A 115,343-nucleotide genomic window follows, 5' to 3' on the forward strand; every position below is an offset into this window, starting at 1 on the left:
GTTACCGCCATAAAGAACAAATCCATGATAGATGATGGAAATAACCATACAAAAAAATGGTTCCGAGCAATTTTTAATGCTTGGAACCATTTTTTATACTATTTTGAGCTAGTTTTGTCCCAGCCTCATCTTTTGTTCTTTAACTTGCCTAAAAAGCTTTGAATAAAATCAACTTTCTCTAGTTAATACAGTTAGGAGTGAGCCAAGGAGTTCAATGAAAACTTCTTTAATGACTTCTTTTTTATTCATCCAAAATCACCTCTCAGTAATCACTAGGAAACAACATCATTTGGTATTCATCGCTGTCCATGCACCAGATTATTCGATTAATAGGTGTCGTATGCTTTAGCTGAAAGATCCATCTCATTCTTCTTTCAGGTACTTCCTGGCGATGAACGATGTGCTGCTTCCCGTGGCATTGCTTTTAATTCAAATACTTGTAAGTAATCGAGCTCTAAATCGTTCTTGCTTTGTTTATTAATTAAATCCCACCTTTTGTATTTCTACGTGAATGACTTCGCCAATCATTCTTGTCATGTATCTTTTCTTTTTGTTTGAAAACATATTTAGTCTCCTAATTTTCTAACCATTTTTCTGTTTTGTAGGGCAGTGTGCCTTCAAGAAAGTAAATAATGAACATTTGATAATCTTGCATGATTACAATGCGAAAATACTTCACTCCATCTATTCGTTCTGTATCGACGTACTCAATGTCATTTACATAGTTTTGTAGCATTCTTGCATCATTTGCATGATTGAAATGATAGATACAAGCCCAAGAAGGTAAAGAGAAGGCTCGAATCTCTTCACCTTTGTTTTCTGCTTCGTACCATAACAGGAATAAGATTTAATACCTTTGTCATTAGTTGGATAGGTAGTTGTTTTCTTTAACGAAAATTGTTTTAACCGATGACGCTCTACTTGTGTTAGCTGGTACTGCATCGGCATCAGACTATCGTTTACTTGTGTTGCAATTTGATAGTAATTATGAATGCCAATAACCATACTGTTATAAATTCGAACGTTCTTGATCAATTCATTTCTGTCAGGAACTTTTTGCATGAGCTTGATTTGTTTTTTGAGTTGCTCCTTAATCCTCTTTCGTTCTTTTTCCGTTATATGTGATTGACAAACATATTTTCTGCGTCTAAAACGGTCATATCCTTTTCGTACCATTTTCAGTTCAAAGCCAAGAAACTCGCTACTTTTCTTTTTCAGATTTGTAATTTGAGATTTCTCTTCAGAAATAGGTAGACTTAACCGTTCTTCCAGCCACCTCCGGCTAGATTTCGGTTACAACATACATAGTACTACGACAACTTTCAGCTGTCTTTATCGAGCTTCACACCCTATTTTTATACATATTCGAATAACGCATGTCGGAGTATCAGAGAAAGCACTTCAAGACGCTACCCTATCATTCTACCTATCGAGTTAAGAGTTCACGATTCTCTTACTTGTCAAATTGACGTTCGGATTCGTGCGTAACTTTTTCAGTTACGAACGTGTCGCACGGTGATTGTGTCCTACAATGATCAAAACGGAATTGGATAGAATTGCTGTTCTCTTGGATGTACAATTGAAGCGTTAAACTTCCCACACGACATTTGTTGGTGGTAGTTGGTTGATTCTTTGTGTCTAGAAAATCACGATGAAATGTTCACGATTAACCTCACCTAGAAAGTCTCTTAATAGTTCATAACTGTCATCAGGACTACGAATGACACAATACTTATACAACATACTGCTTCCTTAAACATCTTTAAGTTGATGACATTTACTCATCTTGCTGGTGTATGCTTTGGTTCCTCCTCTTTCCTGCAATAGTTTCAATTGTTCTTGTCTTACTTGATAGTCTTTCATTATTATTTCCTCCCTAGTTGAGATAGTAGTTAATGAAGGTGAATCACCTTCAAGGAAATAATATATATTTATATTCCAGTTCCTACGTTTCGGTAGAAGGTTACAGTTCAAGCAGGACATTAAAAAAGGAAGCAGGCTCATCTTGGGTGGATGAGTCTGCTTCCTCTTTTTGATTAAAGTAACGTGTTACTTCACGATTCATTTGTATTTGGATTATATCTATCTCTCGATCTTCTGAAATGGTTATTTTATGGATGAGTGCATGTAGTAAGGCTTTCCTTTGTTCTCTTGTAAGTGCTTCCTAATAACTTATAGAAAAGTTTTTCATGACCTATTTTACAGTTTTGTACTCTACTTGTGGAATGTTATCAACGGGTAATTTACCCTCCAATCAATCTACATCCCTATGCACTATTCCATCCCCTCTGTTTGTTTTTTCAATACATTTATCATGAAGCTTGTTTGGTTGCTGGAGAGTGAGCCTGTCACCGTGTTTTTTGTTGTGTTATAGTTATGTAGAAATTAAATTTGAAGTTAGTTTGATTAAGGGTAATGTCAGGAGGTTACAATGAATTTCACACTGAATAATTTAGTACCGATAGTATCTTTTTTACTTTCCACACCCCCAATTGTATATTTAATTGTCAAAGTCATGTCTCGGAACCATATTGAAATCGTTTTAGAAGACAAGTACAAAAATAAAATGAATGAGCTTGCGATAATACTTATTATCTCACTAAGTTTAGCAATTATAATATCTATGTCAGCAAATTCATTGTTTAAAGAGAATGTCAATGATTTTATCACTAATGTTCTCTTAATTATTCTTCCCTTTATATTTTTAGTGTATATTATTACGCTTCTCATATCATCCATTAGTTTAAATGTTAATCAATCTGGAATAATAAGAAATAAACAACGCGTCTCAAAATATTACAAAGTGAACTTTATCATTCAATTTTTATCTATACTTTGTATAAACGCTATGTTATTCATTCTCATAAGTGATCAGGAAGCTGTTGAAGAAAAGGCAATTATAGTGGCCATCATTGCATTAATGTATATGCTCTCTATACTTCTCCTAAATTCTAGTTTGAGTAAAGTAGTTAAAAACAAGAACCACTATGAAATAAGGATTATTGACAATAAGCTGAATGAAACTTTAAAAAACCTTATATTATTGTATTCTTTGAATAAAGAAATGCTTATCATGAGGAACAAAGTAGACGTAGATAAATCAATCAATGATTTAGAGGATTTTTATGTATACTATTTAGATTCAGGTTTTATCCATCGATATAGAAAATATTAGGGACATGGGGGAGAAGTCCCGCGTTTGGTCTTTTCTACAGAACTTTTTTGTTCAGTTTATTCCCAACAAGTTAGCGATTGAATATAATGGGATAAATGGCACGGATCAAACAAATTGGAGGAAGATATGAAACGTCAAAAATTGCTAAGGATATTTTCTACCGAAGTGGTTCAATTTTCAAGTGCGATGGTGATACATGGCGGTAAACTTAAGAAAGTATGCTGCTAAAAATATAAATCCAACAATAGATAATGGAAATAATCCAAATCAAAATGGCTCCAATCATCAAAGAACGATGATGGGAGCCATTTTAAAATCTTTCGGCTAGTTATTTCCAGTCCCTTGTAACTATTCCACAATCGCGCTCCGATTATGAATGAAATTTATTATATTACTTACTGATAAATTGCTAAGACTTCTAAAGTAACTACATCCTCTTCACTTTTGATATTTTCAATACCCTCAATCTCTTGGTCTTCCATTTGTCTCCTCATAGCTCTATTTAATGAAAATAAATCCTTCATTACATCAAATACAATTATAGGAGTATTTTTGACCTCTTTACGAGTCAATACTTTAGCAATTATGGTCACTTCTTCATCTTCAAAGTCCTCTAACTCTGCCAATTGATATTTTAAATTATTTGAATTTAACTTAGAAAAACCAATTCTACTATCAAAGCTATCGCAATCAAAAAACATAGGAATCTTTGTACTTTCCTTCCCAAAGATTTTATTAAATATTTCTTCCTCACCTTCATTTTCTAGATCCATTTGTGCAGTTAACATAGGTCTAAAATCGTTAATTAAATCCATCATATCGAATTGCTCTGGAATATTAAATACACCTTCAAAACGTATAATTGCTGTTTTAGGAACAGTTTCAATATCAAATTCTTGATTTTTTATCATATCAAAATAATTATCTTTACTATTTTTTTCAAGTAGCTCTTCAAATTCATTACAATCCAAAATTGGATTATCTACAATTTCTCCCTCAACTTCATCAACATTATCATAGTTTCCTGATGCAATAGTGAGACCCCCTCGAACAGATTTAGAGGTATTCTTCCTAAATTTCCTAATATCAACTTGTCTTTCACCTTTTAATAAAGCACTATATCCCGCAACTTTTTGTGAATCAAAGTAAATTAGATTCTTAAACATTTGCTTAATATCCCACCTTGTATTCTTTCTTTGCCTTTCCACATCATTTTATCACTCTTCTTCAACAAGCGCCCGATTTTGTCGAATAAACATCATTTAGCAATTATTGTACCATACTTAAATTATGCACACTTATATCCTTATATTAGACTTATCAATCAGTCTATCTAATACTTTCATATGTACTGTGAATGTTTTTTTCTGTTTTACCACTATTTGTGATACGGTTCTCCCCGCATAATCCGAAATCCTCGATACACTTGCTCCAACAGTATAAGTCGCATCAATTGATGAGGAAAGGTCATCTTAGAAAACGACAGGGCATAATTACTTCGTTTCCGAACGGCTTCACTTAAGCCAAGTGATCCGCCAATAACAAAGGCGACTTTGCTTTTCCCATATGTAGCTAGTTCGTCTAGTTTTCCAGCTAATTGTTCGGATGTAATCATTTTTCCTTGCAGATCAAGTGTGATTACATATGTATCAGGGCTTATCTTTCCAAGGATACGTTCGCCTTCCTTTTGTTTTACTTCCTCTTCTTCTTTTTCACTTAATGTTTCTGGTGCTTTTTCATCGGCTACTTCCACAATTTTTACTTTTGCATAGGTGCTTAATCGTTTTAAATATTCATTGATTCCTTGTTTTAAATATTTTTCTTTTAATTTCCCTACAGAAATAATAGTGATATTCATATATTTTCTTCCTTCTTTATTAGCTTGTTTTTATATAGTGTAGCAAATATGCATCGGATTTCTAAGCATTATCAAACATTAAAAAGAAACTGTCATCCTTTTTATTTACTCAGCTTGTCTTTACTCTATTTAAATTCATGCTCTGCCAAAATAGTCACAATTTCATCTTGTATATCTGTCAACGTACTCCCGATTTGGTTATTAAATAAAATAGAAAATATCATTTTTTCGCCATCACGTGATGTTACATAACCAGAAAGGGTGTTTACCCCTGTGAGGGAACCCGTCTTGGCCTTCACATTTCCTTTCACTGGTTCTTCTGTCATACGAAAACGGAGGCTGCCACCAACCATTCGCTCAGGTTCACCTGCAATTGGTTGGGCATTTTCAAATATCGGAAACCATGTTTCATCTTGCACCTCGTAAAGTAGTTGTGTTAGGGAATCAGCTGTGACAATATTTTTATGGGACATTCCGCTTCCATCTCGTAATAAAATATGATCTTCATCCATTCCAAATTCTACTGCCTTTTCTTCCATGACTTCTAGGCCTTTCTCCCAGCTTCCTTCTCCGTGGGCGACTTGTCCCATTTCTTTCACAAGCATTTCTCCGATACCATTATTACTCAGCTTCATGAAAGGAATCATGATTTCCTTTAATGGTATTGATTGTTTGGATGTAAGAAGGGTCGTCTTTTTTGGTGCTTTTCCTCTTTGTATCTTTGATTTCCCAATAATTTGGATACCGTGTTCTTCTAGGGATTGTTTAAAAATATCTAATGTGTAAATGGTTGGGTCTTCCACAGAACGCCATACCTTTGTTTGTTTTGCTTGAAGGGGGATTTCTCCTTCAATAAGTAAATGGTTTTCTCCATGTTGTCTCTCCACGGTTATCGAATGATTTGTATTTGCCTCAACTGTTTTTGCTTTGTTAGTGATTTTCATGATGCTTGTTTCTGGGGTTAGTTTTACAGTAGGGGGAGCATCTTGCTTTTCTCCTGGAAATACTTCGACAATGACAGAACTTGTATCATAATCTTCATCCGGTGATAGGGTTAATGCAGATACTGGAGCACCTGTGTAGTTATATTCATCAGACCAATTTAAATCTTGAGAATAACGAATATTATCATACCAGCTATCATCACCAATTAAATTTCCGTTGATTTTCTGAATTCCTTTTTCTTTGAGTTTTTTCGCAAATTGGTCGAGGTCCTTTTTTAATAATGTCGGATTACCTTTACTAATTAAAAATAAATCTCCTTGTAAAACAGATCCCTTTAGCTTTCCATCTGTTACGAGCTCTGTTGGGAACTGATAGTCAGGTCCGAGTACATCTAATGCAGCTGCTCCGGTTAATAGTTTCATATTGGAAGCTGGATGGAGGTGGTGATTTCCATGATAATTATATATTTTCTCCGCATCCTGTGCTTTTTGAACACTTACACCAATACTGACACCTTCTAATCGCTCATCTGCTAAAACGTCATCAAGTTTTTGCTTTAATGCTTTATCTCTTAGGGGAGGCTTTTGAAGACTTAATTTCCTTATATAACCATTTCCTTTTCCAATTTGTTCTACCTTTTCTCCTATATTTTTCTTTATATCGATATCTTCGCTTCCCTTTACTTGTTCTAAATGATTTCCTTGTAGGCAAATGATGAAAATAAAAGTAAAGAAGAGAAGTACATATTTTTTATAACTTTTTTGTTCAAACACGGATACACTTCCTTCCTAACTATCCATCATAACGGTTAAATATATTTTCATACCTTTAATATTTTAATTGATATTTTATTTTACTATAGCATATATTCCTACAATTGGAATATTTTCCATCCAATTCCTTAAAAATATGGTAAGATATATAAATATAATCATATAGAATAGGGGGTATCGGATGTTTGTTTATGAGGTGGATGAGGAGCTAACATTAAAAATGATGAATACAAGTAATGCGGAAAAGTTGTTTTCTTTAATTGAACATAATCGAGACTATTTACAAGAATGGTTGCCCTGGGTGAATAGTACAACGACAGTGGAGCACTCTAAGCAATTTATTGAAAACGCCTTTCAAACTCATGCAGATCGTGTTGGTCTTACTTCCGGAATTTTTTACCAAGAAAGTTTGGTTGGTGTAATTGGATTCAATGAATTTGATTGGAGAAATAAAATCGGGTATATCGGATATTGGTTATCTAAAGATGCTCAAGGGAAGGGGATTATGACAAGAGCAGCTAGAGCTTTAATAAATTATGGATTTGAAATACTAGATTTAAATCGAATTGATATTCGTGCGGCTGTTGACAATAAGAAAAGTCGTGCCATTCCAGAGAGACTTGGCTTTAATCAGGAGGGAATACTAAGGCAAACAGAGTGGCTGTATGACCATTATGTGGATCATGTGGTGTATGGAATGTTAGCAAATGAGTGGGGAATTTAATACAAAATAAGAAGGGAGAATACTCTTGGAAACGCAATTAAAATTAGATTTAGATCCTGCATGGGAAAAGACATTATCAGGAACACAAAAACAACAATTACAAGGAAAAGTTTCTACTTTAGATCATTCAATCGATTTATTTCATATTATTTGTTTTCATACAAATCAGAAGAAAAATGGTGGTTTTGTCCTGTCCTTATTACTATGCAATTATTTAAAACAATCTCTACCATTAAATCAGGTCAAAATAGACATTACCAATAGGGAAAAGGGGGTATTTATTAATGGGGAATTCACTCCACATATTGTTCTTAAACCTCGCACAGTAAAACCATGGTCCTTTATCTTTGAACCCGAACAAACAACCATCCGTAATAAACACTTCACCGAAGGAACCATTACATTTCAAATAACATCAAATGAAAACCCGATACTTTATCATGACACGTTTATTATGTAGCTAAAAGTGGAGGGAAATGAAATTTATTCTACCATTAACTTATCTGGAATACGTTATTTCATTCAGGAAAATTTCCAGGGAAATATCGACATTTTTTTCAGCCATATAACAAAAGGGATTTCCTAATCCATAGGAAATCCCTTTTTCTAATTCATTTGTACATGATGTAATTGGGCGAATAGACCATTTCGTTTTACTAAATCATCATGTTTTCCTTCTTCTTCGATTCCATTTTCCGTAATAACCATAATTCGATCTGCATTTCGAATGGTTGCTAAGCGGTGAGCGATGACAATGGTTGTACGGTCTTTCGACAATTCTTCTAATGCTTGTTGAATGATTCTTTCTGTTTCTGTATCTAAAGCAGATGTTGCTTCATCTAAAATTAAGATTGGTGGATTCTTTAAAAACATCCTGGCGATAGCAATTCGTTGTTTTTGACCACCAGATAATTTCAATCCACGTTCACCTACTTGTGTTTCATAGCCATCTGGTAGTTTCTGAATAAATTCTTCCAGATGTGCTCGACGTGCTGCTTCTTCTATTTCTCTATCTGTTGCATGTAAATTTCCATAGGCAATATTTTCACGAAGCGTCCCTGTAAATAAAAAGACATCTTGTTGTACAATTCCGATTTGGCTACGGAGGGATTTTTTAGTCATATCGCGGACATCTACACCATCAATAGTTATTTGACCACTATCTACATCATAAAATCTTGGTATTAAAGAGGATATGGTCGTTTTTCCTGCGCCAGATGGTCCTACTAATGCAACGGTTTCTCCGGCCTTTAAATTAAAACTCATCGATTTCAAAATTGGCCCCTGTGTTTTTTCATAACCAAAGGTGACTTTATGGAAAGAAATAAATCCCTTTAATGATTCCACATGTTTGGCGTCTTTTTTATCCACAACATCTGGTGAAATATCAAGCATTTCTGTGAAACGTTTAAAACCTGCCATTCCTTTTGGATATAATTCTAGAAGGGCGGTTATTTTTTGGATTGGTTTAAATAATACATTCGTAAATAGAACGAAACTGACAAGTTCACCATAGGTTAATTGATTCTGGAATACAAGCCACGCACCATAAATTAGCACCACTAACACCATGACACGCATCATCATATAGATACTCGAATTTACAAAAGCCATCACACGGTATGCACCCATTTTGGCAGTGAGAAAACGTTGATTGCCTTTTTTAAATTTCTCTCTTTCAAAAGGTTCATTTGTAAATGCTTGGACTACTCTTGCGCCTGAGACAGCATCCTCTACTTGGGAGTTAATATCTGCTATTTCTTTATACATTTCTTGCCATGCTTTATTCATTTTTATATTACTATAAGCCATCAAGAAAATCAGAATCGGTACTATAATTAATAGAATAACAGCTAGTTGGAAATTAATCGTAAACATAATAATGAATGCACCCAAAAATGTCATCGCAGCAATAAAGAAATCCTCTGGTCCGTGATGGGCAAGTTCACCGATTTCAAATAAATCATTTGTAATTCGGCTCATAATATTTCCGGTTTTTGTGTTATCAAAAAATCGGAAATTTTGCTTTTGCACATGATCAAATAATTCTTGCCTGAGATCTGTTTCTATATTTAAACCAAGTTTATGTCCCCAATATGTTACAACATACTGTGCTGCCGTACTTAATAAGTATATGAATAAAAGCAATATCCCAACTACAATGATTAAATTCCAGTCACCTCGAGGTAATAAATCATCAATAAATTTCTGTACTGCAACTGGAAAAACAAGTTCCAGTAGAGCGACAAATACAGCACATGTAAAATCAATGATAAATAAACGCTTATGAGGTTTATAATAAGAGAAAAATCGCCTAATCATTTCTTCACTTCCTTCTGTCCACCATTTAAAACATATAAAGTTGTTTATCCACAAAGATATCCACATATGCACATTTGTTCTTATCTATATAGTATTAGAACTTATGTTCACCACAAAATATAGTTTTTTTCATTTTCTTATTCACATTATGTGGATAAAGGTTCGAAATTTGTGGATATCTTTGTCTCAGTTAATATTTATTTCTTATACACATGTTGATTATTATGATAAACAAGCTATCTCTGCCAACGAGAGATAGCCTTTTTTAAAAATTTATTCCTGTTTGCCAAGTTTTACTTTTACTTCTTGATGTTTACCATTTCGGTAATAAGTAATTAACAAATCATCGCCAACCTTTTTTTCCTGATACAGTATTTTACGTAAATCTATCATATCTTTTACTTCTTTACCATCTAGATGGGTAATCACATCCAAACGGTCCAAACCCGCTTTATCTGCTGGTGACAATGATTCGATACTCCAAATATAGACACCACCTGGTAAATCCTTTGGAAGATTTAATGTATCACGCCATTCTCTTCTAGGTACCTCTTCTAACGGATAAATTTCTACTCCAAGATATGGGCGTGTGACAGTTCCTGTTGTTTCTAGTTCTTCCATAATCGGAAGAGCTGTATCAATTGGAATAGAAAAACTCATTCCTTCAACAGCAGATTCATTAATTTTCATGGAATTAATTCCAATTAATTGCCCACCCATATTAATCAATGCACCACCACTGTTACCTGGATTAATTGCTGCATCTGTTTGAAGTACTTCTGCTTGCCAATCGGAACGACCATCCTGGTTAAAATCTTGGGGAATCGTTCGCTGCTTCCCACTAATGATTCCCTGTGTGACAGATCCTGCAAACATATGCCCTAAAGGATTCCCGATTGCAATAACTGGTTCGCCTACTTTCACCGTTTCTGATGAACCAATGCCAATCACATGTGGTATCGATTTACTATCAACACGTAAAACGGCTAGATCAGAGAATAAATCACTGCCTAATAATTCTGCACGAATGCTCGTCTCATCATATAGGATAATTTCTATTTCATCGGCACCTTCAATCACATGATGATTTGTGACAATATAGCTATATTTATCCTCATTTTTATAAATAACACCAGACCCTGTACCAGCTTGACTTGCTTCTTCCTCCGGGTTCCATAAGGTTCGATTGCTTTGCAATTGTAAATTCGTTACACCAACAACAGTAGGGGCAACCTCTTCCACAATATTCGTAATTTGTGATGTTATATTTAGCTTAACATTCCTCACAGAAGGAGATAATTGGGATTGATTCGTATTTCGATTTAATCCATCCTTTTGTGCTTGATCAAATAAATAAGGTTTTATCAGAAAGACAAGAACAGCACCAATTGTTATTCCTAAGATTAGTATGAACCAATTCCTTTTCGGTTTTTTATACCGATTGGTTGAGCGTTGATTATCATAATAACCCAAGTTGTCACTCCTCGATTAATAAAAATAATGGGAATATCTTTATTATCGACAAAGTAACTCATCTTCATACGAAAAACTCATCCTACTTCATATAAGCCTGTTGCCTTTTTTGGATCGGTATCATATAGTTCGATATCAATTCCACGTTCTTCAAGGATTTGTCCCACTGTCATTCGGGCCAGGTCCTTCATATTATTTTCTTTACTTAAATGGCCAAGATAAATTCTTTTTGTACGATTCGATATAATATCAGCAAGAGCTAAGGCACTGTCTTCATTCGATATATGACCTGAATCACCGAGAATTCTTCGCTTCACACTCCATGGATAGCGACACATGCGAAGCATTTCTACGTCATGATTCGCTTCGAAAACATAAGCATCTGCATCCTCAACTGTCTTTTTAATTCGCTCAGACACATAGCCTAAATCAGTCACAATAGCGACTTTATTTTCTTCTTGATGAAAAGTGTAGAACATCGGCTCTGCGGCATCATGGGACACACTAAAGGATTCTACATCGATATCAGCAAATGTTTGAACAGAATCAGGATTAAAATGAAACTTCTGATCTAATGTTAACTTTCCAATAGAATGTTCCATTGCTCTCCACGTTCTCTCATTCGCATAGATTGGCAAATTATACTTTCGCGCCATGATTCCTAAGCCTTTAATATGGTCACTATGCTCATGGGTAACTAATATTGCCGATATTTTGCCGGGGTCTCGATTTACTTCAGCAAATAACCGGTCCATCTCTTTTCCACTTAATCCTGCATCAACTAAAATTCTCGTCTGATCAGATTCAATATAAAATGCATTCCCCGTACTACCAGAAGCTAATACACTAAAACGTAAACTCAATCTGTTTCACTCCGATTATCTAAATAAATCATCTTATTTTCCAGCATCTCAACAATGCTCTTTTTCCAAGAAATATCCTTATCATGTTTTATTTTTTCTAATACATTTGATACATGTGTAGCCAAAAACTCTTCATGATCACTAGAAAAAACAATACCTTCTGTTGCATTAACGAAAAAATCTTGCTCTTTATTAACAGAAATATTCCATGTCGGAAGGAAAACTTGTACACCATCCTCTAGAGGGACAACCGTATGATACCCAACTGACATCTTTGTTACAGTATCTCCTGGAACGATTTGTTGACTATTGTATAGTCTTCCTACCGCTTCCACTGGATGAATGAGTGACTTTTTCTCACTGTTAATAATTGCCTCATCCAAGCATGTCTGTGTGTATAGAACCATCTCATTTTTTTCATTTAAATATACGACAATAATTCCACTCGAATTATAATAAATTGGTCTACCATTTTTTACTTGAAAAAAATAAATGACATTTTTCTCCTTATTCCAATCTCCAAATCGATATTCTTCTCCATGAAGCATATTCGCCTGAATTACCTTTTGAAACTGTTCATCGGTAGTCTTATTCGTAAGTGGAACAGGCTCTTTAAATTGTGAAATAACGAGATGATTCTCGTTTGTCACCATTACATCCTGATTCGGCATTTTTTCTAATCTTTTTCTTTCTTCTTTAGAAAATGCCTTTTGTTTTACTTTAATAAAGGATTCCTTTACTTCCTGTTCTGGCATATTTTCAATTGTAATATCATCATCTTTTAATTGTTGTTCTAATGTTACATCTTTATCTTCTAGAAAACCGATATCTGTTGCTTGCTGCTTTTCTAAGAATTGAAAAACAAGATAAACATCCAATATCAAAAAGCAGAGGATAAATAACGTTTTTATTTGGCGCCACTGCATCTTCAGTTCACCTCTTTTTCTTCTTCATTCATGTCTATTTTTACCCATGAATCTTTATAATTTATAAACCAGGATGGTTCTAATAAAATAATATAAGAAGAAATATCTCGGTAAACTAAATCATATCCAACTCGAATATCTGTTATATAGTCTAAATCATATTTTGATTGATTATTTAAGTAGTTAACAACACTAAGACCTGACTCCAGTTCAATCATTTCTTCATCAATCTTGTCACTTATTTGAAATAATGGTCTTTTATATTTAAATAAAATCTGCTTATACCACTCCTGTATAATTTGGGAATCGTTCCCGCCTAATATCGGAACACCATTATTATACATTAGAAATTTAACTTTTTGTTCAGACATGTCCAATGACTCCAAATGAAATTCTTCTGTCCAACCTTTATGTTCATTTATATTTTCAATGCTTTTATCAATTAGTTCTATTGGCTTCATAGAATCTTTCATATCTACTTGACTTGGATTCGTAAACTCCATGCTCATTCGGTGTTGTCCAACCTGCATTTGGCGACGGCCATCCGTATAATTAGCAATATTTCCTTTTGAAAAATTTCTTGTCACAACGGATGGATCACTAAATAGTGCATTAATTAATTTACTTGGTGCCCGATTTAATTCTTCCACATCAACACTTAATGATCTTCTCGCTTTCTGAACAGGATCTTTTAATAAATAAATTGGTCTGACAGAATTCTCTTGAAAAGTTATATATTCTTGAAGATTTCCCTTTTTATTCATATATTTTTGTAATAAAGTAATTTTCTCTGGTTGCTGTATAGTTGCCACTGCTTGCTGTTTTCCGTCAATGGATGGAAAGTGCAAACGCATGGAAGACTGGTCCTTTTCAAAGGTAATAAAAATACGTTCAAATGACCATGTCGGTATATTTCTTACCTTTTCATTAAAATTAAAGAAATCTGACATCGTTTCTAATGGTAATGGTGTCGGAAAACGAATTTCGACTTGTCGATTTCCCTTAGGAAGGCCTGTAAACTCGCCTGCACTAAAATTATAAAGCACCCAGGTTTGCATATCTTTAAACAGTCTTATTTCATCAACGGATTGTCTAAAACCATAATGCTTACCTTCGTCATGGAACAAAATGTTTGTAGGGATAACAACATCATTTACAGTGACTGTTTTTCCATCAAGGTAGAAATCGACTTCAGGCACATATGTTTCACCTTTATCATCATAAAGTTCAAAGTTTGGTTGATATGTCCAAATATTATATGTCAATATAATACTTAAGCCGACTAAAATAAATAACACATATGTTTTAATTACTTCAATCTTCATATGGAACCCTCCGCATCCGACCCATCAATGGCATTAATGGAAGCGTAAAGTAAATGGTTGTTCCTTTCCCCTCACTACTCCTTGCCCAAATTCGACCTTTGTGTGCTTCAATTAATTCCCTGGAAATGGCAAGACCTAACCCACTTCCACCTAACTTACGGCTTCTTGCTTGGTCTGCTCGGTAAAATCGTTCAAATATCTTATCAATTTTCTCGTAAGCAATACCAACACCTTGGTCCGAAATGCTAACCAATAATCCTTGTTTTTGTTTCACAACTTTCAAGGTGACCACGCCACCTTCTGGAGAATACTTAATCGCATTGGAGATTAAATTATCCAAAACTTGCATCATTCTGTCGCGATCGATCCAGACAAAGAATTTCCCGTTTGGAATTTTACGAACAAGAGTAATATGTTCAGGGGTATTCATTTCAAAACGGTCAATAACATAATGGAAATAATTTGTAAAGTTTGTTCGTTCTCTTTCCAAACGAAAATCTTTATGATCCATTTTAGATAATTGTAGTAAATCATTGACCATTCGAATCATGCGTTCTGTTTCATTTTGCGTGACATCTAAAAATCTTGGAGCAATATTTTCATCTTTCCAAGCTCCATCACCCAATGCTTCTAAATAACTGCGCATCGTTGTTAAAGGTGTTCTTAATTCATGGGAGACATTGGAAACAAATTCGCGACGTTCTCGTTCTAAATTCTCCTCTTCTGTCACATCACTAAGCACCGTAATATATCCTGTAACATTATCTTTATCATCTAAGATAGTAGAAAAAGTTGCTCGGATGAGGTAGTCTATCTCATCCTTACCAAAGTCAATAATCATGGAGTCACTTTCTGTTAATGCCGTCATATCCAAAGTAGATTCATCTAATTGAATGATATTCAATAAAGACCTTCCATGACATTCTTCTGGGCTTTTCCCGATTAGAATTCCAGCCGCTTTGTTCATCAATGTGATAACACCATTTTCATTCGTTGCAATAACACCATCTGTCATATTAGATAATACGAGACTCATCTTTCGCTGTTCCTTCTCAACCGTTGCATAGGAAAATCGTAATTGGTCTGTCATATTGTTAAATGAGACAGCTAGTTGGCCAATTTCGTCTGTTCCATAAACATTTACCTTCTGTGTGAAATCTCCTCTAGCGATAGTTTGTGCTTGTCTACGCATTTCTTTGATTGGCTTTGTAATGGTTCGTGCTACTAAAATCCCTAAGAAGGCAGATACTGCTATTGCTAAGACTGATCCTTTAAAAAAGATCTCATTGATGTTTTGTAACTGGCTATAAACTCCCTCCATCGATGATTCTATATAGATAGCCCCTACCACTTGATTGTCTTCCCCATAAATTGGAACTGCTTTAACAAAAACACGACTTTCGGTTTTGGGGTCATACAATGTATCTTCTGGTTTAGATCCATAAATTGCCTTTTGAACAATTTCTCTTGTTGATTTTTTCCCAATAATTTCTGAGTTGTTTACCGTATCATTTGATCCGAGTACACGTCTTTGATTATTAACAACTTCTAATGTCATTATATCTTTTGTATCGATATCTGATACAATCGTTTGGATTTCTTGTTGTAATGTTGGTTCATCGTTGGAGCGATCCTTTTTAAATGCTTGTTCTAAATTATAGCTTAATAACTCTATTCGATCATTTACACTAGATTTAAAGTTGGTTGTTAGCTCTGTCTCCAATTGGCTAGCAAAATAAGCTCCAATCACTTGAACCGCTACAAGTAAAAGTAAGATATAAATAACAGTGAATTTTGATTGGATTGAGCGAAAAAAACCTACTTTATGCATAAGTACCTACTCCTACTCTGGATTTTTCATATAGTACCCAACCCCACGGCGTGTTATGATCCATGTTGGATTACTTGGATTATCTTCTATTTTCTCCCGTAGTCTTCTTACCGTTACATCCACGGTACGCACATCACCCAAATAATCATATCCCCATACTGTCTCTAGTAAATGTTCCCTTGTCATCACTTGTCCAACATTACGTGCTAGATAGTGGAGTAATTCAAATTCTCGGTGTGTTAATTCAATTTCCTCGCCTTCATTTGTTACGGTATATGAATCCATATGGACAATTAAATCGCCTATTTCTATATCCTTTTTCTCTAGTTCCTCTTCACTTGGAACATGATCTTGGCGACGTAGATTTGCTTTTACCCGTGCAACTAACTCACGATTACTAAACGGTTTTGTAACATAATCATCTGCCCCAAGTTCCAATCCTAATACTTTATCAATTTCTGCATCTTTTGCTGTTAACATAATAATTGGCATGGATTGCTTTTTACGAACTTCTCGACACACTTCATTTCCATCTTTTTTCGGAAGCATGATATCAAGTAAAATTAAATCCGGCTTTTCCTTTTCTGCTAATTCAATCGCTTCCTCGCCATCGTATGCACAGATTACATCATAACCTTCTTTTTCTAAATTAAATTTTAATATATCAGCTATTGGCTGTTCATCATCAACAACTAGAATTTTTTGTGCCATATCCCTTCATCCTTTTTTATATTTTATATGATTTCTATCAATTATTTGTAGACTTAAGTTTTTCTAAGTTAGATTAGTTGATTACTATTTACAATCCTTTCGTCTATTTTAACGTACTTTCATGGAAATGTCTTATGTTTAAAAAAGATATAACATCTTACCATATATAAAAAGAGATAATACATTGCCATTTATATAGCATCATATTATCCCTTATTGATAATCACTTATTGATATACATCTTTTACTACAACTGTTTGTGTTCGGTCTGGACCTACAGAAAAAATAGATAACGGTATCTCTGTCAATTCAGTAATTCGGTTCAAATAATTACGTGCATTCTCTGGTAATTCATTAAAGCTTTTCACATTTGTTATATCTTCTGTCCAGCCTGGCAATTCTTCATAAATTGGCTCACACTCACCAAGAACAGAAAGATTTGCTGGAAATTCTTTGATGGTTTCGTCTTTATAACGATATGCAACACAAATCTTTAATGTATCAATTCCTGTTAGTACATCTAAAAGCGTGATTGATAAATCTGTAATTCCACTGACACGGCGTGTGTGGTGAACTGCAACCGCATCAAACCAACCGACACGACGCGCACGACCAGTAGTTGTACCATATTCTCGGCCAACTTCACGGATTCTACTTCCTGTTTCATCATGTAGTTCCGTTACAAATGGCCCATCTCCAACACGAGTCGTATATGCTTTTGTAACACCAACAACACGGTTGATTTTTGTTGGGCCAACACCTGCACCAATTGTTACACCACCTCCACTTGGGTTAGAGGATGTAACAAACGGATATGTCCCTTGGTCAATATCTAACATGACACCTTGAGCACCTTCAAACAACACCCGATGCCCTCCATCCAATGCATCGTTTAATATGACAGATGTGTCACAAACATATTTCTTCATTTTTTGTCCATACGTATAATATTCTTCAAATATATCATCAACAGAAACAGGTTCTGCATCATATAATTTAGTAAATAAACGGTTTTTCTCTTTTACATTTTTCTTTAATTTTTCACGAAATATCTTCTCATCTAAAAGGTCTGCCATGCGGATTCCAATACGTGCTATTTTATCTGTATACGCCGGTCCAATACCTTTTTTCGTTGTACCGATTTTATTATTACCTTTTTCTTCTTGTAACATATCTAATTTGATATGATATGGTAAAATCACATGTGCTCGATTACTAACATATAAATTTTCATCTGAAATATTATGTTCTTGTAAATAAGCAAGTTCCTCTAGAAATGCTTTTGGATCAATAACCATTCCATTTCCAAGTACATTTTGCTTCTCTTTATAAAAAATACCGGATGGGATTAAATGGAGTTTATAGGTTACACCATTAAATTTAATGGTATGCCCTGCGTTATTACCACCTTGGTAACGAGATACTACATCTGCCCTTTCAGATAAAAAATCAGTGATTTTCCCTTTACCTTCATCTCCCCACTGTGTCCCTACTACAATTACTGAGGACATAGCACACCTCCGCTAAGTTTGTCTTCTAATTGTTATTATTTATCACAAAAGCAATTTTATCAATTATATTTTATCAAGTCAACGAAATCATGAACATTTAACAGAAAAACGTACCTATAGTTCGGGTTTTGGGTTTATTTTCACTATCTTTTATTCATTTTACACTAAAACGTAAGAAAAACAGCCTTAGTAGGCTGTTTTTTAAAAAATATTTCTATTAAATAAAAATGACATCATTAGGCCTGAGCTGGTACTGGTGGAATTTCACTGTCATCATAGCGACGGTCTAAATCAACGAATTTATTGTATTCTTTTACAAAGGCTAATTCAACCGTACCAACAGGACCATTACGTTGCTTGGAAATAATAATTTCAATGATGTTTTGTTTTTCGGACTCTTTATCATAATAATCATCACGATACAAAAAGCCAACAATATCCGCATCTTGTTCAATACTTCCAGATTCACGTAAATCAGACATCATCGGACGTTTGTCTTGACGTTGTTCTACTCCACGAGAAAGCTGTGACAGGGCAATTACTGGTACTTCCAATTCTCTTGCTAATCCTTTTAAAGAACGAGAGATTTCAGATACCTCTTGTTGCCTATTCTCCCTTGAGTTCACACTTCCTTGAATAAGTTGTAAATAATCAATAACAATCATACCTAGGCCATGTTCTTGTTTAAGACGTCTACATTTGGAGCGAATTTCACTAACTCGAATTCCCGAAGAGTCATCAATAAAAATTCCAGCATTTGATAGGGAACCCATTGCCATTGTCAAACGTCCCCAATCTTCTGCTTGTAATTGTCCATTTCTTAAACGTTGAGCATCAATATTTCCTTCTGCACATAACATACGTTGGACAAGCTGATCTGCTCCCATCTCCAAACTAAAAATAGCTACATTTTCATCTGTATTAACAGCCACATTTTGGGCAATATTAAGAGCAAAGGCAGTTTTCCCAACAGATGGACGAGCCGCAATGATAATTAAATCATTGCGTTGGAAACCTGATGTAATCCGGTCCAATTCCTTGTAACCTGTTGGAATACCAGTTACATCACTATCCCGGTTATGCAATTGATCAATATTGTCATAAACATCAATTAGTACATCTTTAATTGCTTTAAAGGCTCCGGCATTTTGCTTATTTGATACTTCCAGAATACCTTTTTCAGCTTCATTTAAAACTTCGTCCACATCATCTTCACGATCATATGATGTCGTTATGATATTTGTCGCGGTATGAATTAACCGACGAAGCAATGCCTTTTCTTCAACTATTTTACAATAGAAACCTATGTTAGCAGCTGTTGGAACACTACCAGCGACTTCTGTTAAATAAGAGACTCCACCAGCTTCATCTAAAATCTTTCTATCTTGTAGAGCAGCTGTTACGGTTAAAATATCAATCGGATCTCCACGATCTGATAAATGTAACATCACTTCAAATATTCGCTGATGTCCAGCACGATAAAAGTCTTCCGGTTGTAAAACTTGTGATGCTGTTGAAAATGCCTCAGGTTCAAGAAAAATGGCACCGATGACGGATTGTTCTGCTTCAATATTGTGTGGTGGTATACGATCATATGTCATATCACTCAATCCTGATTCCTCCTTTATGAATGAGACATTTTCATTTCTAAGCTGTTTTCATATTTTTTTGTTGCTAATTGCAATTTCACTCGTTTTTCAAAAGAAACATCTTCCAATAACAGTTTTTTAGAAAACAGCCTTTTTTAATTACTGTTCTGTTACATGTACTTTTACTGTTCCTTGTACGTCTGGGTATAATTTTACTGGAACATTGACATGACCTAATGATTTAATTGGCTCATCTAATTCAATTTTACGGCGGTCTATTTTAAACCCGTGTTCTTTTTTCAAGGCTTCAGCAATTTGTTTATTGGTAATCGAACCAAATAAACGTCCACCTTCACCAGATTTCGCCTTTATTTCTACTGTTGTTTTTTCTAAAGCCTCTTTTAATTGAATGGCTTCTTCTTTTTCTTGTTGTGCTTCTTCATCTTGTTTTCGCTTTTTTGCTTCTAATTGTTTCAAATTACCTGCCGTTGCTTCAACAGCTAGATTATTTTTTAATAAATAATTGCGAGCATACCCTGCAGATACCTTTTTCACATCACCTTTTTTACCTTGTCCTTTGACATCTTTTAAAAGAATAACTTTCATTCTTCTTCTCTCCCCTCATAATATTCATCTATAATATTTTTAAGTAATTCTACTGCTTCATCTACTGTTATATCTTCTACCTGTGTTGCTGCATTTGTTAAGTGGCCACCACCACCCATTTTTTCCATAATTACTTGAACATTTAGTTTACCAAGTGAACGGGCACTGATGCCAACTTTACCATCTTCTCGCTTGGAGATAACAAATGATGCAATTACTTTATCCAGTGTTAAGAGTGTATCTGCTGTTTGAGCAATTAAAACACTACCAAAGGTTTGATCTGGATCAGCCTTTGCAATAGCAATATGACCTCGATATATTTCAGCTGTTTCAATCAACTTACTACGTTCAATATAGGAGTCGAATTCCTCTTTTAAAAACTCTTGTACAAGAACAGTATCTGCACCTTTTGAACGTAAATAGGATGCAGCTGCAAATGTTCTTGAACCTGTTCTTAATGTAAAACTCTTTGTATCTACAACGATACCTGCTAATAATGCAGAAGCCTCTAGAATAGATAGTTTCCGTTCTTTTGGCTGGTATTCAAATAATTCTGTCACAAGTTCTGCTGTTGAAGAGGCATATGGTTCCATATAGACAAGTGTCGGATCTTCAATGAAATCCTCGGAACGACGATGGTGGTCAATCACCACTCGGTAATCTGTTTTTGTAAGTAACTTTGGAACGGCAACCATGGAAGGTCGATGTGTATCAACCACAACAACAAGACTATTTCTTGTGATAAACTCATAAGCATCTTCTGGCTCAATAAAATATTTCCATAGTTCCTCATCTTTCTTAATCGCCTCTAATAAATGATAAACCCCTGTATGCACATCATCAGGATCAATCACTATATAACCGTTAACACCATTTGCTTGTGCAATATGAAGAATTCCAATCGCAGCACCAATTGCATCCATATCTGGTACTTGATGCCCCATAATAAAGACATGATCACTTGCTTTTACAAGGCCTGTTAGGGCATGGGATATAACCCGCGCACGAACCCTAGTTCTTTTTTCCATTGGATTGGTTTTTCCACCATAAAAGCGAACTTTCCCAGACTCGTCTTTAATTGCCACCTGATCTCCACCACGACCTAATGCCAGATTCAAGCTAGAATGGGCCATCACACCAATTTCGGGTAGTGTAGCATCTCCATAGCCAATTCCAATACTGATAGTCAATGGTATGTTTTGCGTTGTGTCTAATTCACGAACTTCATCTAATATAGCAAATTTAGATTCCTCTAACTCCTGTAATATTTGTTTTGTTCCAACAGCTAAGAAACGTTCCTGTGATGTACGCTTTAGATAAAGGTTGTATTGAGTAGACCACTCATTTAAAACAGAAGTTACTCTCGAATTCAGTTTACTCTTGAATGTATCGTCCATATTTCTAGTTAATTCATTGTAATTATCAAGATAAATGACTGCGAGAACTGTTCGCTCATTTTCATATAAAGTTTCCATCTTTAATTGTGCTGTACGGTCTAGAAAATATAATAGCTTTTCTTCTTTTTTAATAAGGACTTGAAATTTATTTTCCTCATGTTCAAAAGCAACCTCTGTTTGGTCTTCATTAATTGCCGGAATAAACGCCTCAGAAATATCATCCAAGGACTTTCCAATCATATTTATTTCAAATAATTCCTCTATAAAAGGGTTGCACCATTCAATTTCATAATCATGATTGTATAAAACCATTCCGATAGGTATTTGTACTAAAACATCTTCACCAGCATGTTGAACGCGATGGGATAAAGAGCTAATATTCTTCTTTATTTGTTCATCTTTTTTACTTTCTTGTCTGACGGTATAATAAATGGACAGCATCAATAATAGTGTCATCACTATTCCTAAGCTTGCCTTCACATACCAAATGACACCTAACATCATGATTGCTATTCCATATATTACCCATAAATGGGCTGTCGATTTAATTGGGTGCTTAAACATATTTATCAGCTCCTTAAATAAAGGCGCATATAGACTATCCATTGATAAAGAAAAACACGGTAAGCAATCAGCTAACCAGTGTTTACTTTATCATACAAAGGGAGAATGAATAAAGCCACTAATATTAGACAGTTAACATAGCCCGTAATACATTTTACAGTACTTACACAATGACACCTTTGTTAATAAATATCAAAAAAATTAGAACAAACGATTTTGATATTCACTTTTTTGCTTGCATTCGTTCACGTAAAGGAAAACCTATATCGATTATACCTAAAATCCTTACGAAAGGAATAAGAATAGGTGACAAAAGGATAAGGAAAAAAGTGACAATTATTGGAATTGCTTTTGATAACCTTTTCTCATGTGCAAAGAAGAAGACAAACGAAACCCCTTGAATAGCTATTAATATACCAATGATAGCCATGATATTCTGCACACCTAGGAAGACAAATCCATTTTGGTTCATATCAAAAAAACTAATAATTAAAGCAAAGAAGTATATCCATACAACGGAAACAGGGAATCTTAATGTTCGGAATGGAGGAAATTTGAAATCTTTCTTTTCCACTCGATTCACTATTTTATATCCAATCCATTGACTTAAAAAGCTAATAAATATACTTGCAGTGACTAACATCATTGGAAATAGCTTTGTAATAAGCAACATTTGTTCTTCTAACAACTTCAACTGGTCATCTGATTTAGCTCCTATATTAAACTGTTCAAATAAAGCCTTACTTTGTTCAAGTGATTGTTGAACCATCTCTTCAAATTCTTGCATGAAATTAATTTGTAGTAATACTTGTGCAAATACATATGCAAATAAAAAGCCAATAATAAAACCAACTGTTCCTCTTGCCCATGTTTCAAAGGGACTTGCGTGATTATGCATGGCAGTTCCTATCATAATACCACCTAATGCTGGGGCAACAACTAAAGGAATCGATAAGTAAGTAGCAAATAGAGTTGTCAATATCAAGACAACTACAAAAAGAAGGATAGATGGTTTCCAATTATAACGATAAGCATACATAATAAATGGTATTGGTAACAATATACTAGCGATTAATGATACAACTGGAACAAACACAGCTATCAACAATAAAACGATAAAGACGGCTGCTAGGAGTGCACCATCTGTTATTTTCTTCGATTGATTCATCTAAATATCTCCTCTTAAAACGTAAATATATACGTATCATATTACCATATGATAACATGATTTAAATGAATTTGGGAATGGAAGGAAGTTAATTTCACATAAGGTAATACAACATTTCCTTATTATGAACTTTCATTGAACAAAACAGTTCCCATCCCTTTAACAAAGCTTCCTTTCTAGTAAAAGACTCCATCTTTATATCATTTTCATATATAATATAGATATATGTTTTTTTACTGCTTACTATATTGCATCAAAAAGGATGGAATCTATGATATTTTGGGAAGCTTTTATTCATAGTTTATCATTACCGAAGAAGAAATCTGTCTTTCGCTTAAATCGAATTGGAATGGATATCGTTGTTTTCTATTTATTTATTTTACTGCTAATTATTTCATTACCAACATTAGTTGATGTCTTAATACATGAATCAGAGTTAACTGCTCGGATGAATACTTTATTTAAAATTATCTACTTCTTTATTTTTTCTTATTTACCATTAACAATTAGCATATTCTTATTGTTTTCCCTTATTGCTTATATTGGTTTAGGTATTTCAAAACTGATGCAGCGGAAATTACATTATGCAATATTATGGAAAATGAGTGCCTTTGTCTCAACAATCCCTTTTTTAATTTATACGACTGCATCCTTATTCTACCCAGTAGATGACCGTTGGATACTAGCATTGATACCATATACACTGCTATTTTTAGTCAAAATCATTTCTATTTATCCAAAAAGGAAAAGTAAAAACGCAAAGAATTAAATAAATCTTTGCGTTATTTTTATTGCTCATAAATTACTTTCCCAATACTGTCTATATTATAACCTAAGCTGATCATCTTTTCTTGAAAAGAAGATTTTTTTAAAATGTTCAACAAGGATTGAATGACTGGAGCCGTCTTTTCATTTTTTACAATGACCAAATCATAATCTTCCTCAACCATAGGGATAAAATCAACATCTGTTACTTTTGCTGTATTTATAATGCCAACCCCGATATCTGCTTTTCCACTTGCAACAGTTGAAGCGACACCTAAATGACTTGTTTGTTCATTTTCATAACCGTTTACTATTTCTTTATCAACACCATATAAACGTAATTGTTCATCAAGTAAGGCTCTTACACCAGCACCTGATTCCCGGTTAATGATTGATATATCATTTCTTTTAAAATCTCCCCAAGAATTAATTTTTTTAGGATTTCCTTTGGCAACATATAATCCAACTTGTCGTTTCATTAACCGAATGACGACAAACGATTTACTCACTAAAATTCTTCGTATATATGGTAAATTATATGTGTTTGTCTCTCCATCATATAAATGTGTACTCACAATATCTGCCTTTCCTTGATACATCGACACAAGGCCATCTAAACTTCCTAAATGGGAGCGAAAAGGGGAATAATTGAGATTTTCCTTCTCTAATTCACGTGTTAATAAGTCTAAACTATGGTCTTGCCCACAGACAACGATCGAATGGCTATTTTCCTCTTTATTTAACGTTTTTTGTACTTCTGGTATCGAAGGAATGACTTGAACTTCTTTTTGACGTAATTTATAATTTTCCAATTCACTCGCATCGACCCGCATTTGGCGGCCAACTCGGTATGCCTGAATTTCCCCTTTTTTTATTAAATCATACACTGTCAACTTGGAAACTTTCAATAATTTAGCAAGTTCTTCTGTTGTATAAGATATTTCATGATTTGTCACTTTTGACCACCTCTCATTATATTGTAACATTTTTATATTCACATAGAAGACAAAATAATATACAATTAGATATAATTAGTTATATCCAAATATAACTAATTATAATTAGGGGGTATAAAGATGAACATAAAAAAACTCAGTATCTTTTTTGCTATTTTACTTGCAGCCTTTCTTTTTACAGGCTGTAATCAAACAGACAAGCAAGAAGAAGAGGGTAATATTAATGAAACAGATAGTACAGAACAAGAGGAAAAAACACCACTTACTATTTCTGCTGCCATTAGTTTGACAGATGCGCTAGAAGAAATGAAAGCTATTTTCGAGGAAGAACATCATGCTGAATTAACATTTAATTTAGGTGGTTCTGGAAAACTTGCTCAACAAATTCAACAAGGTGCTCCTAGTGATGTGTTTATTTCTGCAAACCAAGATTGGATGGATATGTTAGAAGAAGAGGAACTGATTTTAGCAGACACAAGAGAGGATGTAACAGGGAATAAAATTGTATTGATTTCTTCTAAAGATGCTGATTTATCCATTGATTCATTAGAAGATATTGATACAGTAGATTCCATCAAACAAATTGCTGTTGGAAATCCAGAGACTGTTCCAGCAGGGAAATATACAGAACAAGCACTTCAATCTATTAAAAAATGGGATGAGTTAGAAGACAAAATTGTGTTAGCAAAAGATGTCCGTCAAGTACTTACTTATGTAGAAACAGGAAATGCAGATATTGGCTTTGTTTATGAAAGTGATGCAAAAACATCCGATGATATCAATATTTTATTAACTGCTGATAGTGATATGCATGACTCAATCATTTATCCTGCTGCTGTTACAAAAGATACGCAACACGAGGAATTAGCAAAAGCGTTTGTAGAATTTCTTGAAAGTGATCAAGCCCAAGATATTTTAAAATCATATGGATTTCAAAAGTAATTAAGGCAGGGACTATCCATGAATGATATAAACTTTTCTCCTTTATGGCTATCTTTTAAAACAGCTATCATTGCTACGGTCATTGTTTTTATTGTTGGTGTATTTTTAGCTCGAGTGATATCAAGACGTGATTTTCCTGGAAAGAGTATTATTGAAGCCATTTTTCTACTACCACTTGTGTTACCACCAACTGTAGTTGGTTTTGGGTTATTAGTTTTATTTGGAAAGAATGGTCCGATTGGAAAACTCTTAATCAATTGGTTTGATTTACAAATTGTTTTTTCTTGGTATGCGGTGATAATTGCAGCAGTTGTTGTAGCATTCCCATTAATGTATCAAAGTGCTGCAGCAGCATTTCAAAAATATGATGCAAATTTAGAATATGCAGCATACACCATGGGTGCCTCTAGATGGAGAGTATTTTGGACAATCTCATTCCCATTAGCATGGCCTGGACTATTAGCAGGACTTGTTTTGACTTTTGCTAGAGCACTTGGTGAATTTGGTGCGACACTTATGTTAGCTGGTTATATTCCAAATGTGACAGATACAATTCCATTGGCTATTTATTTTGCAGTTGAGTCTGGAAATATGGAAATGGCAACATTTTGGGTCATCATTATCGTCTCTTTAGGATTTAGTGCTATTTTATGGCTAAACTGGTGGAGCAAACGAAGTATCATGAAGCACTCCATTGAGAAAAATACATGAATCCGTTTTAAAGGAGTTTAATCATGTTAGAATTAGATATTTATAAAAAATTATCCCATTTTGATTTGCAAGTTCAACTTACAACAGAACAAGAAAGAATTGTATTGTTCGGACCATCTGGTTCAGGAAAAACAACCATCTTAAACTGTATTGCAGGTATTGTTCATCCAGACCAAGGTTTTATCCATTTAAAAAATCAATGTCTTTTTGATTCCAAGCAAAAAGGGAAGAAGGGAAAAAGTGGAATCCCTATTCAGGACAGGAATGTTGGATATCTTTTCCAAGATTATGCTCTTTTTCCACATATGACAGTGAAGAAAAATATTTCCTATGGAATGAAGGATCAGCAATTAGTCGAAACATTAATTGATGTTGTTGGAATTAAGCATTTATTAGAACAATATCCAGGGAATATATCAGGTGGAGAGAAACAGCGTGTTGCATTAGTTCGAGCACTTGCTACGAAACCAAATGCATTATTATTGGATGAACCCTTCTCCGCTTTAGATGAAAAGACAAGAATAGAATGTCAAGATGAACTTTTGAGAATCCATGAAATATGGAAAATACCTATCCTTATTGTTACACATGATTGGAAAGAAGCTAAAAAATTAGGTCAGCGTATTTTAAAGTTGGATAAAGGAAAGTTTATAAGATAAAAAGGCTCTATACTGAATGTGATGGTTCCTCTTGATATGATATGTTATACAAGTTTTTAAAAAATAGGCTGTTTAGTTTGGGTTGTTCTAATCTACCGCAGCTCGAATACACAAAAACTCCTAGGGGAGATCGGTTAAGAATTCCACGTTGTGTGGCAACGCCTGTATGACCAACGTTGTGTTGTCCTTAGGAGGCTCACCAGCTCCTAAGGACAAGCGGAGTGTATTTGGGCTGTTAAAGTCAAAAAAAAACCATATTCTCTTTTTTGGTACCTTTAAATTGCGAGATAAAAGGAATTGGAGAGAATATGGATGCAAAAATATTTTATCACAGAGAACCGCATAAAAAAACTCCCTTTAGCAGAGCTTTGAACAAGCCTAGTAAAGGGAGTATTTTTTATTACTCAGATACATATGGTAAAAGTGCCATTTGACGAGCACGTTTAATTGCTTTTGTAAGTTTACGTTGGTATTTTGCAGATGTTCCAGTTACACGACGAGGAAGGATTTTTCCACGTTCAGAAATGAAACGTCTTAGTAAATCAACATCTTTGTAGTCAATATGTGTGATACCATTTGCTGTGAAAAAACACACTTTACGACGTCTACCACGACCACCACGACGACCTGCCATATATACCCCTCCTTTTATATTAATTTATTTCATATACGATACTAAAATGGTAAATCATCATCTGATATATCAATTGGTTCTCCACTGTCTTTAAAAATATCATCATTTGATTGATTTCCACTTTGATTCATTTGGTTGTTCTGATTTCGATTTGGTTGGAAACCGCCACCTGCTGAAAAGGCATCTTGGTTGCCTCTACCTTGAGAGGATTTTGTCTCAAGGAATTGAACGCTATCTGCAACCACTTCAGTTACATAGACCATTTTACCGTCTTGTCCTTCATATGAACGTGTTTGAATACGTCCATCGACACCAATTAAACTTCCTTTTTTCATATAGTTAGCAAGGTTTTCAGCTGGACGACGCCAGACGACACAGTTTATAAAATCTGCTTCACGATTTCCTTGTTGATTTGTAAAAGGTCGATTACATGCTACAGTAAAATTAGCCACTGCTACTCCACTTGCTGTATAACGTAAATCAGGATCCCTTGTTAATCTGCCGACAAGTACGACACGATTCAACATCAGAACCACCCCTTTTTATTGGTCATCTTCACGAACTACGATATGACGAATAATATCATCAGAGTATTTAGCTAAACGATCGAACTCTGCTACTGCTTGTTCGTCACTGCTAAAGTTAACGACTACATAATATCCATCACGATAGTTGTTTATTTCATAAGCAAAACGTTTTTTGCCTTTTTCATCAACTTTTTCGATTTCCGCACCACGATCAGTTAAGATTTTGCTGAAACGCTCCATTAATTCTGTTCGCGCTTCTTCCTCAATGTCTGGGCGGATGATGTACATAATTTCATATTTTCTCATCCGTTGCACCTCCTTTTGGTCTTTGCGGCCCTTAATTTAATTAAGAGCAAGGAGTAATCCAATATAATATTCAATTACTCACGATAATTAATTATATCAAAAAAGTTTTCAAATCACAAGATTAATTAGGGGATCCTATATATTTCTATTTGGTTATACATTAAAACGGAAATGAATAATATCGCCATCTTCAACAATGTATTCTTTTCCTTCTAGGCGAACTTTTCCATTTTCTCTTGCTTGGGTCATTGAACCTGCTTCTACTAAGTCATCATAGGAGACTGTTTCAGCTCGAATAAATCCTTTTTCAAAATCCGTATGAATGACACCTGCTGCTTGTGGTGCCTTCATTCCCTTTTTAAAGGTCCATGCACGAACTTCTTGTACACCTGCTGTAAAATATGTGCCTAGGCCTAATAAGGAGTAGGATGCCTTTATTAATTGATCTAAACCAGATTCTGTAATTCCTAATTCTTGAAGAAACATTTCTTTTTCTTCTTGATTTAGTTCTGCAATTTCCTCTTCAATTTTCGCACTAATAACAATGACTTCTGAATCTTCTTTTGCAGCATATTCTCTTACTTTTTGCACATGTTCATTTGAATCCGGATCAACAATATCATCTTCACTAACATTTGCTACATAAAGCATTGGTTTTGAAGTTAATAAATGAAGGCCTTTTACAATCTTCATTTGTTCATCTGTAAATTCTACCGAACGTGCAGGTTGTTCACTTTCAAAAGCATTTTTTAGTTTTGTTAAAATTTCATGTTCAAGCACAGCTTCTTTTACTTTTTGCTTGGCCAATTTTTCAACACGCTGATACCGTTTATTAACTGTCTCTAAATCAGCTAAAATTAATTCTAAGTTAATAATCTCAATATCATCAATCGGGTTGATTGAACCAGATACATGTGTAATGTTTTCATCATTAAAACAACGAACAACTTGGCATATTGCATCAACTTGTCGAATATGTGATAAAAATTGGTTACCTAATCCCTCTCCTTTACTAGCTCCTTGTACAATTCCAGCTATATCTGTAAATTCAAATGCTGTTGGAACAGTTTTTTTCGGTTGTACTAATGTAGTTAATTTATTTAAACGCTCGTCGGGAACTTCCACAATACCAACGTTTGGATCAATCGTACAGAAGGGATAGTTTGCTGATTCTGCTCCTGCTTGTGTGATGGCATTAAATAATGTGGATTTACCAACATTTGGTAGTCCAACGATTCCTGCTGTCAAAGACATTCCACTTTCACTCCTTAAGGATTTCATTCATATGAATGTATTGATTAACTCAATTATAGATACATCAAATATATAAAACAAGTAATGAAAAAGGAAAAATAGACATATATTACATGTCTATTTTCCTCTTTTCATACACCAGATTATGATTTTTATATTAATTATCTACTATAATTGCTTCATTTTTCTTATTCTGCAGCTTTTTCAATTACTTTTTTCATCTTTTTAGTAAATTCCCTACGTGGCAGGAGTACACTATGATTGCATCCAAGGCATTTGATACGGATGTCCATTCCCATTCGTATAATACGCCAGCGATTTTCACCACATGGATGAGGCTTTTTCATTTCAACAACATCATTCTTAGAATATACTTTCTCAACCAATAGCATTCTTCCCTTTCTTCCGTATTCTTATTTTGAATATTCAGTTTTTAATATCGACCTATCTATTTACATCTATTGTAGATTGTATTTTTAGTAAAGTAAAGGGTGGACCCACTATATATGGTTTATGTGCGTTGCCATATAGGATATAATATCAATTTCGCTAAAATATACAGGTTTAGGATACCATATAAAGGATATGTATATCGTATTAATGTAGAGAAACCTATCATTGTCATAGGAATCATTGTGCACAGTGTAATGGTAACTAAAACCCATAGAGGGAGTTTAAAATAGCTTCTCACTCGTGTTACAATTCCCAGTAAACCCGCAGCTGCTGTTGTATATATAGCAAACCATAATAATACAGACATCCAAATCACCATTTGAAATGGGTATCCCTTTAATATTGCAAATAAAGGTATTTCATATAGGATTAAATCATCAGAAATTTGGATCAGACTTGTATTATATAAATAGGATACAATTCCTAAAATAATCCCACTTCCAAAACTTGCAATCCATATCTCCTGTTTCGACTTTATTTGATGTCCAACAGCACCTAATACAGCTACTAACGGAAGTATATTTAATGCAGTAAATGGAAAGGCTGCTAACCAGTTATGTTGCTCACGCCAATGGGCAAAAAATGTTAATTGTTCATCAATCGAAAATATAATTAATACGTAAACAAGCCCGATAATCATAATAGGCAGTAAGTATTGATTAATATATAATAGACTGCCAATCCCATTAATAAATAAGAGAACGAGTGCAATGACTATAAAAGTAATTCCTGTCCAATAGGATAAATGAAATGTTTGACCTGTTGCACCACTTCCCGAAATCATCACAACTGTTGTTGTATATAAGTAAATAAATAGCATTAAATCATAAATAGGAGTAACTCTTTTACCAACAATTTTTTCTAAAACAGGACGATATTCCGTTGTTTTCCTTTCAAAACTAATTTGCATAATAAACATGCTAGATAAGGAAAATAAAATAACAAAAATAAAGATAGCTAGTCCACTACCATGGCCAAAAAACTCCCATATTTCTCTACCAGATGCATAACCTGCGCCAATTGTTGTTCCAATAATTAAGAACATCCATTTTAATCCCGAATTCACCATGATCTTTCCTCCAATTAATTTATAGCATGGATGTATAAAAATCTTTTTGTTGCCGTATACTATAACAATATGCCTATGGAGGATAAGCTATGAATCCTAAATATCTATTTCAACGTAAAAGTGAATCAACTCGTGCACACTTTGAAAATATAAATGATTGCTATTTATTATTTCAAAAAATCATTTCATGGTTTCCAAAAACTCCCCGAGAATATATTGTAGCTTGCATTGGAACAGATCGATCAACCGGAGACGCTTTAGGTCCTCTTGTTGGTACATACTTATCAGAGAAGAAACCAAAACATTTAACCATATATGGGACTCTACAGGAGCCTGTCCATGCCACTAATTTAACTGAGTATATTGACCATATCCAAAATAATCATCAAAACCCATTTATTATTGCAATTGATGCTTGTTTAGGCAAGCCAAACTCCATTGGCAACCTAATCGCTAGTAAAGAAGCTTTAAAACCAGGAGCAGCATTGAATAAATCTCTACCCCTTATTGGAGATATTCATATTGCTGGAGTTGTCAATGTCAGTGGTTTTATGGAATATGCTGTTTTACAGAATACCAGGCTCTCCTTTGTCAATGAAATGGCAAAGGAATTATCAAATCTATTAATGATAATTGATGCTCAATTGGTTAGTACACAACATATTCAAGCAACAATTCATCCATCTATTGATAAAACAAAATTTTCATCATAAAAAAGACCCTAAAAGTTAGATTTTTTGTCCAACTTTTAGGATCTAGCTCACATACTGAATATTTCAGGTTATTTTCACATAGATTTTTTATAACTTTACTTCAAAACAATATCATCGAGAAAATAGTGATTTTTTAAGCCAAAATGTTTCACGTGAAACATTTTGGCTTAAAGTTCCTTAATCAGCATTCTCCATTAATTCCATTATTCGATTTAAATCATCATCTGTATAAAATTCTATTTCAATTTTACCTTTTCTTTTACCACGTTGAATTTTAACAGCTGTACCTAGTTTATCTTGTAATACAGACTCTCTCTCCATTAAAAATGGATCTTTTTGTTGTTTCTTTTGTTTTTTAATCGGTTTTTCATTCAAAACAGCGATCATTTTTTCTATCTGACGAACATTTAATTTTTCTTTTAATATTTTTTGCACAAGAGGAGTCAATTTTTCCTTATCCTTTAATCCAAGTAATGCACGTCCGTGACCCATAGAAAGTTCTCCATTGTTAATATGGGCGACAACTGGTTTTGGTAAGGCAAGTAAACGTACCATATTTGCTATATGTGAGCGACTTTTGCCAAGCCTTTTAGATAGCTCTTCTTGAGTAATATGGAGATTTTCCATCAAATTATGATAGGCACTTGCTTCTTCAATTGGGGTTAAATCTTCTCGTTGTAGGTTTTCTAATAATGCGAGTTCCATCATTCGTTCATCTGTCATATCTTTAATGACTACTGGAATTGTCTCCAATCCAGCCTCTTTAGCTGCTCGAAAGCGTCTCTCCCCTACGACAATTTCATATCCCTTTATACTTTTTCGCACAATAAGGGGTTGAATTATACCATATTCGATAATGGAGTCTTTTAGTTCTTCAATTGCATCCGCTTCAAATGTTTTTCTTGGCTGATATGGATTTGGCCGACATTCTGTTACTGGTATTTCCTGAATTGTTTCCTGTTCATCTTGTTCCATTCCACCAACGAACAATGCATCCAGTCCCCTACCCAACCTTCGTGTCACTATTCACCACTTCCTTTGCCAATTCAAGATAAACTTCTGCACCTCGCGATTTGGGATCATATGTTGTAATTGGTTGTCCATGACTTGGTGCTTCCCCTAAACGGACGTTTCTCGGGATAACCGATTTATATACTTTATCTTGAAAGTATTTTTTCACCTCTTCAATAACTTGGATTCCTAGATTAGTTCTTGCATCCAACATCGTTAATAAAACTCCTTCAATCATTAATGTTTTATTTAGATGTTTTTGAACAAGTCGGATGGTGTTTAACAATTGACTTAAACCTTCTAGTGCATAATACTCACACTGAACCGGAATTAATACCGTATCAGATGCTGTTAATGCATTAATGGTTAAAATACCTAGTGATGGTGGACAGTCGATTATAATATAGTCATATCCATCCTTCAATTCATCTAATGCCTTCTTTAGGCGTATTTCACGTGAAATAATAGGAACAAGTTCAATTTCAGCTCCTGCTAGTTGAATGGTTGCTGGAATTAGATCTAAGTTAGGAATATCGGTTGTAAATAATACATCTTTTGCTGATACTTCATCAATTAAAACATTATACACACACTGTGGTGCGTCTGCCCTATTTATGCCGACTCCACTTGTTGCATTCCCTTGTGGATCAATATCTACAATTAATACTTTATGTCCTAATTTTGCTAAGCTTGCACTTAAATTTACCGAAGTCGTAGTTTTCCCTACGCCACCTTTCTGGTTAGCGATGGAAATGATCTTCCCCATATTTACACCTACCTGTTTAAACTGTTTTACATTCATGTTGTTAATCTCAAAAAGCGTATATATTCTATTCTATCATTTTTCCTTAGATAAAACATAAATTTGTTTTTATTTAATATAAAAAATAATAGAATCAATTTGGCGCAAATTAAATCAATACTTTTTCCTTAGTTTAGATGTACTTATATGCATTTAATTGTGTGAGGGTATATATACTATGAAGAATTGCAAGATATAATATATGTAAAGTAGTTAATTACAAAATAAATTAAGCCTCTACCATGATGGAAGAGGCATTTGTGTCTTTTAATATGAATGGATAAAATATATTATTTCTTCTTTGGTATTTTAATCGTAATTTGATAGTAATCTTCTAATTCTTCCTCATTTGATTCGACATCAATACCAGTATCAGATACCATATTTAATGATTGTCGAATGGTATTCATTGCAATACGAACATCTTTATTAATTCCTTTTAAACGTGCACGTCGTTTCGGTTTCTTTTCTTTTGGCTGAAGCAAATCTTTTACTTTTTCTTCTGTTTGCTTCACATTTAAATGTTGTTCCAAAATCATCTCTAAAACTTTCAATTGCAATTCTTCTTCTTTTAACTTAATTAAAGAACGAGCATGTCTTTCTGTGATTTCTTTTGCTAATAACGCTTCATGGACTTGTTCCGGTAGTTTTAGGATTCTTAGTTTGTTAGCTATTGTTGATTGGCTTTTTCCAAGTCTTTGAGCCAATGCTTCTTGAGTTAAATCATGCAACTCCAATAGTTTCGCATAAGCAAACGCTTCTTCTACTACAGTTAATTCTTCACGTTGTAAGTTTTCAATTAAAGCAACAGAAGCTGTCTGTGTATCATTCATCTCACGTATGATAGCTGGGATATACTCCCATTCCAATAATTGAACTGCTCTCCACCTTCGTTCCCCAGCTATTAATTCATACTGATTATCTTCTACCTGACGAACTACAATTGGTTGAATCATACCGTGTGTGTGTATGGTTTGAGCTAATTCACTAATTTTTTCCTCGTTAAATAAAGTTCGTGGTTGAAATCGGTTTGGCCGTATATTTTGGACAGGAAGTTTAATGACTTCGTCTGGTTGATATGAAACTTCTTCTGCTTCAGAATCCGATTTATCTTTAAGTCCAAAAATCCGGTTAAAAGGTTGCAACACTTTTTCACCCCATTATTGGATATTTTCCTGGCTATATCATAAACATCCGAAAATGTTTCACGTGAAACATTTTCCGAGATGGAAAATATTTTACTATATTTAAAAAAATTTAAGAGACTTATTGACAATATTTTACCATAATTATCATTTTTTAGCGAGAAAACAACGTAGCATAGAACCTCTCTTACTATTGATATCTCTATCTTTTCACTTTTTTATTCAATTGGTTGACGATTAGGAGTACCTGGTTTTCTAGGATATTTTTTTGGTGTATCTTTTTCTTTATCAATCACAATGATTGTACGTTCACTATCTTCTTTCGGTAAATTGAATAGATATGTATCACTTAATCGACCACCAAGTGTTTTAATTGCCTTTTTTGCATTATTTAATTCTTCTTCACCTTGGGCACCTTTCATTGCAATAAAATGCCCTTCTTTTTTACATAACGGTAGACAAAGTTCACTTAAAACCGACATTCGTGCAACTGCCCTCGCTAAAACAAGATCAAATTTGCCACGGAATTGTTTGTTTTTTCCGAAATCTTCTGCCCGGCCGTGGTAAAAATGTACCCCTTCTAGTTCTAACTCCTCTGCCAAATGATTCAAAAAACCAATTCGCTTTTTTAATGAATCAACAATTGTGATTTCAAGGTGGGGAAAACATATTTTTAATGGAATACTCGGAAATCCAGCACCAGCACCTACATCACAAATATTTATTTTTTTTGTAAAATCATAATAAAAGGCTGCGGAAATAGAATCATAAAAATGTTTTAAATAAACATCTCCTTCCTCTGTTAAAGCAGTTAAATTCATTTTTTCATTCCATTCAATAAGTGTTTGGAAATAAATGGAAAATTGTTTTTTCTGTTGGTCAGATAAAATAATTCCCTGTTTTTGCAACTCCGAACTAAATTCTGTTGGATTCAATTACTTTTCTCCTTCATATGTATTGTTTAAAAACCGACATATACTATGTCGGCTTAATAAACAGTTTTCTTTAATTTGCCAATTTGGCAACTTTCCCATGCTCAATATAAACAAGTAGAATCGATATGTCAGATGGGTTAACACCAGAGATTCTTGATGCCTGACCAACTGATAATGGGCGTACTTGTTTTAATTTTTCCTTTGCTTCTGTCGCAATCCCGCTAATTTGATCATAATCAATGTTTTCTGGGATTTGTTTTTCTTCCATTTTTTGCATTCGTCCTACTTGTTCATATGTCTTCTTAATATAACCTTCGTATTTTATTTGAATTTCCACTTGTTCTTTGACAACTTGTGGCAAAGATTCATTTGATTCAATAACTGATTCCAAATGTTCATACTTTACTTCCGGACGTTTTAGTAAATCGTAAGCACGAACAGCGTCTTTCAATGGAGATCCTTTTACTTTAGTTAACATTTCTTGTACTTCTTTTGTTGGTTTAACAATCATTTTATAAAGACGGTCTTTTTCTTCCTCCACAAGACGTTTTTTCTCCAAAAACTTCTCATGTCGTTCTTCATTAATTAATCCTAATTCAAATCCAAGTTCTGTTAAACGAAGATCTGCATTATCATGACGTAAAAGCAAGCGATACTCTGCACGTGAAGTAAGCAAGCGATATGGTTCTCGTGTTCCTTTTGTAACAAGGTCATCGATGAGAACCCCGATATATGCTTGAGAACGGTCTAAAATAAATGGTTCTTTTCCTCGGATTTTCTGTACGGCATTAATTCCAGCCATAATTCCTTGTGCTGCTGCCTCTTCATATCCAGATGTACCATTAATTTGGCCTGCTGTAAACAATCCTGGAATTTTTTTCGTTTCTAATGTCGGCCACAATTGTGTTGGTACTAATGCATCATATTCGATTGCATAACCTGGACGCATAATTTCTGCATTTTCTAAACCACGTACTGAACGAACAATATGATGTTGTAATGATTCAGGAAGTGATGTCGATAACCCTTGAACGTAATATTCTTCTGTTTTCCGTCCTTCTGGTTCTAAAAAGACTTGATGACGTGGTTTGTCATGAAAACGAACAATTTTATCTTCAATTGATGGACAATAACGAGGACCTGTTCCACGTTTTGCTCCTGAATACATAGCAGACTGTGTTAAATTATCATTGATGATTTGATGCGTGTTTGCATTTGTGTGTGTTAACCAACATGGCATTTGTTCTGTGTTATATTTTTCCGTTTCAAAAGAAAAGCCTTGAGCTTTGTCATCCCCTGGTTGAATTTCAGTTTGTGAATAATCAATTGTACGACCATTGACTCGGGGTGGTGTCCCTGTTTTAAAACGAGTTAATTGAAAACCAAGTTCTTCTAGGTGCTCTGATAATTTTACAGATACACGTTGGTTATTTGGGCCACTCTCATATTCTAAATCACCCATCAGCACTTTTCCACGCATAAAGGTACCTGTTGTGACGATAACTGCATCAGCATAGTAGGCTGCTCTCGTTTCTGTAACAACACCTTTACATACCCCATCTTCAACGATTAATTCATTAACCATTGCTTGACGGAGGGTAATATTTTCTTCTTGTTCGATGATTTGCTTCATTTCCTGAACATACACTGGTTTATCTGCTTGGGCACGCAAAGCTTGTACTGCTGGGCCTTTTCTAGTATTTAACATACGCATTTGAATATGTGCGTTGTCTATAACTTTCCCCATCACACCACCAAGCGCATCCACTTCACGTACAACAATTCCTTTTGCGGGACCACCGAGTGATGGGTTACATGGCATAAATGCAATCATATCTAGGTTCAATGTAAGCATTAGTGTCTTAGCACCCATACGAGCAGCAGCCAAACCTGCTTCACATCCGGCGTGGCCTGTTCCGACAACAATAACATCATAATGGCCTCCATCATATAGCATGTGTCTTCATCCTTTCTTCATTTGTAATTTTATTTTCCTAAACAAAATTGAGAAAACAGTTGATCAATTAATGCATCACTTGCTGTATCCCCAATAATTTCACCTAATAATTCCCATGTTCTCGTTACATCGATTTGAACGATATCAAGTGGCATTCCTAATTCTAAGCTTCTAGATGCATCTAGAAGAGCCTGTTTCGCCTGTTTTAATAATTGAATATGCCTTGCATTGGAAACATACGTCATATCTCCCGTATCTATATCACCAGCAAAAAATGTATCAGCAATTGCCTTTTCTAATTCCTCAATTCCTTCTTCTTGAATTAACGAAGTCGTAATAATTGGCTTATTTTCTGCTAATTTCTTTACTTCTGCTAATGATAGTTTCTGATTTAAATCTGTTTTATTAATTATAACAATATATTCAAGGCCTTTTACAGCTTCAAAAAGATTTTTATCGTCTTCCGTTAGCACTTCATTATTGTTTAAGACAAATAAGATTAAATCCGATTCCATTAGGACTTTTCTTGAACGTTCTACACCTATTTTTTCGACAATATCTTCTGTTTCACGAATTCCAGCTGTGTCCACCAATCTCAATGGAACACCACGAACACTTACATACTCTTCAATAATATCTCTTGTTGTGCCTGGAACATCTGTAACAATTGCTTTATTCTCTTGTACAAGAGTATTCATTAAAGAAGACTTCCCCACATTTGGTCTTCCAATAATGGCAGTAGATAATCCTTCACGTAAAATTTTCCCTTGTTTTGCAACCTGTAAAAGTTGTTCTATTTCATTGGCAACTTTTTTTGTTTTTTCACGCATTAGTGTATGAGACATCTCTTCCACATCATCGTATTCTGGATAATCGATATTTACCTCAACATGGGCAATCGTTTCTAATAATTCTTGGCGGTATTTCTTAATTAAATGAGATAAACGACCATCCATTTGTCGTAATGCAACTCCCATTGCTTTATCTGTTTTAGCACGGATTAAATCCATTACTGCTTCAGCCTGAGATAAATCAATTCTCCCGTTCAAAAAGGCACGTTTGGTGAATTCACCAGGTTCAGCTAATCGTGCTCCACTTTCTAATACCATTTCTAAAACACGATTGACAGCAACGATTCCCCCATGTGTATTAATTTCCACAATATCTTCTCTCGTAAATGTCTTTGGCGCACGCATCACAGAAATCATGACTTCTTCTGCGATTTCTTTTGTTTCTGGATCAATTAATTTTCCATAGTGAATCGTATGCGAATCAACTTGTAACAAATCTTTACCACCGAACAACCCATTAGCAATTTCTACTGCTTCCGGCCCACTTAAACGGACAATTGAAATTGCTCCCTCACCAATTGGTGTCGATATCGCCGCAATTGTTTCTATCTCCATTACGTCGTCACCTCCTAAAAAAATCCATCATAGTATCTATTTGAAATAAACTTATCCACAAAATCATCCTAAGTAAATAGATTACCACAAAATCACTTAAAAATAAACTTATCCACAATAGATTTTTTTAGTAAATCTTATGTAAAAATAACCCATTTATCCACATGTGAATAAATGGGTTATTTTTATCTTTATTGTTGTTAAATTCTACTTGAATCAAGACTTTTTATGAAAAAATATATTAAATTTTTCCTTTATTTTCCAAGGTTTTGTTTAAAAGTTTTTCTTTTTGAATAAATTTGCACCAGAAAGATTTTCCCTGCAGCTCGTATAAAAAAAGCATTTTTAAAAACAAAAAAAGCCCTAGAAAATCTAGGACTTTTTAACTTTTATATTGGTTTAATAATAATATGCCGATATGGTTCTTTTCCATCTGACATTGTTTCCACATCTTTATCTTCTTGTAATGCCGTATGAATGATTTTCCGTTCAAAAGCTGGCATTGGTTCTAATTTGACTTTACGCTTTATTCGCTTAGCACGCTCTGACATACGAAAAGCTAGTATTTCTAATGTCTCTTTTCTTCTTTTTCGATAGCCTTCAGCATCTAAGACAACAACATAAAATACTTTGGCACTACGATTGATCATTAAATGAACTAAATACTGTAACGCGTTCAATGTTTGACCACGTTTTCCTATGAGTAAAGCGACTTTTTCACTGCTTAAATGGAAAGTAACTCTATTTTCCTGTTGTTCCACTTCAATATCAACATCTACTTCCATTTGTTGGCAAATTGTACGAAGATATTTTTCAGCTTCTAAGATTGGATTCTTTCGCAATGTTACTTTTACGATTGCTGGCTTCGAGCCAAACAGACCTAAAATCCCTTTTCTACCTTCATCAATTACTTCAATATCAACATGGTCCTTTTCGGTATTTAACTGCTCCATCGCTGATTGGACCGCGTCTTCTACTGTTTGTCCACTAGCAGTTACTTGTCTCACTTTTTGTCTCCCCCAGTATTAGCATTTTTCATCATCGGTTTGTTAATGAAAATTGTTTGTGCAACCATAAATATATTTCCGACTACCCAATACAATGCTAAAGCAGCTGGGAACATGAAAGCAAATACCCCAATCATAATTGGCATCACATAAAGCATGATTTTAAATTGCGGGTTATCAGCAGCTGGACTGCCAGCCATCATTAATTTTTGTTGAAGGAAGGTTGCACCTGCTGCAATGAAAGGTAAAATATAATCTGGGCTACCTAACTGGAACCATAGGAAACTTCCTTCTTTTATTGCATCTGTACGCATGATTGCATGGTACATCGCAATAAGAATTGGCATTTGGATAAAAATTGGTAAACAACCCGCAAGTGGATTTGCACCATGTTTTTGAAATAATGCCATTGTCTCCTGTTGCAACTTCTGTTGTGTTTTAGCATCTTTCGATTTATATTTCTCTTGTAAAGCTTTTAATTCTGGTTGAATATCTTGCATTGCTCTTGAACTTTTAATTTGCTTCACGTTTAATGGTAAAAGAATCAAACGAATAATAACCGTCACAATAACAATCGCTAAACCATAATTATTTCCTAATAGCTCTGAAAAATATGTAATTAACGATGACATTGGATATACGAAAAATTTGTTCCAAAATCCGGTACTCTCTGCTGTAATCGGCTCGTTAACTTGTGTACATCCAGAAAGAAAAAGAATGACGCCAATCAACGCTAAAAGCAAATAAACTTTTTTCTTTCGCAATCTATTTCCTCCTTACTAAACTCCATATAAAAAAGCTGATTTACCTCATATTTTAACTGAATTTATACAGATATTCTATCGTTAACTATTTTTTACTTCTACTTTTTAATAAATGCTTCTTTTTTAATAAATGAACTAAGCTTTTCTTTATATCATGAAACCCCATATTTTTCGCTGGTTGCCGAGCAATAATAATGATGTCATATGTAGGTTTTATTTCAGTCTCTAATTCATGGAATGCTTGTCTTAAATACCGTTTAATCTGATTACGAGTTACTGCATTCCCTATTTTTGTCCCAACAGAAAGTCCAATGCGAAAATGTTTTTGTTCTGCTTTTTCTAAGTAATAGATCACTAACTGCCGATTCGCAAATGATTTTCCATGTTTGAAAATATATTGAAATTCTTGATTACTTTTAACACGATTTCTCTTCTTCATTCCATCACCTTACTAGGTATTAAAAGTTCTTCCTATAATCTTAAAAAAGACCACTGACTTTTCAGTGGCCTATGCAGACAATACTTTTCTTCCTTTACGGCGACGGCGAGCTAATACTTTTCTTCCATTTTTAGTGCTCATACGTGCACGAAAACCATGAACTCGTTTTCTTTTACGATTATGTGGTTGATATGTTCTTTTCATCTATATTGCACCTCCTCAAGGGAAATTACACTATCTGTAAACAGTCTTTGTAATTATACTTAAGAAATAATACATCTGTCAACTCTATTCTCAAACTCACCTTTTAAATATAACTATATTTTCCGTTTTAGTAATTAGAGATTCTAATTTTTATAAAAATGAGTCAAAAAATCACTCCACTATCCTCACATCATTTTTCTTTTTCTTATTTTTCCCTTTTAATTACTTAATAATACTTATCCACATATTCACTATATTTCATTCACATCTTATGTTATTATTATTTTTCATAGAAATTTTAACCACAACATTTATCTCCAGGTTAATCACAAAATCTAGTGGTGTGGATATTTTTTATCTACAATGGGTTGATTTTGTGGATAACTGTCGAAAAACCTTTGCATACTACATTTTTATCTGGTATGATTATATTGTTTTAGCTTGTGAATAACATTTCTGAAGTTTGGTTTATACACAGATTGTGGATAACTTGTGGACATATTCTTCACAGCCTGTTAAAAAAGTTATTAACATACTTGTGGATGTTGATAATAACTACCAAAAATGAGACTTGTTTTTCTATCTTCTATCAAAAAACAATTAAAATTCCATAACAAAAGAACGTCCATTATTATAATTTAATAAAAATTGTCGCCTTTCCATCTATAAATAATAGACTGGGAGAGGCTTTTTCATCTAAATCTTCTATTTTATATCACTAACATATGAAATGAGGAACTATTATATGTCTATATTTATTTTCCATCACCTATCAGGTAAATGAAAATAGAAAGGGGGATTAAAAACTTGGAAAACATTGGCGATCTTTGGAGTGTCGTTTTAAAGAAAATTGAAGAAAAAGTGAGTAAACCTAGTTTTGAAACATGGTTAAAACATACACAAGCAGAAAAATTAGAAGGTAATGAACTAACCATTACTGCTCCAAATGAATTTGCTAGAGATTGGTTAGAAGAACAATACTCTGGATTAATTGCAACAATTGTAGAAGAAGTAACTGGTTCATTATTACAAATTAAATTTATCATTCCCAAAACAATCTCTGAGGATGAAAATATTCAAGCAACACCAAAGCAGGTAAAAGCTATCCAGCAGGAGCAACAAAAAATTCAAAAAACAATGCTTAACCCAAAATACTTATTCGATACATTTGTCATTGGTTCTGGAAATAGATTTGCTCATGCTGCATCACTAGCAGTAGCAGAAGCTCCAGCAAAAGCATATAATCCTTTATTTATATATGGTGGTGTTGGGCTTGGAAAAACGCATTTAATGCATGCTATCGGTCATTATGTACGTGAGCATAAACCAGATGCAAAAGTCGTTTATCTGACATCGGAGAAATTTACTAATGAATTTATTAATGCGATTATGGAAAATAAAACAGCTGAATTCAGAAATAAATATCGAACAGTTGATGTCCTTCTAATTGATGATATTCAATTTATTGCTGGGAAGGAATCAACACAGGAAGAGTTTTTCCATACATTCAATGCGCTACATGAGGAAAATAAACAACTCGTTATTTCTAGTGACAGGCCACCAAAGGAAATACCGACATTGGAAGATCGACTCCGTTCTCGATTTGAATGGGGATTAATTACAGATATTACACCACCAGATTTGGAAACAAGAATTGCTATTTTAAATAAAAAGGCAAAAGCAGAAGGATTAGATATTCCAAATGAAGTCATGATGTATATTGCCAATCAAATTGATACAAATATTCGTGAATTAGAAGGTGCATTAATCCGAGTTGTTGCCTATTCATCCCTAGTAAATCAAGATATTGATGCTTCCTTGGCTGCTGATGCATTAAAGGATATTATCCCAAGTAAAAAACCAAAAATCATCACAACTCAACATATTATGGAAGTCGTTGGCGAAAAATATAATGTAAAAATAGAAGAGTTTATTGCCAAAAAAAGAACAAAATCAATTGCCTTTCCGAGACAAATTGCTATGTATCTATCGCGAGAGTTGACAGATTTATCCTTACCGAAAATTGGTGATGAATTCGGTGGTAGAGATCACACAACTGTCTTACACGCACATGATAAAATATCTAAATTACTGGTAGACGATACAGTTCTTACTAAGGAAATTGAAGAAATCAAAGAAACATTAAAATCGATCTAGCCATTGTGAACAACGTTAATAACTATTCATACTTATTAACATTCTATCCACATGGGGATAAGTTTAGTTAAATACTATTTAAGCCACATATCCACATACTCACAGGCCTTATTACTTTTATTATTATTTTAAAAATATATTAATATAAATATATACAGGAGGAAAACAGATGAGATTCACAATTCAAAGGGATAAATTAATTACTAGTGTGCAAGATGTAATGAAGGCTATTTCCTCAAGAACTGCCATTCCCATTTTGACTGGAATGAAAATAGAAGCAAAACAACATGGAATAACACTAACTGGTAGTGATTCTGATATTTCGATAGAGTCTTTTATTCCTACTGAAAAAAATGGCGAAATATATGTAGAGAACATAGAAGAGGGATCCATTGTTATTCATGCACGTTATTTTCCAGATATTATTCGTAAATTACCGGAGAATACCGTACAAATTGAAGTAGATGAACAATTACAAGTAACTATTCGTTCTGGAAAAGCAGAATTTAGTTTAAATGGTCAAGATGCCGATGAATATCCATTACTTCCACAAGTTGAGACAGATAACAGCTTTCAAATGCCAACAGATTTGTTAAAATATATGATCAAACAAACTGTTTTTGCTGTCTCATCCATGGAAACAAGACCAATTTTAACAGGGGTTAAATTTACTCTAGAAAAAGGGAAGTTAAATTTTACTGCTACAGATAGTCATCGCCTGGCTTCTCGTGATGTCCCAATAGATGCTGGTGAACTTGAGTTTTCAAATGTTGTTGTTCCTGGTAAAAGTTTAAATGAACTTAATAAAATATTAGATGACACAGAGGAAATGGTTGAAATTAGTGTCACAGAGAATCAAATCCTTTTTAAAACAGAGCACTTAAATTTCTTATCTAGATTACTTGATGGAAATTATCCAGAAACAAGTCGATTAATTCCAACACAAAGTAAAACAACTATTTTTACAAAGACAAAGGAGTTAATTCAAGCAATTGATCGTGCTGCTCTTTTAGCTAAAGAAGATAGAAACAATGTTGTGCGGTTGACAACATTAGATAATAATATGATTGAAATTATGAGTAACTCACCAGAAATTGGCCATGTAACAGAAGAAGTTCCAATCCAATCGATGGAAGGTGAAGAACTCAAGATTTCATTTAGTTCAAAATATGTATTAGAAGGACTGCGAGCAATTCATGCAGATGAGGTGAAAATAGAGTTTACAGGAGCAATGCGTCCATTTATTATTAAACCAATAAATGGCGATGAAATTTTACAATTGATTCTACCTGTTCGAACATATTAATCATCATCTGTCTAAAAAAGGAATTGGCATTAGAGCCGATTCTTTTTTCATTTCTTTTATTTTAATTGCTTTCACAACAATATTTTTTTATAAAACAACATCTTTTTAAGCTGTTTTTTTATGAAATATAGCAAAGTGAGGTAGAAATAACCTGTAAAAATGCAAAATAAGGCATTTTAAGGCGTTTTTAATGCAAATATAGGGTCGGGCCTTTCATTAACTCGAAAACTTTAGTAAAATAGATATATGAGGCTTTTATCGGTAAAAAATAAGGACATGGTGATACAATGCATGAACAAATAGAAATCAAAACAGAATATATTACACTTGGGCAATTTTTAAAATTAGCTAATATTCTTGATTCAGGTGGAATGATTAAACAGTTTTTGCAAGAACAAGGTGTACTTGTAAATGGAGAAAAGGAACAACGTCGTGGAAGAAAATTATATCCAAATGATGTTGTGGAAATAGACAATGGAGAATCCTTTGTTGTGATTAGTGAATAGACTTTTACTCTGCCTGATTAGTATGTATTTTTTTATAGCTGATAAACAGGGCGGATATTTTCATGACGTGTTTGGAGATAAAATGAGGAATATGCATGCTTATTGAACAATTAAAACTAAAAAATTTCCGAAATTATGATGATTTGAACATAACTTTCCATAATAAGGTAAATGTGATAATCGGAGAAAATGCGCAAGGTAAAACAAACCTAATGGAAGCTATTTATCTATTGGCATTTACGAAATCCCATCGAACGACAAGGGAGAAAGACTTAATTCAATGGGATAAGTCGTTTGCCAAAGTAGAGGGAACTATTCAGAAGCGGAATCAATCTATGCCTCTTGAAATTACAATTTCATCTAAAGGTAAAAAGGCGAAGTGGAATCGATTGGAGCAAAAACGTCTCAGTGACTATATTGGGGCATTAAATGTTGTTATGTTTGCGCCAGAGGATTTAACTTTAGTAAAAGGATCCCCCCAAAACAGAAGACGATTTATAGATATGGAATTAGGACAAATTCAGCCAACTTATATCTATCATCTAGGACAATATCAAAAAATACTAAAGCAACGAAATCATCTTTTAAAGCAAATGCAAAAGAGAAAACAACAAGATGAAACAATCCTTTCTGTTTTAACCGAACAACTCATAGGACATGCAGCAATTATTTTGGAAAAACGTTTTAATTTTTTGGAATTACTGAGAAAGTGGTCTACACCAGTTCATTCTCAAATTAGCCGTGGAGAGGAAAAACTAGAAATTGAATATAAGCCAACGATTGAAGTATTAGAAACGGCGAATAAGGAGAAAATAGAAACAACCTATTTACAAGAATTCCAGAAAATAAAAACAAAAGAAATAGATCGAGGAACGACATTAATTGGCCCACATCGTGATGACTTGGTTTTTCTAATAAACGGAAGAGATGTGCAAACATATGGTTCACAAGGTCAACAACGAACAACAGCACTATCTATTAAATTAGCCGAAATTGAATTAATAAAAAGTGAAATACATGAATATCCCATTCTATTATTGGATGATGTGTTAAGTGAACTTGATGATTATCGTCAATCCCATTTATTAAATACTATTCAGGGGAAAGTACAAACCTTTGTTACAACAACAAGTGTGGATGGTATTCACCACGACACACTACAAAAAGCAGATTTATTTCATGTTCATCATGGTATGGTAACAAATTAAATTTATATCAATGTCCATCTAACCATACGATAATAAATCATTTTTATACAGGAGGAATAAATTGTTTATTCATATAGGAAGTGAGCATACAATCCAAGCGGAAGATATTATTACGATGATTGATTATGAGACAGTAGATTCCTCACAAATGATGAAGAGAATGATGCAACATAAGAAAAAGGCCATTATCGGCTCGAAGGAAACTGCGAAGGCCATTATTTTCACCAATGACAGTATATATTTTAGTCCCTTATCTGTTTACACATTAAAAAAACGTGCAAATATTGATTCATTAGTAAGTAATCTTGATGATTATACAGATGAAGATAATCTGGATTAATCATTTTGAAATGGATGTGAAGTAAAGGAATGGAAGAAAAATTAGTTAATGAACAAAAGTATACAGCTGATCAAATACAAGTATTAGAGGGATTGGAAGCGGTCCGTAAAAGACCTGGAATGTATATCGGATCTACAAGCTCAAGAGGATTACATCATCTTGTCTGGGAAATTGTAGATAATAGCATTGACGAAGCATTAGCAGGATATTGTGACCATATTGAAGTCATCATTGAAGAAGACAATAGTATCACTGTCAAAGATGATGGTAGAGGAATTCCTGTTGATATTCAAAAGAAAACAGGAAAACCAGCAGTCGAAGTAATCATGACAATTTTACATGCTGGTGGGAAATTTGATGGGGAAAGTTATAAGGTATCTGGTGGATTGCATGGAGTTGGTGCTGCTGTAGTAAATGCTCTATCAACAAAACTAGAGGTTTCTGTTCATCTGAATGGTAAAATTCACTTTATCGGCTTTAAACGCGGTGTGTTGACAGAAGAATTACAAGTGATTGGAAATACGGATATAACAGGAACGATGATCCATTTTAAACCAGATCCGGAAATCTTTACAGAAACGACTGTGTTTGAATATGATATTCTCAGTCAACGTTTACGTGAATTAGCTTATTTAAATAAAGGAATTAAAATTTCCTTAGAAGATAAACGAACAGACCGTGATATTGAGACATTTCATTATGAAGGTGGTATTAGTGAATATGTAGAATATATTAACCAAAATAAAGAAGCCCTTCATAAACCATTTTTTGCAGAAGGAATTGAAGATGATATTACAGTTGATGTTGCTATTCAATATAATACAGGCTTTACAAGCAATATCTTCTCATTTGCCAATAATATTAGTACACATGAAGGTGGGACACATGAATCAGGATTTAAATCAGCACTCACCCGTGTTATTAATGATTATGCAAGAAAAAGTAATCTATTAAAAGATGGCGATACTAATTTATCAGGTGATGATGTTCGTGAAGGCCTTACTGCAATTGTTTCCATTAAACATCCAGATCCACAATTTGAAGGACAAACAAAGACGAAGTTAGGAAATAGCGAGGTACGAACCGTAACAGATTCCGTTTTTAGTGAAACATTTTCAAAGTATTTATTTGAAAATCCAAATATCGGAAAAATAATTATTGAAAAAGGGTTAATGGCATCAAGAGCAAGAGAGGCAGCTAAAAAGGCTCGTGATTTAACACGAAGAAAAAGCGCTCTAGAGGTTTCCAATTTACCAGGGAAATTAGCAGACTGTTCGTCACGAGATGCTGAGATTAGCGAATTATACATCGTAGAGGGTGACTCTGCTGGTGGATCTGCTAAACAGGGTAGAAATCGTCATTTCCAGGCTATCTTACCATTACGTGGTAAAATTTTAAACGTTGAAAAAGCTCGATTAGACCGCATTCTTTCAAATAGGGAAATTCGCGCGATTATTACAGCGCTTGGTACTGGAATTGGTGAAGAATTTGATATTGAAAAGGCAAGATACCATAAAATAATTATTATGACAGATGCCGATGTAGATGGTGCGCATATTCGAACATTATTATTAACCTTTTTCTACCGTTTTATGCGACCATTGATTGAAAAAGGGTATGTGTATATAGCACAGCCACCTTTATATAAGATTCAACAAGGGAAAAAAGCATATTATGCATATGATGATCGTCAATTAGATGAAATTTTAGCAGAAATTCCAAAAACACCAAAACCAGGATTACAACGTTATAAGGGTCTTGGTGAAATGAATGCAGAGCAATTATGGGAAACAACGATGTCACCTGATTCACGCACATTATTACGCGTAGAATTGATTGATGCAATTGATGCAGATAAGACGTTCGATGTCTTAATGGGAGACAGAGTGGAACCAAGAAGGAATTTCATTGAAGAAAATGCTCAATATGTAAAAAATCTAGATATTTAAAAGCGAAATACATCTATTAGATTGATATTTCATTACCACTATATAAAGACTAGAATTCAAATAGAAGCGGTATTTTATTTGGATTTTAGTCAGATTTTATTTTTTTAGAGTTACTAATGCTTACCAACTGCCTGTAAAGAAAGATATTGTTATAAGGCTGTGTAAATAAAAGCTACGAAAATGCTTTTATACATAGGAGGTTTTTAATAAATGGAAGAACGTCCAAATGTACAGGATGTCAATATTAGCCAAGAGGTCCGTACCTCTTTTCTTGATTATGCAATGAGTGTTATTGTTTCACGTGCACTACCAGATGTACGTGATGGTTTAAAACCGGTCCATCGTAGAATATTATATGCAATGAATGATTTAGGTATGCATGCTGGTAAAGCATATAAAAAATCAGCTCGGATTGTCGGGGAAGTTATTGGTAAATATCACCCACATGGTGATTCAGCTGTTTATGATGCTATGGTCCGGATGGCACAAGACTTTAGTTATCGGTATATGCTGGTTGATGGCCACGGTAACTTTGGTTCTGTAGACGGTGACTCAGCTGCAGCTATGCGTTATACAGAAGCGAGAATGTCTAAGATTTCTATGGAGTTATTGCGTGATATCAATAAAGATACGATTGATTATACGGATAACTATGATGGATCTGAGCGTGAGCCAGTCGTATTTCCATCCCGATTCCCGAATTTACTTGTCAATGGTGCACATGGAATTGCAGTAGGGATGGCAACAAATATTCCACCACATAATCTGGGAGAAACGATTGATGCTGTTTTAGCATTAAGCCATGATCCCGAAATAACGATTGAGGAAATTATGGAAAATCATTTACCAGGACCAGATTTTCCAACAGCAGGAAATATACTAGGAAGAAGTGGTATTCGTCAAGCATATGAAACAGGTCGGGGTTCCATCACATTACGAGCAGAAGTAGAAATTGAAGAACAAAAGAGTGGGAAAGAACGAATCATTGTCACTGAACTACCTTATCAGGTAAACAAGGCAAAACTAATCGAAAAGATTGCTGATCATGTGCGTGAAAAACGAATTGATGGAATTACAGATTTACGTGATGAATCAGATCGTGAAGGTATGCGTATTGTCATGGAATTACGCCGTGATGCAAATGCGAATGTCGTTTTAAATAATTTATATAAATACACATCCCTTCAAACTACTTTTGGTGTCAATATGTTAGCACTTGTAGATGGACAACCAAAAGTATTAAATATTAAAGAAGCATTACGGCATTATTTAGATCACCAAGTGGAGATTATTGAGCGCAGAACAGCCTTTGAATTGCGTAAGGCGGAAGCACGTGCTCATATTTTAGAAGGATTAAAAATAGCACTTGATCACCTAGATGAAGTTATTTCTTTAATTCGTAACTCCAAAACGGCAGATATTGCTCGTACAGGCTTAATGGAACGTTTTGGATTAACTGAAAAGCAAGCACAAGCAATTCTTGATATGCGGCTTCAACGCTTAACAGGATTAGAGCGTGAGAAAATTGAAATCGAGTATAATGATTTAATTAAATTAATTGCAGAATTAAAGGCAATTCTTGCTGACGAGGAAAAAATACTAAATATCATTCGAGAAGAATTAACAGAAATGAAGGATAAATACTCAGATGACCGACGTACAGAAATAGTCCTTGGTGGGGTTGACTTTTTTGAAGATGAAGACCTTATTCCAGAAGAAAATATCGTTATTACGTTAACACATCGTGGTTATATTAAACGATTGCCGTCATCTACATATCGTACACAACGTCGAGGTGGACGTGGAATTCAAGGAATGGGAACACATGAAGATGATTTTGTGGAACATCTTGTGTCAACTTCTACTCATGATACGATTCTTTTCTTTACAAATAAAGGGAAAGTATATAAATTACGAGGTTTTGAAATTCCAGAGTTTAGTCGAACAGCTAAAGGGATTCCGATTATTAATCTATTACAAGTAGAACGAGATGAATGGGTAAATGCTGTAATGCCAGTAAACGAATTTAGTGATGAATGGTATTTCTTTTTTACTACAAAACATGGAATCTCTAAGCGAACAGAAATTTCCCAGTTTGCCAATATACGTAAAGGTGGCCTAATTGCGTTACGTTTACGAGATGATGATGAACTAATTGATGTAAAAATGACAGATGGTACGAAAAATATGTTCTTAGCAACAAAACATGGCTATATCATTCGGTTTGAGGAAGAACAAGTTCGGTCGATGGGGAGAACCGCAGCAGGAGTAAAAGGAATTACATTACGCGGTGATGATGAAGTAGTTTCCATGGGGGTTATTGAAGAAGGTGTACAAATTCTCCACGTAACAAATAAAGGGGTTGGAAAACGTACACCTGAGGATGAATACCGTGTAACGAATCGTGGTGGAAAGGGTATTTTTACATGTAAATTACATGAGGATACAGATTATGTTGTCTCTGTAAAGGCAGTAAATGGCGATGAAGATATTATGCTAATAACAGTAGATGGCGTTTTAATCCGAATCCCTGTTCAGGAAATTTCCCAGACAGGTCGAAATACACAAGGTGTACGCTTGATTCGAATACAAGACGATGAAGAAGTTGCGACAGTTGCCAAAGTAGAAGAAGATGAAGAAGAGGCTGGGGAAGAAATAGAAGAAGAAGGTATACAGACACAAGAAACAGAGTCTGAAGATGATAAAGAGTAATCGGCTATAAAGCTGATTACTCTTTATTAAAAGAAAATATTTGTTTGTGAAAAATATATTTCAGGGAGGAAAACCATGCGTGTTCACCCATCACAATTGCGAGTAGGTTGTGTCGTTCTGGATGATATAAAAGGAAAATCAGGGCGTCCGATTATACCGAAGAAGACAATATTGACGGAAACCCATTTAAAAGTCTTAGAAAAGTTTCTCGTAAAAGAAGTAAATGTTTCTAATCAACTTCAAGATAAAAAACGTTTCATTCCACTGCCAATCAGAAATAATGAATAAGTATCAAGTGTTTATCGCAAATGCGTTTGCTCAATGAAATAGGAACCGAACAGATTCGGTACATTTTGTGCTGCAATTTGTAAATATTCTACAATAAAGGGATAATCAATTTCTGCTTTGGTGACCATTAAATCACCCCACCATCCAGCCTCATATCTACTTAACATACTGAGATTATATAATAGTAAATAATGCACAATTAACTTAGATATGGGAAAGAAAATATCACGAAAACGAGGGAAATATATTCTTCGCTTTTGATCCATAAAAAACGGGTGATTGTTTATATCAGTAAATGGTTGTGCTAACTCAATTGAAATATGATTCTGTTCAATTTCTATCGAATTCATTTTAGGTAGAAAGGTCTTGATTCGCTTTATAAAAGCTTGTGCTGTTATATGATATTGGTCTAAAAGAGAATTGGGAAAATGTAATATTTCTCCATGAACATGTCCAACAGGAACTAACTGTTCATCGTGATTTAATTGAAATAACATGTGTAGTTCTGGAATAAGGGAAAACATTGATTTCATCTTCACTTTTTCAAATGGCCATCGCTCCATATTTAAAATATGTTTGGCATAATACGGTAGAAGTCCATGATGTTGTATTTTAACTTCATCATCCATAAATGTATATGCCTTCTTTTTCCGTTTTCTACTTGAGACTCCATGGGCTAGCATTTTTGTTGATTCTGGATAATAAGGTCGTTTCGTTAATAAAACAGCTTTCATAAAATGGCTCATTCCATAAAAAAATAAGGTAGGTCGGAATAAGATATCTACTTGTTCCCCTGTCTTGTATAATTTTCTCCCGTGATCTAAATAGTACATAAAGGATTGACAATTTTCGTAGCTTTTTAATTCAATATCTGTTGTCTTGATACCTGGTAAATTTTGATAACATTGATAGAGGAATTGTTGAGCTGTTTCTTGGGAAGTTAAGAAAGTAAAAATAGAGTTATGCATATGTTGATCCAATTAAATCACCTCACCTTTCTCAAGTATTAGAAAATTGTGAATGTATTTACTTTATGTAATTAGCTAAATGATGTTGAAAAAAAGTTCTTAATCACGTATTGTAATTAGAAATAGATTTACCGCTTAGCTTGGCCTAATTCATAAATTTTATTAAAAATAGGAGGATAATCATGCGTGAGGATAAATTTTCCAAAGAAGCTTTAACATTTGATGATGTTTTATTAGTACCTGATGAATCAGCCGTTTTGCCGAGGGAAGTGGATATAAGTACGGTTCTTTCACCTAATTTACAATTGAATATCCCACTTATTAGTGCTGGAATGGATACCGTTACAGAAGCTGAAATGGCCATTTCTATTGCCCGACAAGGTGGTTTAGGAATTATTCATAAAAACATGTCTATTGAAGAACAAGCAGAACAAGTTGATCGTGTAAAACGTTCGGAAAGTGGAGTTATTACGAACCCATTCTTCTTAACTCCAGAACATCAAGTATATGATGCAGAGCACTTGATGGGGAAATTCCGCATATCAGGAGTTCCTATTGTTAATTCTACAGAAGAACAAAAATTAGTCGGAATCTTAACAAACCGGGATTTAAGATTCATTGAAGATTATTCAACTCCGATTCATGAAGTAATGACAACTGAAAACCTAGTGACTGCTCCTGTTGGAACGACATTAGAAGGAGCAAAGAAATTACTACAAGAATATAGAATTGAAAAATTACCACTTGTAGACGATGACTTTGTTTTAAAAGGGTTAATCACGATTAAAGATATTGAAAAAGTAATTGAATATCCTAATGCAGCAAAGGATGAACAAGGTCGATTACTAGTTGGAGCTGCAGTAGGTGTTACAAAAGATGTAATGACACGAATTGAAAAGCTGGTAGATGCAGGTGTTGATTGTATTGTAATTGATACAGCACATGGTCATTCCAAAGGTGTTATAGAGCAAATTAGTCAGGTACGTAAAGCATATCCAGAACTTGACATCATTGCTGGTAATGTAGCAACAGGTGAAGCAACAAAAGCGTTAATTGAAGCTGGTGCAACAGTAGTTAAAGTCGGAATTGGACCAGGTTCTATTTGTACAACACGCGTTGTAGCTGGTGTCGGAGTTCCACAAATTACTGCTGTATATGATTGTGCAAAAGAAGCAGCTAAACATAATGTAGCTATTATCGCTGATGGTGGAATTAAATATTCTGGTGATATTGTAAAAGCATTAGCAGCTGGTGGACATGCTGTTATGCTTGGAAGTCTTCTTGCAGGAACAAAAGAAAGCCCTGGTGAAATGGAAATTTACCAAGGTAGAAGCTATAAAGTATACCGTGGTATGGGTTCTTTAGGTGCAATGAAAGCAGGTTCTAAAGACCGTTATTTCCAAGAATCAGCAGATGTGAAAAAACTTGTCCCTGAGGGAATTGAAGGTCGTATTGCTTATAAAGGAACATTAGCTGATACCGTCCATCAACTTGTTGGAGGCTTACGTGCTGGTATGGGATATTGTGGTACAGAAAACATTGAGTCTTTACGCAATGATAGCCGCTTTGTTAGAATTACAAATGCTGGTTTACGTGAAAGTCATCCACATGATGTACAAGTAACAAAAGAAGCACCAAACTATTCTTTATAAAATTTGTACGTATAAAAATAAATACTACTGATGGATAACAGGTATATGGAGTCTTTTTCCTATATCCGTTTTCTTAGTAATAGAATAAACCCGTCTTCCAATTTTTCCCTTTTAAAACTTGTCTATTTTTTTATGTATTTTTATGATAAAATACAAAAGTGTCTATCTATAATATAAAATCACCGTAAATCAATGAAAATACATATATTCAATGAATGATTAAAATAAAAGGGGTAGGAAAAATTGAAGAAAACATATAAAATACTGTCCATTACTTTAGCGTTAGTGTTTGTGATTATGATTGCAGGACCACATACAACAGAAGCCAAGGCAATAGATTTAAAAGCGGAATCTGCTATCTTAGTTGATGCGGAGACAGGGAAGATTTTATATTCTAAAAACCCCGATGAAGCTCTTCCACCAGCCAGCATGACGAAAATGATGTCAGAATATCTTGTTCTAGAGGCAATTGATTCTGGAAAAATAAGCTGGGATACAACAACACAAATCAGTGATTACCCTTATAGTATTTCGGCAGATCCATCTTTTTCTGGTATTGGTCTAACGCAAGATAAGGATTACACTGTGGAAGATTTGTACAATGCAATGGCAATTAATTCAGATAATGCGGCAACCATTGCACTTGCTGAGTTAGTGGCTGGTACTGAAGGCGAATTTGTAAAAATGATGAATGAAAAAGGAAAGGAAATGGATCTTCCTGATTTTGAATTTGTAAATTCTAGTGGTTTGGAAAATGATTCATTAAAGGAAAATCACCCAGAAGGAACAGATCCTAAAGGAGTAAATCTATTATCTGCTAGATCTGCTGCTTTATTGGCGTATCATCTTATTAATGATTACCCAAAAGCACTTGAAATTTCTAGTATCCCAGAAGTAGAGTTCGATGGAAAGACTATTACAAACTGGAACTGGATGTTACCACATAATAGTGTGAACTTTAAGCAATTCCATTATGAAGGTATTGATGGTTTAAAAACAGGCTTTACTGAGATAGCAGGATATTGCTTTACAGGAACTGCTGAAAGAAATGGGAACCGATTGATCTCTGTTGTAATGAAAACAAAAAGTGAAGAACAACGATTTAAAGAAACAATCAAATTAATGGACTATGGTTATAATAATTTTGAAAAGGTAGAACTTTTTCCAGCAGGATACCAAATAAAAGGTGAGTCTACATTACCAGTTACAAAAGGAAAAGAAAAGACAGTCGATATTGAAATAAAAGATGCTATTAATATCCCAATCAAAAAGGGAGAAAAAGATAAATATCAAATAAAATATCATCTAGATAAAAAAAGGTTAACAGAATCTAATGAATTGGTCGCTCCTATTAAAAAAGGTGAAAAAATAGGCACAGCAGAATTGGTTTACGAAGGAGAAGACCTCGGATTTATTACTAGTAATGAAACAAAACAAATAGACATAATTACATCAGATTCCGTAGATAAAAGTAATTGGTTTATACTAATGTTACGAGCAATTGGTGATTTTTTCTCTAACCTTTTCTCAAGTGTTGTTGATATGGTAAAAGGTTGGTTTTAATTAAATAAAAAGGAGAAATGTATAAGATGCAAAAAAAAGATCAGAAACAAATTGTTATGCCATACGGTGGCGTTATTATGGATGTTGTCAATGCAGAACAAGCAAAAGTAGCAGAAGAAGCGGGAGCAGTTGCTGTTATGGCACTTGAACGTGTTCCTTCTGACATCCGAGCTGCAGGGGGTGTTGCCCGAATGGCAGACCCTACAAAAGCAGAGGAGATAATGAATGCTGTTTCTATTCCTGTGATGGCAAAATGCCGTATTGGTCATATTGTGGAAGCACGTGTATTAGAATCCTTAGGCGTAGACTATATTGATGAAAGTGAAGTTCTTACACCGGCAGATGATGTATATCATCTAAGAAAATCTGATTTTAAGGTACCATTTGTTTGTGGTGGGCGTAATTTAGGTGAAGTTGCTCGCCGTATCGGTGAAGGTGCATCTATGATGCGTACAAAGGGTGAACCTGGAACAGGAAATATTGTGGAAGCAGTTCGTCATATGCGTCAAATACAAGCTGAAATCCGCATGTTGACAGGAATGTCAGAAGACGAAGTAATGACATATGCTAAAAACATCGGTGCACCTTATCATATTTTATTAGATATTCGTGATAAAGGGCGTCTTCCTGTTACTAATTACGCTGCAGGCGGTGTTGCAACACCAAGTGATGCAGCATTATTAATGGAATTAGGAGCAGATGGTGTTTTTGTTGGTTCTGGTATTTTTAAATCAGAAAACCCGGAGAAATTCGCCAAAGCAGTTGTCCAAGCAACGAAAAACTATCAAGACTACGCTTTAATTGCAGAGTTATCTAAAGACTTAGGTACAGCAATGAAAGGTATTGATATGAATACACTAGCTCCAAATGAACGTATGCAAAACCGAAGTGAATAACGTATTGATCTTACTTGCATCTTTGAAAAAACTTCGATATGATAATGAATAATAAAGTAAGTAAAAGTATGGAGAGGAAATAGTAGCTATCTATTTTTCTTATAGAGAGTCGGTGGTTGGTGAAAACCGATGGAAAATATAGTGAATCCATCCTTGAACTGGTTTGCCGAAATATTAGTAAGTGAACCCGGAACATGCCGTTATCATGTTAAGCAGGAAGAATTACTTCTTCAATTTGGGTGGCAACGCGGGAATTATAACTCTCGTCCCTATACATAGGGATGGGAGTTTTTTTATTTTTTAAAAAAGCTGTTTTCTAAAAAAATTAGGAGGTAAATAATTATGTTAGATATGAAATATTTGCGAAATAATCTCCAAGAAATAACGAAAAAGTTAGAACATCGCGGAGAAGATTTATCTGACTTGGATCGCTTTAGTGATTTAGATGAAAAACGACGAGGATTAATTGTAGAAACCGAAAAACTAAAATCAAAACGAAATGAAGTGTCTAAAAAAATCCCTCTTTTGAAAAAAGAAGGAAAAGATGTTCAACCAGTTATTGCTGAAATGCGAGAAGTTGGTGACAATATTGCTGAATTAGATCAACAATTACGAGAAATAGAAGAACAATTACAACAAGTGATGTTATCCATACCAAATATTCCTCATGAAAGTGTTCCGGTTGGGGAAGACGAAGAAGATAATGTAGAGGTACGTAAATGGGGTGAAATTTCTGAATTTGATTTTGAAGTAAAGCCACATTGGGACCTTGGAACAGATCTTGGAATTTTAGATTTTGAACGAGCCGCAAAAGTAACTGGGAGCCGCTTTGTTTTTTACAAAGGATTGGGTGCCCGATTAGAACGTGCGCTATGGAATTTTATGATGGATTATCATGCAGAGCATCATGGATATGAAGAAATGCTTCCACCATATATCGTAAATCGTACGAGTTTGACAGGTACAGGGCAGCTTCCTAAGTTTGCAGAAGATGCCTTTCATATTGAAGAGTGGGATTATTATTTAATACCAACTGCTGAGGTTCCTGTTACAAACTATCATGGTCAAGAAATCTTAAGTGAAGAAGACCTTCCACAAAAGTATGTAGCCTATAGTGGCTGTTTTCGCTCTGAAGCAGGTTCTGCCGGACGAGATACACGTGGATTGATTCGTCAACACCAATTTAATAAAGTGGAATTAGTTCAATTCGTAAAACCAGAGGATTCTTATGAAGCTTTAGAACAATTAACTGGTCACGCAGAAAAAATTCTACAATTATTAAAACTGCCGTACCGTGTGATGAGTATGTGTACAGGAGATTTAGGATTTACAGCTTCTAAGAAGTACGATATTGAAGTGTGGGTTCCAAATCAAAATACCTATCGTGAAATATCTTCATGTTCTAATTTTGAAGATTTCCAAGCAAGACGTGCAAGTATTCGTTTCCGTCGAGGTGCAAAAGGAAAACCTGAATTCGTCCATACTTTAAATGGATCTGGTCTTGCGATTGGACGTACAATTGTAGCTATTTTAGAGAATTACCAACAAGAAGATGGCTCTATTGTTGTTCCAGAAGTACTACGTCCGTATATGGGTGGACTTAAAGTTATTAAATAAGAGAAAAGATTGTAGCTAGACTATTTAAATGAAAGGCTGTTTTCTAAAATATTTTGCTAGTGGAAGGCTTATTGTCGAAAAGTAAATAAAAGACATTACCAACAAAGTATATGAAAACAGCCTAAAAAAAGTTGGCTACATTCTTTTTTAACTTTACCTTTTTTTAGAAAATAATAACATTTTTCTTTTGAAAATATCTAGCTATTTTGTATTGACAAGAAGTATAGATTCATGTATATTATTAAATGTTGTTATAAAAATGGAGGTATACCCAAGTCTGGCTGAAGGGGTCGGTCTTGAAAACCGAAAGGGGTGTCAAAGCCCGCGGGGGTTCGAATCCCTCTACCTCCTCCATATAGTTATTAGCGCATAAAAATTTGGAGATATAAATAAAATCGTTACATTTTGTAGCGATTTTATTTTTTTATGAATGAAATTTGTATTTAATATATAATTTATGTAATATTATGTTAAATTAGATAATAACCCCTTTATTAAACAAAGGGATGGACCGGGGTATAAAATATATCGAAAAGAGGCAAATAATTTATGGATCAAAAGATTGTTTTTATTGGTGCTGGTTCAATGGCAGAAGCAATTATTGCAGGATTGACGAAATCTGATTCCTTAGCACATCAGCGAATTTTTGTTACAAATAAAAGTAATCAAGATAGATTAACTTATTTAGAGGAGACATATGGTATTAAACAGGTCAATGATAAAGATAAAATAATATCAGAATCGGATATTGTTGTGCTTGCGATGAAACCAAAGGACATGAAGGACGCTCTTTCGTCCATTAAATCATTGATTCATTCCAAACAACTTATTCTTTCTGTTCTTGCTGGAACTTCAACAAAAGCAATCTTGAAGGAAATCAATAAAAAAGTTCCAATTATTCGTGTGATGCCAAATACGTCTGCATTAATTGGGGAATCTGCAACAGCTATTTCTAAGGGGAAATATGTTGAAGAATATCATATGACAATAGCGAATAAACTACTTCATACAATTGGAAAAACAGTTACTGTAGAAGAAGATAAGATGCATGCGGTAACAAGTATTTCAGGAAGTGGACCTGCCTATATTTATTATTTAGTAGAGGCCATGCAAAAAGCTGCGATTGATGCAGGACTTGAACAAGATATAGCAGAGCAATTAATTAAACAGACCATTATTGGTGTAGGAGAAATGTTAAGAACATCTAGCGAACCGGTACATATTCTTAGAGAAAATATTACAAGTCCAGAAGGAACGACAGAGGCTGGATTAAATGCTTTGAAAAAGCATGGATTTGAAAAGGCAATTACAGAATGTGTAGAAAGTGCTCGTAAACGCTCCTTAGAATTAGGAGAAGAAGAATAAGAGATAAGAAAAACGCTTAGGTTCAAAAGTGACCTAAGCGTCTTTTTATCGCAGGTTAACTGGCTGTAAAATCCCTACTGATTAAAACTTCATTTTATTGCAATTTAGAATGATTGTTTTGTTTTCCAACGTCTAGATTGTTGGATGGAATGGCTCATTTTACTAATTATCGGTTCAATGGATTGTTCTTCCTTTATTAAATCATAATCGGCAATATCAATTCGTAAAATCGGACAAGAATTAAAACTATTAATCCAATCTTCATAACGTTGATGCATTTCTTCCCAGTAGGAAACGGGGGTAGTTTTTTCCATATCACGACCACGTATTTGGATACGTTTTAAAATATCATCCAATGAACCTTCCAGATAGATTAGTAAATCAGGATGTGGAAAATACGGTGTCATAACCATAGCGTCAAATAAATTTCGGTATGTTTCATAGTCATCTTTTGTCATTGTTCCTTTTTCATAATGCATTTTTGCGAAAATACCTGTATCTTCATAAATAGAGCGGTCTTGAATGAATCCACCACCATATTCAAATATTTTCTTCTGTTCTTTGAAACGCTCGGCTAGAAAATAGATTTGTAAATGGAAACTCCAGCGTTCAAAATCATCATAAAACTTTTCCAAATAGGGATTATTATCTACTTTTTCAAAGGATGTTTTGAAATTCAGTGCCTTTGCAAGAGCAGTAGTCATTGTTGATTTACCTACCCCTACTGTACCAGCAATCGTAATAATGCTATCATTTGGGATATTGTATTTTTCCCTTAAATTCATTCTGTTTGACCTCCTGTTTTTATGCTTTTAATTTCTATTAGTTTGTGTATAACTTTTTAGATGGACGTCAATTTCATTGATGATAGATGTTAAGTCTTCTGGATATGCCATAAAATCATACTTATCTCCATCTATACGAATAATAGGGATTTCAGGATGTTTTTTTTCAAACTGATCCATAAATACATCATAATCCTTTGATAGTTGGGCTAGGTATGTTGGTTTAATATTCTGTTCAATTTCCCTTCCACGAAGTTCAATCCTTTTTAAAAGTGTCTCTAGACTAGCATGAAGGTAAATCATCATGTTAGGTAATGGCATATCTTCCGTTAATATATGGAATATTTTTTTATACTTATCTAATTTATCTGTTTGTAATGTTCGTTTGGCAAAAATCATATTTTTAGATATATGGTAATCAGCAATAACAGGTTTGTTTAATTGTAAATATTTATATTCAATATCCTCTAATTGCTTAAAACGATTGCATAAAAAGAACATTTCCGTTTGAAAACTCCACTCATCAATATTCTCATAAAATTTCCCGAGAAATGGATTTTCTTCAACTATCTCTTTTAATAAATGAAAATGATAATGAGTAGACAATTTAGTGGCTAGGGATGTTTTTCCTACGCCAATTGGTCCCTCAATTGCTATGAAAGGAACACTGTCCACGGCTACTCCTCCTATCGACAAAAGCTAAATATATACTTATTTATTTTATCATAGAAGAGGTAGTTGTACATATTAGATGTGTCACTTATTTTACGTATAGGCTGTTTTCGAAAAGTTTATTTCTATTGCTGCTATAGCAATCGTCATTTCACTTTTCATGCAAGAAATCAACAATCCTATTAGAGGAAAGTTTCATAATATAACCAAGGTGAGAACTTAATATTAGTGTTACTATCTTTTCATATATCAATATATCATGTATAATATTATTTATTCATTTTTATTCCATGCCTCCGTAGCTCAGTGGATAGAGCATTAGCCTCCTAAGCTATGTGCGCAGGTTCGACTCCTGCCGGGGGCGTTTTTTTGTATAGAAAAAGGCTTAAGGGAATCCTTAAGCCTTTTTAAAATGTATTCATTTTAAGCTGTTAATTCTTTTGCAGGTCCGAAAAATTCAAAATGACTATCAGATGCAACTACACCATATTGTATTAAGTTACGATTTATTGCATCCATAAATCCTTCTGGTCCACAGAAATAAAAGGCAGCATCATTTGTTGGTAGAATGGAAGATAACCATTCATAGTCCACATACCCTGTTTTATCACATTGAACTGTTTCTTCTGCTTCACTATATACGGTAAAGCTAGTAACTTGGTTATGTTCTTTCACGATTTCTTGAACACGTTCTTTCATGGCATGTACTTTCTCATTTCTTGCTGCATGGATAAAGAACACTTCACGGTTTGGTTGTTCTTTAATGACGGTCTCTAACATACTCATCATTGGTGTTAAACCAACCCCGCCGCTTAGTAAAACAAGTGGTCTTGTATCTTCCAAATCAAGGACGAAATCACCAGATGGTGCACTAATTGGAAGAATACTACCCTCTTTTACATGTTCATGTAAGTAGTTAGATACAATGCCAGCTGGGCTGTTATCTGTCGCATCTTCTCGTTTTACACTAATACGATAGAATCCTTCTCCAGGTGCACAAGAGATGGTATATTGACGTAGATGTGTAAAAGGCTCTCCTTCAATATCAGCTTTTATTGTTAAATATTGACCTGATTCATGATTTGGGAATGGGTTTCCATCTGCAGGCTCTAAATAGAATGATGTAATCACATCACTTTCAACAACTTTTTTCGTTACTTTGAAGTTTCTAAAGTCAACCCATCCACCTGTGTTTTCCTCTACCTTTTGGTACATACCTTTTTCTACAGAAATAAAAACGTTTGCAATTTCATTATAGGCTTTTTCCCATGCTTCAATTACTTCTGGTGTTGCTGCTTCACCTAATACGTCTTTCATTCCTAGTAAGAGGTGTTTTCCAACAATTGGATAATGTTCTGGTTTAATATTTAGACTTCTATGTTTATGAGCAATAGGCATGACATGTGGTAAAATGTCCTCAAGACGATCAATATGCGCCGCAGCAGCATAGACAGTATTTGCAAGTGCGTGGGATTGATCTCCTTTTCGTTGGTTTGTTTGATTGAAGATATTCTTTAATTCTGGATGATTTTTAAACATTAATTGGTAAAATCGAGCAGTAATTTTATTCCCATGTTCTTGTAAAACAGGAACAGTTGATTTGATAATATCTCTTGTCTGTTCGTCTAAAGCAGATGTAACTTGTTTCATAAAAAAACTCCTTTTTTTTGGAAAATAATAGGTAATTTTTAAAGCAGTATTTTGAATACATGTTTATTATATAAAACATATAAGCAACTTATCAATAGGGAAAACACTTTAGGTGTTACAATATTGTGAAGGATATATAGAGGTGATGTCGCTATGCAATTAAAAAAATATACAGATTATGCATTACGAGTATTAATTTATACAGGTATGAAGCATGATGAACTTTCAAGTATTAAGGAAATTTCAGAAACATATTCGATTTCTCAGCATCATTTAGGGAAAATTGTTTTTGAATTAAATAAATTGGGTTTTATTGAAACGATTCGTGGAAGATATGGTGGAATTCGTTTAGCCAAAAAGCCAGAAGAGATTAATGTAGGTCAGATTGTACGGATAATGGAGAATGATTTTACTTTATTAGAGTGTTTTGATAAAGGAACGAATCATTGTGTCATTTCTCCTGCTTGTAAATTGAAACATGTATTAAATGAGGCATTACAAGCTTTTCACCAGGTGCTTGATCAATACACATTAAACGATTTAATTATAAATGAAAAGGAATTGCGTCATTTTATGGGGATTAATTAGTAACGTGTTTTTTTATGTATTGTTTCAAGACGAAGGAAGTTGCAAAAGTTTCTTTTAGTCAATTTAGAATGGCTGAAAAATCATTGTATTGACATTTGTTTTGGAAAGATTTAGTATATTTCTAATATAACCAAAAATAATAAGGAGGAGATTTATCATGCCACTTAAATCTATTAAAGTTCTTGATTTAACACGGCTTCTTCCAGGACCTTATTGCACAATGCTTTTAGCTGACTTCGGAGCAGATGTCATAAAGATAGAAGAACCTCATATTGGGGATTATGCTCGTTTTTTCGAACCTAAAATTGAAGGTAAAAGTGCCTTTTTTCATTCATTGAATCGGAATAAACGGAGTATTAGATTGGATTTGAAATCAGTGAATGATAAAAACAAATTTCTCCAAATGGTTGAAGATGCGGATGTAGTCGTTGAATCATTTCGCCCGGGAGTGATGGAACGTCTAGGATTGGATTATGATACCTTAAAAAGGAGAAATCCACGTCTTATCTATTGTGCCATTACCGGTTATGGACAGACAGGTCCATATAAGGATAAACCAGGCCATGATATCAATTACTTAAGTTATGCAGGATTACTGGATTTGATGGGTGAGAGAGGTGGACGACCGGTTATACCAGCGACAACAATAGCTGATATAGGTGGTGGTGCACTTCCAGCAGTTATTGGTATTTTAATGGCTCTACATGAAAGGCACGAGTCAAAAAAAGGACAGTTTGTTGATATTGCAATGATGGATGGTGTGATTTCCTGGCTTCAAACTGTTTTGCCTGCTTATTTAGCTACAGATGTTTTGCCAAAAAGAGGGGAACAAGTATTTGATGGTGGTCGCGCAAGCTATAGTGTTTATGAAACGAAAGATGGCCGTTACCTTGCTGTAGGGGCTGTAGAAATGAAATTTTGGGAAGTGTTTTGTCGAACTATCGGACGTGAAGATTTTATTAATCAGCTAGATGAACCATTACATACTCAATATCAGATGAAGTCTGCTATACAGGAAGTGATTTTTCAACGAGACCTAGAGGAATGGGTAAGTGTTTTTTCAGAAGTAGAGGCTTGTGTTTCACCAGTTAATAATTTAAAAGAAATGATACAGGATCCCCATGTCCAAGCTCGCGAAATGATTCAAACAATGACAGATGATACACTAAAGCACATCGGTGTTCCGATAAAACTTTCAAGGACACCAGGTGTTTTGAAAACAAAAGCACCTGAATAACATATATATGGAATCACGAAAAAATTGCATCAATAGTTATTAAAATCATATTTTCCATTGTAAAATAGAAGACAACAATGAGAGTACGGTGATATAGATAATGGATGAACAGTATATGGCATTAGCAATCGAAGAAGCAAAAAAAGCAGAGAAAATCAATGAGGTACCAATTGGAGCAGTTATCGTCTATAAGGGAGAAGTAATAGGTACTGGTCATAATATACGCGAATCATCGCAACAAACATTATCACATGCAGAACTATTTGCTATCCAAGAGGCAAATCAATATTTAGGTAGCTGGCGTTTAGAAGATTGTACATTGTATGTTACCTTAGAGCCTTGCCCAATGTGTGCTGGTGCCATTGTACAGTCACGAATTAAGCGGGTTGTTTATGGGGCGGTAGATAAAAAGGCAGGTTGTGCAGGTACATTGATGAACCTTTTACAGGAACAGCAGTTTAATCATCAAGTAGAGGTGACAAGTGGTGTGTTGCAAACAGAGTGTCGTGCTCTTTTACAGGACTTTTTTCGCCATTTACGAAAGGAAAAAAAGAAAACAAATAGAAACAGATAATGAATGATAGGAAAAAGGACAATTAGCTTTTAGGAATGTTTACCAATTAAGTGAATTCTATTGCATTTTTATATAAAAAAAAGTATAATAAATATTACCGTGCTAAGTGGGGAGCTAGCGGCACCCTGTACTCGCAATCCGCTATAGCGAGGCTGAATTCCCAATCGAGGTGGTCAGATTTATGGTCTGCCTTAAGGGATTGGTGTTGACGCTTAGGTCCTGCGCAACAGAAACCCATGAATCCTGTCAGGTCCGGAAGGAAGCAGCAGTAAGTGGTCAATTCTGTGTGCCGTGGGGTTACCGGAGCCGAGCCATGAACTTAAGTAACGCATAGGTCTGTTCCATCGACTGCGGGTGCACGGTATACATAAAAACATCCCCCCACCTTACAAATTAGTAAATGGGGGTTAATTTTTTTTAGATATAAAAAAATCCGTTATTTTACGAGCGGAAGCAAGTGATATAAGTACAATTCCAGGAACAACGAGCATTAATAAAATATAAAGAAAAACACCGTTATATTGTAGGAAGGTATCATTGATTATGCCAACAATTTTATATAATAGCATAAATATAATCATAAAACTTCCTAAGTAAATAATAATCTCCTTTGTCTCCACCTACTTCACCTCTTTATCAATTATTACTTCTAAATAATAGATATATTAAAGAATAGTATATCAAATATATATAAAAATTCCGTGAAATAAGAAATGGTTCAGAAATAGTTCATAATCAATTTTTACTTAGCTATCTAATAGGAAAAGATGGAGGGACATATGAAATGGGTTATCAAGCATTATATCGGAAATGGCGACCACGAACATTTCAAGATGTTGTCGGCCAATCACATATCACAAAAACATTGCAAAATGCGATTATGCAAAATAAGTTTTCACATGCTTATTTATTTTCTGGCCCACGTGGGACAGGAAAAACGAGTGCAGCTAAGATTTTTGCACAAGCGATTAACTGTGAACATGCACCAGCGAAGGAACCATGTAATAAATGTGATGCTTGCCTCGGTATTTTGAATGGATCTATTTCAGATGTCATTGAAATGGATGCTGCTTCCAATACAAGTGTAGAAGATGTACGCGAAATTCGTGATAATGTAAAATATGCATCTAGTGCTGTTCCTTATAAAGTGTATATTATTGATGAGGTACATATGATATCAACGAGTGCTTTTAATGCATTATTAAAAACATTGGAAGAACCACCAAAACATGTTGTTTTTATCCTGGCGACAACTGAACCACATAAAATCCCATTAACGATTATCTCTCGTTGTCAGCGTTTTGATTTCAAACCAATTTCAACACAGAGTCTTGCTAAGCGAATGGAATACATTGCCCAAGAGGAGAATACGTCCGTATCTAAGGAAGCATTACATGCCATCGCATTAGCGGCAGAAGGTGGCATGCGAGATGCACTAAGTATTTTGGACCAAACAATTTCCTACAGTGATGATGAAGTTGAATTAGCTGATGTATTAGCAGTAACAGGAGGAGTATCACAGCGAATTTTAACAGATATCGTAACGGCAATGCATAAGCAAGATATTCAAAAAGGGTTAGAACTTTTTGATGATATTATTCAAGGTGGGAAAGATCCCGGTCGATTTGTCTATGATTTAATTTACTTCTTGCGTGACCTGCTATTGTATAGGAGTGCTCCTAATCTAGAAGATATTTTAGAACGGGCAAGGGTTGATGAGGCCTTTCAACAATTGGCAGATAGCGTTTCTGAGGCGTGGATTCAAGATTCGATTATTAGAATGAATGAATGTCAACAAGAAATTAAATGGACAAATAATCCAAAAGTGTTTATTGAAATTGCCATTATTTCCATTACAAACAGACATACAGAAGAAAATACGGAAAATCAATCAGATGTTTCCTCAGAAGACACGGCAAAATTAATTCATAAAATGACACAATTAGAAAAAGAAATAGCTACTCTAAAACAGGCACCGATACAAAGAGCAGAGTCCACCCCTTCTAAACCAAGAAGAAGACAAACGCATAAATCAAAAAATAGTTATAAAGTACCATTTGAACGAATTCGCTTAACATTACAAGAAGCGGAAAAACAGGCATTAAAACAAGTCCAATCAGAATGGGCGGCATTTTTAAACCAATTGAAAAAGACGAATGCACCAGCACATGCGACTATTCAAGATTCAAAGCCTGTTGCCGCATCCAGTCATACAGTGGTTGTTGCTTTTAAATATGAAATACACTGTTCTTTATTTTTAGATAACCAACCATTAGCAGAATCAATTTTAGCAGATGTACTACAACAAGAGCTAACCATTATTCCAATACCAGTTGATGAATGGAAAACACTACGTAATGAATATGTAAAAAAGCAGGACCATAAACAAGAAGATCAAGGGGATCCCGTTGTAGAGAAAGCAAAGCAGCTTTTTGGAGATGATGTTGTTCAAGTACATGATTAGGATAAAAATTGGATTCCTACTTGAAACTCTCGTATAATTAAAAGTTGTAAATTGAAAATTTAATTATTCAATATAATAACGTAAAAGGAGGCGTTTTCCATGAAAGGAATGGGAAATATGGGAAATATGATGAAACAAATGCAAAAAATGCAGAAGAAAATGATGAAAGCACAAGACGAACTACATGAAATGACTTTCGAAGCATCTGCTGGTGGTGGAATGGTGACAATCACTGCAAATGGAAAGAAAGAAATTACAGATATTAAGATAGAAGAAGAAGTTGTCGATCCAGATGATATTGAAATGCTACAAGATTTAATCCTTGCAGCAACAAATGATGTATTGAAACAAATTGATGATAAAACAGCTCAAACAATGGGGCAGTTCACGAAAGGGTTACCTGGTGGAATGTTCTAGGAGGCCAAAACCATATGTATTATCCAGAGCCAATTTCTAAGTTGATTGACAGTTTTACAAAATTGCCAGGAATCGGACCAAAAACAGCCGTACGTCTGGCTTTTTTTGTTTTAAATATGAAAGAAGATGATGTAATCGAGTTTGCACAAGCACTTGTAAATGCAAAAAGAAAATTAACACATTGCTCCATCTGTGGTCATATAACAGATCAAGAACCTTGTGCAATATGCCAAGATACATCACGAGATGAATCTGTTATTTGTGTTGTCCAAGATTCAAAAGATGTCATTGCTATGGAGAAAATGAAAGAATTTAATGGGAAATATCATGTCTTAAACGGAGCTATTTCACCAATGGATGGAATTGGACCAGAAGATATCAATGTACCATCCTTGTTAAATCGTTTAAAGGATGAACAGGTGAAAGAACTTATTCTCGCAACCAATCCGAATATTGAAGGGGAAGCAACTGCAATGTATATTTCTCGCCTTGTGAAGCCATCTGGAATAAAGACAACACGTATTGCCCATGGTCTTCCTGTTGGTGGCGATTTAGAATATGCGGATGAAGTGACTTTATCTAAAGCATTAGAGGGTAGAAGAGAATTATAGAATATAGGTGACAGCATGAGGAGAAAAAAGAGAAAACAACAAATTGATGGGGAATTATTAGATGCTATATTTGCGGTAGAAAAGGAATGGAAACAAGTTCGATCTATTGTAGAAAAAAGTATTGAGCCATCTATAGAAGGAGTAAACCGTGTTAAAATTGCAGAAGCAAAATATATTTTCTTATTACAAGAAGCTAGACGGAGAAAAATTAGTGCTATTCGTTTATGACCGTTCCTAGAAAGACAAGGAAGAACATCATTTTCCTTGTCTTTTTCCTTATCATCATTTATTTTTCAGTTCTTATTTTCTTTTCTTTTTCATAAGCTTGCTAATAGGAGAAGGAAAAGGGAGTGGAACGATGAATCCTACACTAATTATATCTATTTTGGTCGGTTTAATTATTATTTTATTATTTGTTGGTGCTCCGGTGAAATTAATGCGTTTTATAGGACAGAGTATGATTAAAGTGGGTATTGGAGTCTTGCTTTTATTTTTCATCAATATAATAGGGGGTTCGTTTGGGCTTCATATACCTATTAATCTATTTACAGTAATTGTGTCTGGTTTTTTGGGGTTATTTGGTATTGTTTCTCTTGCTGCAATTCAATTATTTATTTTTCCATAAGTTTATTTCGATTTTATATGAAAAAATCTTACGTTTTCTCGTATAAATTCTATTAGATTAGGAGAAACTAAACTAATGGAGGTGAATATATGGGGAAACAGGCGCTACAATGGGAAAAATGTGGAATATGTGATGAACGAAAAGAACGTGGTATCCATTTATACACGATGTATATTTGCTGTGATTGTGAGCATCAGATGATTCATACAGAACCTAGTGAAGAAAAGTACCGTTATTATATACAAAAATTAAAACATATGAATCAATCAACATTATTTTCATAGATAATTGTCTTTGCATATCGTTTGCAAAGGCTTTTTTGTTGGTTAAAAATGTATCCTTCTATAGATAGATTTATATTTAAGCACAGAGAATTAGAATTTTTTCATGAAAAATAAAAATAAAATAGAAAATGTATAGAACTTCCATGAAATAGGATGGCAATACATGCTACAATGAAAATGAAAGACCGATTAAGGAATCTTCATTTAATCTGTATTATCATAGATAATATTGGAAAAAAATATAGAAATGAATAAGGTATGTATAAGCATCTGATATAAAGGATATAAAGATTGCCTGATTGAAGGAGAAATAAAAGTGAGCGGTTATTTTATTACGTTTGAGGGTGGCGAAGGAGCGGGGAAGACAACAGTTCTTTTTGCCTTAGAAAAGCAATTAACAGAATTAGGGTTTGATGTATTAACAACACGTGAACCTGGCGGGATTGCCATAGCGGAAAAAATTCGTGATATTATTTTAACGCCAGCACATACAGAAATGGATGGTAGAACAGAGGCGCTCCTATATGCTGCAGCTAGAAGACAACATTTGGTAGAAAAGATTATTCCCGCACTAAAACAAGGAAAAGTAGTTCTATGTGATCGTTTTATCGACTCCAGCTTAGCCTATCAAGGGCATGCAAGAAATCTTGGGATAGATGAAGTATTTGCGATTAATCAATTTGCTATCCAAGAAGTGATGCCCGATATGACATTATTTTTTGAAATTAAGCCAAAAGAAGGATTAAAACGGATCTCAGCGAATAAAGATAGAGAAAGAAACCGTTTAGATTTAGAAACATTGGCTTTCCATGAAAAAGTATATGAAGCTTATCATATTCTTTTGGATAAGTTTCCAAATCGGATTCGAAAGATTAATGCAAATCAACAATTAGAAGATGTCATAAAGGATACACTAGAACAAATTACTTTCTTTTTGAATGAGAAAAAAATAGGAGGGAATTACAAATGAAGTTGCTTATTGCAGTTGTCCAAGATAAAGATTCCAATAGACTTATTGAAGCTCTAGGAGAAGGGAATTTTAAGACAACGAAACTTGCATCAACTGGTGGGTTTTTAAAAGAAGGGAATACGACATTAATGATTGGTTGTGACGATGATTATGTGGAAGACGCACTTGATATTATCCGTGATAACTGTTCCCAGCGTGAACAAATGGTAGCACCGATTTCACCAATGGGAGGAAATGCTGACTCTTATATTCCAAGACCTGTAAAAGTAGAAGTTGGTGGAGCGACTGTATTTGTTTTACCTGTTGAATCATTTTTTCAATTTTAATAGAAGAAAGAGGCTGAATCGATGAAAATTACTCAAGAAATGCATACGAAACTAGATACGGCGAAAAAAAATTTCCAAATTACTTCAGATTCAAAGCAATCATTTAACCAAATCGTTCAGTCTCAAGCACAGCAAATGAAACAAAAAGAGCTTACAAGATTAATGGAAAATATCGATGCACAAGGTGAGCGATTACTCCGTCATAGGTCTTTTCGGGATTTAGCCACATTTAAACGTCTTGTAAAGTCTTTTTTAAAAGAAGCAGTTACAAATGGGTTAGATTTAGAAAAGTCACACCATTTTAGTTATACTGGATCTAGTCGCCAATTAGCAATTATCAAAGAAGTAGATCAGAAATTATTGGAGCTAACAGATGAAGTATTATCCGAAGAACAAAAGGGAGTAGATCTATTAGGAATGATAGGGGAAATTAAAGGTCTACTCGTTAATTTATATATATAGCTTTATTTTAAAATAGAAGAGGGATGGACATGAAAACATGGTCTGAGGCAACGGAAGTGCAGCCACTAGTAAGTAAAATTATGATAAACAGTATCCAAAAGGGCCGTCTCTCGCATGCTTACCTATTTCAGGGAGAGCGTGGAACAGGTAAATCTTCCCTAGCACTTCTTTTGGCAAAGACATTATTCTGTGAACATAAAACAGGTGTTGAGCCATGTCATGAGTGCGTAATGTGTAAGCGAATCGAATCAGGAAACCATCCTGATGTACATTGGATAGAACCTGACGGGCAGTCAATAAAAATTGCACAAATTGAAGAGCTACAAAAGGAATTTGCTTATACTGGGTTAGAGTCTAATCAGAAAGTGTACATTATTAAGGATGCAGACACATTAACTGTAAATGCGGCAAACCGAATTTTGAAATTTTTAGAAGAACCTAGCCGTGAGACCACAGCAATGATGCTTACAGAAAATAGCCAATCCATTCTTCCGACAATTCGCTCACGCTGTCAAATGCTTGATTTACGTCCATTGAATCCCGTCCATTTTCAACAGCAATTAATCGAGGAAGATATCCCTAAATCAAATGCTCGTCTTTTAAGTGCATTAACAAATAATTTGCATGATGCACATGAATTACATCAGGATGAGTCTTTTGTACAAGCAAGAAGATTAGTGATACAATTAATAGAAATGTTTACTCGGGATTCGGATGATGCTTATTTATTCATTCATCAAAAGTGGATTCCTTTTTTCAAAGATAGATTAGAACAAGAACAAGCATTGGATTTATTATTGCTTGCTTTTCGGGATTTGTTATATTTTCATATAGATAAAAAAGATTCCATCGTTTTTTTTGAACAAAACGATGAACGATTAGATCAATTCATATTATCATTTACTGAAGAAAGTATGATTTATATTTTGCAATATATATTAGAGGCAAAACGTAAATTAAAACAACATGTCCAACCAACATTAGTAATGGAACAGCTCACATTGCAAATACAGAGGTGATAAAGTTTGATAAAAGTAATAGGTGTCCGCTTTAAGAAAGCGGGTAAGATATACTATTTTGACCCGAACGGATTTGCTATGGAGCTTGATGATCATGTTATTGTCGAAACAGCTCGTGGCATAGAATTCGGAAAAATTGTTCTGCTTGATAAAATAGTAGATGAGGAAGATGTTATTTTTCCATTGAAAAAAGTGCTACGCATAGCAGACAATCAAGATAAATTAACCGTCAAGAAGAACGAGGAATATGCAAAAGAAGCATTAAAAATTTGTGCGGATAAAATAGCCAAGCATGAACTAGAGATGAAATTAATTGAAGTAGATTACACCTTTGACCGTAATAAAATTATTTTTTACTTCACAGCAGATGGCCGTATTGACTTTAGAAATTTAGTGAAAGATTTAGCAGCTCAATTTAAAACAAGAATTGAACTTAGACAAATTGGTGTTCGTGATGAAGCAAAAATGCTTGGTGGAATTGGGCCATGTGGCCGTATGCTTTGTTGTTCAACATTTTTAGGTGACTTCGAACCAGTTTCAATAAAAATGGCAAAAGATCAAAACTTGTCATTAAATCCTGCTAAAATTTCTGGTTTATGTGGACGACTTATGTGCTGTTTAAAATATGAAAATGACCAATATGAAGAAGCAAAACGTGAATTACCAGATATTGGTACATCTGTTGAAACACAATATGGTCAAGGAGTAGTCGTAGGGTTAAATATATTGGAAAAGCTTATTCAAATAAAATTAACAGAATTAGAACGTGTCGTTGAATATACGATAGATGAAATGATTGAAGAAGGAATCATTACAACGCAAGCTACAGAATAGTAGGGTGAAGAAGCGTGAAAAAACGGCAAATATTTGATCAAGTAATGGATATGAAAAAGCAAATTGGTGAGTTTTATGAACAATTAGGTGAATTAAAGGATAAATTAAGTATTCTCCTAGAAGAAAACCATCGTTTAGAAATGGAAAACCATCATTTGCGGAATCGTATGGAACATAAGCAAAAAGGAACAGATGATCCTATTCATGATCACGTTGATGATGAAAATCAGGAAGATGACGATCAAGCTATCCCAGGAGAAGGTTATGATAATCTGGCAAGAATATACGAAGAGGGATTTCATATTTGTAATTTAGAATTTGGCTCTCCTAGGGAAGAAGATTGTATTTTCTGTTTGGATCTTCTCAGTAAGAAAAATGGATAAAAGGCTGTCTTCCTCATATGGGAGGCAGTTTTTATTTCCCTTTAATTGTTTTTAAGAAAGGATTATGAACAATGGAGTTATATGGAGATGAACGTATAGATTATTTATTAGCAGATAAAAGCATGCAAATTATTCAAAGCCCAACAGCATTTTCTTTTTCCCTTGATGCAGTTTTATTAGCTCATTTTGCAAGAGTACCTATTAAAAAGGGGGAGATTCTTGATTTATGTACTGGAAATGGAGTTATTCCCTTATTATTATCTAAACGAACTGTTGCTAAAATTACTGGTGTAGAAATTCAAGAACGGATTTTCGATATGGGAAAGAGAAGTGTTCAGTGGAATGGACTGACAGAACAAATTGATTTAATTCATGGTGATTTAAAAGAAATGCTACCAGTGTTAGGGCATAGTTCTTTTGATGTTGTAACATGTAATCCACCTTATTTTCCGACCCCTGCACGTACAGAACATAATACAAATCAATATTTAACCATTGCTCGTCATGAAGTTTATTGTACATTGGAAGATGTGGTGAAAGCATGCAAATTGCATGTACGACCAGGGGGAAAAGTAGCAATGGTGCATCGACCAGGGAGATTGGTTGACATATTAACGTTATTTCGGAAATATCGAATTGAACCGAAGCGTCTGCGTCTTGTTTATCCAAAGAGGAAAAAGGAAGCAAATATTTTACTAGTAGAAGGAATCCGTGATGGTAAGGCAGATCTAAAAATATTGCCACCCTTATATATTTATAATCAGGACGGAAAATATACAGAAGAAGCGGAAGAAATCATATATGGATAAACATATGGTCTATATATTGAAATGTAAAGATAATACATTGTATACAGGTTATACGAATGATTTAAACGAACGATTAAAGATGCATGAATCTGGAAAAGGTGCTAAATATACACGTGGTAGAGGTCCTTTTGAAATAATGTATGTGGAAACCTTTCTAACAAAACAAGAGGCAATGCGTCGGGAGTATGCGATTAAACAATTATCACGGAAACAAAAAATTGACCTTATTGAAGAATTTGAGAAAGAAGGGTAAACGATGAACAATCAAAAAAGCTTTGTTCCTGTAGATACAGGTACATTATATGTTGTTCCAACTCCGATTGGGAATTTAGAAGATATTACACTTCGGGCATTAAACATTCTGAAAGCTGTCTCACTTATTGCTGCAGAAGATACACGAAATACGAAGAAATTACTTAATCATTTTGAAATAACAACCCCTCTTATCAGTTATCATGAGCATAGTAAAAAGGCGAAGGAACAATTGTTAATAGAAAAGCTGCTACAAGGAGAAGAAATTGCCCTCGTTAGTGATGCTGGAATGCCAGCAATCTCTGATCCTGGTTCTAAATTAATCCAAGAAGCGATTCAGGAGGATATTCCCATTGTGGTATTACCAGGAGCAAATGCTGCATTATGTGCTCTAGTTGGTTCTGGCCTGCCAACAAAACAATTTTTGTTCTATGGTTTTCTTCCGCGTAAAAAAAAGGAAAAAAAAGAGGAATTAGAACGTTTGATGGCCAATAAAGCAACACTTCTTTTTTATGAATCTCCATATAGAGTAAAAGATACGATAAAAGTCATTGAGGGAGTTTTCGGGGGGGAAACACGGATTGCGCTTGTTCGTGAATTAACAAAACGCTTTGAAGAATATATTCGTGGAACGGTGGAAGAAGTTCTTGCTTGGATAGAAGAGCATGAGCTAAAAGGGGAATGTTGTATCGTTCTAGAAAATAATAATGACCAACAAAATAATGGAGATTTATTATGGTGGAGTAATCTTTCCATCACTGAACATGTAGACCACTATGTGAAGAAAGGAAGTACAAAGAAAAATGCCATTAAACAAGTTGCTATAGAAAGAAAACTACCAAAGCGAGAAGTATACCAGACCTATCATTTTGATGCATAAAAAAACGCTTGTTGTCAGAGACATACAAGCGTTTTTTCCTCTATTTATTCTTTTCTGAAAAACCTGCTTGAATTTCCTGAATGAGTTGCTCAGCACCTTCCGGACTAAGAACGAGTTTTCCACCAGCAATTGAAATATTTCGATCAGATACTTCCCCTGTTACATGGCAGGCCATATTTGGTTCATATCTTTTTAATACAATATTTTCCCCGTCAACATAAATTTCAATTGGATCTTTAATTTCAATTCCAAGGGAACGGCGAATTTCAATTGGAATTACAATTCTACCAAGTTCATCAACTTTCCGTACAATACCAGTAGATTTCATTTTACCTCTCCTCCATATTTTAAATATTTCATACGTAGCTTAATAATCCGTGTCATTCCCTAGAAGGGGTCCCCAGCACGTTTATACTTCAAAAATTAGTATGAAAATATTAATCTCCACTTTCTTTAAAAATATTCCAAAAATTCACAGAGTGACAATATACAAATATTTAAGAGCAGTACACAATAGGTTCTATTTATAGGAAAATTTAGTACTATTATACATTTATTAAAAACAAGGATGCAAGTATATAAACTATAATTTATAATTTTTAATAGATGTTTTAACATATTTTGTTATGAATGGTACCATTAAATATAGTTATTAAAAAAGTAACTTTTTTAATAAACATATTGGTATATGAAATATATAATAAGTTAAAAATGAACTGCTAATGGAAATCTACAAAAAAAGTCGATACAATAGGATTAATAACGATTTTTCGATAGTCATTTAAGGAGGAAGGATAATAATGTCGGAAGAAAAGAAAACTTTTTATATTACGACACCAATTTACTATCCGAGTGATAAATTACATATAGGCCATGCCTATTCTACTATTGCTGGTGATGCGATGGCCCGTTATAAACGGCTGCGTGGTTTCGATGTGATGTATTTGACGGGAACAGACGAGCATGGACAGAAAATACAGCGTACAGCGAAGGAACATGGTGTAAAACCGATTGAATATGTGGATCAAATCGTTCAATCCATTCAAGATTTATGGAAAAGGTTAAAAATAACAAATGATGATTTTATCCGGACAACAGAAGATCGTCACAAACAAGCTGTTCAAAAAATATTTGACAAGCTAGTGAAACAAGGTGATATCTATTTAGATCAATATGAAGGATGGTATTGTACACCTTGTGAATCCTTTTTTACTGAAAGACAATTAGAAGAAGGAAAATGCCCAGATTGCCATCGCTCTGTCGAAAAGGTGAAAGAAGAGTCATATTTCTTTAAAATGAGTAAATATGCAGATCGATTACTTCAATATTATGAAGAGCATCCGGAATTCATTTTGCCCGAGAGTCGGAAAAATGAGATGATTAATAACTTTTTAAAACCAGGGTTAGAAGACTTAGCTGTTTCTCGTACGACATTTGACTGGGGAATAAAAGTTCCAGAAGATCCAAAACATGTAATTTATGTGTGGATTGATGCCTTAACAAACTATATTACTGCATTAGGCTATACTACCGATCAAGATGGAAAGTTTAAGAAGTATTGGCCAGCAGATGTTCATTTAATTGGAAAGGAAATTGTTCGTTTCCATACGATTTATTGGCCAATCATTTTAATGGCTCTTGATTTACCTTTACCTAAAAAAGTGTATGCCCATGGTTGGATTTTAATGAAAGATGGGAAAATGTCGAAATCAAAGGGAAATGTTATTGACCCTGTAACGTTAATTGAACATTATGGTTTAGATGCATTACGTTATTATTTATTACGTGAAGTCCCATTTGGTCATGATGGTGTATTTACACCAGAGGCCTTTGTAGAAAGAGTTAACTATGATCTAGCCAATGATTTAGGTAACTTATTGAATCGAACAGTAGCAATGATTGATAAGTATTTTGCTGGTGTCATTCCATCTTATAAGAGCGGTGAGACGGAAGTTGACAAATCCTTAGAAAAATTAATTGAAGAAGCGGTTCAGCAAGTAGAACAAGCAATGGACAATATGGAATTCCATACAGCACTTGCAGCAATTTGGAACGTTATTAGTCGAACAAATAAATATATTGATGAAAACGAACCATGGATTTTAGCGAAAGATGATACGAAGAAAGATCGATTAGCGAATGTAATGGCTCATTTATCCGATTCCTTGCGAATTGTTGGGGTGATGTTGCAACCATTCTTAGTTGATTCGACAGAAGGATTATTTAACCAACTTGGATTAACTGACTCCAAGTATAAAGAATGGGATAGTATTTATAAACAAGGAATCATTAAAGAAGGAACAACCATTCAAAAAGGAAAACAACTCTTTCCGCGTTTAGAAATGGATAAAGAAATCGAAAAAATTGCTACACTGATGGGAAAAACAGGGGAAAAGAAAGAACAAGATGAAAAGAAGGAATCAGAAGGAAAAGCAGAAATTACTTTTGATGAATTTATGAAAATGGATTTACGAGTAGCAGAAGTATTAGCTTGTGAAAAAGTTAAAGGAGCAGATAAATTACTTAAATTCCAATTGAATCTTGGAACAGAGAAACGTCAAGTGATCTCAGGCATTGCCAAATATTATGATCCAAATCAATTAATTGGAAAAAAGGTTGTCTGTGTAACCAATTTAAAACCGGTGAAATTACGTGGTGAATGGTCAGAAGGAATGATTTTATCTGGAGAAGATGAGAAGTCTGGGAAACTTTCCTTGGTATCTGTTGACCAGTCATTACCAGCTGGCTCTGTTGTAAAATAAATAAAAAGGCCAATCTCTTTCGTTAGAGGTTGGCTTTCTTCTAATGGAAAGGTGAGAAAACAGATGTTATTTGATACACATGTACATTTAAACGCAGATCAATTTGTAGAAGATCGTGAAGAAGTGATTGAACGTGCCAAAGATGCAGGCATAAAATACATGAATGTCGTTGGTTTTGATCGAAAAACAATTACATTAGCAATGGAAATTGCTGAACAATATGAAAATATTTATGCTTCTGTTGGCTGGCATCCAGTTGATGCAATTGATATGACAGAGAAAGACTTGATATGGATTGAAGAGTTAACAAAACATCCAAAAGTGGTTGCACTTGGTGAAATGGGATTAGATTATCATTGGGATAAATCACCGAAAGAAATTCAAAAACAAGTATTTCGTAAGCAAATTCGTCTTGCTAAGAAGCTAAACATGCCAATTATTATTCATAATCGTGAGGCAACAGAAGATGTCTTAGAAATTTTACACGATGAAAATGCAACAGAAATTGGCGGAATTATGCATTGTTACAGTGATTCTGTTGACTACGTGCAAACGATATTAGATATGAATTTTTATATTTCACTTGGAGGACCAGTTACTTTTAAAAATGCAACAATGCCAAAAGAAGTGGCTAAAATTGTCCCATTAAATCGCTTATTAATAGAAACAGATGCCCCGTATTTAGCACCACATCCTAATCGTGGGAAACGAAATGAACCAGCTTATGTATCCCTAGTTGCTCAAAAAATAGCAGAATTACGAGGAATTTCTTTTGAAGAAGTTAGTAAAAGAACAACTGAAAATGCATGTGAATTTTTTCAAATCAAGTCATTTTAATTCCATTTATTAACATTAAATGGAATTAAATGGAATATATAATATGCAAAAAGGTCGATTTTATAATCGATCTTTTTATTTTGGCGAAAATATAACGTAAGTTTGAATCCGTTATGCCACTTAGCTTTGGGGAATATCAAAAGGGTTAGTTTAAGGTATATTCTTGATTGTAATCAAAATGTAATTTAATCGTAATCGGAATAACTTTGACATTGGATATGCCCTTTTACTATAATCAATGTCGATTAAGGAGGCGGATGCATGAGAAAATTATTAGATCTATTTCCATCATCAAAAATAAGACCATTTATTTCTACAATTGGTGTATTAGCGCTGACATTCTTTTCAGTAGTTGTTATTTTTGAAGCTACACGAGTGGAAGTAGTATTTGCTGATAATGGGGAAAATCAAACAATTAAAACCCATGCAGACACAGTTGAAGACCTTTTAGCGGAAATTGGAATTACTGTCGGAACATATGATAAACTCTCACACGATATAGATACAGCAATTAAAGATGGAATGGAAATTAAATTTACAACAGCAAAGAAAGTGAAAGTAAGCATGGATGGGGTAGAAGAAACGATTAATACTACAACAGATACAGTTGAAGACTTTTTAAATGAACAGCACTTATCCCTTTCTAAATATGATGATCTATCCCATGAAAAAGATGCTGAAATTACGAATGGAATGAATCTTGAAATTGTAAAAGCATTCCCGATAATTGTGAAGGATGGAAAGAAAAAACCAAAAAAGTTAATGACTACTGGTGGAAAAGTAAAAGACTTACTTGAAAAGGAGAATATTGACTTTGATGAAGATAGTGATGATAAATTAAATGTCAAATTAGCAGATTCTGTTAAAAAAAATATGGATATCATTATTACCCGCGTACAGACAGAAACTATAGAAGAAGTCAATAGAATTCCATATCAGACGGTCAAGGAAAATGATTCAAATCTTACAAAAGGAAAAGAAAAAGAAATCAAAGCAGGAAAAGAAGGTTTACTAGTCAAAAAAGTAAAAGTAACAAAGGAAAATGGAAAAATTGCTGATAAGAAGGTAATTGATGAAAAAGTAGAAAAAGAAGCGGTTGATCGGATTGTAGCAGTTGGAACAAAGGAACAAGAACCAATTATAACAAAAACATCTACAACAGCAGCTACACCTACAGCATCAAAACCTAAACAGGACAATCGACCAAGTAAATCTACATCTTCTAAATCAGAAAATGTACTCTATATGGATGCAAGTGCATATACTGCGTCATGTAATGGATGTTCAGGATATACATCAACAGGAATTAATATAAAAGACAACCCAAATAAGAAAGTAGTTGCAGTCGATCCAAGTGTTATTCCATTAGGTTCTACTGTTTGGGTAGAAGGATACGGAACAGCAATTGCTGGTGATACTGGTGGATCAATTGTAGGCCATCGTATTGACCTTCATTTCCCAACGAAAAACGATGCATATGCATTTGGAAGAAAGAAAGTAAAGGTAAAAATACTTAAATAATAAATTAAAAAATTGCTCTTACCATGTTATAGTGGTAAGAGCAATCTTATTATAGAATTGTTTGTAGGCTGTTTTATTAATGATTGTTGTTATTGGAAGGTTTAACTTTAAAAAATATACAAAAACAGTCTTGCATAAAGAATAATAGGAAAGAAACGATATAGATAGGTTTAATTGTTATCTATAAGAGAAGAGGAACAGGTTTGAAAATAAAAGAAGTTATTGTTGTAGAAGGGAAATCAGATACCGTAAAAATAAAACAAGCTGTACAAGCAGATACGATTGAAACAAATGGATCGGCCATTGATTCTTTTACTTTAGGACAAATTCGCCATGCACAGAATAAAAGAGGTATTATTATTTTTACAGACCCAGATTATCCTGGAGAACGGATTCGTCATATTATTGATCAATCTGTGCCAGGGTGTAAACATGCATTTCTAACGAAGGAAAAGGCAAGGGCAAAACATCCAAAAAATAAAAGCCTTGGTATTGAGCATGCCTCTGTAGAATCTATCCAAAAAGCTTTAGAGTCTGTGTATGAACTTGTTCCTGAAATAGATATTACACCAATAATTGAAAAGGATGACCTGATGCGCTTAGGACTTATCGGGGGATCAGGAGCATACAAACGGAGAAAACGTCTAGGAGAAATATTGAATATAGGGCATGTGAATGGGAAACAATTGCAAAAACGGCTAACGATGTTTCAAATAACGAAAAATCAACTAAAATCAGCCTTACAAGAAATAGAAAGGGAAGAAATGAATGAGTGAAAAATATATAGCAACACCAACAAAAACGAAAGATATTTTAAAAAAGTTTAATTTTTCCTTTAAGAAAAGTTTAGGGCAAAATTTTTTAGTAGATGTGAATATTTTAGATAATATCATTCATCATGCAGGAATTGATAAGACAACTGGGGTTATCGAAATTGGACCGGGAATTGGAGCATTGACCGAACAACTCGCACGCCATGCTGAGCATGTTGTTGCTTTGGAAATTGATAAGCGTTTAGTTCCTATTTTAGAAGATACATTAGAAGCGTACGAAAACATCGATATTCTTCTTGAAGATGTGTTAAAAGCGGATTTACATCAAATCATCCAGCAATACTTTCCAAAACAAAAAGAGATTCATATTGTTGCCAATCTCCCATATTATATTACAACACCCATTTTAATGAAGTTGCTACGAGAAAATTTACCAATTACAAGTATTACGGTGATGATTCAAAAAGAGGTAGCCGAACGAATGGCTGCTAAACCAAAAACAAAAAGTTATGGTTCGTTAACGATTGCAATGCAATATTACACAGATGCAGAAATAATGATGCATGTGCCGAAGACAGTGTTCATCCCACAACCAAACATCGAATCAAGCATTTTAAAGTTAACCAAGCGAAGTAAACCGCCAGTGGATGTTAAGGACGAGGATTTCTTTTTTGAAATTGTTAAGGCAAGCTTTGCTCAGCGGAGGAAGACGCTTCGGAATAATTTAAATCGTTTTTTAAAAGATTCAATGTCCAAAGAGGAAATTAAACACATATTAGACGAAATTGGAATAGATGGATCAAGGCGTGGAGAAACATTAACCATAGAGGAATTTGCCAATCTTGCAAATGCCATTTTAGAAAAATCTCTTGAATTTTGAGAAGTAAAAGCTCCCTTGTTAAAGAGTGTCGACTTTTTCTGAAAATACTGTTATATTTAGATAAATGTTAATTTTTGAAGGAGTTGACTTAATTTGTCTGTTTCGCGAATTCTGAAGTGGATTACTGGCGGCTTGGAAGCGGTTTTAGGGATTCCGGTGATAGGTGCTACAATTATTATTGGTTTTTCTTGGTTACCTTTAGTCTTCATGTTAGCATTTCATATCGTCACACTCGTATTAACGAAAAAAGATGGTGGTGCATCGACTGGTAGTATTTTAGGAATTATCACATCTTGCATTGGTTGGATTCCATTTGCCGGAATGATCATGCATATTCTTTCTGCTATTTTCCTTATGATTGATGCAGCTAAACCAGATGATAAAACTATAAAAAATGTTGTAGCATGACAAATATAGATGGGTAAATCATTCAAGCAACGGAGTGGTTTATCCATTTTTTATGTACATATTGATCCTACATCACATAGGCTATTATATAGAGTTGATTTTTAATGATGATGGGGTGGAACTATGGGAAAGATTCAGCCATTTTCAATAGGTGAAAGGGTAACGAGAAAATCTTATAATCATGACGTATTATTTCGGGTTGCATCTGTAAAACAAGAATATGCCTTTTTACACGGGGAAGATATTCGTTTGATTGCTGATGCCCCTATGTCAGATTTACAAATAATAGAAGAACGCGAACTTAAAAAAAGGCAAGAAAGAGAGAAAGAAAAGGAGGAATATTCTTACCGTTTGTTTCGCCAAGATTATCAATTAATGAAAGAAAAACGTGATTATATATCAAGTAATGGCTATAATTATGAAAATTTTTTTCAAATCCCGCCTCGGGTACTACATTTAGATGGGGATGTTTCTTATTTAAAAAAATGCATTAAATATTACGAACGAATTGGTTTACAAGTACATGGTGTCCACGTTCCTGAGAAGGATATGCCTTTTCAAATTGGGGATCTGGTGAAAAAAATCCAACCAAACATCATCATAATAACTGGCCATGATTCCTTTTCCAAACAAAAAGGGGAAAAGCACGAACTAAGAGCATATCGTAATTCTAAACATTTTGTGGAAGCGGTACGTGAAGCGCGAAAAATTATTCCATCTTTAGATCAATTGGTCATCTTTGCTGGTGCATGTCAATCGCATTTTGAATTATTGATTCGGGCTGGGGCTAATTTTGCTAGTTCCCCATCAAGAATAAATATTCACGCACTTGATCCAGTTTATATCGTTGCTAAAATAGCGTATACATCATTTATGGAGAAAGTCAATGTATGGGAAGTGCTTCGGAATACATTAACAGGTGAAAAAGGTATTGGTGGCATTGAAACCAGGGGAATGCATCGTACAGGAATGCCATATCTGAACGATGAAGATATAGCAGAAATGTAAAATGCCTTAGAATTATTTATTTGATTCAATTTTAAAGGAACTGTATGTAAGCTTGAATTATAACTTACATACATAAATTGTTAACAAATAGAAATAATAAGGATAAATAGTGAATTTATGTATTGCATGAATTCGAATAACTTGTTATAATATTTTGTTTGACTTTATAACGAGTTTATGTTATATTGTATATAGTGAGGTGGAGTGTAGTGGGAAAATCATTACTCGAAATCAAGCATGGTCTAGAAAATCAGATTGGTAAACCTTTACGTGTAAAGGCGAATGGTGGTCGAAGAAGAACAATCGAACGCAACGGTGTATTAACAGAAACTTATCCAGCTGTTTTCGTTGTAGAGCTAGATCAAAAGGAAAACGCATTTGAACGTGTTTCCTACAGCTATGCTGATGTATTAACAGAAACAGTAGAACTTTTCTTTGATGATCATAAAGCAATTGCAGAGTAGTGTCATATACTACTCTTGTTTTTTTGCTAAAAATGACCGAATATTTAATTAATTACATCAAACGAATAAAATGGAATGCTTACCAGTGATTAACATGGCTAATGAAATGAAAAAGGGCTAACCTAAGAATGTCGTATCAATACTTTACTTGCGAAAAAAAAGGGGGTATTCTTTCATGGCTAGACGTGGTGGTATCATGTCAGAACAAATGAAAGAAGAAATCGCAAAGGAATTAGGTTTTTACGATACGGTTCAAAAGGAAGGTTGGGGTGGCATCAAGGCTAGAGATGCTGGAAATATGGTGAAAAGGGCTATTGAAATAGCGGAGCAAAGTATGCAAAAAGGCAGATCATAACGATCTGCCTTTTTTCAAAAAATTACTTAAAAAATAATGTTTGAATTTGGATTGGATTACAGTCGCCTGCACTTTTAGTATATGTTACAATTTGAATACGTTAAAAGAAGGTGACGATATGACTGTTTTTGAAAAGGCACCTGCAAAACTTAATTTATCTCTTGATATACTAAATAAACGTCAAGATGGGTACCACAATGTAGAAATGGTCATGACAACAATTGACTTGTATGACCGGATAGAATTAACCTCTTTGGAACAAGACCAAGTCAAAGTAACGCTATGGAGCAGATATGTACCTAATGATGAGCGGAACTTAGCATATCAAGCGGCAAAGGCATTTAAGGAAAAATATAAAGTTAAAAAAGGTGTACATATAAAAATTGATAAAAATATTCCAGTTAGCGCAGGACTCGGTGGTGGAAGTGCGGATGCTGCGGCTGTTTTACGTGGTCTAAAAAAACTTTGGAAGATAGATATATCCACTGCTGAATTAGCAACACTTGGAGCTACCATTAGTTCAGATGTTCCTTTTTGCGTATATGGGCGTACCGCGATAGCAAAGGGACGCGGGGAAATTATTGAGAAGCTGCCTTCCCCTCCAACTTGTTGGGTTATCTTAGCAAAACCAGATATTGGTGTGTCGACGAGAACCATTTTTGAACAAATAAAAATGGAACAACTAAAACACCCGAACACAAATGAAGTGATTCAGGCATTATATGATCAAGATTTTCCTAAATTGTGTAATCATCTTGGGAATGCACTCGAAAATGTTACGATGAATATGTATCCTGAAGTTAGATGGTTAAAGCAAAAAATGATGCAAAATGGTATACAAGGTGTTCTGATGAGTGGTAGTGGCCCAACGATTTATGGATTAGTAGAACAAGAAAGAAAGGCAAAGCGAATTTACAATGGAATGCGAGGGTTTTGTAAAGAGGTTTTCCTTGTACGTTCCAATTAATAAATACAAGAAGTTAGGTAATTCTTGCTCAAACACATACAATAATGATATATTTGATGATATCATTCGGATTTTGAGGTGGGCGTATGAAAAGAAGTGAACGGATTGCCTGTATGAGTATCTTTTTGTTAGAAAATCCAAGTAGGCAAAAACAATTATCTTATTTTACGAAGAGGTACCGGGCAAGTAAAGCCTCTATTAGTGAGGATTTAAATATTATCGATGACATGTATCAGGCTGAGGGTATTGGATATTTAAAACGGACGGCTGGACCTTCGGGTGGTGTTCAATATATTCCGGAATTATCCCACGAACGTAGTAAACAAGTAATTGATGAGTTGTGTGAAAGGCTATCTGATACGGAGCGAATCCTTCCAGGTGGATATTTATATATGACAGATGTACTTGGTGAATCTAATTTAGTACGAGAAATCGGCCGTATGTTTGCATCAAAATTCTCTAATCGAAATATTGATGTTGTCATGACAGTAGAAACAAAAGGAATTTCCCTTGCATATGCGGTGGCATTCTATTTAAATGTTCCAGTCGTTGTTGTTCGCAGAGACCCTAGAGTGACGGAAGGTTCATCTGTAAGTATTAACTATGTTTCTGGTGCCTCAAGAAAGATTCAGACAATGGTTTTATCGAAGAGAAGTTTAAAAGATGGAGATCAAGTATGTATTATTGATGATTTCATGAAAGCAGGAGGAACCATTAATGGAATGGTTAGTCTGGTAAAAGAATTTAATGCAAATCCTGCTGCTATCGCTGTGTTAGCGGAAGCGGATGATTTAGAGGAAGATCGTGTTATTGAGGACTATGTTTCATTAGTGAAATTAGCTGAAGTTGATCAAAAAGGTGAGGAAGTTTTTATTCAATCTGGAAATTATTTAGAAAAATAAAGTATTTTCAAGTGTATTTTGTTTCTTTTCCTTTCAATGAAATATATCGATTATAAGAACCCTTCCAATTAGGAAGGATTTTTTATTTATGTATATTTTTACCAAAATATAAAAAACTTTCCGAGAAAAAGCAGGAATTTTCATAATCTTGTTGAATAGTATATGTAAGCGCAAATGTAAAAAGGTGGTGAAACAACATGGAAGTAACTGACGTTAGATTACGCCGTGTAAAAACGGAAGGGAGAATGCGAGCTATCGCATCCATTACAATCGATGGAGAGTTTGTTGTCCATGATATCCGTGTTATTGACGGTAATAATGGAATGTTTGTAGCAATGCCTTCCAAACGTACTCCAGATGGAGAATTTAGGGATATTGCACACCCGATTAATTCCAATACACGTGCTAAAATTCAGGACGCCGTATTGGAAGAATATCACCGTGCAGGCGAATCCGCTGAACTTGAAAAAGCAGGAGTTTCTTAAAATGATGATAAAAGGCCAATCACTTATTAAAGTGGTTGGCCTTTTTTTCTAAGACTTTCGTATAATATAGTTATTGATTGAAGGAATGGTAATGGTGCGAATACAATGTTAAATATAATAAATTGAATTCTTTCATCTTTTACTATCAGTGGATAAGCCTATGATTGAATAAAGTTTCAGTTTATTGGGCTATAAATTGTTGAAATACTAGCTTTTTTAGGATATATTCAATAGTGGATAAAGATAAACCGAACCATCCTAGAGATAAAATTACTCTTTATAGGATTGTTTTAATGTGCGTTTTTAGAGGTTATATGATTTTAGTTTTTGCAGAATGGAGGTTTCCTGATGACAAAACGCTATGCTATCATCCTTGCAGCTGGTCAAGGGACCAGAATGAAATCCAAATTATATAAAGTGTTACATCCAGTTTTGGGTCGCCCGATGGTACAACATGTGATGGGGCATATTCAATCCATTCATGTTGATGAAATCGTTACAATCGTTGGACATGGTTCAGATAAAGTGATGGAACATATTGGAAATGATAGTCAGTATGTAATGCAGGAAGAACAATTAGGAACTGGTCATGCAGTTATGCAAGCAGAAAAATTATTAGGAAATAAAGAAGGAACAACAATTGTTGTCTGTGGAGACACACCACTAATTCGAAAAGAAACTTTTCAAAATCTATTGGATTACCATGAAAAAGAAGGGGCAAAAGCAACGATTCTAACATCTAGAGCACCAGATCCGACTGGATATGGACGTGTCATTCGAAATGACGCTAATGAAGTGGAGCGTATTGTCGAACATAAAGATGCAACAGAACAGGAACTCCAAGTAGATGAAATTAACACAGGTACATATTGTTTTGACAATAAATCTTTATTTGATGCACTAGAGCATATTTCTAATGACAATGCGCAAGGTGAGTATTATTTACCAGATGTCATTGAAATTCTTAAAAAAGATGCTGGGAAAATTAGTGCGTATATGACACCAGACTTTGATGAAACGTTAGGAATCAATAATCGAGTGGCTCTTGCACAGGCAGAGAAAATTTTAAAAGAAAGAATTAATCATACTCATATGTTAAACGGTGTGACAATTATTGACCCAGAAAATACGTATATTCAACCAGATGTACAGATTGAGCAAGATGTAGTTATTCATCCCGGATCTATTATTAAGGGGGCATCTATCATTAAAAGTAATGCTGAAATTGGCCCACATTCGGAAATTACTGATTGTACAGTTGGAGAACATACCGTTATTACACAAAGTGTTGCTAAAAACAGCATTATTGGAGAACATGTACAAATTGGTCCATTCGCCCATATACGTCCAGAAGCATCGATAGACGATGAAGTGAAAATTGGGAACTTTGTAGAGGTTAAAAAGACACAAATTGGAAAAAATAGCAAGGTATCACACTTGAGTTATATAGGTGATGCAAATATTGGTAAACATGTAAATATAGGTTGTGGTACAATAACAGTGAACTATGATGGACAGAACAAGTATCAAACGACAATCGAAGACGGTGCGTTTGTTGGTTGTAATTCCAACTTAGTTGCACCAGTAATAATTGGAGAGAATTCCTTTGTTGCTGCAGGTTCCACAATCACAGATGATATACCGAAAGATGCATTATCGATTGCTCGTGCACGCCAAACGAATAAATCTGATTATGTTAAAAAAATAAAAACGAGAAAAAAAGACTAAACGGAGGGTATTTTTCCATGGCATCCTATGGTGATAAATCATTAAAAGTTTTTACGTTAAATTCTAATACCAAATTGGCAGAGGAAATTGCAAATCATATTGGTGTTACTCTTGGGGAGTGTTCAGTTTCTAGGTTTAGTGATGGAGAAATTCAAATTAATATTGAAGAAAGCATTCGTGGGTGCGACGTATATATCGTCCAATCCACAAGTGCTCCAGTTAATGAACATTTGATGGAATTATTAATCATGATTGATGCTGTAAAAAGAGCATCCGCTAAATCTGTCAATATCGTTATGCCGTATTATGGATATGCAAGACAAGATCGAAAGGCAAGATCAAGAGAACCAATCACAGCTAAACTAGTGGCTAATTTATTAGAAACAGCTGGTGCCGACCGAGTTATCACAATTGATTTACATGCTCCACAAATCCAAGGATTCTTTGATGTGCCGATTGACCATTTGCAAGGTGTGCCAATTTTAACGGAGTATTTTAAAGAAAAGAATTTAGAAGACATTGTAGTCGTTTCGCCAGACCATGGAGGAGTTACCCGGGCTCGGAAAATGGCTGACCGCCTAGGAGCACCGATTGGCATTATTGATAAACGGAGACCACGCCCAAATGTTGCAGAAGTAATGAATATTGTCGGGAAAATTAAAGGGAAAACAGCTATTTTAATTGATGATATTATCGATACAGCTGGAACCATAACACTTGCTGCGAATGCCTTGATTGAAAGTGGTGCAAAAGAAGTATATGCTTGCTGTACACATCCGGTACTATCGGGGCCTGCAATGGAGCGAATTGAGAATTCAAAAATAAAAGAACTTGTTATTACAAACACGATTCCTTTATCAGAAGAAAAATATATTGATAAAGTTACTCCATTATCTGTTGCGCCATTAATCGGAGAAGCTATTGTTCGTGTGCATGAGTTAAAATCAGTTAGTATTTTATTTGACTAAGCTCTAAAATGATTGAATTTCGTTTAAAAAAGGTTAGATACTAATATAAATAAGAAAAATCTGTTATAATAAATGTTTAATTCATATGGAGGATGATGAAAAATGGCAACATTAAAAGCAGTAAAAAGAGAAGACCATAGATTATCAGTAACTAATAAAATCCGAAAAGACGGACTTATCCCTGGTGTTGTATATGGGAAAAAAACAGAAAACCAATCTATTGCAATTGATGGTTTGGAATTATTAAAAATCCTTCGTGAAGAAGGCCGAAATGCGATTATTTCATTACAAATTGGGGAAGATAAGCCATTAGAAGTAATGCTTCATGACCATCAAATGGATGCCATAAGAAATGAATTGGTCCATGTAGACTTATTCGCAGTAGATATGGATGAAGAAATTGATGTGGAAGTTGCAATTGTAATTGATGGTGAGCCTGTAGGTAGTAAGGATGGCGGTATTTTACAACAACCTGTCTTTGAATTGGCTGTTCGTGCAAAACCAAATAATATTCCTGATGAAATTAAAATTGATGTGTCATCATTGCAAATTGGTGATGTAATTACAGTAGCTGATTTAGAAACATCTACAGATTATACAATTTTTGAAGATGAAGATACTACAATTGCAACTGTTCTACCTCCTGAATCAGAAGAAGAGGAAGAAACAGAAGCTGTTGATGCAAGTGCTGAACCAGAATTAATTGGTGCAGAGGATAAAGAAGAAGAATAAGAAGTTCCTTTTTGGATAAGTATAACAAAATGAGACTTCAATCAGTGGGGGTTCTTTACTCCATTGACTGGATTAATAGTACTGGTACTACAAAGGTATGACCTAGAGACACTTGAAAGAATTGACCTGCGATAAATAGCCCTCCTTCGAGAATTCACCAAAGTAATTTGTTCTTAGAAGGAGGGATTGTTTTATTAATAGAAATAAAAGGAAGTTATAATATGAAATGTATTGTAGGGTTGGGAAATCCCGGGAAAAAGTATGATAAAACAAGACATAATATAGGCTTTATGGTTATAGATGAAATTTTACAGAGCAACCAGTGGGATTTGGATAAAGAGAAATTTCAAGGGGAATACACCATTTCTCGTGTTAATGGAGAGAAATTGATTCTTTTAAAGCCACAAACCTTTATGAATCTTTCTGGGGAATCTGTTCGACCTATCCTTGATTATTATGATATCCCCCCTGAAAATTTATTAGTAATCTTTGATGATTTAGATCTACCAACAGGTAAAATTCGCCTCAGACAAAAAGGTGGTCATGGAGGACATAATGGGATTCGTTCAATCATTGACCAATTAGGGACAAAGGATTTTAAACGTCTCCGAATAGGGGTTGGCCGACCAGAAACAAATATGTCGATTGTAAATTATGTGCTTTCTACTTTTGCAAAAAAAGAACAAGAAGCAGTGCATAAAAGCATTCGACAGGCAGCTGAAGCTTCATTAACATGGCTTGAAAAACCATTTTCAGAAGTAATGAATGAATGGAATAAATAGGAAATGATGACCGTATTGAAACGGTATAAAACGATCCTTTTCGGTTAAACTAATAATAATGTAATTTTGTTTTTCCGAGGAGGTTCTTTTATGGCTATTATTTATAATTGCCGTCATTGTGGATATGAAATAGGTAAATTACAACAACAGTTTATTGATACAGCCCAGCTAGGTTGGGATCAGTTATCTATAGAAGATCGCCAAAAAATGATTCAATATGAAGCAAATGGGGATATTTCTATTCAATCCATTTGTGAAAATTGCCAAGAAGCATTAGGAAATCATCCAGAATACCATGAACTTGATTTTTTTATCCAATGAAATTTTATGGAATAAATAACAAAGAGATGGATAATCGAAGGATGGGTATAGTATTAGATAAGCTTTGGTCCATAGCCAAAGCATTTTTGCAATTTCACAAAAGAATTTAAACTTATTAGGGGAATTTTAAAATTATTATCATATATTTCATTGTAGATATATAAAAAAGACTAAGGTTCAGATGGAGTTTTACCTCACCTGAACCTTAGTCGCACTTATTCTAATGCTTGGTGTAACCAATTCTTCCTAAAAGGAAGCTAAGTTGCGCTGCGAGGATAAAATGAATTGCTGTTTTAAGCAATGGGGGATTTTTCATGAAGGGAATTAGTCAGTATTTACAACAAAAGGAAGATATCCAATCGATTATAGCTAGTGTTCAGTCCGGCATGAAAGAACAGCTTGTTGCTGGGCTAACTGGTACTAGTAGAAGTCTTCTTGTATCTATTATTAAACAATCAATTGAAAGACCAATACTAATCATCACATACCAGCTTGTTCAAGCACAGCAGTTATATGATGATTTAGTAGCACTTACAGGGGATGACGATGTTTATTTATATCCTGTTAATGAATTAATTGCTTCTGAAATGGCAGTAGCAAGTCCGGAACTTAAAAGTCAACGAATTGAAGCGTTAATGAATTGGAGTGGGAAAAAGTCTGGAATTTTAATTGCACCAGTTGCGGCGATAAAGCGAATGTTACCACCAGCAAGTTATTGGAAGAAAAATCAAATATCCTTCACTGTTGGTGAAGAAATAGATATGGATTATTATCTTACATCACTAGTTGCTATGGGCTATACGCATTCTTCTATGGTGTCAACACCTGGGGAATTTAGCCGGCGTGGTGGGATTATCGATATTTATCCAGTGACAGAGGAACATCCAATTCGAATTGAATTATTCGATATTGAAGTTGATTCCATTCGATATTTTAATGCGGAGACACAACGTTCATTAGAAAAAATGGAACAAATAACTATCGGCCCCGCTTCAGAGCTACTATTAACAGATGAAGATATGTTGCGGGGGGCTCAGCGTTTGGAAAATGCCTTTTCGGAAACACTAAAAAAATTAAAGACGATAGAAGAAAAAGAAACATTACGAGAGGCAATTGAACCCCATATTGTACGATTAAAGAATTTAGAGTATTTTCCAGAGCTTTACCGATATATTGATTTTCTATATGATGATCCGGCTAGTCTTTTAGATTATTTACCTGCTAATGGCCTTATTATTATGGATGAAATGAGTAGAATTATAGAAACAGCAAAAAACTTAGATCATGAAGAGGCAGAATGGTATAGTAGTTTGCTTGAAACAAAAAAAATGGTAAGACATAATCGATTTTCATTTGATTGGTTAGCTGTCTGGGAAAAGGTAAAACATATCCGTATTTATTTATCTGTTTTTCTACGTCATATACCGAATACAACACCACAAAATATTATTAATTTATCATCTAGAGCCATGCAAGAATTTCATGGTCAAATGAATTTATTTAAAAGTGAATTAGAACGATGGGAAAAGAATGATTATTCTGTTGTCATTTTAGCACCTAATGTTAGTAGAGCAGAGAAGATTGAATCTATTTTGATGGACTACCATATGGAAGCACAAACTGTTGATGATGAATTAGAATTACCGGTAGTAAAGCCAACGATTATTGTGGGAAATCTTTCGAACGGTATTGAACTTCCTACCCATAAACTTGTATTGATTACAGAAAGTGAGTTATTTAAAAAGCGTGTAAGAAGCCCACGGAAAAAGCAGAAAATATCTAATGCAGAACGAATTAAAAGTTATCAAGAATTAAAACTTGGTGACTATGTTGTCCATGTGAATCATGGGGTTGGTAAGTATCTTGGTATTGAAACCATGAAGGTAAAAGATAAGCATAAGGATTATCTTCTTATCCAATACGCAGGAGATGATAAATTATTTGTTCCAATTGACCAAATTGAACTTGTACAAAAGTTTGTTGGTTCAGAAGGAAAAGAACCACGATTATACAAGCTTGGTGGAACAGAGTGGACAAAGGTAAAACGAAGAGTACAATCTTCTGTTGAGGATATTGCTGATGATTTAATTAAACTATATGCAGAAAGAGAAGCACGGAAAGGTTATGCATTCTCAGAAGATACTGATTTACATCGTGAATTCGACCTTTCTTTCCCATACCAAGAGACAGAAGATCAAACCCGATGTATTGAGGAAATTAAACAAGATATGGAAAAGACCCAACCAATGGATCGCTTGCTTTGTGGAGATGTTGGTTATGGAAAAACAGAAGTAGCAATTCGTGGAGCTTTTAAGGCGGTGGCAGATGGAAAGCAAGTAGCCGTTTTAGTTCCAACGACAATCTTAGCACAACAGCATTTCGAAACATTTAGTGAGCGGTTTCAAGACTATCCAGTGACAATCGGTTTGTTAAGCCGCTTCCGTACACCAAAACAGCAAAAGGAAATTACGAATGGATTAAAAAAAGGGACAGTAGATATTGTTATTGGAACCCACCGCTTACTATCAAAGGATGTTGTGTACCAGGATCTTGGTTTATTGATTGTTGATGAAGAACAACGATTTGGTGTGAAGCATAAGGAAAAAATTAAACAAATTAAAACAAATGTAGATGTACTCACATTGACAGCAACACCTATTCCACGTACATTACATATGTCTATGCTCGGTGTAAGGGATTTATCTGTTATTGAAACTCCACCTGAAAATCGTTTTCCGATTCAAACATATGTATTGGAATATAATCCAATTCTAGTTCGTGAAGCCATTGAGCGAGAAATGGCAAGGGGTGGTCAAGTATTCTTTTTATATAATCGAGTGGAGAATATTGACCAAATCGCAAGACAAATCAGTATGCTTGTTCCAGAGTCAAAGGTTGCTGTTGCCCATGGGAAAATGGGTGAGCGTGAATTGGAAAATATTATTTTCGCCTTCTTAGCAGGTGAATATGATGTATTAGTAAGTACGACCATTATCGAAACAGGTGTCGATATTCCAAATGTAAATACATTAATTGTCTATAATGCAGACCATATGGGGCTAAGTCAATTATATCAATTGCGTGGCCGTGTTGGGAGGTCCAATCGTGTTGCATATGCGTATTTTACGTATCAGAAAGATAAAGTTTTAACAGAAGAAGCAGAAAAGAGATTACAAGCAATTAAAGAATTTACAGAGTTAGGTTCTGGATTTAAAATAGCTATGCGTGATTTATCCATTCGTGGAACAGGGAATTTACTTGGTTCCCAGCAGCACGGGTTTATCGATTCTGTTGGATTTGATATGTATTCCCAGATGTTAAAAGAAGCCATTGATGCTCGGAAAGAAGGAAAAGAAGTAGATAAAGTAGAAGTTTTTGAACCAGAAATTTCACTGGATTTAAATGCTTATATTCCAGAAACATATATTCAAGATGAAAAGCAAAAAATCGATATATATAAACAAGTACGAGCTATTTCTTCAATGGATGAATGGCTGGAATTGCAAAATGAGTTAATTGATCGCTTTGGGGATTATCCAAGTGAAGTAGAAAACTTACTAACGGTCGCTAGATTAAGGTTTTTGGCAAAACAAGAACAGGTTGAACAGATTTCTGAGAAGAAAAACAAGCTGGAATTTATTTTAACAGAGGCAAGAAGCCAAGAAGTAGATGGTGTGAAGCTTTTTGAACTTGCTAATACGTTTGGCCGTGGTATTCAATTAGGGACAGAACAAAAAAAATTAAAAATTGTTTTACGCCCAAATAAAAGGGAAGTTGAGAAACGTTATGAAATCATTACAGATTTTATTGACAAATTAAAGCAAGTTAATCGTAAAGAGTAGAAATATCTTTTTCATGAATAGTTCTCACAATATGATTCATAATAAATATACAAATGGTGTATTTTTCCCAATTAGAAAAGATAAGGAAAAGGGATTAGTACAACTGTACTCCATATAGATGGATGTTTATTATGGATGTTTATATCATCATGGAAACATAACATCAATCATATTTAGACAGAAAGTGAGGCTCCATGAAATGAAAGCAACGGGTATTGTAAGAAGAATTGATGATTTAGGAAGAGTAGTTATACCAAAGGAAATCAGACGGACGTTGCGTATTCGTGAAGGTGACCCATTAGAGATTTTTATTGATCGAGAAGGTGAGGTCATCCTAAAAAAATATTCACCTATTAATGAATTAGGAACCTTTGCACAGGAATATGCAGATGCACTATTTGATTCCCTTCATCTTCCAGTATTGATAAGTGATCGTGATGAGGTTATCGCTGTCGCAGGAGGTTCAAAAAAGGATTATTTAAATATAAACATAGGAAAAGAATTAGAACAAATTATTGAAAGTCGTTCTGTACATGTTGAAAAAGAAGCGAAAGATTTAGAGTTGATTCAAGGAAAGCAGGAAGAACTTTATTCGTATGTCATTAGCCCAATTATCGCAAATGGAGACCCAATTGGCAGCGTTGTTATGTTATCAGAAGAGAATAACCGAATTACAGAAGTCGAACAAAAAGCAGTGGAAACAGCAGCAAGTTTTTTAGCAAAGCAAATGGAATAATGATGATGTAATGGACAAAATCACTGTAAAGGAGGATTTTGTCCATTCTTATTTAGGATGCATATGCGCCTTGTATATATTGTCTATGGTATAATATTTGTAAAATTAGTTGAAAGGCGTATATTATGAACGGGAAAAAATCAAATCCCCTTGTTAAAGGTGCACTTATTTTAACGATAGCAGGAGTGCTTAGCAAAATACTTAGTGCTGGATATCGAATTCCTTTACAGAATATAACAGGGGATATCGGCTTCTATATTTATCAACAGGTCTACCCTATTCTAGGAATGGCAATGATGCTTGCATTATATGGATTTCCATCCGCCATATCTAAACTAGGGGCTGACATACAAGCAAAGGGGGAAAATGTTAGTTTTCGGCATTTTTATGTCCCACTATTTTTCATTCTATTGACGATAAATGGAATCATCTTCATAATTTTGTTTTCAAGTGCAGAAATACTTGCAACATATATTGGAGATGAACAATTATATCCCATTTATCAATTAACAGCTTTTGTTTTTTTATTGGTTCCTTTTCTGGCTTTACTTCGTGGAGGATTTCAAGCGAGTGGGGATATGCATCCAACAGCAATTTCACAAATAGGTGAACAGTTGATTCGCGTTAGTATAATCATTTGTGCAGCCGTATATATATCTTTTTATGGAATGGATTTATATATGGTTGGCTATGCGGCTATCTATGCGTCATTTGCCGGGGGTATTGTTGCAAGTATAATTTTAATATGGTTTTGGTTTAAAAAAAAGCCAACATATCATATAGGGGGGAGTCTAGTTCCGTGGAAACCCTATATTAAAACAGTGTTTATATTTGGAATGGTTGCCTCCCTGAACCATATGATTTTATTATTGATTCAAGTTGTAGATGTATTCACACTTGTTCCAAGTTTAGTGGAATATGGATACACACAAGAACAAGCAAAGAAATGGAAAGGGATTTTTGATAGAGGGTATCCATTGGTTCAATTCGGAACAGTACTTGGATCATCCTTTTCATTAGCAATTATACCTACCCTTTCAAAACAAAAATCAAATAAAAATGTACATATCCTTAGTGATTTACAAAGTGCTATTCGGATGAGTTTTTACATAGCAAGTGGTGCCATGATAGGATTAATTGTTATTTTTCCAGAGGTTAATATCTTATTATTTCAAGATGATTATGGAACAACAAGTTTACAAATTTTAGCTTGTAGTATTTTACTTAGTTCTCTAACGATTACATCTGTCACGATTCTCCAAGGGATAGGAGATGTGAAGAAATCAGCATTTTTGATAGGGATTGCTCTCTTATTAAAATGGTATCTTAATGTATTTCTTGTTTCTCATTGGGGGATTACCGGTAGTGCACTTGCAACAATCTTTAGTTTATTAGCATTATGCATTCTTGCTATATATATATTGAAACGGAAATTACCACTATTTAGTCTATTCAAAAGTATTCATTGGCAAGCTTTTTTTATGGCAAGTATTAGTATGATAGTATTCCTATTAGGGATGAAGTGGATTCTACCGGCTACTATAACATTATCAAGATTGTCTTTACTCATGATGACTCTTTTTATTGTAGTGATAGGAGGTAGCTTGTATTTATTTATTCTCATTCGTTGCCATGCATTTACGAAGCAGGAGATTTCTGTATTGCCGTTTTCAGATAAACTTTCTAGGTGGATGAAAGGAGAACACCGTGATGAATAAAATAGATATTATAGGGCTAGGAGCAGGAGATTTAGATCAATTACCATTAGGGATGTATCGGAGATTAGTCCAAAGTAACAAACTTATTTATGTCCGTACATTAGACCATCCAGCCATTGCTTCATTAGAAAAAGAAGGCGTCCGCTTTTCTTCTTTTGATTATATGTATGAAGAAGAAGCAGGATTTTCGGAAGTGTATGAGCGAATTGTAAAAAAGTTACTTAAAAATGCACGTCTTGAACCAGTTATTTATGCTGTTCCAGGACATCCATTAGTAGCAGAAAAAACGGTTCAGCTTTTACTAGAGCAACAAGAATGTGAAATATCTATCTCAGGAGGTCAAAGCTATTTAGATGCCTTATTTACCAGTTTACAAATTGATCCAATTGATGGGTTTCAATTTGTGGATGGAACTCAATTTGACCGAAGCCAGCTAGACTATCGAAATCATCTCATTTTTTCACAAGTGTATGATTCATTTATTGCATCAGAAATAAAGTTAACTTTATTAGAAGATTTACCTGCTGATTACGAGGTGACGATTATTGATGCCGCTGGAAGTAATCAGGAAAAGATTCAAAAGGTTTCACTAGAAGATTTAGATCGTTCTTTTACAATTAGTAATTTAACAAGTATTTATGTACCACCAGCACCAACAGAGCTATTAAATCATACATTTCCTAAATTGAGAAATGTAATTCAAACATTACGTGGTCCAGAGGGTTGTCCATGGGATAAAAAACAGACACATGAATCATTAAGAGAATACGCTATGGAAGAAGTTTATGAATTAATAGAAGCAATTGAACGGGAAGACGATGAAGGAATCGTGGAGGAACTTGGTGATATTTTATTACAAGTCATGCTCCACAGCCAAATTGGTGAAGACAACGGTTTTTTCTCAGTTGATGATGTAATTCGATCCATTACAGAAAAAATGATTCACCGCCATCCACATGTTTTTAAAGATGTTACCGCGGACACAGCAGATGAAGTAGAGAAGAATTGGGATCTATTAAAACAAGAGGAAAAGGGGAAAAATCGAACATCTGTATTAGATGGTATTCCACCTCAATTACCTTCATTGCTTAAGGCATACAAGCTACAGAAAAAGGCGGCAAAGGTAGGCTTTGATTGGGAAGAAACTTCAGCTGTATGGGGTAAGTTGGAAGAGGAACTTTCTGAAGTACGTGAAGCTATTGCTGAAAATCAACAAGAAGAAATAGAAAAGGAATTTGGGGATGTATTATTTGTACTAACAAATTTAATGAAGCATTATAAAATCAATCCAGAAATTGCATTAAATCGCACCAATCAGAAATTTATTACCCGTTTCTCATATATTGAAGATAAATTAAAAGAAAAACAGAAAGATATAAACAAAGTGTCTCTTAAAGAGATGGATATGCTTTGGGATGGAGCAAAAGAAAGGGAGTAATGATATATGCGCTTAGATAAATTTTTAAAATTATCACGAATCATAAAAAGACGTACATTAGCAAAGGAAGTGGCTGATCGAGGAAGAATAACAGTTAATGGAAATCAAGCAAAAGCAGCTACTAAATTAGCAGTAGGAGACGAGCTTACCATTCGTTTTGGACAAAAGCTCGTGACCCTTGAAGTGACAGATTTAAGAGAAAATGTTAAAAAGCAAGAAGCAGAATCTCTTTATAAAATCATTCGAGAGGAAAAAATTGAAGAATAATAGTTCTATACTTGTCCTTCTCCTCATAGAGTAATAATGATAAGGAGGACGGGCATATGAATATGTATCCAAAAGATATGAGAAATCAAGTTGTCGAAAAGGACCATCATCTAAAGTTAAATAATCGTAAACTATTAGAAATAACCGGAGTAAAAGAAGTGGATAGTTTTGATAATGAGGAATTTCTTTTACAAACTGTGATGGGTTATTTGGTTATTCGTGGCCATAATTTACAATTGAAAAATTTGGATGTTACAGAAGGAATTGTCTCCATTAAAGGGAAAATATATGAATTATCCTACATCGATGAAGATGATCAGGGAAAGGCTAAAGGATTCTTTAGCAAGCTATTCAGATGACATTAAGTGTTCAGTTTACAACCATGTTTGCGATGGTTTTAAGCGGATTGTATTTAGGTATGATTCGAGATACGTATCTTTATTTTACAAAATACTGGAAGGAAAACACGATCTTTGCTTATGTCATGGAGATTTCCTTTTGGCTTTCCCAAACCTTTATTCTTTATTCTGTTTTGTTTTTTGTGAACTTTGGGGAACTTCGTTTATATATTTTTTTAGCTTGTCTTTTAGGATTTGCAACATATCAAGCCTTGATTGCAAATGTATATCAAAAAATATTGCAGTATGTGATCCATGGGTTTACGGCTTTATGTCGTCTGGTAAAGAACATAATCAATCGACTGATTGTAAAACCAGTTCAATTGATTTTACAGCTTTGTGTAGCACTTATCATGCTTATTTTAAAAACAACTATTTTTCTTCTAGAGATCATGATAAAACTAGTCTTTACACCTATTAAATGGCTTATGATCTTTATATACTCCTTATTGCCACAAAAAGTTAAGAAGAATTTACACAAATTAGCAGGATTTTATAGTAGAATAGAGAATATATATACTAATGTAAAGGACTTTTTCGCTTCAAAGAGGAGGAAATAGCCATGCGGCAAGAAAAAAAGACAGTCACAAAGCTAAATTCCAACTACATGCAACAATATGAAGTATATCAAGAAAGACAGAAAAGACGAAAAAAACACTTAAAAGGCCGACTCATTTTACTAGCAATTGTTGTTCTATTTATTGCTGGTAGCATGACTACATATCATATCAAACAACAAAAAATGCGTGAAGCGAAGGTAGAAAAATATGAACAACTTGAAGAGCAAATGACGGCTTTAAAGAAAGAAGAAAAGGATTTAAAAGAAGAAATTCAATTATTAAATGATGATGACTATTTGTTAGATTTAGCTCGTACAAATTATTTTTTCTCGAAAAAGGGAGAAATTATCTTTAAACCTGACAAAGAAGACTCATCTTATTGACACCTTTTCATATTGTTAGCTATACTATATAAGGACCGTTCTATTTTGAACGTTATTATTTTTAAAAAATCTAAGGAGGAGCATTTCTTTTATGTCAATCGAAGTAGGCAGCAAGCTGCAAGGAAAGGTAACAGGAATCACTAATTTTGGTGCTTTTGTGGAACTGGGAGAGGGTAAGACAGGTCTTGTCCATATTAGTGAAGTTGCCGATAAATATGTTAAAGACATTAATGATTTCTTAAGTGTTGGAGATGAAGTGACAGTAAAAGTTATTAATGTCCAAAAGGATGGAAAAATTGGTTTATCTATTAAAAAAGCGCAAGATAAACCACGTCGTCAGAAAAATCCAAGAGAACGAGTTGAAACATTTGAAGCTAAATTAAACCGTTTTCTTAAAGATTCAGAAGACCGTCTAGCCTCATTGAAGAAGCACACAGAGTCCAGACGTGGAGGTCGAGGTGCTAAAAGAGGATAGCAGTTGCTGTCTATAATACAGATGCTCTATATAAATACAAATAAAATAAAAAATCCAAAGCAAAACACATTGCTTTGGATTTTTTATTTTAGATTGTTTTTACTGTTAGGGGATTATTTTTGAAAAAGTATAAAAAAAGCCCGTGTTCGAGTTATCTCAAACACGAGCTTTTGATAGCGGCGGAGGGGATCGAACCCACGACCTCACGGGTATGAACCGTACGCTCTCGCCAGCTGAGCTACGCCGCCAAATAAAGTCAACAAAAACTATATTACAATAACATTCTATTTATGTCAATAGATATTTTAACTAGATTATTAAAAGATAATGTAAATATGTTCCACGAATTGGCTTTTCTGTAAAGCCTTAATATTTTTTATGAAGTAAATAACGACATTGCGACAATATCAAGCAAGAATTAATACCCAAAATAGTACCGTTTGCAACTAGAAAAGGAATGATTTGTTTAAATCCGTTTTCTAGACTAGAAAACCGTCGAAAAGTTTTTTGAATGAGCTATCCTAATCTGACAAAAAATATGGATAATTTATGTTTTAATAGATTACTAAGGAGGAGGGCTTGATATGATGGAGACATTACCAAGGATACAATCGAAAGAAACGGTTGATGAAAAGAATAAATTGAAATTACGTAGCAAGATAACAGCAAAAATGAAACATATTCTCGTTGAAAAAGGTTGGATATTATATATAGTTGGCTTTCTACTAGGACGAGCCATTATTTTATCTTCTGTATCCCCTTTTACTGTTGCCTTTTTAGCAACATTATGGCTTGTTCAACGACATAATCTATTTAAAACGATACTCGCCATGTTAATAGGGGGATTTACTGTTTCCATTTCCCAAGGTGCACATATTGGGATCACTTTGATTTCCTTCTTATTTCTAGCAAATCTATTTTATAAGGGAAATAAACAACAAATCTTTATTCCTATATTTGTCTTTTTATCTACTGGAATATCACGATTATTTTTATTTTCCATTTCAGGGAAACTGACACATTACGATTGGATGTTCTTGATTGTCGAAGGGTTCTTGGGAGCAGTGCTTGTACTTATTTTTATGCAGTGTATTCCATTATTATCACCAAAACGATATAAAACAACTTTAACTAACGAGGAAATAGTCTGTATCATTATTTTACTTGCTTCTGTTTTAACAGGTATGATCGGTTGGGATATTTATAATGCTTCCATAGAACAAATATTTTCTCGTTACTTAGTCTTGTTACTTGCCTTCATTGGTGGAGCAGCAATTGGTTCGACAGTAGGAGTTGTTGCGGGATTAATTTTATCTTTAGCAAATGTTGTTAATTTATATCAAATTGGTTTACTTGCTTTCAGTGGTTTATTGGGTGGTTTATTAAAAGAGGGGAGAAAACTAGGAGTTTCCATTGGATTATTAGTTGGTACCCTTTTGGTGGGTTTATATGGTGATACCATTCACTTTATTCCATTTTTATTAGAATCTTTATTTGCTATCTGTCTTTTTCTTATTACACCAGCTAATTGGATTAAGAAGATTTCACGATATATACCAGGTACAGAAGAATATACAATGGAACAGGAACAATACTTGCAAAAAGTTCGGAATATTACGGCTAAGAGAGTCGAGGAGTTTTCTGGTGTATTTGAAGCACTTTCAAAAAGCTTTTTAACAAATGATGTTTCACTCGACGATGAATTAGATACAAAACAAGAAACAGATATTTTTTTAAGTCGAATTACAGAAAAAACATGCCAACTATGTTTTATGAAGCAGCGATGTTGGCAAAATCAGTTTGATCAAACATATTCATTCATGGAAGATTTAAAAGATGATTATATTAGACAGCAAGAACCTAGTCCAAGGGTAAAGAAGCAATTTGAAAATTATTGTATCAAATCAAAAAAAGTCATGCATAAGATGGAAGAGGAGTTAACTTATTTTGAAGCAAATAGAAAGTTAAAACAACAGGTACTAAAAAGTAAGCGCTTAGTTGCTGAACAATTACAAGGTGTTTCCGAAGTGATGGAAGATTTTGCGGTGGAAATTATGAAAGAAAGGAAACAACATGAAAAACAAGAGGAACAAATTTTTTATTCTTTACACCAAATGGGATTGGAAGTTGAGAAGCTAGATATTTTTCGGTTGGAAAAAGGAAATGTAGATATTGAAATGACGCTTGTCTTTAGTAATTATCATGGGGAAGCATCGAAGCTCATTGCACCAGCTTTATCAGAGATTTTAAATGAGACAATTGAAGTGAAAGAAAAAGAAATATCTCCGTTTCCTCATGGATCATCTTTTATTAAATTTGGTTCGGCTAGATCATTTGTCGTTACTACTGGAATGGCTTATGCAGCAAAAGGTGGGGGATTAATTTCAGGGGATAGTCATACAACGATAGAACTTGGAAAAGGAAAATTTGCTTTAGCTATTAGTGATGGAATGGGAAATGGAAAGCGTGCAAAAGAGGAAAGTAGTGAGTCATTACGTTTATTGCATAAAATATTACAAACAGGGATACCCGAAAAGGTTGCGATTAAAACGATTAACTCCATTTTGGCATTAAGAACAACAGAGGAAATGTTTGCTACATTAGATTTAGCGATTATTAATTTGCATAATGCTTTTGTACAATTTTTGAAAATCGGATCATCTCCAACGTATATTAAACGAGGAAATACAATTAAAAAACTTGAAGTGGCAAACTTACCAATGGGAATTATTCAAGAATTTGATGTAGACATGATTGGTGAACAACTTCATTCAGGCGATATACTTATTATGATGAGTGATGGTATTTATGAAGGACCAAAGGGTATTGAGGATAATGATAGGTGGGTGCAACAGACTATTTCTGAGATGGAGACAGATGATTCTCAGGAAATTGCTGATCTATTATTAGAGGAAGTTGTACGATTTCAAAATGGCGCAATTGAAGATGATATGACTGTTCTTGTTGCAAAGGTAGATAAATATATTCCAAAATGGTCTCCTATTCCAACTTTATATAAAGAAGTATTATAGAGAAGCCACTCTTCATGTATATACCTCTATTAAAATGGCGATACTGGTAGTGGAAAAAAATGGAGGTGTATGCCATGAAAACAGGAACATTAAAACAGATTTTATTAATTACAGACGGATGTTCTAATCAGGGGGAAGACCCTGTTGCGGTAGCAGCATTGGCAAAGGAACAAGGAATTACGGTTAATGTGATTGGTATTTTGGATGAAACTCAGTCAGAGGAAGCGGTAGGGTTACAAGAAGTGGAAGGAATAGCTATGTCAGGTGGAGGAATTAGCCAATTAGTTTATAAAGAAGCTTTACCACAAACCGTACAAATGGTTACAAAACAAGCAATGACACAAACATTGCAAGGATTTGTAAATACGGAATTACAACAAATATTAGGTCCAACACAAACAATGGAAGACTTAGCACCAGAGCAACGTGGTGAAATCATGGAAGTTGTGGAAGATTTAGGAGAAACATGTGATTTAGAAGTACTTGTTTTGATAGATATGAGTGCAAGTATGACGAATAAATTACCGATGGTTAAGGAAGCATTATTCGACTTATCGATTAGTTTAAACGCTCGAATAGGACGTAACCGTTTTTCAATGTATACATTTCCCGGGAAAAGAAAAGAAATAAATAAAATTTTTAACTGGTCCCCTAAATTAGATAAAATATCACAGGTTTTTCCGAAACTAACTAGCGGAGGAATTACACCAACTGGCCCAGCCTTACGGGAAGCAATATATCAATTTAGTAAGAAAAGCTTGTTTAGGAGTTTCCAAAAAGATGATCATGCCGAAGAAGCATAATCGTTTTTGGCAACCGGGATTATCCATCCAAGGAAAATGGCACCATAGATCATATACTATAAAAAGGGAATTGGGCAGTGGAGCAATTGGAAGTGTTTATCTATGTTCTGTTAATGGAAAGGATGTTGCTTTAAAAATAAGTGACAATACTTCCTCGATGATGATGGAAGTAAATGTCTTAAAGTCTCTTTCTAAGGTCCAAGGACACTCTCTTGGACCTTCCTTATTAGATGTCGATGATTGGATTGCACCGGATGGCAATGCATATTCATTTTATGCAATGGAGTATATTCATGGAGAAAAACTCCCTATTTTCATTAAGAAAAATGGATCAGTTTGGCTTGGAGTATTCATGTTGCAATTATTAGATGACTTGGAACATTTGCATCAGGCTGGTTGGGTATTTGGAGATTTGAAAACAGAGAATTTACTAGTAGAATTACAACCACCAAGAATACGATGGGTTGATGTTGGTGGTACAACAAAGATTGGACGCGCAATTAAAGAGTATACGGAGTTTTATGATCGGGGTTTTTGGAACCTTGGCACAAGGCGTGCGGAACCAAGTTATGATTTATTTGCATTTGTCATGATATTTATAAGTATTTATCATCCTAGAAAGTTTGATAAAGGTAAATATCCAAAAGCTACGATACTTAAAAAAATAGATGATATAAAGGCATTGACATTGTACCGTCATTGTTTGAAAAAGGCAATCTTGGGAAAATATCAAACAAGTGCAGAAATGAAGCAAGATGTACGTACAATATTATATAATGAAAGAAGAAAGGATAAGCGTGTAAATTCGGAATCTAGTATGTTGCCATTTATTGTAGAATTAATCAGTATTGGGCTTGTCTCAGGTGGATTTTATATCTCTTCTTTATTTATACCATTTTAATGATGGATACTATTTAAATTTATGGCAGGTTAACAGGCTGTAAGACCTCCACTGATTTATAATATCTGTTGTGAAAAAATGAAAGAATGAATCACATGTATATCGCATATATATGCTATAATAAAAGGATACAAATATGTTAAATAGGCAATTGGAGATGGACATATCATGGAACAAAAGGTAACACGTTTTTTGGAACACCATAAGTTGGATTTGTTTGGGAAAAAGATAGTCGTGGGTGTTTCAGGTGGGCCTGATTCCATCGCATTATTGCATTATTTATGGAAGATGCGAAAAAAATGGGATTTACAACTCACAGCCCTTTCTGTTGATCATCAATTACGAGGTGATGAAAGCAAGGAAGATTTGGCATTTGTAAAGGATATATGCCAGAAATGGAATATATCTTTTAAAGGAGTATCTTTAAATGTTCCTACATACAAAGAAACACATCAATTAAATACACAAGTTGCGTGTCGGAATATGCGCTATCAGTTTTTTTACCAACAAATGAAGGAGTTATCTGCTGATTTTTTAGCATTAGGGCATCATGGAGATGATCAAGTAGAAACAATGGTCATGCGATTAATAAGAACAGCTGATTCCAGTGTTTTCCAAGGTATTCCAATCAAACGAGAATTTGCAGATGGACATATTATTCGGCCCTTTTTATGTGTCACGAAAAAGGAAATTGAACAATATTGTGCAGTGAATATGCTAAACCCAAGAAGAGACCCTAGTAATGAAAGTATTGCATATACACGAAATTATATTCGTAAGAAAATTGTCCCACTACTCCGAGCAAAAAATGAAAACATTCATACTACCGTACAATATTTGACAGAGTCTCTGCATGAGGATGAAAGGTATCTACAACAGGAAGCAAAGCTTATGGTTCAACAAGTTGTAAATTTTAGTTCAAATAAGGATATAGCATCATTTTATATAAATGATTTTTCTTCCTATCCTACTGCTTTACAAAGACGAGCCTATCATCTAATATTAAATTATCTATATTTTCATCTACCCAAAAACTTATCGTATGTGCATGAACAGGATTTCTTCGAATTATTGAATAGTACAATGGGTAATGTGGAAATAGATTTTCCTCGCCATTTAAAACTCAAAAGATCATATCAAAAAGTAATGTTCTATTTTACAAATAAACATCATGTATCTTCTCCTTACCATTTTATTTTGGATATTCCAGAAAAAGTGTCTTTACCGAATGGTTCACAAATATCTGCTATTCATACAGATAAGAGGGAAAGAGAAGATAGATTTACATACATATGTGCACTGGGTGATGTGGAGTTGCCTTTGCATATTCGAACAAGACAACCGGGAGATCGGATGAGCTGGAAAGGATTAAATGGTTCTAAGAAAATCAAGGATATCTTTATTGATGCTAAGATTCCGAAAGATGAGCGGGATGCATGGCCGATCGTTACTGATAATCATGGCCAGATTTTATGGCTTGTCGGTTTGAAAAAAGGATTTTCTGAAGCAAAAGGAACAAGTGATATGTATATTCAATTGAACTATAAAAACGCAAGGCTTTGGGAGGGACAATTTGGTGGATCAAGATATTGAAAAGACATTAATTACGGAAGAAGAAATACAACAACAATGTAAAAAAATAGGAAAGCAACTAGCAGAGGAGTATGAAGAGAAATTTCCACTTGCGATTGGAGTCTTAAAAGGTGCCATGCCGTTTATGTCTGACTTACTAAGGTATATGAATATCCATTTGGAGATGGACTTTATGGATGTATCTAGTTATGGAGGAAAAAAGACAACTTCTTCAGGTGAGGTAAAGATAGTAAAAGACCTAGATACAAAAGTAGAAGGACGACATTTGTTAATAATTGAAGATATTATTGATAGTGGGCAAACGTTAAGTTATTTAGTTGACCTTTTTAAGTATCGTAAAGCAGCTTCGATTAAGATTGTTACATTACTTGATAAACCATCTGGACGGAAGGCGAATATTAAAGCGGATATCGTCGGTTTTGAAGTTCCGAATGCATTTGTTGTTGGTTATGGCTTAGATTTTGATGAAAAGTATCGGAACTTACCATATATCGGAGTTTTAAAGCCAGAAATTTACGGTGGTAAATGATCTGAATACATAGAAATTCAGTTATTATAATGTTGAAAAATAAATACTTAGAATAAGTATAATTAGTTGTCATATAAGCTTTTACTATGATAGTATGTTATATAGTTTTCCCGTATAGGGAGGAGGTAAGCAATGAGCCGAATATTTCGAAATACGCTTTTTTATTTACTCCTATTATTAGTTGTTATCGGTATAATTGGGGTATTTAATAATCAAGGTGATCAATCAAATGAATTAAACGTAAAACAATTTATGCAAGCATTAAATAATGGCGAAATCAAAGAAATGACGATGCAGCCTGCACATGGAATCATGAGAGTTACTGGAGAAATGGAAAAAGAGAAACAACCATTTATTACTCAAGTTCCAGATAATACAGATATTGTGAAAGAAATTACAGATAAAGCAATGGATCAAAGTGTGCTAAATGTGAAAGAGGAAGAAAGACCAAGTGGATGGGTAACTTTCTTAACAGGAATCATTCCATTTCTAATTCTAGGATTGTTCTTCTTCTTTATTCTTAGCCAAGCCCAAGGTGGCGGCGGTGGCCGTGTAATGAACTTTGGAAAAAGTAAAGCGAAAATGGTTAGTGAAGATAAATCAAAAGTTCGCTTTAAAGATGTAGCTGGTGCAGATGAAGAGAAACAGGAACTTGTAGAAATTGTTGAGTTTTTAAAGGATCCGCGTAAATTCTCGCAATTAGGAGCTCGTATTCCAAAAGGGGTACTTTTAGTAGGACCACCTGGAACAGGTAAAACATTACTTGCCAAAGCGGTAGCTGGAGAAGCTGGAACACCATTCTTTACAATTAGTGGTTCTGACTTTGTGGAGATGTTTGTCGGTGTTGGTGCTTCTAGGGTACGTGACTTATTTGAAAATGCGAAGAAAAACGCTCCTTGTATTATCTTTATCGATGAGATTGATGCAGTAGGACGTCAACGTGGTGCTGGTCTAGGTGGCGGTCATGATGAGCGTGAACAAACATTAAACCAGTTGCTCGTTGAGATGGATGGTTTTGAAGGAAATGAAGGTATTATCATTCTTGCAGCAACAAACCGCCCAGATATTTTAGACCCTGCATTATTACGTCCGGGTCGATTTGACCGACAAATTCCAGTCAATCGCCCAGATGTTAAAGGCCGTGAAGCAATCTTAAAAGTACATGCAAGAAATAAACCATTAGATGAAACGGTTGATTTGAATACAATTGCAATGCGTACACCAGGTTTCTCTGGTGCAGATTTAGAAAACCTATTAAATGAGGCTGCATTAGTTGCTGCTCGCTTAGACAAAAAGAAAATTTCTATGTTAGAAGTAGATGAAGCAATTGATCGTGTCATTGCAGGTCCAGCGAAGAAAAGCCGTGTTATTTCTGAAAAGGAACGCAATATTGTTGCATATCATGAGAGTGGACACACCATCATTGGTATGGTTTTAGATGAAGCAGATGTCGTCCACAAAGTAACGATTGTTCCGCGTGGTCAAGCTGGTGGTTATGCTGTCATGTTACCAAAGGAAGACCGCTACTTCATGACAAAACCAGAGTTACTTGATAAAATTACGGGACTATTAGGTGGTCGTGTTGCAGAGGAGATTATTTTTAATGAGGTAAGTACAGGTGCATCAAATGACTTCCAGCGTGCCACAGGAATTGCCCGTAAAATGGTTACCGAATTTGGTATGAGTGATAAAATCGGAGCAACTCAATTTGCTGGTGGCGGCGGAGAAGTCTTCTTAGGCAGAGATATCCAAAATGAACAAAATTACAGTGATGCCATTGCGCATGAAATTGATAAAGAAATTCAAAAAATTATTAATCACTGTTACGACCGTGCAAAACAAATTTTAACGGATAAAAGGGAGCAGCTAGAATTAATCGCTCAAACACTTCTAAAGGTAGAAACATTAGATGCAAAACAAATTAAATCCCTTTTTGAAGATGGTGTACTTCCAGAGCCAGAATTAGCTAAATATGATTCAGATTCCGATGATGCAAACATGAAAGTAAATATTCAATCAAAGGATGAAGATGTTGAATCATATGAAGAAATTAAGCGTAAATCAGATAGTAAATTAAAAAAGGAGATTGAAGAAAAATCTCCCGACGAATCAGGTCTTTCCAAAACAATTAAAGAGTTGGAAAATAAAAATAATGATTCAGACCTATCTGATAAAGATAAAAAAGAATAATCCACATAAAAAGCAGCTTCCAAAATAACTGGAAGTTGCTTTTTTAAATAACCATACATTTTTAATTCAAAAGAGAATTATGTTATATTTAGAAAGAAATAAAGAGTAAGAAGGTGTGAGATGATGCTTTTTGTTCTGGATGTTGGCAATACAAATACCGTTTTAGGTGTTTTTCAAGAAAATGAATTAAAACATGAATGGCATATCAAGACAGACCGTTATAAAACAGAAGATGAGTTTGGGATGTTAATCAAATCTCTGTTTGAATATAAAGGTTTATTATTTTCCGATATAACTGGAGTAATCATATCTTCGGTTGTACCTCCCATTATGTTTGCATTAGAAAGAATGTGTAAATTGTATTTTCAAATAGAACCACTTATTGTTGGTAAGGATACTGTATTATCTTTTTTAAAAATAAATTATCCAAACCCACAGGAAATTGGTGCAGATCGAGTGGTTAATGCGGTAGGAGCATTGGTGGAGCATAAAGGACCACTTATCATTATAGATTTTGGTACTGCGACAACGTATTGTTATATCAATGAAATGGAAGAATATGAAGGGGGCCTCATTTCACCAGGAATTAATATTTCGATGGATGCACTATACCAACGAGCAGCAAAACTTCCGAAGATTGAGATAGAGGAACCAGACCATGTTATTGGTCGATCAACGGTTGAAGCAATGCAAGCAGGTGTATTTTATGGTGCAGTCGCACAAATCGACGGGATCGTTCGACGTATGAAACAATCGAAAGGAACAGACCCAACGATTATTGCTACTGGTGGATTAGCTCCATTGGTTGGGGGGGCATCTGAAACAATTCAAATCATTGATTCACATTTAACATTAAAAGGGCTTCACCAAATATACCAAAAAAATATGTAAACACGTAAATAAAGGAGATTATGACACATGGAAGATTATTTAGTAAAAGCAACTACACATGATGGTATGATTCGTGCATATGCTATATCATCTACCCGTCTTGTGGAAGAAGCGAGGAGAAGACAAGATTCTTGGGCAACAACAACTGCTGCACTAGGAAGAACATTAACAATTACTACCATGATGGGAGCGATGCTTAAAGGAGAAAATACGCTCACTGTAAAGGTAGAAGGTGATGGACCAATTGGTGCCATTGTTGCTGATGGAAATGCAAAAGGAGAGGTACGCGGCTATGTCTCTAATCCACATGTGGATTTTGAATTAAATGAGCAAGGTAAATTAGATGTACGCCGGGCAGTGGGAACTTCCGGAAGTGTTAGCGTTATTAAAGACTTAGGTTTAAAGGACTATTTCACGGGACAAGTTCCTATTGTTTCTGGGGAAATTAGTGAAGATTTTACATATTATTTTGCAACATCTGAACAAACTCCATCTGCGGTGGGAGCTGGAGTACTTGTAAATCCGGATCATTCTGTATCTTCAGCTGGAGGATTTATTGTGCAAATAATGCCCGGTGCATCAGATGAAGTGATTACCCATCTTGAAAAGCAGCTTCAGTCATTTCCTTCCATTTCGGCATTGATTAGTAAAGGCTATAAACCAGAGGAAGTGTTACAAAGGCTTTTTGATGATACAGAAGTTAAAATTCATGAAAAAATGTCGGTTCATTTTTTATGTAAGTGCTCCAAAGAACGTTTTGAACAGGCTATTATTAGTTTGGGTAAAGATGAAATTCAAGCAATGATTAATGAAGATCATGGTGCAGAAACAGTTTGTCATTTTTGTAATGAGAAATATTATTTCACAGAAAATGAATTGATATCCCTTGTTCAGGAAGGAAAATAAAGAAGAGTCTCTTACGGGGAGGCTCTTCTTTATCATGTATGATTGAAGAGGACATACGGATACTATATTTAGGTAAGCCCAAATGAACTGTTTTTATTGACATTTCTATATATAATTGTATACTTTATTATAAATCCTATGTGTTTACTAGGAATTGAAGGGAGCATATAAAATGCGCGTAGCAAATAATATCGCAGAGTTAATTGGGAAAACACCGGTTGTAAAATTAAAACAGATAGATGAAGAAAGTGCAGATATATATGTAAAATTAGAATTTATGAATCCAGGTAGTTCTGTGAAGGACCGTATTGCTTTAGCGATGATTGAAGAAGCAGAGAAAAGTGGAGACCTTCAGGAAGGGACTAAAATTGTAGAACCAACAAGTGGAAATACTGGGATTGGTTTAGCAATGGTAGCAGCTGCTAAAGGATATGAATTAGTGGTGACCATGCCTGATACGATGAGTCAAGAGCGCCGTAATATATTAAGAGCATATGGAGCGAAATTGGTTCTTACTCCAGGTTCGGAAGGGATGAAAGGTGCAATTGAAAAAGCAGAACAATTGCATCAGGAACATGGATATTTCATGCCACAACAATTTCAAAACATGGCTAATCCGAAAATACATGCATTAACAACTGGAAAGGAAATTGCTTCACAAATGGAAGATGGTTTAGATGCATTTGTAGCTGGTATTGGTACGGGAGGAACTATTTCTGGTGCTGGAAAAGTACTACGGGAGCAATTTAATGATATAAAAATTTTTGCAGTAGAACCAGAAGACTCTGCTATTCTTTCTGGAGGGAACCCTGGACCACATAAATTACAAGGACTTGGTGCGGGATTTGTGCCAGATACACTAAATACCGATATTTATGATGAAGTTATTGCGGTCGCCAATGAAGATGCATTTGAAACAGCTCGTGAAATCGCTGTGACAAATGGAATACTTGGAGGTATTTCTTCTGGTGCTGCTGTTGTTGCCGCTAAGAAAGTAGCGAAAAAATTAGGCAAAGGTAAGAAAGTGTTAGCTATCTTACCAGATAATGGAGAACGTTATTTATCAACAGCATTATTCCAATTTGATGATAAATAAGCTATAATAAGTAACATTAATGGGACTAGTGAATAGCTAGTCCCTTTTCCTATTCTGCTATGATACAATATGCGACATTCTATTTTTCGTATGTTACGATAAAATCATATTTAAAATGGAAGGTATGATGGTTAGTATGCTTTTAAAAACAAAATCTACAACATTTAATTTACAAGATCGAACACATATCATGGGTATTTTAAATGTTACTCCTGATTCCTTTTCAGATGGAGGATCTTATACAAATATAGAAAACGCAGTAAACCAGGCCATTAAATTAGAAAATGATGGTGCTGATATGATTGATATTGGAGGAGAGTCTACGCGCCCAAATCATCAGGCGGTATCTGAGGAAGAAGAGATACAACGAGTTGTTCCAATCATCCGGTCCGTAAAAGAAAAAATAAATGTACCTATTTCTATTGATACGTATAAAGCAGAAACAGCAAGAAAAGCTGTTGAAGCAGGGGCAGAGATCATTAATGATGTATGGGGAGCAAAGCGTGAACCAGAAATTGCGCAAGTAGCAAAGGAAACTAATACCCCAATCATTCTTATGCATAACCGAACAGATATGGATTATACTTCTCTAATTGATGATATGAAGCGAGATCTAGCAGAAAGTATTGAAATAGCCAAAAGAGCTGGTGTTCCAGACGATCATATTATCTTAGATCCGGGGATTGGTTTTGCAAAAACAGCTGAACATAATCTCATCGCCATGAATAATTTGGAAAAATTCCATGACTTAGGATATCCTATTTTACTAGGTACATCACGTAAATCATTTATCGGTCGTATTCTAGATAACGAACCAAAAGAACGCGATTACGGAACAGGTGCAACAACATGTCTTGGAATCGCGAAAGGAATCCAAATGGTTCGTGTACATCAAGTGAAAAT

115 protein-coding genes, 3 tRNA genes, 1 other RNA gene, 1 pseudogene and 1 other annotated feature (1 of these 121 running past the window's edge) are annotated in these 115,343 nt (G+C 34.4%); of the genes and pseudogenes, 79 read left to right on the plus strand and 41 right to left on the minus strand.

Annotation, left to right across the window (positions count from 1 at the left end):
• Positions 1-262: 262 nt before the first annotated feature.
• Positions 263-403: pseudogene (locus tag FHP05_RS15770) on the minus strand (DUF960 family protein); the annotation flags it as partial.
• A 314-nt stretch (positions 404-717) separates the two neighbouring features.
• Positions 718-1,176, minus strand: a complete 459-nt coding sequence (locus FHP05_RS11120) for a hypothetical protein (RefSeq protein WP_230973993.1) — start codon at positions 1,174-1,176, stop codon at positions 718-720.
• A 1,255-nt stretch (positions 1,177-2,431) separates the two neighbouring features.
• Between FHP05_RS11120 and FHP05_RS11125 the strand changes: the two genes are divergently transcribed.
• Both FHP05_RS11125 and FHP05_RS15665 read left to right on the plus strand, forming a co-directional pair.
• On the plus strand, positions 2,432-3,175 hold the full coding sequence (locus tag FHP05_RS11125) for a hypothetical protein (RefSeq protein ID WP_147668252.1): 744 nt from the start codon (positions 2,432-2,434) through the stop codon (positions 3,173-3,175).
• 196 nt (positions 3,176-3,371) lie between these two features.
• Positions 3,372-3,503 carry a hypothetical protein gene (locus FHP05_RS15665; protein ID WP_269144282.1) on the plus strand — a complete coding sequence of 44 codons (132 nt, stop codon included), beginning with the start codon at positions 3,372-3,374 and terminating at the stop codon, positions 3,501-3,503.
• 67 nt (positions 3,504-3,570) lie between these two features.
• On the opposite strand, the gene FHP05_RS11130 is transcribed toward FHP05_RS15665, so the two are convergent.
• The 3 genes from FHP05_RS11130 to dacB all read right to left on the minus strand — a co-directional run bounded on the left by FHP05_RS11130 (position 3,571) and on the right by dacB (position 6,751).
• Positions 3,571-4,383: a hypothetical protein gene (locus tag FHP05_RS11130; protein ID WP_230973994.1), complete on the minus strand. Its 813-nt coding sequence runs from the start codon at positions 4,381-4,383 to the stop codon at positions 3,571-3,573.
• A 170-nt stretch (positions 4,384-4,553) separates the two neighbouring features.
• Positions 4,554-5,033 (minus strand): 23S rRNA (pseudouridine(1915)-N(3))-methyltransferase RlmH, encoded by a 480-nt coding sequence (gene rlmH, locus FHP05_RS11135; RefSeq protein WP_147668255.1) that lies wholly within the window; start codon positions 5,031-5,033, stop codon positions 4,554-4,556.
• A gap of 125 nt (positions 5,034-5,158) precedes the next feature.
• Positions 5,159-6,751 (minus strand): D-alanyl-D-alanine carboxypeptidase/D-alanyl-D-alanine endopeptidase, encoded by a 1,593-nt coding sequence (gene dacB / locus FHP05_RS11140; protein ID WP_147668256.1) that lies wholly within the window; start codon positions 6,749-6,751, stop codon positions 5,159-5,161.
• A 181-nt stretch (positions 6,752-6,932) separates the two neighbouring features.
• Between dacB and FHP05_RS11145 the strand changes: the two genes are divergently transcribed.
• Positions 6,933-7,475 (plus strand): GNAT family N-acetyltransferase, encoded by a 543-nt coding sequence (locus tag FHP05_RS11145; RefSeq protein ID WP_147668258.1) that lies wholly within the window; start codon positions 6,933-6,935, stop codon positions 7,473-7,475.
• A gap of 25 nt (positions 7,476-7,500) precedes the next feature.
• On the plus strand, positions 7,501-7,935 hold the full coding sequence (locus tag FHP05_RS11150) for an SLAP domain-containing protein (RefSeq protein ID WP_191126335.1): 435 nt from the start codon (positions 7,501-7,503) through the stop codon (positions 7,933-7,935).
• Positions 7,936-8,081: 146 nt separating this feature from the next.
• Here the strand turns inward: FHP05_RS11150 and FHP05_RS11155 are convergent, their stop codons facing one another.
• The 12 genes from FHP05_RS11155 to FHP05_RS11210 form a co-directional block, all read right to left on the minus strand.
• Positions 8,082-9,797, minus strand: a complete 1,716-nt coding sequence (locus FHP05_RS11155; RefSeq protein ID WP_147668262.1) for an ABC transporter ATP-binding protein — start codon at positions 9,795-9,797, stop codon at positions 8,082-8,084.
• A gap of 273 nt (positions 9,798-10,070) precedes the next feature.
• Positions 10,071-11,270 (minus strand): S1C family serine protease, encoded by a 1,200-nt coding sequence (locus FHP05_RS11160; RefSeq protein ID WP_147668264.1) that lies wholly within the window; start codon positions 11,268-11,270, stop codon positions 10,071-10,073.
• Positions 11,271-11,347: 77 nt separating this feature from the next.
• A complete protein-coding gene (locus tag FHP05_RS11165; protein WP_147668266.1) occupies positions 11,348-12,133 on the minus strand; it encodes an MBL fold metallo-hydrolase in 786 nt (261 codons plus the stop codon).
• On the minus strand, positions 12,130-13,059 hold the full coding sequence (locus FHP05_RS11170; protein WP_147668268.1) for a two-component system regulatory protein YycI: 930 nt from the start codon (positions 13,057-13,059) through the stop codon (positions 12,130-12,132). The genes FHP05_RS11165 and FHP05_RS11170 overlap by 4 nt, the downstream gene beginning before the upstream one ends.
• A 2-nt stretch (positions 13,060-13,061) precedes the next feature.
• Entirely contained in the window at positions 13,062-14,384 is a 1,323-nt protein-coding gene (locus tag FHP05_RS11175; protein WP_147668270.1) for a YycH family regulatory protein, read from the minus strand.
• Positions 14,374-16,215, minus strand: coding sequence for a cell wall metabolism sensor histidine kinase WalK (gene walK, locus FHP05_RS11180; RefSeq protein WP_147668272.1), 1,842 nt, complete (start codon positions 16,213-16,215; stop codon positions 14,374-14,376). Before walK ends, FHP05_RS11175 begins: the two co-directional genes overlap by 11 nt.
• Positions 16,216-16,227: 12 nt before the next feature.
• The gene (gene yycF, locus FHP05_RS11185; protein WP_147668274.1) at positions 16,228-16,926 is read right to left on the minus strand and encodes a response regulator YycF; all 699 of its coding nucleotides are present in this window, start codon (positions 16,924-16,926) and stop codon (positions 16,228-16,230) included.
• 227 nt (positions 16,927-17,153) lie between these two features.
• On the minus strand, positions 17,154-18,437 hold the full coding sequence (locus FHP05_RS11190) for an adenylosuccinate synthase (RefSeq protein WP_147668276.1): 1,284 nt from the start codon (positions 18,435-18,437) through the stop codon (positions 17,154-17,156).
• 236 nt (positions 18,438-18,673) lie between these two features.
• On the minus strand, positions 18,674-20,038 hold the full coding sequence (gene dnaB, locus FHP05_RS11195; RefSeq protein WP_407923438.1) for a replicative DNA helicase: 1,365 nt from the start codon (positions 20,036-20,038) through the stop codon (positions 18,674-18,676).
• A 147-nt stretch (positions 20,039-20,185) separates the two neighbouring features.
• Positions 20,186-20,632: a 50S ribosomal protein L9 gene (rplI, locus tag FHP05_RS11200; RefSeq protein WP_147668280.1), complete on the minus strand. Its 447-nt coding sequence runs from the start codon at positions 20,630-20,632 to the stop codon at positions 20,186-20,188.
• The gene (locus tag FHP05_RS11205; RefSeq protein ID WP_147668282.1) at positions 20,629-22,593 is read right to left on the minus strand and encodes a DHH family phosphoesterase; all 1,965 of its coding nucleotides are present in this window, start codon (positions 22,591-22,593) and stop codon (positions 20,629-20,631) included. The genes rplI and FHP05_RS11205 overlap by 4 nt, the downstream gene beginning before the upstream one ends.
• 223 nt (positions 22,594-22,816) lie before the next feature.
• Entirely contained in the window at positions 22,817-23,761 is a 945-nt protein-coding gene (locus FHP05_RS11210; protein WP_147668284.1) for a YybS family protein, read from the minus strand.
• Positions 23,762-24,032: 271 nt separating this feature from the next.
• On the opposite strand from FHP05_RS11210, the gene FHP05_RS11215 reads away from it, so the two are divergent.
• Positions 24,033-24,530, plus strand: coding sequence for a DUF1189 family protein (locus tag FHP05_RS11215; RefSeq protein WP_147668286.1), 498 nt, complete (start codon positions 24,033-24,035; stop codon positions 24,528-24,530).
• Between the two features lie 19 nt (positions 24,531-24,549).
• Here the strand turns inward: FHP05_RS11215 and FHP05_RS11220 are convergent, their stop codons facing one another.
• Positions 24,550-25,482, minus strand: coding sequence for a helix-turn-helix transcriptional regulator (locus tag FHP05_RS11220; RefSeq protein WP_230973995.1), 933 nt, complete (start codon positions 25,480-25,482; stop codon positions 24,550-24,552).
• A 120-nt stretch (positions 25,483-25,602) separates the two neighbouring features.
• Between FHP05_RS11220 and modA the strand changes: the two genes are divergently transcribed.
• Genes modA through FHP05_RS11235 form a run of 3 tightly spaced genes read left to right on the plus strand, consistent with a single transcriptional unit; the run spans position 25,603 to position 27,794 of the window.
• Positions 25,603-26,424 carry a molybdate ABC transporter substrate-binding protein gene (gene modA, locus FHP05_RS11225; protein WP_147668290.1) on the plus strand — a complete coding sequence of 274 codons (822 nt, stop codon included), beginning with the start codon at positions 25,603-25,605 and terminating at the stop codon, positions 26,422-26,424.
• A gap of 27 nt (positions 26,425-26,451) precedes the next feature.
• On the plus strand, positions 26,452-27,135 hold the full coding sequence (gene modB / locus FHP05_RS11230; protein ID WP_407923439.1) for a molybdate ABC transporter permease subunit: 684 nt from the start codon (positions 26,452-26,454) through the stop codon (positions 27,133-27,135).
• A gap of 23 nt (positions 27,136-27,158) precedes the next feature.
• Positions 27,159-27,794 (plus strand): ATP-binding cassette domain-containing protein, encoded by a 636-nt coding sequence (locus tag FHP05_RS11235; protein WP_147668294.1) that lies wholly within the window; start codon positions 27,159-27,161, stop codon positions 27,792-27,794.
• 400 nt (positions 27,795-28,194) lie between these two features.
• Here FHP05_RS11235 and rpsR read toward each other — a convergent pair whose 3' ends face one another.
• From rpsR to FHP05_RS11265, 6 genes are all read right to left on the minus strand, one after another.
• Positions 28,195-28,428 carry a 30S ribosomal protein S18 gene (rpsR, locus tag FHP05_RS11240; protein WP_147668296.1) on the minus strand — a complete coding sequence of 78 codons (234 nt, stop codon included), beginning with the start codon at positions 28,426-28,428 and terminating at the stop codon, positions 28,195-28,197.
• Between the two features lie 41 nt (positions 28,429-28,469).
• Complete coding sequence (gene ssb, locus FHP05_RS11245; protein ID WP_147668298.1) at positions 28,470-28,955, minus strand: single-stranded DNA-binding protein; 486 nt, start codon at positions 28,953-28,955, stop codon at positions 28,470-28,472.
• Positions 28,956-28,970: 15 nt separating this feature from the next.
• The gene (rpsF, locus tag FHP05_RS11250) at positions 28,971-29,261 is read right to left on the minus strand and encodes a 30S ribosomal protein S6 (RefSeq protein WP_147668300.1); all 291 of its coding nucleotides are present in this window, start codon (positions 29,259-29,261) and stop codon (positions 28,971-28,973) included.
• Positions 29,262-29,414: 153 nt separating this feature from the next.
• Positions 29,415-30,515, minus strand: coding sequence for a redox-regulated ATPase YchF (gene ychF / locus FHP05_RS11255; RefSeq protein ID WP_147668301.1), 1,101 nt, complete (start codon positions 30,513-30,515; stop codon positions 29,415-29,417).
• A gap of 188 nt (positions 30,516-30,703) precedes the next feature.
• Positions 30,704-30,901 carry a DUF951 domain-containing protein gene (locus FHP05_RS11260; RefSeq protein WP_230973996.1) on the minus strand — a complete coding sequence of 66 codons (198 nt, stop codon included), beginning with the start codon at positions 30,899-30,901 and terminating at the stop codon, positions 30,704-30,706.
• A gap of 125 nt (positions 30,902-31,026) precedes the next feature.
• Complete coding sequence (locus FHP05_RS11265; RefSeq protein WP_147668305.1) at positions 31,027-32,037, minus strand: YkvI family membrane protein; 1,011 nt, start codon at positions 32,035-32,037, stop codon at positions 31,027-31,029.
• 89 nt (positions 32,038-32,126) lie between these two features.
• Between FHP05_RS11265 and yyaC the strand changes: the two genes are divergently transcribed.
• Positions 32,127-32,750 carry a spore protease YyaC gene (gene yyaC / locus FHP05_RS11270; protein ID WP_147668307.1) on the plus strand — a complete coding sequence of 208 codons (624 nt, stop codon included), beginning with the start codon at positions 32,127-32,129 and terminating at the stop codon, positions 32,748-32,750.
• Between the two features lie 177 nt (positions 32,751-32,927).
• Here the strand turns inward: yyaC and FHP05_RS11275 are convergent, their stop codons facing one another.
• The 10 genes from FHP05_RS11275 to rpmH all read right to left on the minus strand — a co-directional run bounded on the left by FHP05_RS11275 (position 32,928) and on the right by rpmH (position 42,420).
• Entirely contained in the window at positions 32,928-33,773 is an 846-nt protein-coding gene (locus FHP05_RS11275) for a ParB/RepB/Spo0J family partition protein (protein WP_147668309.1), read from the minus strand.
• Complete coding sequence (locus tag FHP05_RS11280; RefSeq protein WP_147668452.1) at positions 33,754-34,527, minus strand: ParA family protein; 774 nt, start codon at positions 34,525-34,527, stop codon at positions 33,754-33,756. The genes FHP05_RS11275 and FHP05_RS11280 overlap by 20 nt, the downstream gene beginning before the upstream one ends.
• Before the next feature lie 326 nt (positions 34,528-34,853).
• Positions 34,854-35,711, minus strand: a complete 858-nt coding sequence (gene noc / locus FHP05_RS11285; protein WP_147668311.1) for a nucleoid occlusion protein — start codon at positions 35,709-35,711, stop codon at positions 34,854-34,856.
• A gap of 215 nt (positions 35,712-35,926) precedes the next feature.
• Complete coding sequence (gene rsmG, locus FHP05_RS11290) at positions 35,927-36,643, minus strand: 16S rRNA (guanine(527)-N(7))-methyltransferase RsmG (RefSeq protein WP_147668313.1); 717 nt, start codon at positions 36,641-36,643, stop codon at positions 35,927-35,929.
• 70 nt (positions 36,644-36,713) lie between these two features.
• Positions 36,714-38,600 carry a tRNA uridine-5-carboxymethylaminomethyl(34) synthesis enzyme MnmG gene (gene mnmG / locus FHP05_RS11295; protein WP_147668315.1) on the minus strand — a complete coding sequence of 629 codons (1,887 nt, stop codon included), beginning with the start codon at positions 38,598-38,600 and terminating at the stop codon, positions 36,714-36,716.
• Positions 38,601-38,629: 29 nt separating this feature from the next.
• The gene (gene mnmE, locus FHP05_RS11300; RefSeq protein ID WP_147668316.1) at positions 38,630-40,006 is read right to left on the minus strand and encodes a tRNA uridine-5-carboxymethylaminomethyl(34) synthesis GTPase MnmE; all 1,377 of its coding nucleotides are present in this window, start codon (positions 40,004-40,006) and stop codon (positions 38,630-38,632) included.
• Between the two features lie 389 nt (positions 40,007-40,395).
• Positions 40,396-41,013 carry an RNA-binding cell elongation regulator Jag/EloR gene (gene jag, locus FHP05_RS11305; RefSeq protein ID WP_147668318.1) on the minus strand — a complete coding sequence of 206 codons (618 nt, stop codon included), beginning with the start codon at positions 41,011-41,013 and terminating at the stop codon, positions 40,396-40,398.
• On the minus strand, positions 41,010-41,777 hold the full coding sequence (gene spoIIIJ, locus FHP05_RS11310; protein WP_147668320.1) for a YidC family membrane integrase SpoIIIJ: 768 nt from the start codon (positions 41,775-41,777) through the stop codon (positions 41,010-41,012). The genes jag and spoIIIJ overlap by 4 nt, the downstream gene beginning before the upstream one ends.
• Positions 41,778-41,862: 85 nt before the next feature.
• Positions 41,863-42,216 carry a ribonuclease P protein component gene (gene rnpA, locus FHP05_RS11315; RefSeq protein ID WP_147668322.1) on the minus strand — a complete coding sequence of 118 codons (354 nt, stop codon included), beginning with the start codon at positions 42,214-42,216 and terminating at the stop codon, positions 41,863-41,865.
• Positions 42,217-42,285: 69 nt separating this feature from the next.
• A complete protein-coding gene (gene rpmH, locus FHP05_RS11320; protein WP_146937224.1) occupies positions 42,286-42,420 on the minus strand; it encodes a 50S ribosomal protein L34 in 135 nt (44 codons plus the stop codon).
• 807 nt (positions 42,421-43,227) lie between these two features.
• Between rpmH and dnaA the strand changes: the two genes are divergently transcribed.
• From dnaA to FHP05_RS11360, 8 genes are all read left to right on the plus strand, one after another.
• Positions 43,228-44,577, plus strand: coding sequence for a chromosomal replication initiator protein DnaA (gene dnaA, locus FHP05_RS11325; protein WP_147668324.1), 1,350 nt, complete (start codon positions 43,228-43,230; stop codon positions 44,575-44,577).
• A 169-nt stretch (positions 44,578-44,746) separates the two neighbouring features.
• Complete coding sequence (gene dnaN / locus FHP05_RS11330) at positions 44,747-45,883, plus strand: DNA polymerase III subunit beta (protein ID WP_147668326.1); 1,137 nt, start codon at positions 44,747-44,749, stop codon at positions 45,881-45,883.
• Between the two features lie 287 nt (positions 45,884-46,170).
• The gene (gene yaaA, locus FHP05_RS11335) at positions 46,171-46,389 is read left to right on the plus strand and encodes a S4 domain-containing protein YaaA (RefSeq protein WP_147668328.1); all 219 of its coding nucleotides are present in this window, start codon (positions 46,171-46,173) and stop codon (positions 46,387-46,389) included.
• Between the two features lie 95 nt (positions 46,390-46,484).
• A complete protein-coding gene (gene recF / locus FHP05_RS11340; protein WP_147668330.1) occupies positions 46,485-47,597 on the plus strand; it encodes a DNA replication/repair protein RecF in 1,113 nt (370 codons plus the stop codon).
• A 61-nt stretch (positions 47,598-47,658) separates the two neighbouring features.
• Positions 47,659-47,937: an extracellular matrix regulator RemB gene (remB, locus tag FHP05_RS11345; RefSeq protein ID WP_147668331.1), complete on the plus strand. Its 279-nt coding sequence runs from the start codon at positions 47,659-47,661 to the stop codon at positions 47,935-47,937.
• A 29-nt stretch (positions 47,938-47,966) separates the two neighbouring features.
• On the plus strand, positions 47,967-49,886 hold the full coding sequence (gene gyrB / locus FHP05_RS11350; protein WP_147668334.1) for a DNA topoisomerase (ATP-hydrolyzing) subunit B: 1,920 nt from the start codon (positions 47,967-47,969) through the stop codon (positions 49,884-49,886).
• 210 nt (positions 49,887-50,096) lie between these two features.
• Entirely contained in the window at positions 50,097-52,598 is a 2,502-nt protein-coding gene (gene gyrA / locus FHP05_RS11355; protein ID WP_147668336.1) for a DNA gyrase subunit A, read from the plus strand.
• A 75-nt stretch (positions 52,599-52,673) separates the two neighbouring features.
• A complete protein-coding gene (locus FHP05_RS11360; RefSeq protein WP_147668338.1) occupies positions 52,674-52,886 on the plus strand; it encodes a hypothetical protein in 213 nt (70 codons plus the stop codon).
• A gap of 11 nt (positions 52,887-52,897) precedes the next feature.
• Here FHP05_RS11360 and FHP05_RS11365 read toward each other — a convergent pair whose 3' ends face one another.
• On the minus strand, positions 52,898-53,866 hold the full coding sequence (locus tag FHP05_RS11365) for a YaaC family protein (RefSeq protein WP_230973997.1): 969 nt from the start codon (positions 53,864-53,866) through the stop codon (positions 52,898-52,900).
• Between the two features lie 170 nt (positions 53,867-54,036).
• On the opposite strand from FHP05_RS11365, the gene guaB reads away from it, so the two are divergent.
• From guaB to proC, 6 genes are all read left to right on the plus strand, one after another.
• Positions 54,037-55,506 (plus strand): IMP dehydrogenase, encoded by a 1,470-nt coding sequence (gene guaB, locus FHP05_RS11370; RefSeq protein ID WP_147668340.1) that lies wholly within the window; start codon positions 54,037-54,039, stop codon positions 55,504-55,506.
• A 297-nt stretch (positions 55,507-55,803) separates the two neighbouring features.
• Positions 55,804-57,069: a serine hydrolase gene (locus FHP05_RS11375; RefSeq protein WP_147668456.1), complete on the plus strand. Its 1,266-nt coding sequence runs from the start codon at positions 55,804-55,806 to the stop codon at positions 57,067-57,069.
• A gap of 26 nt (positions 57,070-57,095) precedes the next feature.
• Positions 57,096-57,965, plus strand: a complete 870-nt coding sequence (gene pdxS, locus FHP05_RS11380; protein ID WP_230973998.1) for a pyridoxal 5'-phosphate synthase lyase subunit PdxS — start codon at positions 57,096-57,098, stop codon at positions 57,963-57,965.
• A gap of 60 nt (positions 57,966-58,025) precedes the next feature.
• Positions 58,026-58,239 (plus strand) — a binding site (T-box leader).
• A 68-nt stretch (positions 58,240-58,307) separates the two neighbouring features.
• The gene (serS, locus tag FHP05_RS11385; protein ID WP_147668344.1) at positions 58,308-59,582 is read left to right on the plus strand and encodes a serine--tRNA ligase; all 1,275 of its coding nucleotides are present in this window, start codon (positions 58,308-58,310) and stop codon (positions 59,580-59,582) included.
• Between the two features lie 261 nt (positions 59,583-59,843).
• Positions 59,844-59,936: transfer RNA gene (locus FHP05_RS11390), tRNA-Ser, on the plus strand.
• A 195-nt stretch (positions 59,937-60,131) separates the two neighbouring features.
• Positions 60,132-60,947, plus strand: coding sequence for a pyrroline-5-carboxylate reductase (gene proC / locus FHP05_RS11395; RefSeq protein WP_147668346.1), 816 nt, complete (start codon positions 60,132-60,134; stop codon positions 60,945-60,947).
• Positions 60,948-61,051: 104 nt separating this feature from the next.
• Here proC and FHP05_RS11400 read toward each other — a convergent pair whose 3' ends face one another.
• A complete protein-coding gene (locus tag FHP05_RS11400; RefSeq protein WP_147668348.1) occupies positions 61,052-61,732 on the minus strand; it encodes a deoxynucleoside kinase in 681 nt (226 codons plus the stop codon).
• Positions 61,733-61,759: 27 nt separating this feature from the next.
• Positions 61,760-62,407, minus strand: coding sequence for a deoxynucleoside kinase (locus tag FHP05_RS11405; protein ID WP_147668350.1), 648 nt, complete (start codon positions 62,405-62,407; stop codon positions 61,760-61,762).
• Positions 62,408-62,696: 289 nt separating this feature from the next.
• Between FHP05_RS11405 and FHP05_RS11410 the strand changes: the two genes are divergently transcribed.
• Positions 62,697-62,768, plus strand: a tRNA-Arg gene (locus FHP05_RS11410).
• A 59-nt stretch (positions 62,769-62,827) separates the two neighbouring features.
• Here FHP05_RS11410 and hmpA read toward each other — a convergent pair.
• Complete coding sequence (hmpA, locus tag FHP05_RS11415) at positions 62,828-64,054, minus strand: NO-inducible flavohemoprotein (RefSeq protein ID WP_147668352.1); 1,227 nt, start codon at positions 64,052-64,054, stop codon at positions 62,828-62,830.
• A gap of 153 nt (positions 64,055-64,207) precedes the next feature.
• Here hmpA and FHP05_RS11420 point away from each other — a divergent pair, with 153 nt between their 5' ends.
• The 4 genes from FHP05_RS11420 to ffs all read left to right on the plus strand — a co-directional run bounded on the left by FHP05_RS11420 (position 64,208) and on the right by ffs (position 66,815).
• Complete coding sequence (locus FHP05_RS11420) at positions 64,208-64,642, plus strand: RrF2 family transcriptional regulator (RefSeq protein WP_147668354.1); 435 nt, start codon at positions 64,208-64,210, stop codon at positions 64,640-64,642.
• A 157-nt stretch (positions 64,643-64,799) separates the two neighbouring features.
• Positions 64,800-65,879 (plus strand): CaiB/BaiF CoA transferase family protein, encoded by a 1,080-nt coding sequence (locus tag FHP05_RS11425; RefSeq protein ID WP_147668356.1) that lies wholly within the window; start codon positions 64,800-64,802, stop codon positions 65,877-65,879.
• Between the two features lie 100 nt (positions 65,880-65,979).
• Entirely contained in the window at positions 65,980-66,453 is a 474-nt protein-coding gene (gene tadA, locus FHP05_RS11430) for a tRNA adenosine(34) deaminase TadA (protein WP_191126336.1), read from the plus strand.
• A 97-nt stretch (positions 66,454-66,550) separates the two neighbouring features.
• Positions 66,551-66,815: signal recognition particle sRNA large type (gene ffs / locus FHP05_RS11435), an RNA gene on the plus strand.
• Between the two features lie 45 nt (positions 66,816-66,860).
• Here ffs and FHP05_RS11440 read toward each other — a convergent pair.
• Positions 66,861-67,073, minus strand: a complete 213-nt coding sequence (locus FHP05_RS11440) for a hypothetical protein (protein WP_147668358.1) — start codon at positions 67,071-67,073, stop codon at positions 66,861-66,863.
• A 164-nt stretch (positions 67,074-67,237) separates the two neighbouring features.
• On the opposite strand from FHP05_RS11440, the gene dnaX reads away from it, so the two are divergent.
• From dnaX to rsmI, 15 genes are all read left to right on the plus strand, one after another.
• Complete coding sequence (gene dnaX, locus FHP05_RS11445) at positions 67,238-68,917, plus strand: DNA polymerase III subunit gamma/tau (RefSeq protein ID WP_147668360.1); 1,680 nt, start codon at positions 67,238-67,240, stop codon at positions 68,915-68,917.
• Between the two features lie 99 nt (positions 68,918-69,016).
• Positions 69,017-69,334: a YbaB/EbfC family nucleoid-associated protein gene (locus tag FHP05_RS11450; protein ID WP_147668362.1), complete on the plus strand. Its 318-nt coding sequence runs from the start codon at positions 69,017-69,019 to the stop codon at positions 69,332-69,334.
• A gap of 14 nt (positions 69,335-69,348) precedes the next feature.
• A complete protein-coding gene (gene recR, locus FHP05_RS11455; protein ID WP_147668364.1) occupies positions 69,349-69,945 on the plus strand; it encodes a recombination mediator RecR in 597 nt (198 codons plus the stop codon).
• 15 nt (positions 69,946-69,960) lie between these two features.
• Positions 69,961-70,173 carry a YaaL family protein gene (locus FHP05_RS11460; protein WP_147668366.1) on the plus strand — a complete coding sequence of 71 codons (213 nt, stop codon included), beginning with the start codon at positions 69,961-69,963 and terminating at the stop codon, positions 70,171-70,173.
• 130 nt (positions 70,174-70,303) lie between these two features.
• Positions 70,304-70,570 (plus strand): pro-sigmaK processing inhibitor BofA family protein, encoded by a 267-nt coding sequence (locus FHP05_RS11465; RefSeq protein WP_147668368.1) that lies wholly within the window; start codon positions 70,304-70,306, stop codon positions 70,568-70,570.
• A gap of 89 nt (positions 70,571-70,659) precedes the next feature.
• Positions 70,660-70,854, plus strand: a complete 195-nt coding sequence (locus FHP05_RS11470; RefSeq protein ID WP_147668370.1) for a sigma factor G inhibitor Gin — start codon at positions 70,660-70,662, stop codon at positions 70,852-70,854.
• Between the two features lie 316 nt (positions 70,855-71,170).
• Positions 71,171-71,824: a dTMP kinase gene (gene tmk, locus FHP05_RS11475; RefSeq protein WP_147668372.1), complete on the plus strand. Its 654-nt coding sequence runs from the start codon at positions 71,171-71,173 to the stop codon at positions 71,822-71,824.
• The gene (locus FHP05_RS11480) at positions 71,821-72,150 is read left to right on the plus strand and encodes a cyclic-di-AMP receptor (RefSeq protein ID WP_147668374.1); all 330 of its coding nucleotides are present in this window, start codon (positions 71,821-71,823) and stop codon (positions 72,148-72,150) included. Before tmk ends, FHP05_RS11480 begins: the two co-directional genes overlap by 4 nt.
• 21 nt (positions 72,151-72,171) lie before the next feature.
• The gene (locus FHP05_RS11485; protein ID WP_147668376.1) at positions 72,172-72,612 is read left to right on the plus strand and encodes a YaaR family protein; all 441 of its coding nucleotides are present in this window, start codon (positions 72,172-72,174) and stop codon (positions 72,610-72,612) included.
• Between the two features lie 29 nt (positions 72,613-72,641).
• Positions 72,642-73,631, plus strand: a complete 990-nt coding sequence (holB, locus tag FHP05_RS11490; RefSeq protein WP_147668378.1) for a DNA polymerase III subunit delta' — start codon at positions 72,642-72,644, stop codon at positions 73,629-73,631.
• 6 nt (positions 73,632-73,637) lie between these two features.
• Positions 73,638-74,465 (plus strand): PSP1 domain-containing protein, encoded by an 828-nt coding sequence (locus FHP05_RS11495; protein ID WP_147668380.1) that lies wholly within the window; start codon positions 73,638-73,640, stop codon positions 74,463-74,465.
• 14 nt (positions 74,466-74,479) lie between these two features.
• Positions 74,480-74,848, plus strand: coding sequence for a DNA replication initiation control protein YabA (yabA, locus tag FHP05_RS11500; RefSeq protein ID WP_147668382.1), 369 nt, complete (start codon positions 74,480-74,482; stop codon positions 74,846-74,848).
• 71 nt (positions 74,849-74,919) lie between these two features.
• Positions 74,920-75,657, plus strand: coding sequence for a tRNA1(Val) (adenine(37)-N6)-methyltransferase (locus FHP05_RS11505; protein WP_147668384.1), 738 nt, complete (start codon positions 74,920-74,922; stop codon positions 75,655-75,657).
• Positions 75,650-75,910, plus strand: coding sequence for a GIY-YIG nuclease family protein (locus FHP05_RS11510; protein ID WP_147668386.1), 261 nt, complete (start codon positions 75,650-75,652; stop codon positions 75,908-75,910). Before FHP05_RS11505 ends, FHP05_RS11510 begins: the two co-directional genes overlap by 8 nt.
• Before the next feature lie 3 nt (positions 75,911-75,913).
• Positions 75,914-76,789 carry a 16S rRNA (cytidine(1402)-2'-O)-methyltransferase gene (rsmI, locus tag FHP05_RS11515; RefSeq protein WP_147668387.1) on the plus strand — a complete coding sequence of 292 codons (876 nt, stop codon included), beginning with the start codon at positions 75,914-75,916 and terminating at the stop codon, positions 76,787-76,789.
• Between the two features lie 40 nt (positions 76,790-76,829).
• On the opposite strand, the gene FHP05_RS11520 is transcribed toward rsmI, so the two are convergent.
• The gene (locus FHP05_RS11520; protein ID WP_147668389.1) at positions 76,830-77,117 is read right to left on the minus strand and encodes an AbrB/MazE/SpoVT family DNA-binding domain-containing protein; all 288 of its coding nucleotides are present in this window, start codon (positions 77,115-77,117) and stop codon (positions 76,830-76,832) included.
• A gap of 472 nt (positions 77,118-77,589) precedes the next feature.
• On the opposite strand from FHP05_RS11520, the gene metG reads away from it, so the two are divergent.
• The 26 genes from metG to FHP05_RS11650 all read left to right on the plus strand — a co-directional run bounded on the left by metG (position 77,590) and on the right by FHP05_RS11650 (position 102,499).
• Positions 77,590-79,551, plus strand: a complete 1,962-nt coding sequence (metG, locus tag FHP05_RS11525; protein ID WP_147668391.1) for a methionine--tRNA ligase — start codon at positions 77,590-77,592, stop codon at positions 79,549-79,551.
• 63 nt (positions 79,552-79,614) lie between these two features.
• A complete protein-coding gene (locus FHP05_RS11530) occupies positions 79,615-80,388 on the plus strand; it encodes a TatD family hydrolase (RefSeq protein ID WP_147668393.1) in 774 nt (257 codons plus the stop codon).
• A gap of 261 nt (positions 80,389-80,649) precedes the next feature.
• Positions 80,650-81,909 (plus strand): G5 and 3D domain-containing protein, encoded by a 1,260-nt coding sequence (locus FHP05_RS11535; protein ID WP_147668395.1) that lies wholly within the window; start codon positions 80,650-80,652, stop codon positions 81,907-81,909.
• Between the two features lie 203 nt (positions 81,910-82,112).
• On the plus strand, positions 82,113-82,685 hold the full coding sequence (rnmV, locus tag FHP05_RS11540) for a ribonuclease M5 (RefSeq protein WP_147668397.1): 573 nt from the start codon (positions 82,113-82,115) through the stop codon (positions 82,683-82,685).
• Positions 82,678-83,562: a 16S rRNA (adenine(1518)-N(6)/adenine(1519)-N(6))-dimethyltransferase RsmA gene (gene rsmA, locus FHP05_RS11545; protein ID WP_147668399.1), complete on the plus strand. Its 885-nt coding sequence runs from the start codon at positions 82,678-82,680 to the stop codon at positions 83,560-83,562. Before rnmV ends, rsmA begins: the two co-directional genes overlap by 8 nt.
• A gap of 93 nt (positions 83,563-83,655) precedes the next feature.
• Positions 83,656-83,970: a hypothetical protein gene (locus FHP05_RS11550; RefSeq protein ID WP_147668401.1), complete on the plus strand. Its 315-nt coding sequence runs from the start codon at positions 83,656-83,658 to the stop codon at positions 83,968-83,970.
• 123 nt (positions 83,971-84,093) lie between these two features.
• The gene (yabG, locus tag FHP05_RS11555) at positions 84,094-84,978 is read left to right on the plus strand and encodes a sporulation peptidase YabG (RefSeq protein WP_147668403.1); all 885 of its coding nucleotides are present in this window, start codon (positions 84,094-84,096) and stop codon (positions 84,976-84,978) included.
• Positions 84,979-85,187: 209 nt separating this feature from the next.
• Positions 85,188-85,442: a biofilm formation stimulator Veg gene (gene veg, locus FHP05_RS11560; RefSeq protein WP_147668405.1), complete on the plus strand. Its 255-nt coding sequence runs from the start codon at positions 85,188-85,190 to the stop codon at positions 85,440-85,442.
• 175 nt (positions 85,443-85,617) lie between these two features.
• Entirely contained in the window at positions 85,618-85,797 is a 180-nt protein-coding gene (locus FHP05_RS11565; RefSeq protein WP_147668407.1) for a small, acid-soluble spore protein, alpha/beta type, read from the plus strand.
• A gap of 118 nt (positions 85,798-85,915) precedes the next feature.
• Positions 85,916-86,764, plus strand: coding sequence for a 4-(cytidine 5'-diphospho)-2-C-methyl-D-erythritol kinase (gene ispE / locus FHP05_RS11570; protein ID WP_147668409.1), 849 nt, complete (start codon positions 85,916-85,918; stop codon positions 86,762-86,764).
• 86 nt (positions 86,765-86,850) lie between these two features.
• The gene (gene purR / locus FHP05_RS11575) at positions 86,851-87,666 is read left to right on the plus strand and encodes a pur operon repressor (protein WP_147668411.1); all 816 of its coding nucleotides are present in this window, start codon (positions 86,851-86,853) and stop codon (positions 87,664-87,666) included.
• A 197-nt stretch (positions 87,667-87,863) separates the two neighbouring features.
• Positions 87,864-88,151, plus strand: coding sequence for a septation regulator SpoVG (gene spoVG / locus FHP05_RS11580; RefSeq protein WP_147668413.1), 288 nt, complete (start codon positions 87,864-87,866; stop codon positions 88,149-88,151).
• A 348-nt stretch (positions 88,152-88,499) separates the two neighbouring features.
• Positions 88,500-89,879, plus strand: a complete 1,380-nt coding sequence (gene glmU, locus FHP05_RS11585) for a bifunctional UDP-N-acetylglucosamine diphosphorylase/glucosamine-1-phosphate N-acetyltransferase GlmU (RefSeq protein WP_147668415.1) — start codon at positions 88,500-88,502, stop codon at positions 89,877-89,879.
• 17 nt (positions 89,880-89,896) lie between these two features.
• Entirely contained in the window at positions 89,897-90,847 is a 951-nt protein-coding gene (locus tag FHP05_RS11590; protein ID WP_147668417.1) for a ribose-phosphate diphosphokinase, read from the plus strand.
• Between the two features lie 102 nt (positions 90,848-90,949).
• Positions 90,950-91,579 (plus strand): 50S ribosomal protein L25/general stress protein Ctc, encoded by a 630-nt coding sequence (locus FHP05_RS11595; RefSeq protein ID WP_147668419.1) that lies wholly within the window; start codon positions 90,950-90,952, stop codon positions 91,577-91,579.
• A gap of 221 nt (positions 91,580-91,800) precedes the next feature.
• Positions 91,801-92,361, plus strand: a complete 561-nt coding sequence (gene pth, locus FHP05_RS11600; protein WP_147668421.1) for an aminoacyl-tRNA hydrolase — start codon at positions 91,801-91,803, stop codon at positions 92,359-92,361.
• Positions 92,362-92,451: 90 nt separating this feature from the next.
• A complete protein-coding gene (locus FHP05_RS11605; protein ID WP_147668423.1) occupies positions 92,452-92,682 on the plus strand; it encodes an anti-sigma-F factor Fin family protein in 231 nt (76 codons plus the stop codon).
• A gap of 314 nt (positions 92,683-92,996) precedes the next feature.
• Positions 92,997-96,524, plus strand: coding sequence for a transcription-repair coupling factor (gene mfd, locus FHP05_RS11610; protein WP_147668425.1), 3,528 nt, complete (start codon positions 92,997-92,999; stop codon positions 96,522-96,524).
• Between the two features lie 199 nt (positions 96,525-96,723).
• Positions 96,724-97,260 (plus strand): stage V sporulation protein T, encoded by a 537-nt coding sequence (gene spoVT / locus FHP05_RS11615; protein ID WP_147668426.1) that lies wholly within the window; start codon positions 96,724-96,726, stop codon positions 97,258-97,260.
• A 125-nt stretch (positions 97,261-97,385) separates the two neighbouring features.
• A complete protein-coding gene (locus FHP05_RS11620) occupies positions 97,386-98,978 on the plus strand; it encodes a putative polysaccharide biosynthesis protein (protein ID WP_147668428.1) in 1,593 nt (530 codons plus the stop codon).
• Complete coding sequence (gene yabN / locus FHP05_RS11625) at positions 98,971-100,416, plus strand: bifunctional methyltransferase/pyrophosphohydrolase YabN (protein WP_147668429.1); 1,446 nt, start codon at positions 98,971-98,973, stop codon at positions 100,414-100,416. Before FHP05_RS11620 ends, yabN begins: the two co-directional genes overlap by 8 nt.
• A 6-nt stretch (positions 100,417-100,422) precedes the next feature.
• Positions 100,423-100,683, plus strand: a complete 261-nt coding sequence (locus FHP05_RS11630; protein ID WP_147668430.1) for an RNA-binding S4 domain-containing protein — start codon at positions 100,423-100,425, stop codon at positions 100,681-100,683.
• Positions 100,684-100,739: 56 nt separating this feature from the next.
• Positions 100,740-101,042, plus strand: a complete 303-nt coding sequence (yabP, locus tag FHP05_RS11635; RefSeq protein WP_147668431.1) for a sporulation protein YabP — start codon at positions 100,740-100,742, stop codon at positions 101,040-101,042.
• Positions 101,039-101,641: a spore cortex biosynthesis protein YabQ gene (gene yabQ, locus FHP05_RS11640; RefSeq protein ID WP_147668432.1), complete on the plus strand. Its 603-nt coding sequence runs from the start codon at positions 101,039-101,041 to the stop codon at positions 101,639-101,641. Before yabP ends, yabQ begins: the two co-directional genes overlap by 4 nt.
• Positions 101,642-101,643: 2 nt before the next feature.
• Entirely contained in the window at positions 101,644-102,024 is a 381-nt protein-coding gene (locus tag FHP05_RS11645; protein WP_147668433.1) for a septum formation initiator family protein, read from the plus strand.
• A gap of 91 nt (positions 102,025-102,115) precedes the next feature.
• The gene (locus FHP05_RS11650; RefSeq protein ID WP_147668434.1) at positions 102,116-102,499 is read left to right on the plus strand and encodes a S1 domain-containing RNA-binding protein; all 384 of its coding nucleotides are present in this window, start codon (positions 102,116-102,118) and stop codon (positions 102,497-102,499) included.
• 174 nt (positions 102,500-102,673) lie between these two features.
• Here the strand turns inward: FHP05_RS11650 and FHP05_RS11655 are convergent.
• Positions 102,674-102,747: transfer RNA gene (locus FHP05_RS11655), tRNA-Met, on the minus strand.
• A gap of 336 nt (positions 102,748-103,083) precedes the next feature.
• On the opposite strand from FHP05_RS11655, the gene spoIIE reads away from it, so the two are divergent.
• The 10 genes from spoIIE to folP all read left to right on the plus strand — a co-directional run.
• Positions 103,084-105,531 (plus strand): stage II sporulation protein E, encoded by a 2,448-nt coding sequence (spoIIE, locus tag FHP05_RS11660; protein WP_147668435.1) that lies wholly within the window; start codon positions 103,084-103,086, stop codon positions 105,529-105,531.
• 74 nt (positions 105,532-105,605) lie between these two features.
• Positions 105,606-106,334 (plus strand): vWA domain-containing protein, encoded by a 729-nt coding sequence (locus FHP05_RS11665; RefSeq protein WP_147668436.1) that lies wholly within the window; start codon positions 105,606-105,608, stop codon positions 106,332-106,334.
• On the plus strand, positions 106,312-107,235 hold the full coding sequence (locus FHP05_RS11670; protein ID WP_147668437.1) for a protein kinase domain-containing protein: 924 nt from the start codon (positions 106,312-106,314) through the stop codon (positions 107,233-107,235). Before FHP05_RS11665 ends, FHP05_RS11670 begins: the two co-directional genes overlap by 23 nt.
• Before the next feature lie 168 nt (positions 107,236-107,403).
• Positions 107,404-108,828, plus strand: coding sequence for a tRNA lysidine(34) synthetase TilS (tilS, locus tag FHP05_RS11675; protein WP_147668438.1), 1,425 nt, complete (start codon positions 107,404-107,406; stop codon positions 108,826-108,828).
• A complete protein-coding gene (gene hpt, locus FHP05_RS11680; RefSeq protein ID WP_147668439.1) occupies positions 108,812-109,357 on the plus strand; it encodes a hypoxanthine phosphoribosyltransferase in 546 nt (181 codons plus the stop codon). The genes tilS and hpt overlap by 17 nt, the downstream gene beginning before the upstream one ends.
• A 132-nt stretch (positions 109,358-109,489) precedes the next feature.
• The gene (gene ftsH / locus FHP05_RS11685; RefSeq protein ID WP_147668440.1) at positions 109,490-111,547 is read left to right on the plus strand and encodes an ATP-dependent zinc metalloprotease FtsH; all 2,058 of its coding nucleotides are present in this window, start codon (positions 109,490-109,492) and stop codon (positions 111,545-111,547) included.
• A 123-nt stretch (positions 111,548-111,670) separates the two neighbouring features.
• Entirely contained in the window at positions 111,671-112,438 is a 768-nt protein-coding gene (locus FHP05_RS11690; protein WP_147668441.1) for a type III pantothenate kinase, read from the plus strand.
• 27 nt (positions 112,439-112,465) lie between these two features.
• The gene (hslO, locus tag FHP05_RS11695; RefSeq protein WP_147668442.1) at positions 112,466-113,344 is read left to right on the plus strand and encodes an Hsp33 family molecular chaperone HslO; all 879 of its coding nucleotides are present in this window, start codon (positions 112,466-112,468) and stop codon (positions 113,342-113,344) included.
• A 172-nt stretch (positions 113,345-113,516) separates the two neighbouring features.
• A complete protein-coding gene (gene cysK / locus FHP05_RS11700) occupies positions 113,517-114,440 on the plus strand; it encodes a cysteine synthase A (RefSeq protein ID WP_147668443.1) in 924 nt (307 codons plus the stop codon).
• Positions 114,441-114,576: 136 nt separating this feature from the next.
• Positions 114,577-115,343: the 5' portion of a dihydropteroate synthase gene (folP, locus tag FHP05_RS11705; RefSeq protein ID WP_147668460.1), read on the plus strand. 55 nt of this gene lie beyond the right edge of the window; only the first 767 of its 822 coding nucleotides appear in the window; the start codon lies at positions 114,577-114,579; its stop codon lies beyond the right edge, outside the window.

It is taken from the genome of Cerasibacillus terrae, from assembly GCF_008039555.1.
In the GTDB taxonomy this organism is placed as follows: Bacteria; Bacillota; Bacilli; order Bacillales; family Amphibacillaceae; genus Cerasibacillus; species Cerasibacillus terrae.

Excerpts from the sequence above, each read along its gene's own strand:
- FHP05_RS11120 (WP_230973993.1), bottom strand. The coding sequence starts at position 1,176 with ATGGTACGAAAAGGATATGACCGTTTTAGACGCAGAAAATATGTTTGT.
- FHP05_RS11125 (WP_147668252.1), top strand. The coding sequence starts at position 2,432 with ATGAATTTCACACTGAATAATTTAGTACCGATAGTATCTTTTTTACTT.
- FHP05_RS15665 (WP_269144282.1), top strand. The coding sequence starts at position 3,372 with ATGGCGGTAAACTTAAGAAAGTATGCTGCTAAAAATATAAATCCAACA.
- rlmH (WP_147668255.1), bottom strand. The coding sequence starts at position 5,033 with ATGAATATCACTATTATTTCTGTAGGGAAATTAAAAGAAAAATATTTA.
- FHP05_RS11145 (WP_147668258.1), top strand. The coding sequence starts at position 6,933 with ATGTTTGTTTATGAGGTGGATGAGGAGCTAACATTAAAAATGATGAAT.
- FHP05_RS11155 (WP_147668262.1), bottom strand. The coding sequence starts at position 9,797 with ATGATTAGGCGATTTTTCTCTTATTATAAACCTCATAAGCGTTTATTT.
- FHP05_RS11170 (WP_147668268.1), bottom strand. The coding sequence starts at position 13,059 with ATGCAGTGGCGCCAAATAAAAACGTTATTTATCCTCTGCTTTTTGATA.
- FHP05_RS11175 (WP_147668270.1), bottom strand. The coding sequence starts at position 14,384 with ATGAAGATTGAAGTAATTAAAACATATGTGTTATTTATTTTAGTCGGC.
- walK (WP_147668272.1), bottom strand. The coding sequence starts at position 16,215 with ATGCATAAAGTAGGTTTTTTTCGCTCAATCCAATCAAAATTCACTGTT.
- yycF (WP_147668274.1), bottom strand. The coding sequence starts at position 16,926 with ATGGCACAAAAAATTCTAGTTGTTGATGATGAACAGCCAATAGCTGAT.
- FHP05_RS11190 (WP_147668276.1), bottom strand. The coding sequence starts at position 18,437 with ATGTCCTCAGTAATTGTAGTAGGGACACAGTGGGGAGATGAAGGTAAA.
- dnaB (WP_407923438.1), bottom strand. The coding sequence starts at position 20,038 with ATGACATATGATCGTATACCACCACACAATATTGAAGCAGAACAATCC.
- rplI (WP_147668280.1), bottom strand. The coding sequence starts at position 20,632 with ATGAAAGTTATTCTTTTAAAAGATGTCAAAGGACAAGGTAAAAAAGGT.
- FHP05_RS11205 (WP_147668282.1), bottom strand. The coding sequence starts at position 22,593 with ATGTTTAAGCACCCAATTAAATCGACAGCCCATTTATGGGTAATATAT.
- FHP05_RS11210 (WP_147668284.1), bottom strand. The coding sequence starts at position 23,761 with ATGAATCAATCGAAGAAAATAACAGATGGTGCACTCCTAGCAGCCGTC.
- FHP05_RS11215 (WP_147668286.1), top strand. The coding sequence starts at position 24,033 with ATGATATTTTGGGAAGCTTTTATTCATAGTTTATCATTACCGAAGAAG.
- modA (WP_147668290.1), top strand. The coding sequence starts at position 25,603 with ATGAACATAAAAAAACTCAGTATCTTTTTTGCTATTTTACTTGCAGCC.
- FHP05_RS11235 (WP_147668294.1), top strand. The coding sequence starts at position 27,159 with ATGTTAGAATTAGATATTTATAAAAAATTATCCCATTTTGATTTGCAA.
- rpsR (WP_147668296.1), bottom strand. The coding sequence starts at position 28,428 with ATGGCAGGTCGTCGTGGTGGTCGTGGTAGACGTCGTAAAGTGTGTTTT.
- ssb (WP_147668298.1), bottom strand. The coding sequence starts at position 28,955 with ATGTTGAATCGTGTCGTACTTGTCGGCAGATTAACAAGGGATCCTGAT.
- rpsF (WP_147668300.1), bottom strand. The coding sequence starts at position 29,261 with ATGAGAAAATATGAAATTATGTACATCATCCGCCCAGACATTGAGGAA.
- ychF (WP_147668301.1), bottom strand. The coding sequence starts at position 30,515 with ATGTCTTTGACAGCAGGAATCGTTGGACTACCAAATGTTGGTAAATCC.
- FHP05_RS11265 (WP_147668305.1), bottom strand. The coding sequence starts at position 32,037 with ATGGTGAATTCGGGATTAAAATGGATGTTCTTAATTATTGGAACAACA.
- yyaC (WP_147668307.1), top strand. The coding sequence starts at position 32,127 with ATGAATCCTAAATATCTATTTCAACGTAAAAGTGAATCAACTCGTGCA.
- FHP05_RS11280 (WP_147668452.1), bottom strand. The coding sequence starts at position 34,527 with ATGGGGAAGATCATTTCCATCGCTAACCAGAAAGGTGGCGTAGGGAAA.
- mnmG (WP_147668315.1), bottom strand. The coding sequence starts at position 38,600 with ATGCTATATGATGGAGGCCATTATGATGTTATTGTTGTCGGAACAGGC.
- mnmE (WP_147668316.1), bottom strand. The coding sequence starts at position 40,006 with ATGGAGATAGAAACAATTGCGGCGATATCGACACCAATTGGTGAGGGA.
- rnpA (WP_147668322.1), bottom strand. The coding sequence starts at position 42,216 with ATGAAGAAGAGAAATCGTGTTAAAAGTAATCAAGAATTTCAATATATT.
- rpmH (WP_146937224.1), bottom strand. The coding sequence starts at position 42,420 with ATGAAAAGAACATATCAACCACATAATCGTAAAAGAAAACGAGTTCAT.
- dnaN (WP_147668326.1), top strand. The coding sequence starts at position 44,747 with ATGAGATTCACAATTCAAAGGGATAAATTAATTACTAGTGTGCAAGAT.
- yaaA (WP_147668328.1), top strand. The coding sequence starts at position 46,171 with ATGCATGAACAAATAGAAATCAAAACAGAATATATTACACTTGGGCAA.
- recF (WP_147668330.1), top strand. The coding sequence starts at position 46,485 with ATGCTTATTGAACAATTAAAACTAAAAAATTTCCGAAATTATGATGAT.
- gyrB (WP_147668334.1), top strand. The coding sequence starts at position 47,967 with ATGGAAGAAAAATTAGTTAATGAACAAAAGTATACAGCTGATCAAATA.
- gyrA (WP_147668336.1), top strand. The coding sequence starts at position 50,097 with ATGGAAGAACGTCCAAATGTACAGGATGTCAATATTAGCCAAGAGGTC.
- FHP05_RS11360 (WP_147668338.1), top strand. The coding sequence starts at position 52,674 with ATGCGTGTTCACCCATCACAATTGCGAGTAGGTTGTGTCGTTCTGGAT.
- guaB (WP_147668340.1), top strand. The coding sequence starts at position 54,037 with ATGCGTGAGGATAAATTTTCCAAAGAAGCTTTAACATTTGATGATGTT.
- FHP05_RS11375 (WP_147668456.1), top strand. The coding sequence starts at position 55,804 with ATGATTGCAGGACCACATACAACAGAAGCCAAGGCAATAGATTTAAAA.
- pdxS (WP_230973998.1), top strand. The coding sequence starts at position 57,096 with ATGCAAAAAAAAGATCAGAAACAAATTGTTATGCCATACGGTGGCGTT.
- serS (WP_147668344.1), top strand. The coding sequence starts at position 58,308 with ATGTTAGATATGAAATATTTGCGAAATAATCTCCAAGAAATAACGAAA.
- proC (WP_147668346.1), top strand. The coding sequence starts at position 60,132 with ATGGATCAAAAGATTGTTTTTATTGGTGCTGGTTCAATGGCAGAAGCA.
- FHP05_RS11400 (WP_147668348.1), bottom strand. The coding sequence starts at position 61,732 with ATGAATTTAAGGGAAAAATACAATATCCCAAATGATAGCATTATTACG.
- hmpA (WP_147668352.1), bottom strand. The coding sequence starts at position 64,054 with ATGAAACAAGTTACATCTGCTTTAGACGAACAGACAAGAGATATTATC.
- FHP05_RS11420 (WP_147668354.1), top strand. The coding sequence starts at position 64,208 with ATGCAATTAAAAAAATATACAGATTATGCATTACGAGTATTAATTTAT.
- FHP05_RS11425 (WP_147668356.1), top strand. The coding sequence starts at position 64,800 with ATGCCACTTAAATCTATTAAAGTTCTTGATTTAACACGGCTTCTTCCA.
- tadA (WP_191126336.1), top strand. The coding sequence starts at position 65,980 with ATGGATGAACAGTATATGGCATTAGCAATCGAAGAAGCAAAAAAAGCA.
- dnaX (WP_147668360.1), top strand. The coding sequence starts at position 67,238 with ATGGGTTATCAAGCATTATATCGGAAATGGCGACCACGAACATTTCAA.
- FHP05_RS11450 (WP_147668362.1), top strand. The coding sequence starts at position 69,017 with ATGAAAGGAATGGGAAATATGGGAAATATGATGAAACAAATGCAAAAA.
- recR (WP_147668364.1), top strand. The coding sequence starts at position 69,349 with ATGTATTATCCAGAGCCAATTTCTAAGTTGATTGACAGTTTTACAAAA.
- FHP05_RS11460 (WP_147668366.1), top strand. The coding sequence starts at position 69,961 with ATGAGGAGAAAAAAGAGAAAACAACAAATTGATGGGGAATTATTAGAT.
- FHP05_RS11465 (WP_147668368.1), top strand. The coding sequence starts at position 70,304 with ATGAATCCTACACTAATTATATCTATTTTGGTCGGTTTAATTATTATT.
- FHP05_RS11470 (WP_147668370.1), top strand. The coding sequence starts at position 70,660 with ATGGGGAAACAGGCGCTACAATGGGAAAAATGTGGAATATGTGATGAA.
- FHP05_RS11480 (WP_147668374.1), top strand. The coding sequence starts at position 71,821 with ATGAAGTTGCTTATTGCAGTTGTCCAAGATAAAGATTCCAATAGACTT.
- FHP05_RS11485 (WP_147668376.1), top strand. The coding sequence starts at position 72,172 with ATGAAAATTACTCAAGAAATGCATACGAAACTAGATACGGCGAAAAAA.
- holB (WP_147668378.1), top strand. The coding sequence starts at position 72,642 with ATGAAAACATGGTCTGAGGCAACGGAAGTGCAGCCACTAGTAAGTAAA.
- FHP05_RS11505 (WP_147668384.1), top strand. The coding sequence starts at position 74,920 with ATGGAGTTATATGGAGATGAACGTATAGATTATTTATTAGCAGATAAA.
- FHP05_RS11510 (WP_147668386.1), top strand. The coding sequence starts at position 75,650 with ATGGATAAACATATGGTCTATATATTGAAATGTAAAGATAATACATTG.
- rsmI (WP_147668387.1), top strand. The coding sequence starts at position 75,914 with ATGAACAATCAAAAAAGCTTTGTTCCTGTAGATACAGGTACATTATAT.
- FHP05_RS11520 (WP_147668389.1), bottom strand. The coding sequence starts at position 77,117 with ATGAAATCTACTGGTATTGTACGGAAAGTTGATGAACTTGGTAGAATT.
- metG (WP_147668391.1), top strand. The coding sequence starts at position 77,590 with ATGTCGGAAGAAAAGAAAACTTTTTATATTACGACACCAATTTACTAT.
- FHP05_RS11530 (WP_147668393.1), top strand. The coding sequence starts at position 79,615 with ATGTTATTTGATACACATGTACATTTAAACGCAGATCAATTTGTAGAA.
- FHP05_RS11535 (WP_147668395.1), top strand. The coding sequence starts at position 80,650 with ATGAGAAAATTATTAGATCTATTTCCATCATCAAAAATAAGACCATTT.
- rsmA (WP_147668399.1), top strand. The coding sequence starts at position 82,678 with ATGAGTGAAAAATATATAGCAACACCAACAAAAACGAAAGATATTTTA.
- yabG (WP_147668403.1), top strand. The coding sequence starts at position 84,094 with ATGGGAAAGATTCAGCCATTTTCAATAGGTGAAAGGGTAACGAGAAAA.
- FHP05_RS11565 (WP_147668407.1), top strand. The coding sequence starts at position 85,618 with ATGGCTAGACGTGGTGGTATCATGTCAGAACAAATGAAAGAAGAAATC.
- ispE (WP_147668409.1), top strand. The coding sequence starts at position 85,916 with ATGACTGTTTTTGAAAAGGCACCTGCAAAACTTAATTTATCTCTTGAT.
- purR (WP_147668411.1), top strand. The coding sequence starts at position 86,851 with ATGAAAAGAAGTGAACGGATTGCCTGTATGAGTATCTTTTTGTTAGAA.
- spoVG (WP_147668413.1), top strand. The coding sequence starts at position 87,864 with ATGGAAGTAACTGACGTTAGATTACGCCGTGTAAAAACGGAAGGGAGA.
- glmU (WP_147668415.1), top strand. The coding sequence starts at position 88,500 with ATGACAAAACGCTATGCTATCATCCTTGCAGCTGGTCAAGGGACCAGA.
- FHP05_RS11590 (WP_147668417.1), top strand. The coding sequence starts at position 89,897 with ATGGCATCCTATGGTGATAAATCATTAAAAGTTTTTACGTTAAATTCT.
- FHP05_RS11595 (WP_147668419.1), top strand. The coding sequence starts at position 90,950 with ATGGCAACATTAAAAGCAGTAAAAAGAGAAGACCATAGATTATCAGTA.
- pth (WP_147668421.1), top strand. The coding sequence starts at position 91,801 with ATGAAATGTATTGTAGGGTTGGGAAATCCCGGGAAAAAGTATGATAAA.
- FHP05_RS11605 (WP_147668423.1), top strand. The coding sequence starts at position 92,452 with ATGGCTATTATTTATAATTGCCGTCATTGTGGATATGAAATAGGTAAA.
- mfd (WP_147668425.1), top strand. The coding sequence starts at position 92,997 with ATGAAGGGAATTAGTCAGTATTTACAACAAAAGGAAGATATCCAATCG.
- spoVT (WP_147668426.1), top strand. The coding sequence starts at position 96,724 with ATGAAAGCAACGGGTATTGTAAGAAGAATTGATGATTTAGGAAGAGTA.
- FHP05_RS11620 (WP_147668428.1), top strand. The coding sequence starts at position 97,386 with ATGAACGGGAAAAAATCAAATCCCCTTGTTAAAGGTGCACTTATTTTA.
- yabN (WP_147668429.1), top strand. The coding sequence starts at position 98,971 with ATGAATAAAATAGATATTATAGGGCTAGGAGCAGGAGATTTAGATCAA.
- FHP05_RS11630 (WP_147668430.1), top strand. The coding sequence starts at position 100,423 with ATGCGCTTAGATAAATTTTTAAAATTATCACGAATCATAAAAAGACGT.
- yabP (WP_147668431.1), top strand. The coding sequence starts at position 100,740 with ATGAATATGTATCCAAAAGATATGAGAAATCAAGTTGTCGAAAAGGAC.
- yabQ (WP_147668432.1), top strand. The coding sequence starts at position 101,039 with ATGACATTAAGTGTTCAGTTTACAACCATGTTTGCGATGGTTTTAAGC.
- FHP05_RS11645 (WP_147668433.1), top strand. The coding sequence starts at position 101,644 with ATGCGGCAAGAAAAAAAGACAGTCACAAAGCTAAATTCCAACTACATG.
- FHP05_RS11650 (WP_147668434.1), top strand. The coding sequence starts at position 102,116 with ATGTCAATCGAAGTAGGCAGCAAGCTGCAAGGAAAGGTAACAGGAATC.
- spoIIE (WP_147668435.1), top strand. The coding sequence starts at position 103,084 with ATGATGGAGACATTACCAAGGATACAATCGAAAGAAACGGTTGATGAA.
- FHP05_RS11665 (WP_147668436.1), top strand. The coding sequence starts at position 105,606 with ATGAAAACAGGAACATTAAAACAGATTTTATTAATTACAGACGGATGT.
- FHP05_RS11670 (WP_147668437.1), top strand. The coding sequence starts at position 106,312 with ATGATCATGCCGAAGAAGCATAATCGTTTTTGGCAACCGGGATTATCC.
- tilS (WP_147668438.1), top strand. The coding sequence starts at position 107,404 with ATGGAACAAAAGGTAACACGTTTTTTGGAACACCATAAGTTGGATTTG.
- ftsH (WP_147668440.1), top strand. The coding sequence starts at position 109,490 with ATGAGCCGAATATTTCGAAATACGCTTTTTTATTTACTCCTATTATTA.
- FHP05_RS11690 (WP_147668441.1), top strand. The coding sequence starts at position 111,671 with ATGCTTTTTGTTCTGGATGTTGGCAATACAAATACCGTTTTAGGTGTT.
- hslO (WP_147668442.1), top strand. The coding sequence starts at position 112,466 with ATGGAAGATTATTTAGTAAAAGCAACTACACATGATGGTATGATTCGT.
- cysK (WP_147668443.1), top strand. The coding sequence starts at position 113,517 with ATGCGCGTAGCAAATAATATCGCAGAGTTAATTGGGAAAACACCGGTT.